General features: G+C 48.6%; 119 protein-coding genes, 3 tRNA genes, 1 rRNA gene, 1 pseudogene and 1 riboswitch. Of the genes and pseudogenes, 88 read left to right on the top strand and 36 right to left on the bottom strand.

Translation table 11 applies throughout. The annotated features are described in order from the left end of the window. The first annotated feature begins 28 nt into the window (after positions 1-28). The 11 genes from FO441_RS09750 to FO441_RS09710 all read left to right on the top strand — a co-directional run bounded on the left by FO441_RS09750 (position 29) and on the right by FO441_RS09710 (position 11,170). A complete protein-coding gene (locus FO441_RS09750) occupies positions 29-1,192 on the top strand; it encodes a M20 metallopeptidase family protein (protein ID WP_145289357.1) in 1,164 nt (387 codons plus the stop codon). A 115-nt stretch (positions 1,193-1,307) separates the two neighbouring features. Continuing rightward, positions 1,308-2,138, top strand: a complete 831-nt coding sequence (gene glcT, locus FO441_RS09745; RefSeq protein ID WP_237605273.1) for a glucose PTS transporter transcription antiterminator GlcT — start codon at positions 1,308-1,310, stop codon at positions 2,136-2,138. Positions 2,139-2,258: 120 nt separating this feature from the next. Beyond that, entirely contained in the window at positions 2,259-4,298 is a 2,040-nt protein-coding gene (gene ptsG, locus FO441_RS09740; RefSeq protein ID WP_145289352.1) for a glucose-specific PTS transporter subunit IIBC, read from the top strand. 206 nt (positions 4,299-4,504) lie between these two features. Continuing rightward, a complete protein-coding gene (locus FO441_RS09735; protein ID WP_145289349.1) occupies positions 4,505-6,289 on the top strand; it encodes a S9 family peptidase in 1,785 nt (594 codons plus the stop codon). 56 nt (positions 6,290-6,345) lie between these two features. Further along, positions 6,346-6,480, top strand: a complete 135-nt coding sequence (locus tag FO441_RS12735) for a hypothetical protein (RefSeq protein ID WP_281287301.1) — start codon at positions 6,346-6,348, stop codon at positions 6,478-6,480. A gap of 35 nt (positions 6,481-6,515) precedes the next feature. Continuing rightward, entirely contained in the window at positions 6,516-6,671 is a 156-nt protein-coding gene (locus tag FO441_RS12635; RefSeq protein WP_186365538.1) for a hypothetical protein, read from the top strand. 94 nt (positions 6,672-6,765) lie between these two features. Next, positions 6,766-8,016 carry a cytochrome P450 gene (locus tag FO441_RS09730; protein WP_370637546.1) on the top strand — a complete coding sequence of 417 codons (1,251 nt, stop codon included), beginning with the start codon at positions 6,766-6,768 and terminating at the stop codon, positions 8,014-8,016. Between the two features lie 107 nt (positions 8,017-8,123). Continuing rightward, positions 8,124-8,426 (top strand): metal-sensing transcriptional repressor, encoded by a 303-nt coding sequence (locus tag FO441_RS09725; RefSeq protein ID WP_145289344.1) that lies wholly within the window; start codon positions 8,124-8,126, stop codon positions 8,424-8,426. A gap of 81 nt (positions 8,427-8,507) precedes the next feature. Further along, a complete protein-coding gene (gene copZ / locus FO441_RS09720; protein WP_145289341.1) occupies positions 8,508-8,717 on the top strand; it encodes a copper chaperone CopZ in 210 nt (69 codons plus the stop codon). Between the two features lie 152 nt (positions 8,718-8,869). After that, on the top strand, positions 8,870-10,105 hold the full coding sequence (locus FO441_RS09715) for a hemolysin family protein (protein ID WP_145289338.1): 1,236 nt from the start codon (positions 8,870-8,872) through the stop codon (positions 10,103-10,105). Between the two features lie 78 nt (positions 10,106-10,183). Beyond that, positions 10,184-11,170: a Gfo/Idh/MocA family protein gene (locus tag FO441_RS09710; RefSeq protein ID WP_145289335.1), complete on the top strand. Its 987-nt coding sequence runs from the start codon at positions 10,184-10,186 to the stop codon at positions 11,168-11,170. A gap of 75 nt (positions 11,171-11,245) precedes the next feature. On the opposite strand, the gene FO441_RS09705 is transcribed toward FO441_RS09710, so the two are convergent. Beyond that, complete coding sequence (locus FO441_RS09705) at positions 11,246-12,178, bottom strand: aldo/keto reductase (protein ID WP_145289333.1); 933 nt, start codon at positions 12,176-12,178, stop codon at positions 11,246-11,248. A gap of 191 nt (positions 12,179-12,369) precedes the next feature. Here FO441_RS09705 and FO441_RS09700 point away from each other — a divergent pair, with 191 nt between their 5' ends. The 3 genes from FO441_RS09700 to FO441_RS09690 all read left to right on the top strand — a co-directional run bounded on the left by FO441_RS09700 (position 12,370) and on the right by FO441_RS09690 (position 14,754). Next, positions 12,370-13,212 carry an MBL fold metallo-hydrolase gene (locus tag FO441_RS09700; RefSeq protein ID WP_145289675.1) on the top strand — a complete coding sequence of 281 codons (843 nt, stop codon included), beginning with the start codon at positions 12,370-12,372 and terminating at the stop codon, positions 13,210-13,212. Positions 13,213-13,273: 61 nt separating this feature from the next. Next, the gene (locus FO441_RS09695; protein WP_145289330.1) at positions 13,274-14,125 is read left to right on the top strand and encodes a metallophosphoesterase; all 852 of its coding nucleotides are present in this window, start codon (positions 13,274-13,276) and stop codon (positions 14,123-14,125) included. Continuing rightward, complete coding sequence (locus tag FO441_RS09690) at positions 14,125-14,754, top strand: LysE family translocator (RefSeq protein WP_145289328.1); 630 nt, start codon at positions 14,125-14,127, stop codon at positions 14,752-14,754. Before FO441_RS09695 ends, FO441_RS09690 begins: the two co-directional genes overlap by 1 nt. Before the next feature lie 70 nt (positions 14,755-14,824). Here FO441_RS09690 and menC read toward each other — a convergent pair whose 3' ends face one another. Both menC and FO441_RS09680 read right to left on the bottom strand, forming a co-directional pair. Then, a complete protein-coding gene (menC, locus tag FO441_RS09685; RefSeq protein ID WP_145289325.1) occupies positions 14,825-15,964 on the bottom strand; it encodes an o-succinylbenzoate synthase in 1,140 nt (379 codons plus the stop codon). A gap of 11 nt (positions 15,965-15,975) precedes the next feature. Next, positions 15,976-17,415 carry a YfcC family protein gene (locus tag FO441_RS09680; protein WP_145289323.1) on the bottom strand — a complete coding sequence of 480 codons (1,440 nt, stop codon included), beginning with the start codon at positions 17,413-17,415 and terminating at the stop codon, positions 15,976-15,978. A gap of 92 nt (positions 17,416-17,507) precedes the next feature. Between FO441_RS09680 and FO441_RS09675 the strand changes: the two genes are divergently transcribed. Beyond that, positions 17,508-18,614, top strand: coding sequence for an amidohydrolase (locus FO441_RS09675; RefSeq protein WP_145289320.1), 1,107 nt, complete (start codon positions 17,508-17,510; stop codon positions 18,612-18,614). 126 nt (positions 18,615-18,740) lie between these two features. Here the strand turns inward: FO441_RS09675 and FO441_RS09670 are convergent, their stop codons facing one another. The 9 genes from FO441_RS09670 to FO441_RS09630 form a co-directional block, all read right to left on the bottom strand. Beyond that, the gene (locus tag FO441_RS09670; protein WP_145289317.1) at positions 18,741-19,265 is read right to left on the bottom strand and encodes a hypothetical protein; all 525 of its coding nucleotides are present in this window, start codon (positions 19,263-19,265) and stop codon (positions 18,741-18,743) included. 78 nt (positions 19,266-19,343) lie between these two features. Then, a complete protein-coding gene (locus FO441_RS09665) occupies positions 19,344-19,592 on the bottom strand; it encodes a hypothetical protein (protein WP_145289315.1) in 249 nt (82 codons plus the stop codon). 42 nt (positions 19,593-19,634) lie between these two features. Beyond that, a complete protein-coding gene (locus FO441_RS09660; RefSeq protein WP_145289312.1) occupies positions 19,635-22,280 on the bottom strand; it encodes an MMPL family transporter in 2,646 nt (881 codons plus the stop codon). Beyond that, entirely contained in the window at positions 22,264-22,728 is a 465-nt protein-coding gene (locus FO441_RS09655; protein WP_145289310.1) for a MarR family winged helix-turn-helix transcriptional regulator, read from the bottom strand. Before FO441_RS09655 ends, FO441_RS09660 begins: the two co-directional genes overlap by 17 nt. A 162-nt stretch (positions 22,729-22,890) precedes the next feature. Beyond that, positions 22,891-24,885 (bottom strand): catalase, encoded by a 1,995-nt coding sequence (locus tag FO441_RS09650; RefSeq protein WP_145289307.1) that lies wholly within the window; start codon positions 24,883-24,885, stop codon positions 22,891-22,893. Positions 24,886-25,032: 147 nt separating this feature from the next. Further along, positions 25,033-26,139 (bottom strand): mannitol-1-phosphate 5-dehydrogenase, encoded by a 1,107-nt coding sequence (locus FO441_RS09645; RefSeq protein WP_145289305.1) that lies wholly within the window; start codon positions 26,137-26,139, stop codon positions 25,033-25,035. Position 26,140: 1 nt separating this feature from the next. Beyond that, positions 26,141-26,566 carry a PTS mannitol transporter subunit IIA gene (locus FO441_RS09640; protein WP_145289302.1) on the bottom strand — a complete coding sequence of 142 codons (426 nt, stop codon included), beginning with the start codon at positions 26,564-26,566 and terminating at the stop codon, positions 26,141-26,143. A gap of 17 nt (positions 26,567-26,583) precedes the next feature. Next, on the bottom strand, positions 26,584-28,584 hold the full coding sequence (locus FO441_RS09635) for a BglG family transcription antiterminator (RefSeq protein ID WP_145289298.1): 2,001 nt from the start codon (positions 28,582-28,584) through the stop codon (positions 26,584-26,586). Positions 28,585-28,611: 27 nt separating this feature from the next. Further along, a complete protein-coding gene (locus FO441_RS09630) occupies positions 28,612-30,054 on the bottom strand; it encodes a PTS mannitol transporter subunit IIBC (protein ID WP_145289295.1) in 1,443 nt (480 codons plus the stop codon). A 179-nt stretch (positions 30,055-30,233) separates the two neighbouring features. On the opposite strand from FO441_RS09630, the gene FO441_RS09625 reads away from it, so the two are divergent. The 3 genes from FO441_RS09625 (at position 30,234) to FO441_RS09615 (ending at position 33,026) form a co-directional block, all read left to right on the top strand. Continuing rightward, positions 30,234-31,151, top strand: a complete 918-nt coding sequence (locus tag FO441_RS09625; protein ID WP_145289291.1) for a hypothetical protein — start codon at positions 30,234-30,236, stop codon at positions 31,149-31,151. A gap of 103 nt (positions 31,152-31,254) precedes the next feature. Next, complete coding sequence (gene rarD / locus FO441_RS09620) at positions 31,255-32,172, top strand: EamA family transporter RarD (protein ID WP_145289288.1); 918 nt, start codon at positions 31,255-31,257, stop codon at positions 32,170-32,172. A 71-nt stretch (positions 32,173-32,243) separates the two neighbouring features. Further along, positions 32,244-33,026, top strand: a complete 783-nt coding sequence (locus tag FO441_RS09615; RefSeq protein WP_145289285.1) for a hypothetical protein — start codon at positions 32,244-32,246, stop codon at positions 33,024-33,026. Positions 33,027-33,067: 41 nt separating this feature from the next. Here FO441_RS09615 and FO441_RS09610 read toward each other — a convergent pair whose 3' ends face one another. The 3 genes from FO441_RS09610 to FO441_RS09600 are packed head-to-tail and all read right to left on the bottom strand — an operon-like array spanning position 33,068 to position 36,172. After that, entirely contained in the window at positions 33,068-34,198 is a 1,131-nt protein-coding gene (locus tag FO441_RS09610; protein ID WP_145289282.1) for an ABC transporter permease, read from the bottom strand. After that, a complete protein-coding gene (locus FO441_RS09605; RefSeq protein WP_145289279.1) occupies positions 34,185-35,243 on the bottom strand; it encodes an ABC transporter permease in 1,059 nt (352 codons plus the stop codon). The genes FO441_RS09610 and FO441_RS09605 overlap by 14 nt, the downstream gene beginning before the upstream one ends. Next, positions 35,243-36,172 (bottom strand): ABC transporter ATP-binding protein, encoded by a 930-nt coding sequence (locus FO441_RS09600; RefSeq protein WP_145289276.1) that lies wholly within the window; start codon positions 36,170-36,172, stop codon positions 35,243-35,245. The genes FO441_RS09605 and FO441_RS09600 overlap by 1 nt, the downstream gene beginning before the upstream one ends. A gap of 105 nt (positions 36,173-36,277) precedes the next feature. On the opposite strand from FO441_RS09600, the gene FO441_RS09595 reads away from it, so the two are divergent. The 4 genes and pseudogenes from FO441_RS09595 to FO441_RS09580 form a co-directional block, all read left to right on the top strand. Then, positions 36,278-37,348: a sensor histidine kinase gene (locus FO441_RS09595; protein WP_246095105.1), complete on the top strand. Its 1,071-nt coding sequence runs from the start codon at positions 36,278-36,280 to the stop codon at positions 37,346-37,348. Then, positions 37,326-37,925, top strand: a complete 600-nt coding sequence (locus FO441_RS09590) for a response regulator transcription factor (RefSeq protein ID WP_145289273.1) — start codon at positions 37,326-37,328, stop codon at positions 37,923-37,925. The genes FO441_RS09595 and FO441_RS09590 overlap by 23 nt, the downstream gene beginning before the upstream one ends. Before the next feature lie 66 nt (positions 37,926-37,991). Next, a riboswitch (SAM riboswitch) is annotated at positions 37,992-38,094 on the top strand. 136 nt (positions 38,095-38,230) lie between these two features. Continuing rightward, the gene (locus FO441_RS09585; RefSeq protein WP_145289271.1) at positions 38,231-39,193 is read left to right on the top strand and encodes an ATP-grasp domain-containing protein; all 963 of its coding nucleotides are present in this window, start codon (positions 38,231-38,233) and stop codon (positions 39,191-39,193) included. A 30-nt stretch (positions 39,194-39,223) separates the two neighbouring features. After that, positions 39,224-39,334 (top strand): annotated as a pseudogene (locus FO441_RS09580) (DUF2187 family protein); the annotation flags it as partial. Positions 39,335-39,595: 261 nt separating this feature from the next. Here the strand turns inward: FO441_RS09580 and FO441_RS09575 are convergent. Continuing rightward, complete coding sequence (locus tag FO441_RS09575) at positions 39,596-40,177, bottom strand: protein-L-isoaspartate(D-aspartate) O-methyltransferase (RefSeq protein ID WP_145289268.1); 582 nt, start codon at positions 40,175-40,177, stop codon at positions 39,596-39,598. A 72-nt stretch (positions 40,178-40,249) separates the two neighbouring features. Next, entirely contained in the window at positions 40,250-41,176 is a 927-nt protein-coding gene (locus tag FO441_RS09570) for a VOC family protein (RefSeq protein ID WP_145289265.1), read from the bottom strand. A gap of 78 nt (positions 41,177-41,254) precedes the next feature. Between FO441_RS09570 and FO441_RS09565 the strand changes: the two genes are divergently transcribed. Continuing rightward, a complete protein-coding gene (locus tag FO441_RS09565) occupies positions 41,255-41,857 on the top strand; it encodes an alpha/beta hydrolase (protein ID WP_145289262.1) in 603 nt (200 codons plus the stop codon). A 5-nt stretch (positions 41,858-41,862) separates the two neighbouring features. Here FO441_RS09565 and FO441_RS09560 read toward each other — a convergent pair whose 3' ends face one another. Then, a complete protein-coding gene (locus FO441_RS09560) occupies positions 41,863-42,705 on the bottom strand; it encodes an HAD-IIB family hydrolase (protein WP_145289259.1) in 843 nt (280 codons plus the stop codon). Positions 42,706-42,800: 95 nt separating this feature from the next. Between FO441_RS09560 and FO441_RS12695 the strand changes: the two genes are divergently transcribed. From FO441_RS12695 to FO441_RS09525, 7 genes are all read left to right on the top strand, one after another. Beyond that, complete coding sequence (locus tag FO441_RS12695) at positions 42,801-43,487, top strand: AzlC family ABC transporter permease (RefSeq protein WP_145289256.1); 687 nt, start codon at positions 42,801-42,803, stop codon at positions 43,485-43,487. Continuing rightward, on the top strand, positions 43,484-43,771 hold the full coding sequence (locus FO441_RS12690; protein ID WP_246095103.1) for an AzlD domain-containing protein: 288 nt from the start codon (positions 43,484-43,486) through the stop codon (positions 43,769-43,771). Before FO441_RS12695 ends, FO441_RS12690 begins: the two co-directional genes overlap by 4 nt. Positions 43,772-43,785: 14 nt before the next feature. Further along, complete coding sequence (locus FO441_RS09545; RefSeq protein ID WP_145289250.1) at positions 43,786-44,709, top strand: AEC family transporter; 924 nt, start codon at positions 43,786-43,788, stop codon at positions 44,707-44,709. Positions 44,710-44,777: 68 nt separating this feature from the next. Next, positions 44,778-45,806, top strand: a complete 1,029-nt coding sequence (locus tag FO441_RS09540; RefSeq protein WP_145289247.1) for a Rho termination factor N-terminal domain-containing protein — start codon at positions 44,778-44,780, stop codon at positions 45,804-45,806. Positions 45,807-45,882: 76 nt separating this feature from the next. Beyond that, positions 45,883-47,472: a gamma-glutamyltransferase family protein gene (locus FO441_RS09535; RefSeq protein ID WP_145289245.1), complete on the top strand. Its 1,590-nt coding sequence runs from the start codon at positions 45,883-45,885 to the stop codon at positions 47,470-47,472. A 9-nt stretch (positions 47,473-47,481) separates the two neighbouring features. Then, positions 47,482-48,018, top strand: a complete 537-nt coding sequence (locus FO441_RS09530) for a chromate transporter (protein WP_145289242.1) — start codon at positions 47,482-47,484, stop codon at positions 48,016-48,018. Further along, positions 48,015-48,542, top strand: coding sequence for a chromate transporter (locus FO441_RS09525; protein ID WP_145289240.1), 528 nt, complete (start codon positions 48,015-48,017; stop codon positions 48,540-48,542). The genes FO441_RS09530 and FO441_RS09525 overlap by 4 nt, the downstream gene beginning before the upstream one ends. Positions 48,543-48,762: 220 nt before the next feature. Here the strand turns inward: FO441_RS09525 and FO441_RS09520 are convergent, their stop codons facing one another. The 3 genes from FO441_RS09520 to FO441_RS09510 all read right to left on the bottom strand — a co-directional run bounded on the left by FO441_RS09520 (position 48,763) and on the right by FO441_RS09510 (position 51,715). Continuing rightward, complete coding sequence (locus FO441_RS09520) at positions 48,763-49,047, bottom strand: hypothetical protein (protein ID WP_145289238.1); 285 nt, start codon at positions 49,045-49,047, stop codon at positions 48,763-48,765. A 110-nt stretch (positions 49,048-49,157) separates the two neighbouring features. Further along, entirely contained in the window at positions 49,158-50,678 is a 1,521-nt protein-coding gene (gene murJ / locus FO441_RS09515) for a murein biosynthesis integral membrane protein MurJ (RefSeq protein ID WP_145289235.1), read from the bottom strand. Between the two features lie 14 nt (positions 50,679-50,692). Then, on the bottom strand, positions 50,693-51,715 hold the full coding sequence (locus FO441_RS09510; RefSeq protein WP_145289231.1) for an ATP-grasp domain-containing protein: 1,023 nt from the start codon (positions 51,713-51,715) through the stop codon (positions 50,693-50,695). A 154-nt stretch (positions 51,716-51,869) separates the two neighbouring features. On the opposite strand from FO441_RS09510, the gene FO441_RS09505 reads away from it, so the two are divergent. Beyond that, entirely contained in the window at positions 51,870-52,736 is an 867-nt protein-coding gene (locus FO441_RS09505; RefSeq protein WP_281287300.1) for an aldo/keto reductase, read from the top strand. 255 nt (positions 52,737-52,991) lie between these two features. Here FO441_RS09505 and FO441_RS09500 read toward each other — a convergent pair whose 3' ends face one another. The 6 genes from FO441_RS09500 to FO441_RS09475 all read right to left on the bottom strand — a co-directional run bounded on the left by FO441_RS09500 (position 52,992) and on the right by FO441_RS09475 (position 58,298). Continuing rightward, positions 52,992-54,071: a glycerate kinase gene (locus FO441_RS09500; protein WP_145289229.1), complete on the bottom strand. Its 1,080-nt coding sequence runs from the start codon at positions 54,069-54,071 to the stop codon at positions 52,992-52,994. A 12-nt stretch (positions 54,072-54,083) separates the two neighbouring features. Then, positions 54,084-54,989, bottom strand: coding sequence for an acetamidase/formamidase family protein (locus FO441_RS09495; protein ID WP_145289227.1), 906 nt, complete (start codon positions 54,987-54,989; stop codon positions 54,084-54,086). Positions 54,990-55,012: 23 nt separating this feature from the next. Next, positions 55,013-56,035: an NADH:flavin oxidoreductase/NADH oxidase gene (locus tag FO441_RS09490; protein ID WP_145289224.1), complete on the bottom strand. Its 1,023-nt coding sequence runs from the start codon at positions 56,033-56,035 to the stop codon at positions 55,013-55,015. Positions 56,036-56,213: 178 nt separating this feature from the next. Beyond that, positions 56,214-56,633 carry an arsenate reductase (thioredoxin) gene (gene arsC, locus FO441_RS09485; RefSeq protein WP_186365537.1) on the bottom strand — a complete coding sequence of 140 codons (420 nt, stop codon included), beginning with the start codon at positions 56,631-56,633 and terminating at the stop codon, positions 56,214-56,216. 16 nt (positions 56,634-56,649) lie between these two features. Then, positions 56,650-57,954, bottom strand: a complete 1,305-nt coding sequence (locus tag FO441_RS09480; protein ID WP_145289663.1) for an arsenic transporter — start codon at positions 57,952-57,954, stop codon at positions 56,650-56,652. Beyond that, positions 57,954-58,298, bottom strand: coding sequence for an ArsR/SmtB family transcription factor (locus tag FO441_RS09475; RefSeq protein WP_145289217.1), 345 nt, complete (start codon positions 58,296-58,298; stop codon positions 57,954-57,956). Before FO441_RS09475 ends, FO441_RS09480 begins: the two co-directional genes overlap by 1 nt. Before the next feature lie 178 nt (positions 58,299-58,476). On the opposite strand from FO441_RS09475, the gene FO441_RS09470 reads away from it, so the two are divergent. From FO441_RS09470 to FO441_RS09460, 3 genes are all read left to right on the top strand, one after another. Then, positions 58,477-59,418 carry an agmatinase family protein gene (locus tag FO441_RS09470; RefSeq protein ID WP_145289214.1) on the top strand — a complete coding sequence of 314 codons (942 nt, stop codon included), beginning with the start codon at positions 58,477-58,479 and terminating at the stop codon, positions 59,416-59,418. Positions 59,419-59,465: 47 nt separating this feature from the next. Continuing rightward, entirely contained in the window at positions 59,466-60,686 is a 1,221-nt protein-coding gene (locus FO441_RS09465; protein ID WP_145289209.1) for an Nramp family divalent metal transporter, read from the top strand. A 71-nt stretch (positions 60,687-60,757) separates the two neighbouring features. Further along, entirely contained in the window at positions 60,758-61,174 is a 417-nt protein-coding gene (locus FO441_RS09460) for an OsmC family protein (RefSeq protein ID WP_145289206.1), read from the top strand. A gap of 40 nt (positions 61,175-61,214) precedes the next feature. Here FO441_RS09460 and FO441_RS09455 read toward each other — a convergent pair whose 3' ends face one another. Further along, positions 61,215-61,835, bottom strand: coding sequence for a hypothetical protein (locus FO441_RS09455; protein WP_186365536.1), 621 nt, complete (start codon positions 61,833-61,835; stop codon positions 61,215-61,217). Between the two features lie 11 nt (positions 61,836-61,846). Then, positions 61,847-63,349, bottom strand: coding sequence for a potassium/proton antiporter (locus tag FO441_RS09450; RefSeq protein WP_145289204.1), 1,503 nt, complete (start codon positions 63,347-63,349; stop codon positions 61,847-61,849). A gap of 79 nt (positions 63,350-63,428) precedes the next feature. Between FO441_RS09450 and FO441_RS09445 the strand changes: the two genes are divergently transcribed. Continuing rightward, the gene (locus tag FO441_RS09445; protein WP_145289202.1) at positions 63,429-64,139 is read left to right on the top strand and encodes an ATP-binding cassette domain-containing protein; all 711 of its coding nucleotides are present in this window, start codon (positions 63,429-63,431) and stop codon (positions 64,137-64,139) included. Here the strand turns inward: FO441_RS09445 and coaW are convergent. Both coaW and FO441_RS09435 read right to left on the bottom strand, forming a co-directional pair. Beyond that, the gene (coaW, locus tag FO441_RS09440; protein ID WP_145289200.1) at positions 64,134-64,931 is read right to left on the bottom strand and encodes a type II pantothenate kinase; all 798 of its coding nucleotides are present in this window, start codon (positions 64,929-64,931) and stop codon (positions 64,134-64,136) included. The two genes, FO441_RS09445 and coaW, sit on opposite strands and share 6 nt — an antisense overlap. A gap of 74 nt (positions 64,932-65,005) precedes the next feature. Continuing rightward, positions 65,006-66,583: a BCCT family transporter gene (locus tag FO441_RS09435; RefSeq protein ID WP_145289198.1), complete on the bottom strand. Its 1,578-nt coding sequence runs from the start codon at positions 66,581-66,583 to the stop codon at positions 65,006-65,008. Between the two features lie 153 nt (positions 66,584-66,736). Between FO441_RS09435 and FO441_RS09430 the strand changes: the two genes are divergently transcribed. From FO441_RS09430 to FO441_RS09420, 3 genes are all read left to right on the top strand, one after another. After that, positions 66,737-67,567: a GNAT family N-acetyltransferase gene (locus FO441_RS09430; RefSeq protein ID WP_145289196.1), complete on the top strand. Its 831-nt coding sequence runs from the start codon at positions 66,737-66,739 to the stop codon at positions 67,565-67,567. 73 nt (positions 67,568-67,640) lie between these two features. Then, complete coding sequence (gene rpoE, locus FO441_RS09425) at positions 67,641-68,177, top strand: DNA-directed RNA polymerase subunit delta (protein ID WP_145289193.1); 537 nt, start codon at positions 67,641-67,643, stop codon at positions 68,175-68,177. A gap of 138 nt (positions 68,178-68,315) precedes the next feature. Next, positions 68,316-69,911 (top strand): CTP synthase, encoded by a 1,596-nt coding sequence (locus FO441_RS09420; protein WP_145289190.1) that lies wholly within the window; start codon positions 68,316-68,318, stop codon positions 69,909-69,911. A 48-nt stretch (positions 69,912-69,959) separates the two neighbouring features. On the opposite strand, the gene FO441_RS09415 is transcribed toward FO441_RS09420, so the two are convergent. Next, complete coding sequence (locus FO441_RS09415) at positions 69,960-70,472, bottom strand: DUF2529 family protein (protein WP_145289187.1); 513 nt, start codon at positions 70,470-70,472, stop codon at positions 69,960-69,962. 113 nt (positions 70,473-70,585) lie between these two features. On the opposite strand from FO441_RS09415, the gene FO441_RS09410 reads away from it, so the two are divergent. The 27 genes from FO441_RS09410 to fabZ all read left to right on the top strand — a co-directional run bounded on the left by FO441_RS09410 (position 70,586) and on the right by fabZ (position 92,234). Next, positions 70,586-71,443, top strand: coding sequence for a class II fructose-bisphosphate aldolase (locus tag FO441_RS09410; protein ID WP_145289184.1), 858 nt, complete (start codon positions 70,586-70,588; stop codon positions 71,441-71,443). A 149-nt stretch (positions 71,444-71,592) separates the two neighbouring features. Next, entirely contained in the window at positions 71,593-72,243 is a 651-nt protein-coding gene (gene fsa / locus FO441_RS09405) for a fructose-6-phosphate aldolase (protein ID WP_145289180.1), read from the top strand. 27 nt (positions 72,244-72,270) lie between these two features. Further along, positions 72,271-73,539, top strand: a complete 1,269-nt coding sequence (locus FO441_RS09400; protein WP_145289177.1) for a UDP-N-acetylglucosamine 1-carboxyvinyltransferase — start codon at positions 72,271-72,273, stop codon at positions 73,537-73,539. Positions 73,540-73,728: 189 nt separating this feature from the next. Next, positions 73,729-75,045, top strand: coding sequence for a transcription termination factor Rho (rho, locus tag FO441_RS09395; RefSeq protein WP_145289174.1), 1,317 nt, complete (start codon positions 73,729-73,731; stop codon positions 75,043-75,045). Positions 75,046-75,162: 117 nt separating this feature from the next. Continuing rightward, positions 75,163-75,378: a 50S ribosomal protein L31 gene (gene rpmE, locus FO441_RS09390; RefSeq protein WP_145289169.1), complete on the top strand. Its 216-nt coding sequence runs from the start codon at positions 75,163-75,165 to the stop codon at positions 75,376-75,378. A 98-nt stretch (positions 75,379-75,476) separates the two neighbouring features. After that, complete coding sequence (gene prfA / locus FO441_RS09385; RefSeq protein WP_145289167.1) at positions 75,477-76,556, top strand: peptide chain release factor 1; 1,080 nt, start codon at positions 75,477-75,479, stop codon at positions 76,554-76,556. Then, positions 76,543-77,436 carry a peptide chain release factor N(5)-glutamine methyltransferase gene (prmC, locus tag FO441_RS09380; RefSeq protein ID WP_145289164.1) on the top strand — a complete coding sequence of 298 codons (894 nt, stop codon included), beginning with the start codon at positions 76,543-76,545 and terminating at the stop codon, positions 77,434-77,436. The genes prfA and prmC overlap by 14 nt, the downstream gene beginning before the upstream one ends. Beyond that, entirely contained in the window at positions 77,396-78,442 is a 1,047-nt protein-coding gene (locus FO441_RS09375; protein ID WP_145289161.1) for an L-threonylcarbamoyladenylate synthase, read from the top strand. Before prmC ends, FO441_RS09375 begins: the two co-directional genes overlap by 41 nt. Continuing rightward, the gene (locus FO441_RS09370; RefSeq protein WP_145289158.1) at positions 78,439-78,852 is read left to right on the top strand and encodes an arsenate reductase/protein-tyrosine-phosphatase family protein; all 414 of its coding nucleotides are present in this window, start codon (positions 78,439-78,441) and stop codon (positions 78,850-78,852) included. Before FO441_RS09375 ends, FO441_RS09370 begins: the two co-directional genes overlap by 4 nt. A 61-nt stretch (positions 78,853-78,913) precedes the next feature. Next, the gene (rpiB, locus tag FO441_RS09365; RefSeq protein WP_145289155.1) at positions 78,914-79,342 is read left to right on the top strand and encodes a ribose 5-phosphate isomerase B; all 429 of its coding nucleotides are present in this window, start codon (positions 78,914-78,916) and stop codon (positions 79,340-79,342) included. Continuing rightward, entirely contained in the window at positions 79,311-79,856 is a 546-nt protein-coding gene (locus FO441_RS09360) for a TIGR01440 family protein (RefSeq protein WP_145289152.1), read from the top strand. Before rpiB ends, FO441_RS09360 begins: the two co-directional genes overlap by 32 nt. Before the next feature lie 23 nt (positions 79,857-79,879). Beyond that, positions 79,880-81,115 (top strand): serine hydroxymethyltransferase, encoded by a 1,236-nt coding sequence (locus FO441_RS09355; protein ID WP_145289149.1) that lies wholly within the window; start codon positions 79,880-79,882, stop codon positions 81,113-81,115. 63 nt (positions 81,116-81,178) lie between these two features. Continuing rightward, positions 81,179-81,808 carry a uracil phosphoribosyltransferase gene (gene upp, locus FO441_RS09350; protein ID WP_145289147.1) on the top strand — a complete coding sequence of 210 codons (630 nt, stop codon included), beginning with the start codon at positions 81,179-81,181 and terminating at the stop codon, positions 81,806-81,808. A gap of 21 nt (positions 81,809-81,829) precedes the next feature. Then, positions 81,830-82,963, top strand: a complete 1,134-nt coding sequence (gene wecB, locus FO441_RS09345; protein WP_145289144.1) for a non-hydrolyzing UDP-N-acetylglucosamine 2-epimerase — start codon at positions 81,830-81,832, stop codon at positions 82,961-82,963. A gap of 151 nt (positions 82,964-83,114) precedes the next feature. After that, the gene (locus FO441_RS09340) at positions 83,115-83,468 is read left to right on the top strand and encodes a hypothetical protein (RefSeq protein ID WP_145289141.1); all 354 of its coding nucleotides are present in this window, start codon (positions 83,115-83,117) and stop codon (positions 83,466-83,468) included. 13 nt (positions 83,469-83,481) lie between these two features. Further along, a complete protein-coding gene (gene atpB, locus FO441_RS09335) occupies positions 83,482-84,216 on the top strand; it encodes a F0F1 ATP synthase subunit A (RefSeq protein WP_145289138.1) in 735 nt (244 codons plus the stop codon). 53 nt (positions 84,217-84,269) lie between these two features. Next, complete coding sequence (gene atpE / locus FO441_RS09330) at positions 84,270-84,485, top strand: F0F1 ATP synthase subunit C (RefSeq protein WP_031545243.1); 216 nt, start codon at positions 84,270-84,272, stop codon at positions 84,483-84,485. A gap of 99 nt (positions 84,486-84,584) precedes the next feature. Then, on the top strand, positions 84,585-85,100 hold the full coding sequence (locus FO441_RS09325; RefSeq protein WP_145289135.1) for a F0F1 ATP synthase subunit B: 516 nt from the start codon (positions 84,585-84,587) through the stop codon (positions 85,098-85,100). Continuing rightward, the gene (gene atpH / locus FO441_RS09320) at positions 85,100-85,642 is read left to right on the top strand and encodes an ATP synthase F1 subunit delta (RefSeq protein WP_145289132.1); all 543 of its coding nucleotides are present in this window, start codon (positions 85,100-85,102) and stop codon (positions 85,640-85,642) included. Before FO441_RS09325 ends, atpH begins: the two co-directional genes overlap by 1 nt. Positions 85,643-85,659: 17 nt before the next feature. Next, complete coding sequence (gene atpA / locus FO441_RS09315; RefSeq protein WP_145289129.1) at positions 85,660-87,168, top strand: F0F1 ATP synthase subunit alpha; 1,509 nt, start codon at positions 85,660-85,662, stop codon at positions 87,166-87,168. 32 nt (positions 87,169-87,200) lie between these two features. Next, complete coding sequence (gene atpG / locus FO441_RS09310; RefSeq protein ID WP_145289127.1) at positions 87,201-88,076, top strand: ATP synthase F1 subunit gamma; 876 nt, start codon at positions 87,201-87,203, stop codon at positions 88,074-88,076. A gap of 22 nt (positions 88,077-88,098) precedes the next feature. Further along, complete coding sequence (gene atpD / locus FO441_RS09305) at positions 88,099-89,511, top strand: F0F1 ATP synthase subunit beta (RefSeq protein WP_145289123.1); 1,413 nt, start codon at positions 88,099-88,101, stop codon at positions 89,509-89,511. Between the two features lie 18 nt (positions 89,512-89,529). Further along, the gene (locus tag FO441_RS09300; protein ID WP_145289120.1) at positions 89,530-89,937 is read left to right on the top strand and encodes a F0F1 ATP synthase subunit epsilon; all 408 of its coding nucleotides are present in this window, start codon (positions 89,530-89,532) and stop codon (positions 89,935-89,937) included. Positions 89,938-89,986: 49 nt separating this feature from the next. Further along, positions 89,987-90,214, top strand: coding sequence for a DUF1146 family protein (locus FO441_RS09295; RefSeq protein WP_145289118.1), 228 nt, complete (start codon positions 89,987-89,989; stop codon positions 90,212-90,214). A gap of 78 nt (positions 90,215-90,292) precedes the next feature. Beyond that, positions 90,293-91,585: a UDP-N-acetylglucosamine 1-carboxyvinyltransferase gene (murA, locus tag FO441_RS09290; protein WP_145289115.1), complete on the top strand. Its 1,293-nt coding sequence runs from the start codon at positions 90,293-90,295 to the stop codon at positions 91,583-91,585. 12 nt (positions 91,586-91,597) lie between these two features. Next, entirely contained in the window at positions 91,598-91,786 is a 189-nt protein-coding gene (locus FO441_RS09285) for a DNA-directed RNA polymerase subunit beta (RefSeq protein ID WP_145289112.1), read from the top strand. Between the two features lie 4 nt (positions 91,787-91,790). Next, positions 91,791-92,234 (top strand): 3-hydroxyacyl-ACP dehydratase FabZ, encoded by a 444-nt coding sequence (gene fabZ, locus FO441_RS09280; protein WP_145289110.1) that lies wholly within the window; start codon positions 91,791-91,793, stop codon positions 92,232-92,234. Here fabZ and FO441_RS09275 read toward each other — a convergent pair whose 3' ends face one another. Continuing rightward, positions 92,235-92,660 carry a YwpF family protein gene (locus FO441_RS09275; protein ID WP_145289107.1) on the bottom strand — a complete coding sequence of 142 codons (426 nt, stop codon included), beginning with the start codon at positions 92,658-92,660 and terminating at the stop codon, positions 92,235-92,237. A gap of 191 nt (positions 92,661-92,851) precedes the next feature. Between FO441_RS09275 and FO441_RS09270 the strand changes: the two genes are divergently transcribed. The 3 genes from FO441_RS09270 to yidC all read left to right on the top strand — a co-directional run bounded on the left by FO441_RS09270 (position 92,852) and on the right by yidC (position 95,895). Further along, the gene (locus FO441_RS09270) at positions 92,852-93,436 is read left to right on the top strand and encodes a single-stranded DNA-binding protein (protein WP_145289103.1); all 585 of its coding nucleotides are present in this window, start codon (positions 92,852-92,854) and stop codon (positions 93,434-93,436) included. A gap of 470 nt (positions 93,437-93,906) precedes the next feature. Beyond that, positions 93,907-94,830, top strand: a complete 924-nt coding sequence (locus FO441_RS09265) for a transglycosylase family protein (protein ID WP_145289100.1) — start codon at positions 93,907-93,909, stop codon at positions 94,828-94,830. A gap of 195 nt (positions 94,831-95,025) precedes the next feature. Then, positions 95,026-95,895 (top strand): membrane protein insertase YidC, encoded by an 870-nt coding sequence (yidC, locus tag FO441_RS09260; RefSeq protein WP_145289097.1) that lies wholly within the window; start codon positions 95,026-95,028, stop codon positions 95,893-95,895. A 59-nt stretch (positions 95,896-95,954) separates the two neighbouring features. On the opposite strand, the gene cls is transcribed toward yidC, so the two are convergent. Further along, the gene (gene cls / locus FO441_RS09255) at positions 95,955-97,436 is read right to left on the bottom strand and encodes a cardiolipin synthase (RefSeq protein WP_145289094.1); all 1,482 of its coding nucleotides are present in this window, start codon (positions 97,434-97,436) and stop codon (positions 95,955-95,957) included. 135 nt (positions 97,437-97,571) lie between these two features. Here cls and FO441_RS12630 point away from each other — a divergent pair, with 135 nt between their 5' ends. Further along, a complete protein-coding gene (locus FO441_RS12630) occupies positions 97,572-97,721 on the top strand; it encodes an Lmo0850 family protein (RefSeq protein ID WP_186365535.1) in 150 nt (49 codons plus the stop codon). 38 nt (positions 97,722-97,759) lie between these two features. Here the strand turns inward: FO441_RS12630 and FO441_RS09250 are convergent, their stop codons facing one another. After that, a complete protein-coding gene (locus tag FO441_RS09250; RefSeq protein WP_145289091.1) occupies positions 97,760-98,941 on the bottom strand; it encodes an FtsW/RodA/SpoVE family cell cycle protein in 1,182 nt (393 codons plus the stop codon). A gap of 139 nt (positions 98,942-99,080) precedes the next feature. Here FO441_RS09250 and FO441_RS09245 point away from each other — a divergent pair, with 139 nt between their 5' ends. From FO441_RS09245 to FO441_RS09180, 15 genes are all read left to right on the top strand, one after another. Then, positions 99,081-100,445 (top strand): UDP-N-acetylmuramoyl-tripeptide--D-alanyl-D-alanine ligase, encoded by a 1,365-nt coding sequence (locus FO441_RS09245; RefSeq protein WP_145289087.1) that lies wholly within the window; start codon positions 99,081-99,083, stop codon positions 100,443-100,445. Beyond that, the gene (locus FO441_RS09240) at positions 100,438-101,130 is read left to right on the top strand and encodes an alpha/beta hydrolase (protein ID WP_342782189.1); all 693 of its coding nucleotides are present in this window, start codon (positions 100,438-100,440) and stop codon (positions 101,128-101,130) included. Before FO441_RS09245 ends, FO441_RS09240 begins: the two co-directional genes overlap by 8 nt. 85 nt (positions 101,131-101,215) lie before the next feature. Further along, complete coding sequence (locus tag FO441_RS09235) at positions 101,216-102,718, top strand: DEAD/DEAH box helicase (protein WP_145289082.1); 1,503 nt, start codon at positions 101,216-101,218, stop codon at positions 102,716-102,718. Between the two features lie 136 nt (positions 102,719-102,854). Then, on the top strand, positions 102,855-103,319 hold the full coding sequence (locus FO441_RS09230; RefSeq protein WP_145289079.1) for a PH domain-containing protein: 465 nt from the start codon (positions 102,855-102,857) through the stop codon (positions 103,317-103,319). Continuing rightward, on the top strand, positions 103,312-104,832 hold the full coding sequence (locus tag FO441_RS09225; protein ID WP_145289076.1) for a PH domain-containing protein: 1,521 nt from the start codon (positions 103,312-103,314) through the stop codon (positions 104,830-104,832). Before FO441_RS09230 ends, FO441_RS09225 begins: the two co-directional genes overlap by 8 nt. After that, positions 104,804-105,277 carry a PH domain-containing protein gene (locus FO441_RS09220; protein ID WP_145289073.1) on the top strand — a complete coding sequence of 158 codons (474 nt, stop codon included), beginning with the start codon at positions 104,804-104,806 and terminating at the stop codon, positions 105,275-105,277. The genes FO441_RS09225 and FO441_RS09220 overlap by 29 nt, the downstream gene beginning before the upstream one ends. Beyond that, positions 105,274-105,621: a holo-ACP synthase gene (acpS, locus tag FO441_RS09215; RefSeq protein WP_145289069.1), complete on the top strand. Its 348-nt coding sequence runs from the start codon at positions 105,274-105,276 to the stop codon at positions 105,619-105,621. Before FO441_RS09220 ends, acpS begins: the two co-directional genes overlap by 4 nt. Before the next feature lie 11 nt (positions 105,622-105,632). Then, positions 105,633-106,784, top strand: a complete 1,152-nt coding sequence (alr, locus tag FO441_RS09210) for an alanine racemase (protein WP_145289067.1) — start codon at positions 105,633-105,635, stop codon at positions 106,782-106,784. A gap of 71 nt (positions 106,785-106,855) precedes the next feature. Further along, positions 106,856-107,020: a hypothetical protein gene (locus FO441_RS12625; protein ID WP_186365534.1), complete on the top strand. Its 165-nt coding sequence runs from the start codon at positions 106,856-106,858 to the stop codon at positions 107,018-107,020. After that, positions 107,021-107,392: a type II toxin-antitoxin system PemK/MazF family toxin gene (locus FO441_RS09205; protein ID WP_145289064.1), complete on the top strand. Its 372-nt coding sequence runs from the start codon at positions 107,021-107,023 to the stop codon at positions 107,390-107,392. A gap of 54 nt (positions 107,393-107,446) precedes the next feature. Next, positions 107,447-108,460: a PP2C family protein-serine/threonine phosphatase gene (locus FO441_RS09200; protein ID WP_370637550.1), complete on the top strand. Its 1,014-nt coding sequence runs from the start codon at positions 107,447-107,449 to the stop codon at positions 108,458-108,460. A gap of 74 nt (positions 108,461-108,534) precedes the next feature. After that, positions 108,535-108,861, top strand: coding sequence for an anti-sigma factor antagonist (locus tag FO441_RS09195; RefSeq protein WP_145289058.1), 327 nt, complete (start codon positions 108,535-108,537; stop codon positions 108,859-108,861). 1 nt (position 108,862) lies between these two features. Continuing rightward, entirely contained in the window at positions 108,863-109,339 is a 477-nt protein-coding gene (gene rsbW, locus FO441_RS09190; protein WP_145289056.1) for an anti-sigma B factor RsbW, read from the top strand. Beyond that, positions 109,314-110,087 carry an RNA polymerase sigma factor SigB gene (gene sigB, locus FO441_RS09185; protein WP_145289053.1) on the top strand — a complete coding sequence of 258 codons (774 nt, stop codon included), beginning with the start codon at positions 109,314-109,316 and terminating at the stop codon, positions 110,085-110,087. The genes rsbW and sigB overlap by 26 nt, the downstream gene beginning before the upstream one ends. A 94-nt stretch (positions 110,088-110,181) precedes the next feature. Then, positions 110,182-112,317, top strand: a complete 2,136-nt coding sequence (locus FO441_RS09180; protein WP_145289050.1) for a Tex family protein — start codon at positions 110,182-110,184, stop codon at positions 112,315-112,317. Between the two features lie 42 nt (positions 112,318-112,359). On the opposite strand, the gene FO441_RS09175 is transcribed toward FO441_RS09180, so the two are convergent. Continuing rightward, on the bottom strand, positions 112,360-113,916 hold the full coding sequence (locus FO441_RS09175) for a catalase (protein ID WP_145289049.1): 1,557 nt from the start codon (positions 113,914-113,916) through the stop codon (positions 112,360-112,362). 307 nt (positions 113,917-114,223) lie between these two features. Here FO441_RS09175 and FO441_RS09170 point away from each other — a divergent pair. From FO441_RS09170 to FO441_RS09155, 4 genes are all read left to right on the top strand, one after another. Then, positions 114,224-114,295: transfer RNA gene (locus tag FO441_RS09170), tRNA-Glu, on the top strand. 94 nt (positions 114,296-114,389) lie between these two features. Beyond that, a tRNA-Leu gene (locus FO441_RS09165) sits at positions 114,390-114,475 on the top strand. A 24-nt stretch (positions 114,476-114,499) separates the two neighbouring features. Beyond that, a tRNA-Gly gene (locus FO441_RS09160) sits at positions 114,500-114,573 on the top strand. A gap of 203 nt (positions 114,574-114,776) precedes the next feature. Further along, positions 114,777-114,851, top strand: a 16S ribosomal RNA gene (locus tag FO441_RS09155); the annotation flags it as partial.

Below are 114,851 nucleotides of genomic sequence, written 5' to 3'. Positions count from 1 at the left end.
AATAATCAAGAGGAAAGTGGGTTTATTAATGACTGTAAAAGATCGCGCAATAGATAATCATCTGGAGCATGTCATCAATTTCAGAAGAAGACTTCATAAGGCACCGGAACTGAGCTTCAAGGAATATGAGACGACGAAACTTGTGGCACATGGGCTTGAGGACACGGATATAGAATTCTACGAACTGTCCGAGGATACCGGGCTGATTGGTGTGCTGGAGAAGGACCCGAGCTACGAGTATATCGGGGTGCGGGCGGATATGGATGCTCTGCCCATTACAGAGGAGAATGATCTCGATTTCAAATCTGAAAATGAAGGTGTCATGCATGCGTGTGGACATGACATCCACACGAGCATCATCTACGGCTTTGCGAAAGTCATCAATGAGCTGTATGAAGACCTCAAGTATAATCTTGTCTTCATTTTCCAGCCGGCGGAAGAGACGCTTGAAGGGGCGAAGTATATAAATGATGAACTGAAGCGCCTTGAGATTCCGGTCGACAAGATGATCATGTTCCACACGTGGCCGACGCTTGAAGAAGGTCTGATCGGCTACAGGGAAGAGGATATGATGGCCGGATCAATCACTTTTGATGTGAAGCTGACTGCCAAGGGTGGCCATGCGGCGCATCCCGATACGACAGCCGATCCGATCTACCTGGCATCAAACATCATCCAGTTCATCCAGGGCATCGCGTCACGGTTCAATGACCCGGCGACACCGGTTGTCATCACAGTCGGACAAATTCATGCAGGGGAGAAGAACAACGTCATCCCGGATGCGCTTCATTTCGGTGGCAGCATACGAAGCTTTTCTGAAAAGTCCATCGACATGGCGAAGCGCATGCTGGGTGAGTATACAGACGACCTGATGAAGATGTCGGATGCCGACTGCAACATTGAATACAGTCGCTATTGCCCGCCTGTCATCAATAATAAGGAACTTGTCAATGATTTCATCAATAGTGGTGAAGATGTAAAGTTTCATGAGCTGAAGGAGCCTTCCATGGGTTCTGAAGATTTCGCTTTCTATATGCAGGATTATATCGGCGCTGCCTTCCGGGTAGGCACAAAGATCAAAGGTGAAGAGAAGAGTACCTATTCCCTTCACAGTCCGGAAGTCATATTTTCCGAGAAGAGTATCGAAACGGCCATACGCTCACTCGTCAATTTTACGACAAAGGCACATTAGAATGGATTTCAAGCCGGGGAGCCCCGGCTTTTTTATTGGCTATATACACCTTGCACTTATCGTCTGCATTATATATATTTGAATGAGCAGATGAGGAAAGTGGGATACGCTCTTGGTGACGATAGAGAAAGCTCTGAATAACAATGTAGTAATTGGCAGGGATGAGTTCGAGGAAGTTGTACTGATCGGCCGTGGCATCGGGTTCGGCAAGAAGAACGGGGATGTGCTGGATATCGAAGAGGCGGATAAGGTCTACAAGCTCGAGGGCCAGCAGGATACGAGCAGATACCAGACGCTTCTGACCATGGCGGACGAGCGTCTATTCCAGTCTACACTTGAAGCCATCGAACTGATCGATGAGATGACGACGGAAAACATCAACAACAGGATTCTGCTGTCACTGACGGACCATCTGCTTTTCGCGATGAAGCGGCAGGAGGAGGGCATAGAGATTACCAATCCTTTCGTCAATGAAACGAAGGCACTCTACCCGAAGGAATTCCGGATTGCGGAAGCAGTCGTTGAAATGTTCAACAAGAAATATGGCATCCATCTGCCGGAAGCGGAAGTGGGTTTCATTGCGCTTCATGTCCATTCGTCCATATACAACCGTTCACTCCATGATATGAATGTACTGTCGGAAGTGGTGCACCAGGCCATCGTCATCATCGAATACGGACTCGAGACGACAATCGACCAGTCTTCCATCCAGTATGACCGCTTCGTGCGGCATATCAGCTTCTGCGTCCAGCGGGTAATGAACGGTGAAAGTGTCCCTTCACAGGAACAATTCGATTTGCTGTTGAAAGCGCAATATCCGATGTGCTATAATATAGCTGTAAAAATTATGAAGATGATACAGAATAAATTGCAGCGCAAGGTGTACGACTCGGAAGTCGTCTATCTTACGATGCACATACAGCATTTCAGACATTATTCTAAATAGACGTGTTACCGGTAAGGGCATGAGTCTACAGGAATGGTTTATTTAACTATCCCTGTATTCTCATGTCTTTTTCTGTGTCATTTTCATAAAACAAAATCTTTTCATTAGGAGGAAATTACTATGTTCAGAAAGCTTTTTGGACAGCTTCAGCGTATCGGTAAAGCATTGATGCTTCCGGTTGCGATCCTGCCGGCTGCCGGTCTGATGCTCGGTATCGGTGCTGCACTGCAGACTGAAGCGATGGTTGAATGGCTGCCGTTCCTGGAAGCCGGTTGGATTGTTGCCTTATCCGACATGCTGCAGGCAGCAGGTGCAGTTGTATTTGATAATCTGGCCTTACTATTCGCACTAGGTGTCGCCGTCGGTCTCGCGAAAGGTGACGGTGTCGCAGCAATCGCAGCATTTGTCGGCTACATGATCATGAACGTTACGATGGGTCAGATTGCAGGCGTGACACCGGAATTGGCAGCAGATGACCCGGCCTATGCCAATGTTCTTGGCATTCCAACGATCCAGACCGGTGTATTCGGTGGTATCATCATCGGTATACTTGCTGCCTGGGCCTACAACAAGTTCTATAATATCAATCTGCCGGACTTCCTCGGCTTCTTTGCCGGAAAGCGCTTCGTGCCGATTGTGACAGCAGCAGCAGCATTCATCATCGGTCTGGCGATGTTCATCATCTGGCCGCCGATCCAGGGTGCCATGAATGAAATATCACTCTGGCTGATGGAAGAAAATACGGCAATCGGCGTATTTGCTTTTGGTATGATCAAACGACTACTTATTCCTTTCGGACTGCACCACATTTTCCATGCCCCATTCTGGTTCGAGTTCGGAACCTACACGAACGCAGCAGGGGAAATTGTCCGTGGGGACCTGAACATCTTCTTCGCACAGCTGCGTGACGGTGTTGAGCTGACTGCAGGTAACTTCATGCAGGGTGAATTCCCGGTCATGATGTTCGGTCTGCCGGCAGCAGCCCTTGCCATGTATCACACAGCACGCCCGGAACGTAAGAAATACGTTGCAGGCATCATGATTTCAGCAGCGCTGACAAGTTTCCTGACAGGTATCACAGAACCCCTTGAGTTCTCATTCCTGTTCGTTGCGCCACTGCTTTATTTCATCCACGCAGTACTCGATGGACTCAGCTTCCTGATCCTGTACCTGCTTGACTTGAATCTGGGCTACACATTCTCAGGCGGTTTCATCGACTTCTTCCTATTCGGTATTCTTCAGAACCGTACCGAATGGTGGTGGGTACTCATCGTCGGTGCAGCTTATGCGGTCATCTACTATGTGGTCTTCCGCGTACTCATCCAGGCGTTGAACCTTAAAACACCAGGTAGAGAAGACGAAACTTCAGAAACAACAATCTCCACAGCACAGGAACTGCCATTCAACGTACTCGCTGCTATGGGTGGAGAAGAGAACATCAAGCATCTCGATGCATGCATCACACGTCTCCGAGTGGAAGTAGCCGATACTGCTGCGGTTGATGAGCAAGAACTGAAAGCACTCGGTGCTTCAGGTGTCATGAAAGTCGGCAATAATATGCAGGCGATCTTCGGACCGAAATCCGACCAGATCAGAAATGACATGCAGCGCATCATCGATGGAGAAATTTCATCACCATCCGAAACAACAGTGACGGAATCCACAGACGATGATATGGAAGCGGCCAAGGACTCACAGATGATGTCCGATGAAAATAAAGACGTCTATTCACCAATCGAAGGTGAAGCAGTCGACCTTTCCGAAGTGCCGGATCAGGTCTTCAGTGAGAAGATGATGGGCGATGGCGTTGCGATCAAGCCATCAAGCGGCATCGTCAGAGCACCATTCGATGGAGAAATCGTCACTGACTTCCCGACCAAGCACGCACTCGGCCTCGTCAACGAAGGTGGACTCGAACTCCTCATCCACTTCGGACTCGATACAGTCAACCTGAAAGGCGAAGGCTTCGATCTGAAAGTTGCGACTGGTGACAAGATCAAAAAAGGTGATGTACTGATGGAGGTCGACCTCGACCACATCAGACAGAACGCGAAGAGCGACATCACACCAATCATCATCACCGGACCAGCCGGTACAGAAATTGCAGCAAGAGAACTGGGCAAAGTAAACAACGATGATGTCGTCATCAACATCAAGTAAAGCTATGCGAAGGACAGCATGCACATCGAGTGCATGCTGTTTTTTGTGGAGAGATAGGGGTTTAATTCGCCTTGGTAGGGTGTCATGAGCAAGAGGTGACAAAACCGACAAGGCAACCCATCCCGGATATGTCTGAATTGTCACAAAAATGATTTTCGACTACAATGGGGGAAAGTATACATTTAAATAAAAAAGGGGTCTGTATAATGATTGGATTTCCAAAACCGACGGTGGAGCAGTTCTTTACATCCTATAACATCAACAATTTTACAGTGAGTCCGGATGAGAAGAAGATTCTTTTCAGTACCAACCTGAATGGCAAAGTGAACATCTGGGCGATGGATACTACGGAAACATATCCGTTTCTTTTCGCACAGAAGGATGAGAATACGAGCTTCATAAAATATGATCCGAAGGCGCGCTATGTTCTTGCCGGATATGACCATGACGGGGATGAAAACTACCAGATCTATGCTGTAGGACCGGAAGGTGGCGTGCCGAAGCCGCTGATTACTGGTGAAGCGGACGAGAAGTACTTCTTCGGCAAGCTGTCCCAGGATGGCAATAAGATCTATTATATGACTTCAAAAGGGAACGAGAGTTTCCTCGACACCAAGGTTTACGATATCGGGACAGGTGAAATGCGGACACTGCATGAAGGGGAGCGGGGGCCGACCTACCTGGTTGATGTATCACTCGATGAACAGAACACGGCGCATGTCCAGGTGCTGGCCAATACTTATATTCTTGGTTTCATCAAAATTGGTTCGGACATCGACTATATTACGCCGAATCCGGACGTGGTGCATACGGTCGGCGGGATGACATTCGTAAAGGATGACGAAGTCTGGTTCAGTACCGACTACGAGAGCGAGTACAGCTATCTGGCAAAATACAATCTGACACGCAAGGAATTTGCGAAAGTCATGGACTTCGGCTATGAATCGGTGACGGATATCCAGTTCAACCGTGACAGGAATATGCTGTACATCGTAACGGAGAAAGGGGTTGTGGATAAGCTCTACTACTATGATCTCAATCATGATCAGTCTGATGAAATCACTCTGCCGTTCGACTCCATCAGGCAGCTTGCTGCAGTGAAGAGCGGGAACCTCTACGTACTTGGCGGCAGCGCAACACAGCCGTTCAACATCTGGGAATACAGTCAGGAAAAATGGACACCTCTGACGAAAAACCGTGTGCTCGGTGTAACGCCGGACGATATGGTGGAACCTGAAACCATCCGGTACAGTTCCTATGATGAACTGCCGATCGAAGCGTTGCTGTTCCGTGCGAAGCCCGAAAACAGCAACGGCTATACGATATTCTGGCCGCACGGCGGACCACAGGCCGCAGAGCGCAAGTTCTACCGTGCCATGTTCCAGATGTTTCTGAACCGCGGATACAATATCTTCTGTCCCAACTTCAGAGGCAGCACAGGCTACGGGTCTTCATTTGTAAAGCTTGTCGAGCAGGACTGGGGCCACGGACCACGGCTTGATAATGTGTCGGCTGTCGAATGGCTGTTTGATAACGGCATTTCATCTCCAGAGAAGCTTTTCCTTGTCGGTGGCAGCTACGGCGGATACATGGCACTTCTGCTGCATGGCAGACATCCTGAGTACTTCAAGGCGGTCGTCGACATATTCGGGGTGTCCAACCTCTTCACTTTCTACAACTCGGTGCCGGACCACTGGAAACCGATCATGGAACGCTGGGTCGGCGATCCGCAGAAGGATAAGGAAAGGTTCGAGAAAGATTCGCCGATCACCTATCTTGATACGATGTCAAAGCCGATGCTCGTCATCCAGGGGGCAAAAGACCCGAGGGTCGTCAAAGAGGAGTCGGATCAGATTGTCGAAGAGCTGAGAGGTGCGGGCAGAGAGATCGACTACCTTGTGCTGGATGATGAAGGCCACGGATTTTCCAAGAAGCAGAATGAAATCAAAGTGTATAAGGCCATGCTCGAGTTTCTGGAAAAGCACCAGTAGTTCCTTGTGATTAAGTGTATGGACCATTAAAATGATGCAGGTGGGTGAGAATATCCATGTCAAAAGGAAATAAAAAGAATGAGACGCCACTCCATAAGAATGAAGCCTGGTACACCTTTCTATTCGAAATGTTCCTAAACTCATTCGGACTCATCGCAAGAATGATAAAAGGCATAATCAGTGCACTGTAACTGTAGGGCGTCTCAGATCTGGAAGGTGAAGATATATGCGCATTGCCATTGTTCTGGCGTCAGGAATATTTTTTCTGCTGCTGGTGGGGATCGGATTTGATAACTGGCTGTTCGGCGTACTTGCCGGCGTGTTTTTTGGAGTGACGAACTACTTTGTATTCAGACCAGGGGACGATAAGAAGCAGACCTGAACCAGAGTCTGTTTTCTTGTACTGCTTCATATGCTTAAAGCTCAGGAGAAGGGGAAGAGAAGGTTACCAGCAACGCATTCATAGGAGGGATATGGTGGCACAGAACATGCCGAAAGATGAAGGGTTCGATCGGACGCTGAGCGTGCTTAAAGAAGGATACGGATTCATAATGAACAGGCGCGAAGCATTGAATACGGATGTATTTGAAACACGGATCATGGGAGAGAAGGCCATCTGTCTGACAGGCAGCGAAGCGGCGGAGCTGTTCTATGATGATACCCGCTTCAGACGGCGGGATGCGGCGCCTGCCAGAGTGAAGAAGACACTGTTTGGTGAAGGTGGCATACAGACGCTGGATCAGGAGGCGCATCGCAACAGAAAAGCCATGTTCATGTCTCTGATGGATGATGAAGCAATGGACGAAATCGGTATGCTCGTGCACCAGTATTGGCATCTTTATTTTAAAGAAGCTGAAAGTCTTGAGACCGTGTCGCTGTATGAAGCTGCGAAAGTGGTCTTTCTTCAGGTCGCTTGCAAGTGGACAGGTGTACCGCTCGATGAATCCGAGACAGAATCGCTTGCGACGCAGATTTCCGACCTTTACGAATCACCGGCTGCGCTCGGGATACAGCACTGGAAAGGCCGGCGTTCCCGTTCGAAACTTGACAGCTGGATTGAAGGTCTCGTAGAGGATGTCAGGGAAGGCCGGATCGAAGTGGATCAGGGCAAAGCCCTCTATACCTTTTCCTGGCACAGGGATGAAAAGGGCAGCCTGCTGGATAAGGAGACTGCAGCGGTTGAAATCTTGAATCTCATACGGCCGATGAACGCTGTCAGCGTATGGGTGGCAATGATCGGTCTTGCCCTGCATGAATTTCCTGAGGAAAAGGGCAAACTGAAAGGTGCCGATGATATCGAGCTTGAATGGTTCATCCAGGAAGTGCGGCGCTACTATCCATTCTTCCCTTTCGCTGCTGCAAGGACGGATACCGACTTCGAGTGGCAGGGCTACTTCTTTGAAGCCGGAACACTCACACTGCTCGATCTCTATGGTACCAACCGCCACCCTTCGGACTGGGTGGAGCCTGATACGTTCATGCCGGAACGCTTCCGGGGGTGGCACCAGACGCCGTTCAACTTCATTCCGCAGGGCGGGGGGAGCTACGACTTCGGCCACCGGTGTGCCGGAGAATTCGTAACAATTGTCATGATGCGGACGACACTCGATTTCCTTGTCAATGATCTGGAATATGACGTGCCGGAACAGGATTTCAGCTTCGAGTTCAACGATATTCCGGCAGTGCCGAATGATAAGGTGAAAATAAACAACTTCCGGTTCCTCTAGCCCGCACCGGGGCAGTGCTTCAGACTATTTATCTTGAAAAACATACCCGGCGCGGGTACGATAAATATAGTGAAAGATTTCAGAGAATCGAAGGAAGTGAAATGATCATGAATGAACATCTGCATGAACATGCTGTCATCCCGCGGACGGATGAGGAAAAGGACAAGGTGATGAATCGATTGAAAAGGATCGAGGGCCAGATACGGGGCATCCAGAAAATGGTGGAGGAAGACCGCTATTGTGTGGATATTCTTGTCCAGATCAGTGCCGTACAGTCGGCACTCAAGAATGTTGGATACTCTGTGACTGAGCGTCACATGAAGCATTGCGTCACAGACGCAATCAATAAAGGTGAAGGTGAGACATCCATCGAAGAACTGATGGCAGTGCTCAAGCAGTTTTCCAAATAGGTATCCAGATGCATCCACAGTGGGTGGAAAGGGTACATCTATGGAAGGCGAAGCAAAATTATCAGGCAAAGAGGAGTTTACATGGCTCAGAAAACAATCATGGTGGAAGGTATGACCTGTGAACATTGCAGAAGTGCCGTCGAAGGCGCGCTATCAGGACTGGAAGGCGTAGACTCTGCCAGCGTCGATCTCGATGCGAACAAAGTGGACGTACAATATGATGAATCGCAGGTGACGGAATCTGCCATGAACGAAGCGATAGAAGATCAAGGCTATAATGTGTCGGCATAGACGAAATTCTGCCTGCTCTTTAGAGAGCAGGTATTTTTCTATAGGCGATAAGATAATTCAGTACACATTCACATCAAAAAATGGTAAAATGAAAAGAATCTGTGTAAAAAACATATTAAGATAATCAGAGATATATTCGAGGAGGATAAAAATTGATCATTGCGATCATCATACTGCTGTTCGTCTCACTGTTCTTTTCAGGCAGCGAAACAGCCCTGACAGCAGTCAATAAAATGAGATTACAGTCCAGGGCGAATAAAGGGGATGCTTCTGCAAAACGCCTTCTGAGACTGGTTTCAAGACCGAGTGTATTTATTACTACAATACTTATCGGCAACAATATAGCGAACATTCTGCTGCCGACACTTGTCACGACGATGGCGCTCGAGTACGGAGTCAATGTTGCGATTGCTTCTGCTGTACTTACCATTACAATCATCGTCTTCGCCGAGGTCATCCCGAAGTCGGTAGCGGCAACATTCCCGGAACCGATTGCCATGGCCGTGGCACCTGTCATCACCTTTTTTGTGGTCATTTTCAAGCCGATCACCGTTGTGCTCAACTGGCTGACGGATGCACTTGCCAGAATACTTTCAAAAGGTGAACTGGAAGGCGCTGCATCTGTTTCCAAGGATGAACTGCGAACGATCGTCGATATCGCAGATTCCGAAGGGATGCTCGCGAAGGATGAGTCATACCGTATCAAAGGTGTACTGGAGTTCCGTAATCTGAACGTGAAAGACGTTCTGACGACACCAAGGACCGAAATGGAGGTCATATCCTCCACGGCAACATATGAGGAAACGCGTGATCATGTCATCCGTCATATGTATACACGCTATCCTGTATATGCTGAAGACATGGATGACATCATCGGTGTATTCCATTCCAAATACCTGCTCCAGTGGTCGGTCGATCCGTCCAAAAAACTCATGGACTTCTGTGACCTGGATCCACTGATCATCCATGAGTTCCAGCCGGTCGAGTACGTCCTGCGTAAAATGACGAAGGAACGGCGTCATCTCGCAGTCGTTATTGATGAATTCGGGGGGACGGAAGGTATTTTGACCCATGAAGATATTATAGAAGCAATGCTCGGCTTTGAGATTGAGGATGAAACAGATCTCAGGAACGATGCGCTTGTGGAATCCATAAGTGAGACAAGAATTGTCTGTGACGGAAAGATTACACTGCATCGGCTCAATGCCATATTCGACACGGATATTCCACAGGAGGAAGATACGCTGTCAGGATTTCTGCTGAAAGAATTCAAAGATTTCCCTGTAGAAGGGGACACGCTCCGCTACGATGGCCTGAAGTTCGAAGTGATGGTCATGGAAGACCAGATGATCCGTAAAGTGGATATAGTGAAAGAGGAAAGTGAATAGAGGACGTACATCCGCTTGGATGTGCGTCTTTTTTATATGGTAGACTATAGGAAAGTATCAGGAAAAGGAAGGGTTCAATTGAAAATTTCAACGATAGGCACGGGATTCATCGTAGACCGCTTCATAGAAGCCGCGGAGCAGGTTGAAGGGGTAAAAGTATACGGCGTGCATTCCCGCACGAAAACACGCGCCAGATTGTTCGCAGAAGGACATGGAATCGACAACTACTTCACGGACGTGGCAGAAATGCTTACCGATGACCAGTACGATACGGTCTACATCGCTTCACCGAACAATCTGCACTACAAATATGCCAGACAGGCACTCGAACATGGCAAGCATGTAATCTGTGAAAAGCCGTTCACTTCAAATCTGCGGGAGCTGCAGGACCTGATTGCCTTGAGTCGGGAGAAGGGGCTGTTCCTGTTCGAAGCGGTCACCGGCATTCATCTGCCGCACTACAAGGTGGTAAAGGAAAATCTGCACAGAGTGGGGGACCTCAAAGTGGTCCAGGCGAACTACTCGCAGTACTCGAGCCGCTATGATGCACTGAAATCCGGGGAAGTGCCGAATGTCTTCAACCTGGAATTTTCGGGTGGTGCCTTGGCGGATCTGAACATCTATAACCTCCATTTCGTCATCGGACTGCTCGGGAAGCCTGAAGATGTCTTCTACTTGCCGAACAAGTTTGAAAATGGCATCGATACTTCCGGCGTATGTGTGATGAAATATGTAGGAAGCATCGCGACGTGCATCGGATCCAAGGATACGAAAAGCGAAAACAGCATTCTGCTGCAGGGGGACAAGGGATACATCAAAGTCAATGGCTCAGCGAACATCATCGATTCCGTTGAAATCCAGACTGATGATTACGATGAAACGATCGACCTGGGACAGCATGAAAACAACATGGTGTCTGAACTTGAGGATTTCAAGGAGATCTACGATAATGGTGATCATCAGTCGGCGTCCGGGTGGCTGAACCACTCCATAAATGTCATGGAAACATTCGAGGAGGCCAGAAAAAGCGCCAGTATCATGTACCCGGCAGATAATGGCCGGTAGGAGCTGAATATACGTTTAAAGACCACCCCTCGGCCAAACCGATGGGTGGTCTTCGTTCCGGCAATCGAACTATCGTCAGGGCACCATATTACCGGCTGTCGCATAGATCTGATACCATTCTTCACGACTGAGTCTGACATTTCCGGCTTTGGCGATATCTTCAAGCCTCGATGTGTCGGTTGTGCCGACAATCGTCTGCATGGTGGCAGGATGTCTCAGTATCCAGGCTATCGCAGCCGCGTTCTTTGTAATGCCATGGGACTGGCCGATATCCTCAAGCACTTTGTTGAGTTTTTCAAACTTTGGGTCGTCCATGATGATGCCTTCAAAATAGCCGTAATGGAAAGGCGACCATGCCTGCAGCGTTACATCATTCAGACGGGACTGCTCGAGCAGCCCGCCATCCCTGTCTGCGGCCCCTTCAAAAGGTGTGTTGGCCTGCATGCCGCTGTTGACCAAATGAGCAGCGGCAGGTCCGAACTGTACCTGGTTGGTGATGAGCTTGTGTGATGTATGTTGTTGGACAAAGTCGAACTGGTTGGCATTGAAGTTGCTGAGTCCGAAGTGTCTGACCTTTCCGGTATCATGAAGCCTGTCAAATGCCTCGGAAATCTCTTCCGGCTCCATCAGTGCATCCGGGCGGTGCAGCATGAGTAGATCCAGGTAGTCGGTACCAAGCCTTTCCAATATGCCATCAACGGCGTCAATAATATACGCCTTCGATAGATCATAATACTGGACGTCTTTTTTTCTTTCATGACGAATACCACATTTGCTCTGAATCAGGATATCCTTCCTGTCCAGTTCGGTTGCCAGCAGCTTGCCGAATTTCCGTTCACATTCCCCCCGGCCATATATATCTGCATGGTCGAAAAGGTTGATGCCGTGTTCGATTGCTGTGCTGATGTGTCTGGCCAGTGCATCCGTCTTCATTTCCGAAATGCGCATGCAGCCAAGAACGATTCTTGAAGCTTCGAGTTCCGAACCTCCGAGATTGATTCTATCCATATTGATCACCTCACATTCATTTTAACATATAAGAGATAACAGGCTGGACGACAAGATGCATGTCGCTTTCATCAGGTGCTGAAATGATGGACTTGTCTCCGGGGACCCGATATTTTTGGAATGAAGTTGTGTATGCGAGGGTAAATGAATGCTGTAGACATTAAATTTCAAGGGGGATTACGATGAGCAGAATGCAGTATGGCAGTGACTATAAGAATATCCCGACGTACTCGACAGAGAGCGGCAACGTGACGGAGGTGCTCTCGGACCTTTGCACCTACACGAACAAGATCGTCAATCTGCACATGGTCGGCCACCCGGATGCGCAGGACTTCGTACTGGTGGATGCCGGGCTGACCAATTCGGCGGAAGCAATCATCAAAGTGGTGGAGGACCGCTTCGGAGAAGGGGCGAGGCCCGGAGCCATCGTTCTGACCCATGGCCATTTCGACCATGTCGGCTCCATCATCGAGCTGATCGAACACTGGGACGTCCCGGTCTACGCACATAAGCTTGAGCTTCCCTATCTGACAGGAAGGACACCTTATCCGGACCCGGATCCGACAGTGGAGGGGGGCATGATGGCCAAAATGTCCTCGATCTATCCGAAAGAGCCGGTTGATCTGGCGGAGAACGTGCATCCGCTGCCGGCGGACGGCACAGTACCGTATCTGCCGGAATTCGAATGGATCCATACACCAGGACATTCCGACGGACATGTATCATTCTACCGTGCATCGGATGGTACATTGATTGTCGGAGATGCATTCGTCACTGTGCAGCAGGATTCACTCTACAAGACGATGGTGCAGAAAAAGGAGATCCATGGACCGCCGGTCTATTTTACAAACGACTGGGAAGCGGCAAAGGCATCGGTGGAGAAACTGGCATCCATTGAACCGGAAACAGCCGTATTCGGCCATGGCAAGGCACTGAAGGGTGAAGAATTGCGTGAAGGCTTGAACACGCTTGTTGAAAACTTCGATGAAGTGGCGAAACCGTCGCACGGTAGATATATAGATGACGAAAAATAGAATATGAGTTTCAAGGCGTGCCGATTTGCTCTATAATGGAAAGAAAAATCGAGGTAGTCATATGAAGATTTCCCAGATTGTACTAGGCTTTTCCATTGCGTTGGCGCGCTTTCTCTATAAGCAGGATAAGGACATCATCACAACGTACCATACACATGCATCCGTCCGGGTACCCCCGGCATTCGACGGCTTCAAGATCATCCAGGTGTCGGACTTCCATAATGCCTGGTTCGGCTTCCGTTCTGCCAAACTGATCCGTGAAATAAAGAAGATCGATGGCGATGTCATCTTTGTCACCGGCGATGTGATCGACCGGCGTACACCGAACTTCAGGCGGTCTATGCAGCTGATCACCCAGTTAGTCGGTATTCTGCCGACCTACTATGTGACGGGCAACCATGAAGCCCACTATAGAAAATTCGATAAGCTCGAGCAGGCAATCGATGCCTCCGGCATGAAGAATATCAGCAAAAGCAATGAGTGGATCAATATCGGTCATGAATATATCAGGGTGATCGGTATGGAGGATCTCTGGTTCTATGGCACGGACGGTGATCACCAGGTGACAGCCGATTTCAGACGGGATCTCGAACACAGACTCGAGAACAGGCCCGATCGCTTCACCATTGTACTGTCGCACCGTCCGGAACTGTTTGATATGTATACACGCTTCCCGATCGACCTCGTGTTCACCGGTCATGCCCATGGCGGGCAGATCCGCCTGCCGATCGTCAAAGGGCTCTACGCGCCGCACCAGGGTGTACTTCCCAAGTATACTGAAGGCGTATATGAAAAAGATGGTACCAGCATGGTCGTCAGCCGGGGGCTCGGCAACAGCCGCTTCCCGTTCCGTGTATTCAACCGTCCGGAGATCGTCGTCATGGAACTGAAGCGAACGGAGGGGGCGGAGTAATGGACAACTTGATGGCATATATAGCGGTCGTCATCGTGCTCGCAATGATGCCAGGTGCCGATTCGATGATCATCATGAAGAATACACTCAACATCAACAGCAATGCAGGCAGGGTGACGATCCTCGGCATCGTCCTCGGTCATCTGTTCTGGACGTTCATCGCCGTCATCGGCCTCGCTGTCGTCATTGCGAATTCGATCATACTGTTCAGTACCATAAAATATATCGGGGCCGCCTATCTGATCTATATCGGCATCAGAAGCTTCACTGCAGGCCAGCTTGTCTCTGTGGATGATCTGAAAGAGAAGCAGCAGCAGGCGAAAGGGCAGTTGGGCGAAGCGTTCCGGCAGGGGCTGATCAGCAACATCCTGAACCCGAAAGTGCTGCTGCTCTATATCACCATCATGCCGCAGTTCATGACCGTCGGGGGCAGTATTGGAGAGAACCAGCAGCTGGTCATACTGGCCGGCCTGCTGATCGGCATCTCATCACTATGGTTCCTGCTTGTCGTCGAACTCGTCAACATCATGAAAAAATGGCTCAAAAGCAGGATGTTCCAGAACTGGCTCGCCAAAGGTGCCGGCGTCGTACTCATCCTGTTCGGAATCCGTACTGCACTCGACGCCTGATGGACAACATTCATAAGCATAAATAAACCCGTAACCGGGTTTCCCGGTTACGGGTTTCATGCATTTGAAATCAGTTATAGAAGTTCATGTCCGGGACATCCGCCTCTGTGATCACGTCGGTCTGCTTCAAGTATTGCTGCATCTTGTCAAAATCGACTTCTGCTCCGATGCCGGGCGCGCTGCTGACTTGTACAACACCGTCTTTGGCAACGACCTCAGGCGTGATGATGTCTTCATACCAGTATCTGCTTGATGATGCTGTATCACCAGGCAGTGTGAAGTTGCCAAGTGTCGTGATGGCGATATTGTGCAGACGGCCGACACCCGCTTCAAGCATGCCGCCGCACCATAATGGAATATCATGCTTCTGTGCAAGGTCGTGGATTTTTATGGACTGTGTAATGCCGCCGACACGTCCAACTTTCACATTGATGATCCTGCAGCTGCCAAGCTCGATGGCACCGAGGGCGGCCTGATAGGAATCGATGCTTTCATCGAGACATACCGGAGTGGAGATCTGTTTCTGCAGTTTGGCGTGGTCGATCAGATCTCCGGCAGCAAGCGGCTGCTCGATCATCATCAGATCGAATGCATCGAGTGCCTTCAAAGTTTCGATGTCATCCAGCGTATAGGCGGAATTGGCATCGGCCATGAGCGGGATATCACCGAAGCGGTCTCTGATCCTGCGGATCATATCGACATCTCGTCCGGGCTTGATCTTCACTTTGATGCGCTTGTAGCCCTCATCCACCTTCTCCTTGACTTTCTCGAGCAGCAGCTCATCAGTCTCCTCGAGACCGAGTGAAATTCCGACCTCAACCTGAGTCTTCTGTCCACCGATGGCTTCAGCCAGTGTCATATCGTTCTGCTTGGCGTACAGATCCCATACGGCGCCTTCGATGGCTGCTTTTGCCATATTGTTTCTTTTGAAGGGCTTGAACAGTTCCCAGACTTCGTCCGGATGATCTATTTCATTGTGGATGATCATCGGTGCAAAATACTTCTTCATCGCAATGATGGATGCATCCATGAACTCTTCCGAGTAGAGTGGATCCTCCCCGGACACGCACTCCCCGAAACCGGAGCGGCCTGTTTCATCAATGGCTTCCACAATCGTAATGAAGCGGTCCTGCTGTGTACCAAAGCTTGTGGTGAATGGTGTTTTCATCTTCATCGACAGCTGATGCAGTCTGATTTCTGTAATCTTCATTCATTTTCCTCCTATACTGGTCCCCAGTTGATTGCGACAAGCACAATCAAATAGATGATACCAAGAACATACCATATAAGGACGAGCGGCAGGGCAAATTTGACCCATTTTGTATATGGTACACCGGCAATGGCGAGATTTGCCATCAGTACACCGGAGAGCGGGGTGATGATATTGGTGAAGCCGTCCCCCATCGTATAGGCCTGTACAGCGACCTGTCGCGGGAAGTCCATGATGTCGGCGAGCGGCGCCATGATCGGCATGACGATTGCTGCCTGGCCACTGCCTGATGTGACAATAAGATTGAACAGTCCATTGGCCAGGAACATGATGATGGCACCGGTCGTGCTGGAGAATGGTTCCATGATGATCGCCATGAAGTTGACGACACTATCCAGTACCATACCCTGCTCGAGGATGACGACGATCGAACGGGCCATCCCGATGATCAGAGCACCGTAGAGCACCGTATTGGCCCCTTCGATGAAGGTGGAGATCATGTCGTTGACGTGGATTCTGCCGATGATGGCTGCAGCCACCATGATGATGAGGAAAACCGCAGACATTTCACCGAGACTCCACTCGGCAACAAACACACCAGTGACATAGGCACCGATTCCGCCTGCCAATGCCAGCAGTACGAGGATGTGCTTCAATTTCATGTCCTGCTGGCCGAGCTCTTGTCCCTCTGAAGGTGTTTTAGGAAATGGATTCTCTTTCAGAATACCGCGGCTCGGATCCTTCTTGATACGGTTTGCGTACCAGATGACGTATGCCATGGTCGCAATCAGTGCAATGACATACATGATGACACGTTCCCGTGCACCGGAGAAGAGCGGGATTTCAGCAATCTGCTGGGCGAAGCCGATCGTCAGCGGGTCCAGTACGGCGACACCGAAACCGACATAGGCACCCAGATAGATGATGGATATGCCGATGATGGCATCCATCTTCATGGAGCGCGCAAGAATGATGCCGAGCGGAATGAAGGCGATGACGGCATTTACGATGATGCCGAGCGTACCGAAAATGGAAAAGACGATCATAACGAGCGCAATGAGCAGCCATTCCTTATTTTTAGTGATGCGGATGATTTTCGTTACCAGCGCATCGATGGCGCCCGTTCTTTCGATGACGGCAAACGCACCGCCGATGATCAGAACGAGAAATATGAGATTCGAGGTACTGACAAGCCCTTCGACGATGGCGCCGAAGACATCGAGGAATCCGGCCGGGTTGGAATCGATGATACTGAACGTGCCGGGTATGATGACATCGATGCCTTCCGATGACTCCTCCGTTTCAAACGTACCTGCTGGGATTATGTATGTAGCGACAGCTGCAAGGACAAGGAAGAAGAATAGTATGGCGTAGGCATCCGGCATGCGGAATCCTCTCTTTTTCCTTTGTTTCACTTCACTTTCTTCAGTGGATCTGTTTTCATCCGTCATAAAATACCTCCTATTTGAATTTTCAAGCAATTAAATATATTATAGTAGACAGTGAATGATTATTCAATAAGTTGCATGGAAGGAGTTTTATTTTGCTGAAAGACAACATTCAGGAAGTATTTGAACATATACACGAGCACCCGGAACTGAGCTATGAGGAGACGGAGACAACCGAGTACATATACAACTATTTGAAAGAGGCAGGTTTTGAACCCGTCAAGTTCAGCAATACGACGGGACTCTACTGTGATGTCGGCAGCTTTGAAGACGGAAACCTGATCGTCGGCATCAGAGCGGATATCGATGCACTGTATCAGGAAGTGAACGGCATCAAGCAGGCGAACCACTCGTGTGGGCATGATGCACATACCGCAATGGTCATCGGCACGATGCTGAAGATAAAAGACGATCCGGCGCTTGAAGCAAAAGGTGTCCGTTTCATTTTCCAGCCTGCCGAAGAAGTCGGGACGGGAGCACTCTCTGTTGTCGATGAAGGGGTGATAGACGATCTGGACTACTTTTTCGGCATCCACCTGAGACCGATCGAGGAGGCGACGAACGGTTTTGCCACTCCGAGCATCGAGCATGGTGCTGCCGGTTCGCTGAAGTTCAGGATTGTCGGTCAAGATGCGCATGGCGCAAGACCGCATCTGAACCATAATGCGATTGAGGTCGGGGCGGATATCGTCAATATGCTGTCCAAGATACACATCAATCCGGTCATTCCCTCTTCAGTCAAAATGACGAAGTTTCTCGCCGGCGGGAAGTCGTTGAACATTATACCGGGTGTGGCGGAATGCGGCATTGATATGCGTGCCCAGACAAATGAACAGATGGACAAGCTGAAGGAGCGGGTCTTCAATATCCTCAAATACATCGAGGAATTCTACGACGTCAAAATAGAAGATAAGGAGTTTTCTGGAATCGTCGCAAGCGAGAGTCATCCTGATGCGATTGAAGTCCTGCGCAGATCCATTGTGGATGTACTCGGGGAAGAGAAATGCCTGGAGCCGGTTGTGACAAGCGGTGGGGATGATTTCCATTACTACACTGTCAAACTGCCAAATCTGAAAGGGGCGATGATCGGCATCGGTTGCGATCTCAAGCCGGGTCTGCACCATCCGTACATGTCATTTGAACATTCGGCAATGCAGAATGGTACTGAAATACTGTACCGTGCCATTGTGAATGCACAATAACTCCATGAAAGAAGGGATGGGGAAGAGATGCGCGGTCTTCATCCTGGTGATCATGCTCGCAGCATGCGACTGCTTGAAATACCGCTGGAATAGAAAAATCCTGGACACAGTCCAGGATTTTTCTGATTATATACTCTTATACTGCTCTTCGTTTATGCTGCTTTCATCAACGATGCCCATCGCATCTTCTTCCAGTTTACGATTGTAGAGGAAGAGGATGATGATGGCTGCGATACCGACAGTGAGCATGTTCAAGAGAGCAAGCAGGGCAGCTGTACCAAAGTTCTTCGTATAGGCTTTGAAAATACCGAGGAACGCAATGGATTCCATAAGAACGTAAGTGATGGCGATGTCGCCGATCGAAAGTCCCATCAGATATACGACGATACCGATGATGGCAAATGCGACTCCGATGGTTTTAGGATTGAACCTGCCCCGGTCGATGACATGTCCATCATACATCTGACCGCCAAGATAGAATGTACCGAAAGGAACAAATCCAAGCAGCGGCATATCAAGATTCTTTTTCTCAGCAACGCGGAAAAGGAAATATCCCTGCAGCAGCCATTTGACGAGGCCGATCAGTGAAAAGAAGATGAACAGCAGTATACCGACGATGGCAAGACCAGCTAGAAGACCAATTATTTCCATGTTTATTCACATCCTTCAGTGAAATTATACCATATCTCGAGAATACCATAAAATAAAAAGCAGGCCCGAAGGCCTACTTTATCTGCCGTATCTACGGTAGTTTCTGGCATTTATTTTCTCGGCACTGCGGTATGCATCAATAACAGCGTAAATCCAGACAATCGGCAGGAATATATAGCCGACAAGTACAAAAGTCAGAGCACCATTTACCATCTGGATAAGAATGATGATGATCCCTTTCAGGATCTGGCCATTATATATCTGCCCGAGTCCGTTAATCAGGGCACTCAGGACAGCTGCGACACCGGAACTTTTCTGTGAAGGCATGTTTTCACTCCTCAAGTTTTCTTAACAGATTATACATACCCTTTATTCCTTGTCTTTAAACTTGTCCTCTCGCGCTCTGCCACCAGGCATTCTGAATGGCCACCAGTTGCCGCGTCCGAATGTGATGACGAATGCGGGAACGAGCAGTGGCAGTACGATGAATGCGTAGAATAGCAGGGCGAAGATGATGATGCTTGCGACCTGGATCAGTATGATCATGCCGGACGGAAGCAGTGCGGCGAATGTACCGGACAGGATGATGACTGCCGTAATGACGACGCCACCCATCCGTCTGATGGACTGCTCGATTGCATCGCGGATGCTGCGCCCGGTCAATTCTTCACGGAAGCGGTCGATGATGAATATCGAGTAGTCGATGCCGAGTGCTGCGAATATGATCAGACTGAAGAATGGTACCGCCCAGTTCAGTTCACCATATCCGAAGAATCCGAGCAGCCACTGTGTAATGGTTACGGACGCGAAATAGGTGATGAAGATCGAGCTGATCATTGAGATCGGCAGGATCAGGGATCTGAAAATGATGGCCAGTACAACGAATAACGTCAGTATGAATATCGTTACAACACGGTTGTAGTCATCATTTGAAATCTGGTTCAGATCACGGTTCATGCTTGTGACGCCCGAGAAGTATGCGTCAGTATCCTCGCGACCAAGACGCTGGAGCTCATCCTCCACCGTTGTTTCGATATCATTCAAGGTCGACATGGCTTCATGACTGTATGGATCGACGGCAAGAACGACGTTCATGATGAGCGCTTCATTGCTGTCGCCGAATGCATACTGGTCGACCGCGTCCTGAATTTCTTCATTATCTATAAAGGATTGGGGCACGTGGATGCCGGTCTGGTCGACGGCCTCATTGGTGCTGATGCCCTCAAGCAGGGTGGATACTTCTTCAAGACCGTTCTGGATCTCATCGATGCCTGCGGCCGAATCTGCAAGGCCATTGCTGAGTTCGGTCAGCTGCTCGCTTGCTGCAGCCTGCTGTTCAGTCAGCTGGGTATTGGCAGCAGCCACTTCCTCGGATAGCGTCGTCAGACCATCCTGTACTTGGGAAAGCTGCTGTGCGGCTCCTTCGGCATCCCCTGTCTGGTTCATATACTGGGTGATCTGGCTGATATTGCTGTTGATGTCATTGATTCCCGTCTCAAGCTGCGACAGGTCACCGCCTGATGTGCCTGTATTGGCAAGGCTGTCACTTGCTTCAGTCAGACCAGTGGATATTTCCGCCAGGCCATCCTGCATGTCAGCGATACCTTCATTTGTCTGCTCGAGCTGATTGCGCACATTGAGATCTTCAATTGCTTCACCGGCAGGGCGTGTAAGCGTCTGCACTTCTTTTACACCGTCAAGACTTGCTACTGTGGAAGCTACGGCATCCAGCCTCGACAGGCTTTCCTGATTCAGCAGGTCATCGCCATTGGATATGATGACTTCTACCGGGAACAGCTGTCCCTCGTCGAAATTTTCACTGACGACATTGGTCGCATGCACGGTGGAGTAGCCATCATCCAGCTCTTCGATGGAGTCGAAATTCACTTCATCATCATAGAATAGAGCAATCGCAATCAGTATTGCGAAAATGGAGAAGATGATCCGTGTCGGATACTTCAACGACAATATGCCGAGTGGTGTCCATAGTCTGCTTTCCTTGAATTCCGTCTTCTTGATGTTCGGCCAGAAGATGTATCTGCCAAGCAGGTACATCAGTACCGGCAGCAGTGTGAAGATCGCCAGCAGCAGGAAGACGACACCGAGTGCCACACCGACTGCGGAACGGTATATTTCAAAGTTTGCAAAATAAAGCACACCGAACACGATGGCGCCGGATAGACCACTGATGAATACCGTCTTGCCGGCAGTGGAGAAGGTGCGGATGACGGCATCGTACTTTTCACGATGCTCGAGCTCCTCCTTGAAGCGGTTGAGCAGCAGAATACAGTAGTCGGTACCGATACCGAACAGGATGACGATCAGAAAACTCTGTGTCTGTGGCGAAATCGGAAAACCGAACCACTGTACAAACCATCCGACAAAGGACTGGCCGAGCAGATAGGCAACACCGACAACTGCTACAGGTACAAGTGGTGTTACGATGGACCGGAACATGAGCAGCAGTACACCGACAACGATGATGACTGTAAATAATTCGGTGGACTGGATGCCTTCCATGGCATCCTGTTCGACTGTAGCCTGAATCAGTTCATTTGAAGTCAGGGAAGTTCTGGCTTCGGTTGTATTCATTTCTTCTATCGAGTCCGCAACACTGCTGATGTCGTTCAGTGGACCAACATAATCCATCGGAATCATGATGACACCATTCTCATTGTTGATGAAGTTGCTCTGGACAGATTCTTCATAAGTAAAAGGATTGATGACATTGTCCACTTCATCAAGGGACCTGATTTCTTCAATGTACGAGACAATGTCGGATTCGTGTGTATCGACTTCATCGTCAAACTCGAGAACCAGGGACATTGTTTCCTTATCTTGTCCGTACTCTTCAAGGAACTGTCGTGCCTGTTCACTTGGAGAATCATCGGATAGCTGGATATCCCCTTTTTCTGTTGCCAACTGGGTCAGGTTGGGCGAGAGGATGTAGGTCGCAACAGTAAAGATGAGCATCAATACTGTAATCGGCCATTTGAACTTAAGAATGTGTTTCATCGTGGGTACCTCCAGGTATATACTTCAAAATTGTGAGTGTTGCTTCGTAAAGCTTTCTTTCTTCTTCCTGCGTAAGATTGGAAACATTCGCTCTGATCTTGCCGAGAATATTATCCATGAACTCCTCAAGCAGCTCTTCCGCTTCCTCGGTCATGCAGATCAGCTTGGAGCGCTTATCCTGCGTCAGCTCGTTCTGCCTGATGGTGACAAGCTTCTTGCGCTCAAGCTTCTTGACCGTATGCGTAATGGCACTTCTCTGGACATTCAGTTCCAGTGCCAGCGCGGAAGGCGTCGCATGACCATTCAGATAGATGTACTGGATGATGTCCATCTGGGTTTTGGAAATATGGAGTCTTGCAACAGAGTCGGTAACATCGTTGAATACTTGCGTGTATCCATAACCGTATATGTCCCTCAAGTTGTGGACGATATCATTTTTTCTTATCATGTATTACAGCCCCGCTTAATTGTTGAGCATGCTCAACTAAATGAAATATACCACAGTTTAGCATGAGAGAGGCTCGGGGTCAAAAGATAAGATGTGACACTTTTGTAAATATGCAAGGAACAAAAAAAGAGACACCTCGAGGGTGTCTCCTTATTATGATGACTATCTGTCCCAGATGCGGTGTGCTTTGACGTCTTCCAGGAACTGGTCGACGTCCTTTTCGATGTCTGTGACGCCTTTTGCTTCCAGTGAAAACTGCAGCGCATCCGAAATATCTCCTTCATCGATGCCATAGCCGATCGCTTTCTTATGTTTGAAGGCGATGGCGAGGTTTTCGATTGCTTCCGGCTGCAGCTGTGCTTTACCTTTCAGTACAACCACGGCATCGAACAGTACGGAGTGTACAGTATCGAACGTCTCTTCAACTCTTACGTCTCCGATGCTGTGGATCTTATCCCCGATGAAGCTGACTTCAATACCATGCTTTTCAAATTTTTCTTTTGTTTCCTTCAGGGTCTGCTCCGCAACATCCGGTGTGATCATGACGCCGATGGTGCGTGTCTCAAGCGAAGCAGGGGTGTTGGACATACTGAGTGCCGGGGAGCTTTTATCGTACGTGGATTCCTCCACCGCTTCAGGCAGATCCGCACCGACTTTATCCGCAACATATTGAGCCATCTCACGGTCGATCTTATTGATGACTTCCTTCAGGACATTGTTTCTGACATCCATGCTCTTGCATTTGCCGAGCTCGAAGCTCAGGGCATCGAATATATGCTGCTTTTCATGCGGCTGCATGGAGTTCAGGAAGAGTTTTGCCTGACTGAAATGATCTTTGAAGCTCTCGCTTCTGGCCCGGATCTTTCTGCCTTCGACTTTTTCGTTATAGTGTTCAAAGCCGCCTTCTTCCGGACTGGCCGGTTCGGGCTGATTATCATTCAGAGCATTCTTATGATAGGATGTCTGTCCTTTTGTAATATTCATCTGATTGTAGCCTTCCCGCTGGTTGTTTGCAAACGGGCAGACGGGACGGTTGATCGGAATCTGATGGAAGTTCGGTCCACCGAGTCGGATCAGCTGTGTATCGGTATATGAGAACAGCCGGCCCTGCAACAGCGGGTCATTGGAGAAGTCGATGCCCGGCACGACATGTCCAGGGTGGAAGGCAACCTGCTCCGTTTCTGCAAAGTAGTCGTCTACATTCTGATTAAGCGTCATCTTGCCGACCAGCTGGACCGGAACATCCTCCTCCGGCCAGATTTTAGTCGGATCAAGCACGTCGAAGTCCATGTTGAACTCGTCCTCTTCAGGAATGACCTGCAGTCCGAGTTCGAATTCGACGGCATTTCCCTTATCGATGTTTTCCCATAGATCCCTGCGGTGAAAGTCGATGTCCTTGCCGTTTATCAGCTGGGCTTCATCCCAGACAACCTGATGGGCACCGAGTTTCGGTTTCCAGTGGAACTTGACGAAGTGGCTCTTGCCTTCCTTGTTGACAAGTCTGAATGTATGGACACCGAAGCCTTCCATCATTCTCAAGCTCCGTGGAATGGCCCGGTCACTCATCAGCCACATGATCATATGAGCACTTTCCGTGTTCTGTGAAACGAAATCCCAGAAAGTATCGTGGGCCGAAGCGGCCTGTGGAATTTCATTATGCGGCTCAGGCTTTACAGCATGGACGAGGTCCGGAAACTTGATTGCATCCTGAATGAAGAATACAGGCATATTGTTGCCGACAAGGTCATAATTGCCTTCATCCGTATAGAATTTCGTTGAAAAACCGCGCACGTCACGTGGGATATCCATGGATCCACGGTTGCCGGCAACTGTGGAGAATCTGACAAATACAGGCGTTTTCTTACTCGGGTCTGTAAGAAAGTCGGCTTTTGTATACTTCTCCAGAGATTCATAGACCTGGAATTCACCATGTACCCCGAACCCTCTCGCGTGAACAACACGTTCCGGAATACGCTCATGGTCGAAATGGGTCATCTTTTCACGGAAGTGGAAATCCTCCATGAGGGTCGGACCACGTTCACCCGCTTTCAGTGAGAACTCGTCCTCACTGATCGGTACACCCTGATTTGTCGTCATTTTCGCTTTTTTTGTATTATCAATCGTATTTTTCTGCAGTTCTTCTTTTTTCTTATTCATGATAAGCCCTCCTGGAAAATGATATCTTCCATGCCATGTTAGCAGTTGCAAGAGGAGATTACACATATTTATGCTGCCTGGTTTCATCGACTATAAAGTGGGGTAAAATAATAAATTTCCGTGCATCTGAATGCACGGGAATTTATATTATATGCTGGATTTAATCTCTTCTATAAGCTGGCTGCCAAGTTTACTGTGCTGGGCCAGGAACCCGTCTGTTCCAGCTGATTCGATTCTGGCATTCATCTCGACCTGTTCCGGATCTTCGCTGTTATCGAACTGCAATGTGTACATGACGAGTTTCGATAATGCCTCGTGATCCATATTGTTTTCGTGCAGATAGACAAGTGGTTTGATGATCCGGTCATTCGGGCCGAGCTTCCTCAGAACACCGCGTCCAACACGGTCGAGATCATCCGACAGATATGGGTTTTTGAATCTGGCGATGATCTTTTCGATATATTCTTTCTGCTGAGCTTCTGTAAACTCATAATTCTCGGTCAGGTAGTGCGTCGTCTCTCCGAGTACTTCTCTCAGGTAGGCGACGACTTTTTCGTCGTCCATGGCTTCGGATACGGTCGTATAGCCGAGCGTCTTGCCATAGTAGGCGATGGCTGCATGTCCCGTATTTACCGTGAACAGCTTCCGTTCAATATACGGCATGAGGTCTTCTACATAATTTACACCTTCAAGCTTGTTTTCGCCTGCCCACTTGCCTCTCTCAATCACCCATTCATAGAACGGCTCGACCTTTACATCCAGTATATTGTCGTTCTTCTGTATCGGTACGATACGGTCGACAGCAGAGTTCGGGAAGCCGACGTTTGAAAGTGCTGCTTCATCGACTTCCGCTAGAACGGCTGCCTTCAGTGAATCTGTTGCCAGTACTGCATTTTCGCACGCAATGATATTCAAAGGTCTGTCCGTCGTACGATTCGCCAGATGAGGTGCCAGTGTTCTCGCAATGATCGGCAGTATGTTGACGCCGACCGCGGTCGTAATGATGTCTGCTTCAGCTACCGTTTCAGCCAGCTTTGCTGTGTCATTGGCAGTGTGGATGCCGGAAACGCCGCTAATCTTATAGGATGCACCATTTTCTTCCGAAATATGGACCGTGTATTCATGATCCGTGTTCAATGCATCGATGATTTCCGCATTGACGTCTGCAAATGTCACTTCATAGCCGTTATCGTGCAGTACTTTGCCGATGAAACCGCGACCGATGTTGCCTGCTCCAAAATGAACAGCCTTCATATTAAAGGTCCTCGTTTTCGAACAGGTCGATGATTTCTTCGGCAGATGACGCATTGATTACTTTCTCTGCATTTTCCTCATCTGAAAACAGCACAGCAATCTTCTGCAGCATTTCGAGGTGTTCGTTGTTCTTGCCGGCGATACCGAGCACTACTTTAGCCTCGTTGCCGTCGAAATCGACGCCGCCCGGTACTTGTACGAGTGAGAGTCCGCTCTTGATGACGGACGTCTTGCCTTCATCTGTACCATGCGGGATGGCAAGCCCATTACCCATGAATGTGGAAACCACTTTCTCACGCTCGAGCATGGAGTCGATATACGCTTCCTCAACAGCCCCCTGGTCGACAAGGATCTGTCCAGCTTTCCTGATTGCTTCCTCTTTTGAGCCTGCTGTCTGGTTCAGTACAATATTTTCCTTCTGTATCATCTAAAATCATTTCCCTTCTATTTGTAGATTGTCCTAATATAGTTTTTTATTATATTTTCCACTTCATCCGGAGATTCAAACACCCGGCTGATATCGAGGTGGTGCTCTCCAAAGAGTATGCTTACGTCGCTGATCATGTCAGCAATCAGTGTATCTTCTGGAACAAGCAGCAGAATCTGGTGACTGACGGTCACTGCATCTCCTTTGTAGTTCCGGTCTTCTATACCCGCCTGGTTGTGAATAAACACCATCCGATGGGTTCTGATGACCGGAGATCGGATATGCGGATAGGAAAAACCAGTTTCTCCAACGGTGAATCCGGTTGTTTCGAACCGTTCTTCAAGCATTGTGATGATTTCCGAGATGTCGTCCTGTGACATGTGTGTTTCAGAGACAAGTGCATTCCGGATCGAGGCGATGGCATCGGTATGCTCCTCACCTGTAATATAATGCCGGTTGAGATACAGTTCCGATGCCTGGATGACCTGGTCCGGATCGATCTCTACCGCCACTTTTTCCCTCTCCGGCACACTCGGCAGCGGGGCGGCATCGAGACGTGAGATGGCCGCCATGATCTTCTTTTCATCACTGTCATCAAGCAGTGGACTGACAAGGATATAATTTTCAAGGTCGAGCGGAACGGTGCTCAGGACCAGCTCGTTATCATGGATTTCGGTATCCGCCACTTCGGATATGGAAAGCTCCTGTCGGATATACATATTGTTGAACTTGGTCCTCAACTGGTTCGCCAGAATCCGGCTCGTGCCGATACCGCTTGAACATACCGTCGTCACTTCGATCTTCGGGTTGGCATGCAGGATGCCGCCGAAATGGATGATCAGAAATCCGATCTCCGATTCGTTCAGCTTGCGTGTCTTAAAGTGCTGCTTGAAGCTCTCACCGACGACTTCGAATAGTGCCGGATATTTCTCCTTTATTGTATCGAGCAGCGGGTTGACGGTGATGATGCCGGACTCCATCCGATGCAGTGTCGGTTCGATGTGAAGAATCAGTCCTTCCTTGAGTTCAGGGTAGGCGTAGAAAGGATAGTCCATCCTCCGGCTGACAGCATTGATGAACTGTTCGGTCGATGACTCGATGGAATCCGTGTCCCGTTCCGACTGGTACTTCCTGCGGCTGCCCCGGAGGTGCATGCATATGAAGTAGACCTCCTCTTCTGGAAAAGTGATCGAGAACTCTGCTTCCAGTTTGCTGGTCAGTGCCATGGACACTTCGAACTCCTGGGTTTCCCTCAATTCGTCTTTCAGCGACTGCTTTACCGATACGTTGTTGGCATGCTCGATCCGGTCTATTGCCAGTACGATATGGAGCGTCAGATTCAGATAAGCGTTTTCGGTCAGCTGGTAGGGCAGCACATCCAGTTCATCCATGAGCAGCCGTTCCACCTTGAAGATGTTGTCGGCTTCAAGCAGTCCCATAATCTTATTATTGACGAGGGAACTGAACACGAAGTTGTTCTCGATGACGGAGTAGATGCTGTTGGAGTTGAGTTCATTGACCATCATGTCGGCCAGGAAATTCTGCTTGTTCAGCGCATCACCGACAAGCCGGATGCCGACCGACCGGATCTTGGTGATTTCGAGTTCGAATGTGCGAAGCCTCTCCGTCATCTGTCCGATCAGTTCATCGACTGTATGCTCGCTGACCCCGAGTTCCACAGCAAGTGCACTCTTTTTGATGCCCTCCGAGTTCAGCATGAGGTTGTAGATGAGCGCCACTTTTTTCTCCTCGTTGCTCAGGTCCTTGTCCGCATGGGCATTGATGAAGGCTGTAAGTGCATCGATTTCTGATGTATCAAGCATCACCTTGACACCTTTCCTATACTCCCTGATCATCTGTATACCAAGCTGTTCGAGTGTTTCTGTCACATTCTTCAGCTCACGGTGGACGGTTCTTGACGACACACCCAGTTTATCCGAGAGCTCTTTAATAAGTAGAAAGGTACCATTATGATATATGAGCTCGTTGATGATTTTCTTCTCTCTTGAGCTGATCATAATGGTACCTCCTTTGGTTCATTCAGACTATTGCTGTTTCTTCAGTTCTTCTGTCAATTCATCGTATTTCGGGCTGTTCAGGAAGTTGTCGACTGAAATGTGTTTGGCAGTCGGCACTTTGCTTTCAGCGCGTTCAGTCAGTACTTTCTGGGTGATGATGATGTCTTCGTCACCTTTGAGCTGGTTGATTGCAGAGTTCGTCACTTCGATGTCGAGTCCTGCTTTCTTGAACTTATTCTTAAGCATACCCGCTCCCATGGCACTTGAACCCATTCCAGCGTCACAAGCGAATACAATTTTATCAACCTTGCTGTAGTCGAACGTTGTTGCGACCGCTTCATCAGCTGTCGCTTCCGACTGGCTCAGTGTACCTGCAACAGTGGACTTCTTGCCTTTTGCCGCTTCCATCTTCTGCGTTGCGCCTGCAATATCGTCATCAGGCTGTTTTGTAAACTTGAGCAGCAGTGAAGCGACGATGAATGATACAAGTGTTGCTGCGAATACACCGAGAAGCATGATGAGCAGATCCCCTCTTGGCGTCATGGCGGCGTAGGCGATGATACTGCCTGGTGCCGGTGGGCCGGAAAGACCGAAATCGAACAGCGTGTATGTCAGGATGCCGGACGCGCCACCAAGGATGGCTGCAACAACGAGTATCGGCTGCATCAGGATGTACGGGAAGTAGATCTCGTGGATACCACCGACGAACTGGATGATGGCTGCACCAGGTGCTGTTGCGCGGGCTGTACCTTTACCGAATACCATGTAGGCCAGCAGGATACCAAAACCAGGTCCCGGGTTCGATTCCAGCGTGAACAGGATGGAGCGTCCCGCTTCCTGCACTTCCTCGGTCGCAAGCGGTGTGAGTACACCGTGGTTGATAGCGTTGTTCAGGAACAGTACTTTGGCAGGCTCGATGAATATGCTTGCCAGTGGCAGCAGTCCTGCTTCGACGACGATGTCAACGAGGTTTCCGAGCATGTTGGTCAGCCATGATACGACTGGACCAAGCCCGTAGAAACCGAATAGTGCGAGCAGGAATGCAAGGATACCTGCAGAGAAGTTGTTGACGAGCATTTCAAGTCCCTGACGGATTCTAGGAACGAGGACACGGTCGAGCTGCTTGATCAGATAGCCACCCAGTGGACCCATGATCATAGCGCCGAGCAGCATCGGTGAATCCGGAAATGCAGTGATGATACCCATTGTCGCAGTGGCGCCGACAACCCCACCACGTACATCATGGACAAGCTTACCACCAGTATATGCAATAAGCAGTGGCAGCAGGTAGGTGATCATTGGACCGACCATGCCGGCGAGGTCCTCATTCGGCCACCAGCCAGCTTCAATGAATAATGCAGTAATAAGACCCCAGGCGATGAAGGCGGCGATGTTCGGCATGATCATGCTGCTCAAAAATGAACCGAACGCCTGAACTTTGCGTGAAAAGCCTTTCTTTTCTTCGGACATGTGTTTTCCCCCTTGTGAATAATTGGTTTGTAACTAAATGATAGCGTGTAACGTGTACGCTTACAATATAAACAAAAAGCGAGTTTGGCACACAAATCGTGACAAAACATATGTTATGTTTTAAAAGGCAAATACTGTCATGCTATACTGGAAAAAATGATACATAAAGGAGAAATACCATGTTCCAATACCAAGGCGCCTACAAGGACAACGGCAGAGATCTTCACATGAAAACGTTCTGGTCATCCGTACTGGTTTTTATCCTGATCTATGCGGCTTGCATCCTGCTGGGGCTGCTCATGATCGTGCCATTCTTCGTACTCGACACCGGCCTCGCAGTACTGCCTGCCATCGCACTCTTCCTGCTATTGATACTTACAGCAATTTTTGTCTTCTATCCATTAGCCGTCGGCATCATGCGTTATTTTGCCGCCGCATACCGCGGTCGAAACTTCAGATTCAAAGATGTCTTCAAGGTATTCAGCAAAGGGAACTACAGCAAAGTCATCAAGATGGGCCTGCTGACACTCATCGGCTACTTCATTTTCTCTTTCGCAGTCGGTATGATCGTCCAGGTGCTTACCATGGCAGTCAATGCACCACTGCTGGCGGTTTTTGATCCCTCCAATATGGAAAGCACGTCTACAGGCGGCCAGACAGGCTCGGTCGTTGCAGTGATCGTGCTCAATCTGCTGGTTGTCCTGCTTTCATACATTCCATATGTGCTGGTGACCATCTACATGTTCCTGGTCTATATGGCCTACATCGATGAACCGCTGACACCGACGACTGAAAAATTCCAGATGGCCTGGGACGTCATGTTCCGCAGTGGAGAGAGTGTCATGAAGCTGATATTCAGCAATCTGATCCTATGGGTGGTGCCGATCATCGTCTATGCACTTTTCATCATTGCTGCAGTTCTGCTCGGCGGCTTCTTCGCAGAGACGGCCTTCATCGTACTGCTTTCGGCCGGGGTCCTGTTCATGCTGATCGCCTACCTCATCGTAATGTACTTCATGGTCGGCAGCATCACAGCCTACTACTTCAAGGGCCGTGACCGGCTGGATCAGCAGCACCAGGCCCAGCCTCAGGTATGATCCTGTTCAGAAGATTGAAACTTCGGTTTCAATCTTCTTTTATATTTTAAATGGCATGTGCATGGAGTAGAATTGCAGTAGTGTCTAAAACGGAGGTGCGCAATTGAGCGAAAATAAAAAAGGCATTCTGTTTGCGCTTGGAGCCTATCTGATATGGGGATTCCTGCCCATCTACTGGAAGCAGGTTGAAGATATTTCTTCATATGAAATCATCGCCCACAGGGTGTTCTGGTCATTCATATTCATGATCGTCTTCATCATCGTGACAAACAGGATGCATCTATTCTACAAAGATCTGAAATTCATCTTCAAAGAAAAAAAGAAGATCATTGCGCTGTTTGCGGCTTCGGTCATCATCACCTCGAACTGGCTGATGTACATCATCGCTGTAAATAATGGACATATTCTGGATGCGAGCCTCGGCTACTACATCAATCCACTGATCAGCATTCTGATCGGTTTCGTCGTTCTCGGTGAACGCTTTTCAAAGCTGCAATGGGTTGCAATCATCATCGTCTTTGCAGGGGTGGCATATCTTGCAATCGGTCTTGGTTCAGCGCCATGGATTTCGCTGTATCTGGCACTGTCATTCAGCGTCTACGGCCTGATCAAGAAGGTCATCAATATGGACGCCGTATTTGCACTTGCTGTCGAAACATTTGTACTGGCGCCATTTGCGCTGATCTATATCCTGTTCCTCGAAGGCAGTGGCGTCGGCAGCTTCGGCATCAATATGGACAGTCTCATCATGATCGGTACAGGTGTCATCACAGCAATCCCGCTGCTGCTGTTCTCACTCGGTGCACAGCGCATCCGTCTGTCACTGATCGGCATTCTGCAGTACTTTGCACCGACAATCATGCTTCTGATTGGTGTCTTCATGTATGGAGAGGCCTTTACGGATATCCATACCGTTGCCTATATCTTCATATGGGGCGGGCTTGCGCTCTACACATTCAGCCGATTCAGGGAAATGCGCAGCCAGGCTCGAAAAACACCGAGAAGGCGCGCGGGCTACTAGCATATTATTAGTGAATTGAAAAAAATCGTGATATGATTTATGGAAATCAGCGTTCTAAGGAGTAAGGAAATATGAATGTACCAAAGTATCTGCTTGCCACCGTGGCGGCAACGGCCATTCTTGCCGGCTGCCAGGAGGATGCACAGCAGGGTGATATAGAGGAGACATCAGGTGAAGCGGCACAGGAAACAACCGAAACAGCGACAGCGGAAACGGAAGACAGGCAGCTCTCGGAAATAGAGACGGACGATGCGTCGCTGTCGGCGATTCTCGAGCAGGCCGAGACGATCGAAAGCTATCAGGCGACACTTGACCTTACTGCTGTTGTCGATGGCGGACAGCCTGAAATGCTCGAAGCGGAGGTAAGGTTCAAGGATGAAGAACCACCATCCCTTCATCTGATGTCTGAAGGTGAGGACCGTACAATCTCAAAGGATGGGACGACATTCTACAATAATGGTACGGATTGGATCGACATATCCGATTCGGTCAATGTGGATCAGCTCTATCACGTCACCTACAGGAACGCAATCCTGTCATTTGCCGATATCAAGAGTGAACTTGAATCGGAGGAAAATGGAGACCAGGTGATCTATACGCTTGAAGGACAGAGCAACGAAGTGTTTGAAACGTTCGAAGAACTGTTTGCAGTGGAATTCGGAAATATCGATACTTCAAAAGTGGAGAACGATGTAGAAATTGTTGTCGGCAAAGACGATTCACTCATCCAGTCGATCACTTATGAAGCGCAAGGTGAAGACGCGGAAGGTACATATGAACTCTCCGGAGATGTCGAGTTCACATCCTTCAATGATGTAGGTGAGATAGAACTGCCTGAAGCAGTACAACAGTAGAATGAACGCCCCTGGAGCAAAGCTCCAGGGGCGTTCATTGTCTATGAAGCGATTTTCTTCTTGTTCTCGAGAATCATCCCGATAATCAGGAATGCCGCTGTATAAAGGACGACAATCAATATCGGAAAGCTGCTGTCAGTCCATGAAATATCCGGTTCTGCGTAAATCTGGGTGAAATGGTAGAGCGGCAGGTAGTGTGCAATATTCTGAGCCGTCTCTCCCATGATTTCAAGCGGGACCATGATGCCGGACATGAAGGCCATGCCGATGGCAAGGAAGTTGGCGAGACCGTTTATGATGAACTTGTTCGTCGTCAGAGCTCCGATGACATAGTGGATGGACAAGGTGAATGATGTAATCAGCACAAGTGCAACGAACATCTTTACAAGCGGTATCCCTTCAAGATGTCCTGCTCTCAGCATGATGCCACCATAAAGCATGAAACATACAACGAACAGTCCGATGACTGTCTGTGCCGAAATCATCTGGACCATCAGAGTCCGGGTCGGCATAGGGGAGACGTCGATACGCTGTCTCAGTTCTGTCGTATTGAACTCGGACATGACGTTGCCGACGATGATGAGCAGGAAAAGCATGATCCAGTAGCCTGCGAAGCTGATGAAGGTGCTCATATAGCTGAAGTTGTTCTGGGAGGCGACATCCACAGACTCGTGAAGCTCTACGGGAACTCCATCCGCAAGGAGTGCGTTCATCTGTTCGATGTCCACTTCACTGGAAGTCGATTGTTCAGCGTCCAGGAAGATGAAATAGCGGTTCACAACGTTTTCAATCTGCAGATGAGCCATGCCCCTCTGATCGCTGATGACTTCGACAGCCGGTGCGGCATCGGCAAGCCGTTCTTCGAGATTGGAAGGTATTCGAATGATGCCGTCACTGATACCAAGAAATATCTCTTCTTCGAGTGCGCCAAAATCCGTACTGTCATCCACCACCTCCACAGTATTGTCCGAAGAGAGGTAGTCTATGAATCCTCTGCTGATTTCACTGCGGCTCTGGTCGATGACTTTCAGGTCGAGCGCTTCACTTTCATAAGCCTGACCGCCGCTGTTCTGTGAAAATCCGAATGCAAAGATGAAAAAAGCGGTCAGAAAAATCAGCATCAGGTACTTATACTTCCAGAAGTGGAGGAGTATGGATTTAAATACTGTCATATTGTTTCCTCCTCAATACAAGTAGTGTCACGCCAAAGAGCAGCAGTGCATATGCCAGGAGCAGACCGATTGTTGGCAGGTAGTCACTGTAGTTGCCGAGGAAGTTGATCCTGTACATCGTATCCGTCATTCTGGCAAGCGGGTTCAAGGTGTTCAGCCACGGCATATTTTCACCGATGATTGTTCTGATTTCGGGACCCATCAGCCCGGCCAGGAACGACAGAGTAATCATGAAGATGACTGCAAAGGTCGTTTTGATATTGGCATTGATGCCTGGAATCAGACCGATGAACAGTCCAAGGCCGATTCCGGTCATGTTGGCAATGAAAATCAACAGAAGGGTCGACCACAGCTCGGTGAAGAGCGACATCTGATAGAATATGGCGATGGCCGAGAGGACAACTGTATTGGATAGTACATTCAGCAGCAGAGAGCTGGCGACACTTGAAAAGAGGAATTTGTATTTGCTGTATGGGCTGGCTGAGAATCGTGCGCCCATCAGGCTCAAGTTCGGCTGCACTGTTGAAACGAATTCGATGGCCGAAAACATGCCGTAGATGGAGATCATGCTGATCAATGCATAGAACAGTACGGTTTCCGGTTCAGCATTCTGGCTGTTCGGAATGATGTACTCCTGATCATAGTCGAAATTTTGGAAAGGGATGCCGGACGCGCTGACATTCCTGATCTGATCCAGCACCGACTGGAGAATCGTCTGGTTGATGCCCGTCTCTGTCACGAGCAGTTCAAGTTCAGTGCTGCCATGCACGTAGCCGGCCATCTCGCCTGCTTTCATCCTGTCCACAGCCTCGCTTTCACCAAGCTCCGTGAGAACGATGAAATCGATGGTGCCGAGCACTTCCGTCACGGGATGCCCGGGTTCGATACCGACTTCTATGTCTTCGATTTCCGTACCCCCCATACTCGATGTGGTCATTGTGAACAATCCGCACATCAGGAGCGGATAGCATAAGGTCCAGAACCAGTAGCCGAAGTCCTTGAAATTGATACTGATCAAGTATCTGATCATGCGTAGAATCACCATCAGTCCCTCAGCTCCTTTCCTGTGAGTTCGAGAAAGATGTCACTCAGTGTCGACCGCTCACTTGAAAGCTCCGTATAGCTCATACCTCTTGATTCCATGAACTTGATGAGATCCGGCAGATTGTTCTCCTGCTTTTCAAAATGGATCAGGTAGTTTCCATTTCTTTTTGTCACCTTTACGACGTGGGGCAGCTCTTCAAGCTGTGCCTCGATTGTCTGATCTTCTGTAATGAAGCCGACTTCAATCCGTTCTTGCGTGGAGATTGTGTTCTGCAGCTCATGGACAGTACCGGAAGCAATATTACGACCGGAATCCATGATTACCATGCGGTCGCACAGTTGCTCGGCCTCTTCCAGGTAGTGGGTTGTATAGATGATGGTCGTTCCCTGGGCTTTCATTTTACGTATGCCTTCCAGTATGAAGTTCCTGCTCTGTGCGTCGACTGCGACCGTCGGCTCATCCATGAACAGAAGCGCCGGCTTATGCGCGATTCCGCAAGCAATGTTGAGGCGTCGTTTCAGGCCGCCGCTCAGCTTCTTTGGAACGAACTTGCGGTACTTGCCGAGATCCACAAACTCGATCGCCTCCTCAACAAGCGCCTTGCGTTTCTTGCGGTCCGTCACATAGAGTCCACAGTAGAAGTCGATGTTCTCGTAGACATTCAGCTTGTCGAAGATGGCCAGCTCCTGGGGTACGATGCCGATTCGGCTTTTGACCGCATTGTTGTTCGGATGCACCTGCTGGCCGAATATCTCGATTTCTCCTTTGTCGAAAGTAAGTAGTGACAGCATGCAGTTGATTGCGGTGGTCTTGCCGCATCCATTCGGACCGAGCAGTCCGATGATTTCTCCTTCTTTTGCTGCAAAAGAAAAATGGTCCAGTGCGATCAGCTCATTATATCTTTTGACGACGTTCTCCATTCTGATCATGGCAATATCCCCCTGTATTGATTGATGCTTTCAGTTTATACTGTTATTAAGTTCTGCGTTAGTGTATAGAATAATGACTGCACATGACATCTGTCATGAATGGGGGTGGCTGACCTGATAAATGTAATGGAAAAGATGGTTCTTTATTTTATTCTCACGGCGTACTACTTCATCACCATTGACGAGCCGAGCCTCGTGATCGCGCTACTTGCCTTCATCCTGTTCTTCATTGTGGATGTGTTTGAATACCGCTACAGTGTGCTTGCCGTATCAGCAGTCTATCTGGTCTTCATCTTCGCAAGCACAGAGTGGATATTCTATATGCCGCTGTTCACACTGGTGGTCGCAGTAAGATACGGGAGCATTGCCTTCGCCACGCTGGTCCTCCTTTTCATCGAAGCGGAGGTCATCCTACTGATGATTGCACTCTTCGTCCTCTACATGAGCTATCTGAGGGCAAGGCTTGATTCATATGAAAGGGAGAACCGGAAAATAAGGGATCAGCTGACGAGCGACAACCTGCTGCTTAGACGGCAGCATAATGAACTGCTTAAAAATCACGAGAAGGATGTTCATATGGCGGGGCTTAATGAGCGCAATCGCATCGCACGGGAAATGCATGACGCGCTCGGCCACTCACTCAGTACAAGCATCCTGCTGATAGAATCCCTCCAATACATAAAGGATGAAGAAAAGATAAAAGAGTCTCTTCAACTGCTGCAGGAGCGTCTGAAGGACGGCATGGACGATATACGGACAAGCATCCATCAGCTGTATGAAACCTCGATTGATCTTGAGGCAAGGATCAGTGACTACATCAAGGAGATGGACCGGTATCACATACGACTGAGATATGACGTCACTTCCGCTCTCGACCATGAAATGAAGATGGATATATTGAGCATCGTCAAGGAATCGCTGACCAACATCAGAAAGCATTCGGATGCCGAGAACGTCAGAATCGCAATCAGGGAACAGAAGGATGTCATCATAATCTCCATTAAAGATGACGGGTCGGAACGTCCAGCAGTCAAAAAGGGGATGGGACTGCTTGCCATGCAGGAAGTGGTCGGGAAGTACAACGGCATCTTCAATACATTCCATGAGGGCGGGTTTACAATCCACATCACATTATATAAGGAGGGGGAGAGAGATGAACATAATCATAGTGGATGATGATGCACTGGTGGTCAGCGCTCTCAGTACCATTCTCGAAGGTTCCGGCTATACCGTTGCCGCAACGGGCCGTAGCGGGGAGGAGGCGATTGAGCTGTATAGACAGTATCAGCCCGATCTGCTTATGACGGATATCAGAATGGATGGTGTAACAGGTCTGGAAGCGAGCCGAAAAATACTTGAGCAGTGGGCGGATGCCAATATTCTTCTGATCACCACTTTCAAAGATGATGCATACATCCATGAAGCACTGAAGATCGGCTGCAAGGGGTATCTTTTGAAGGATAATTTCAAGGGCATTCTTCCTGCTATCCAGGCAGTCGCTTCCGGCAACATGGTATTTGACAGCGATATTGTAAAAAGCATGGCGACGAAATCCCATTTCAAGGCGATGGAGGCACTATCAAAGCGGGAGTGTGAAATACTGGAGCTTGTTGCAGAAGGACTCAGCAACAAGGAGATTTCAGAAAAACTGTACCTGAGCGAGGGGACGGTCAGGAACTACATTTCCCAGATGCTCAACAAACTCGAACTGCGCGACCGGACACAGCTCGTAGTGTATTATTATAGAAGCTGAACTATTGACAGACAATTCTTTCTGCTTTATCATATCCATTAACCTACTAATTTAATATGAATTTAATTCTTATCCAGAGAAGCTGAGGGAGATGGCCCTATGATGCTTCGGCAGCGGGTTCTTTGAACACTGTGCCAATTCCATCAGGTGCACGCCTGGAAGATGAGAAGAGATGAAGTGCAGGAAGCTCTTTTCTTATCCGAAAAGGGCTTCTATTTTTATGGATGGTTAAGCGGTTGCGGAACAGGTGATGGAAAGGATAGAGTTGCGAGCAGTAGGAGATAGACAAAGCAGGAGGAATGACTATGGCTAAAATATATGTACTGCATGAAAATCCGGAATGGACAGAACATCTTTTCAGACGTCTCGATGAACTGGGGCTGCCCTATGAGGACTGGCAGCTGTCTCAAGGTACGGTGGATCTGACAGCCACACCGCCTGAAGGCATCTTCTACAACAGGATGAGTGCCTCGTCACATACACGCGGCAACCGCTATGCACCTGAACTTTCCAATGCTGTATTGGCATGGCTTGAGCATCATGGTCGTACGGTCATCAATGGCAGCCGGGCACTTCAGCTTGAGGTGAGCAAGGTGCTGCAGTACCTGGAACTCGAGGAGCATGGTGTAAAGACACCGAAAACCGTCGCTGCAGTCGGAAAGGACCAGATACTTGAAGCTGCAAGGCAGTTCGAAGGTCAGTCCTTCATCACAAAGCACAACCGTGCTGGAAAGGGTCTTGGTGTCCAGCTGTTCGATTCCATCGAGGTACTCGAAAGATATGTAGAGAGTGATGCGTTCGAGGCGCCGGTCGATGGCGTGACGCTGCTCCAGGACTACATCAAGTCTCCGGAATCCTTCATTACGCGCTGTGAGTTTGTCGGCGGTGAATTTGTCTATGCCGTCCGTGTCGATACGTCGGAAGGGTTTGAACTATGCCCTGCAGATACATGCTCGATCGAGGATCTGTTCTGCCCGGCAGACAGTGCACCTGCCGAGACGCCGAAGTTCAGAATCGTCCAGGACTTCGACCACCCTGTACTCGAGAAATACAAGCAGGTCCTGAAATCCAATGACATCCAGGTCGCAGGCATCGAATTCATCCAGGATGAGGCAGGAAACATCTACACTTACGATATCAATACGAATACAAACTATAACAGCGATGCAGAAGCGGAAGCGGGCCAGTTCGGCATGCTTGAACTTGCAAAGTTCCTGAAAAGCGAGCTTGAAGCGGTGACAAAGACATCGGTTTCTGCATCGAAATAATCGATGGCAGTGAAAAGCCTCATCCACAGAATGAGGTTTGAGGAAGTAGAAATAGAAGCAGCGAAAGTCGGAAATATCGTGGAATTTGATGATATGAGAGGCGAAGTCGAGAAAGTGAATGAAAACTCGGTCATCGTCAATGGCGTTTCAGGTTTGTTGGGGGTGGGCGAGTGGGAATGAGGTTGGCCCTCCAACTTGCCATGGCACCGCCCGCGATGGTGAATTAATCTCCTAACTTGCCATGGCACCGCCTACGATGGTGAGTTGATGCCATCACCCCACCACACCCCACTCAATCCCAAAAAAAAGACTGAAGACATGTCATTTTATAATGACTTTGTCTACAGTCTGTAACCTCATCCACAGGATGAGGTTTGCTTTTATCCACTTGCTACAAAGCCGTCAGGCCTTGTCGTCCTTCATTCCGACAAATCTTACCTGCTCGATGGATGAAGTCCGAATTTTGCCATGTGGATCCTTTTCGACCAGCTGGAGGTCCTGGGCGAAAGTATCACCGATGGGAATGATCATCTTTCCACCGGGTGAGAGCTGACGGACGAGGACAGCGGGGAGTTCCTTGGCGGCCGCAGTCACCATGATCCGGTCATAGGGCGCATGTTCCTCCCAGCCGAGATTGCCATCACCATAGTGGAAGTGGATATTGGAAAATCCCTCTGTCGCCAGTTTTTCTTTGGCACTTTCATGAAGTGCTCTGATTCTTTCAACGGTATACACTTCATTTGAAAACTTGGCGAGAAGTGCTGTCTGGAAGCCGGAGCCGGTTCCGATCTCAAGCACCCTTTGGTCTGTTCCAGGCTTGAGGCGGATGGTCATTGCAAGTACGAGGGAAGGCTGGGATATCGTCTGACCATGACCGATGGAGAAAGGCATATCCATTTCCGCCTGTTCCTTATGCCGGTCCATAAACCTGCTGCGGTCGAGTGTCTGAAAAAATGCTGTAATTTCTTTGGCATCATATTTCATGAGTCTCACCTTCCTTTTTAAGTGGCTACCCTGAAAAACGACAAACAATACAGTCGGGCATTTCAATCTCCATCATCTGATCGGAATCAGATATGTTTCAATGAAGTCGCGCTGCTCTTCGAATTTTGGTGGCAGGGACAGATTCTCTCCCAGTGATTCCACAGGTTCATCAACATCGAAGCCTGGACCGTCCGTGGAGATTTCGACTGTAATATTGCCCACCGTAGTAATATAGAGTGCTTTGAAGTAGTGACGGTCGACGATGCCGGAATTCCGCCAGTTTTCCTGATCGACCTTCTGCTTCATTTCAAGCAGGGCATCCTCATCATCCACACGCAGGGAGAAATGATGGACACTGCCATAGCCCTCCTTTTCGATCTGGCTGTTGCGCTGTTCGATGACATACACGCTGCCGTTGCCGACGTTGACTACAGCTTCAGTAGCATCATCATCGAATTCACCTTCAACCCGACCTCCGAGCAGTTCCAGAAACTGGACCATCGGCTTGATGTACTGCACGGTCACTTCGACGGCACCGATGGAAGTGATGGCATACTCATTGGGTATTTCGGGATGGTCATTCGGCGTAGTGTGTTCATCACTCTGTTCGACAATCAGCGCAAGCCGCTGCCTTTCGTTATCTTCGAATTTCATGATGGTCCTGCCGAACTGCTCGATGATGCCTTCATGATAGACGCCTTCATCCGCAAAGCGTTCCTTGAAGAATTCGAGTGCCTCTCTCGTCGGTACCCGGAAATAGGTTCTCGAGATGCTGTTGGTGCCGGACTGGTACTGCGGTGCATTCACGATTTCAAAGAATGTGATATCTGCGCCCGGGGTGCCCATGTAGTCGGCATAAAAGAGGTGATACATGCTTGTATCGTCCTGGTTCACTGTCTTCTTCACCAGTCTTAGTCCAAGAATGTCCGTATAGAATTCGTGGTTGTCGAGTATCTCCCTGGTGATGGAAGAGACGTGATGGATACCTTTTACTGTCATAAATATCGCTCCTTCTGTGTCTATTGCTTCAAGTATATTATAGTAATAGGGTAAACTCTAATAAAGGAGGACGTGACAATGGAACATCTATTCATAAAAGCAAAAAACGGCAAGCAGAATACGCTGATCCTTTTCCATGGCAGCGGGGGCAGGGAGACGGATCTGCTTGAAGTTGCCACAATGGTGGACGGATCAGCAAATATACTGGCTTTGCGCGGTGATGCCGATGATGATGGGCAGGTCCGGTTTTTCAAGCGTCAGGGCAGAGGGCATGATATGGAGAGCCTGAACGCCGAAGGAGAAAAGATCGCCGGGCTGCTCGAACATCTCGCGCACGAGTATGGACTGGATCTTGAAAAGGCGATCTACATCGGCTATTCGAACGGTGCCAACATGGCTGCACATCTGCTGTTCAATCATCGAATCCCGGTCACCGGAGCGATGCTGATGCATCCTTCATATAAAGGCGAGGTGCCCGAGAAGGCGGAACTGCTCGGCAAGAAGATACTGCTGACAGCCGGCGCCCGCGATATGGTGGCGACAGCGGGGGAAGCCTATCAGCTGAAGCAGAAGCTTGAACTGAAAGGGGCATCGGTGGACGTCAAACTGACCGATGGGGGTCATGAAATCGTTTCTGAAGAGCTGATGGAAGGTCACGTCTGGTACCTTAAAGTAAAATAGGATCCCTAATCGAGATATCTTTCCATAAGGTAGCGTTCAAGACCGCCTTCATCACATGTATGTGAAGTGATATCATCCGCTTTTTCCTTGATGGGCTCGGGCGCATTCTTCATTGCTGTGGATCGTCCGGCCCTCTCGAACAGAGGCAGGTCGTTCATCGAGTCGCCGATTGCGTGCACGTCCTCGAAGCTGATGTCATAGTGATCGAGCAGAATCTCGAGGCCATTCGCCTTATCGCGGCCATTCAGCATGAGTTCTGCATTGTGGCGGCTTGTCGTATAGAGTGCATAGATGGACTTATCCTGGTGGTTGTCGAGGTAGTCGTACCAGTCTCTTATCTTCTTCATATCGGTGCTGAAGAAGAACATCTTCACAACGTGTTCGAACGTAAGCTTTTCCACCCATTGCGTAGTGCTTTGTAGTGTCTCTTCTGCATAGCGGTACTCAGCATTCATCATGGTTTCAGGCTGGTCCTGGCCGAGATCTTCAAATACATATGCCTGATCCTGCAGCAGTGTCCGGCTGGAGTGCTCGAGTGTATGGATTTCATAGTATATCTCCTTGCTTCTGGCCTCTTCGACCATCCGTGCCACAAATTCCGGTTCGAAAGAGGCGGATTCAACGAGTCTGTCATCGATGTAGATGCCCATGCCGCTGGCTGCAACATAACCATCGATGGGACACCCTTCTGGTGTGATGCTGGTGATTTCATGCGGCGTCCGTCCTGTTGCAAAAAAAATGAGAAAGCCCCGTTTTTTCAATTCAACCAGTGTTTCGACCAGACTTTGGGAAAAGTTCCCGCTATGATCGAGAATGGTGCCATCCATATCGAGCGCTAATGCTTTCATTCTATCTCTCACTCCAATTTATCTTTTTTAAGGCACTGCCGTGTCCAGTGCAGATATGTTAAAATGTTTCTATTATTCTATCACGGGGGGATATCATGGCACAGACAGCTTTGAAAAGATCCATCATGGACGGGGTGACCATCGGCATGGGATATCTTCCTGTTGCGATTGCGTTCGGAATCAGTGCAAAACCGCTCATGTCTCTTCTGGATACAGTACTGATGAGCTTCATGATCTACGGAGGTGCGAGCCAGTTCCTTGTTCTGCAGATGCTCACATCAAGCAGTGCACTGGCCATCACCATTGCTGTATTCGTGCTCAATTCGAGACATTTTGTCATGGCGTTCAAGGTCAACTACGACCTTAAGCATGAAACATTTCTGAAACGGCTGATCCTCTCGTCCTATGTGACGGATGAATCATTTGCGGTGACTGCAAACAGCACCCGGGAACAGCGCACATTTCTGAACTATTTTGCGACCTTCATCATCGCCTACCTGTTCTGGGTCATATTCTCCGGCGTGGGGTATCTCGCCGGAGAATGGATGAGTGACGAATGGATCGTCGCCAGCGGCATCGCCCTCTATGCACTATTCATCGCATTGCTGATTCCGGCTGTCAGAGTCCATTACAAATATGGCATTGTTGCGGTATTCGGCATGGTGCTGCACTATATCATGAGCATCATTCCCGCGTTTCCATCAGGCATTGCCATCATTGCCGCCATACTGCTTGCCGCTCTGCTTGGCCTGATTCTCGAACGATCGGAGGTATACAATTGATCCTGCTTATCGCTGCGCTTTGTGCTGTCACCATCATACCACGGATCATCCCGGCATTTATTGTCGATCGTCTGGTGCTGCCCGCATGGTGTGTTACATACTTGAATTATATCCCTTATGCAGCGCTCGGTGTACTGATCTTCCCCGGCATTCTCACCGCCGTCGAGCACCCTGTGCATGGCGTGCTCGGTGGGGGTTTTGCGGTCATACTGGCACTGCTGCGTGTCCCGCTGTTCTTCATCGTACTTGGATCGATCATATTCATATACATTATCATGCTATAGAAGGATGACACGAAATGAATGAATTCATCTTTATCTTCACCAGCATTATTCTGCCCATCGGGCTCATTGTGGGCACAGGCCATGTCATCCAGTTGAAGTTCAAACTCGACCGTTCGACACTTGCAAAGCTTTCCATCCACTACGTCATGCCGGCCTTCATTTTCATGAGCCTCTACGAATCTTCCATCGACTTCTCCCTGTTGTTTGGCGTCATGCTGTTTCTGATCCTGTATGCCTTGCTGTCCTTCATCCTGTCCCGTCTGATCGCAAAGGTTATGAAACTCGACAAGGACCGGACCGTGCTGTTCACCAACGCCAACCTGTTCTACAACGCTGGAAACTACGGGGTGCCGGTGAATGATCTTGTGTTCAGAAGCGACCCGTATGCCATGAGCATCCAGGTGATGCTGGTCGTATTCCAGAACATGTTCGCCTTCTCCTACGGCATCTTTTCACTCAGCGCAAAGAATGTGGGCCAGGCAAAGGCGCTTTTGTCATACTTCAAGATGCCCATCTTCTACGGGCTCCTGCTCGGTCTCATATTCAACTATTTCCATCTGCCGATGCCCGCTCCGTTTGAAACCGCACTCGACTACATGAGGAATGCCATGATCGGACTTGTCCTGTTCATCCTCGGCGCGCAGATTGCCGGAATAAGATTCAGCCGTCTCAGGTGGAGTGCATTCGTCGGCGCCCTGGCACGGCTCATCATCGGCCCGGCACTGGCTTTCGCCATGCTCATACTGTTCAATATGGAAGGTGTTGTGGCACAGGTGATACTGATCACATCTGCCATGCCGGCTGCGGTCAACAGCTCCATCATCGCCCAGGAGTATAGTGATGATCCGGAGTATGCAGCTGAAATCGTCATGATGAGTACGCTGCTCAGTTCGGTGACGGTTTCAGCCATCATCTACATTGCCCTGGCCGTCTTCTGATTATTTATCAATGACCGCAGCAATGTGGTAAAATGAAGGGTAGAATCAGGAGCGAGGAGTTTTCTAATATGGGAAATGCAAAAACCTATCTGAAAGACTACAATATGACCGATCTCAAGCGTCTGGCACGTACGATTTCAATCAAGAACTTTTCCAAATACAAGAAAAGTGAACTGATCGATGCAATCGTCGAACAGCAGTATACAAGCGAGACGGCAGAGTATGCCTATAAATATATCGATGACCGTTCTTTTGCCACATGGGAGCAGTCCAAATCAGAACCGGCAGCCACGTACAATCTTGAGGACCTGTTCGGACTCTATATCATGGGATATGCCTTTGAGGATCCGGCGCAGGAAGATGACTTTTTCATAGCGGAAGGTGTACCGGAACTGTTCGACAAGGTGGATAGCGAGGAGGGACGTGAAGCGCGTCTGGCCATCCAGCGCAAGCTCAATCTTGTCCGGGCAGCCCTTCATCTCTATGGCATCGTCAGCTTCGAGCAGCTGATCCATCTATTCAAAAAGTACTACGGCATGGAGATGGACGCGAAAGCGCTTGTTGAATTTCTCGAGCGTTCACCTTATGATATTTCAATCGATCAGGATAACCAGCAGATTGTCATTGATGATATGAACTACAACCAGTATGAAATGGTGCACAGGCTTCAGGGCGACCGCCCATACTATGAGCCGGAATTTGCGAAGTTCATCAAATTCAGCGACCCGAACTATATTGATGAGTCGAAGCACCACAGGCAGCTGAAGGAATGGGTCGAATCGAATGTGGATGTTCCATCAAACAAGCATCATAGCGTATATATTTCACTCCTGCAGCTCATCATGCAGGGAGCAAAACGGGATGAAGTCGTCAAATACTTGATGACTCTGAATGTGGAATTCAGCAGTGCCGAGGCGCAGCGCGCGTTCTTCGATAATATTGCCGGTATCGTGGAAAATACACGGCACTTCAAATATCGCGGCCATAAGGAGTCTGAACTGAAGACCCAGACGGTCGTAAACGAAGTCAAAGTGGGCAGAAATGATCCATGTCCGTGCGGCAGCGGTAAAAAATATAAAAAATGCTGTGGGAAATAATTTTATCAAGTCCTGCTGAAATGGCAGGACTTATTCATATCAATATATGATTGAATTTTCAAAAAGGGGAGTACATATGAATCATTACAGTTATCCATATCTCAATCGACGTTTCAGTGTCTACGCAAAAAACGGCATGGTGGCCACAACCCATCCGCTCGCAACCGATGCCGGCATCGAAGTGATGAAGCAGGGCGGCAACGCCATGGACGCAGCCATTGCAACAGCTGCCACCCTGACTGTCGTCGAACCGACAAGCAATGGCATCGGAGGGGACGCCTTCATGATCGCATGGATGAACGGCAGGCTGCATGGCATGAATGCCAGCGGACGTTCTCCTGGAATGCTGAACATGGAAGCAATCAAACAAAAAGGGTTTGATGAAATGCCGAAGTTCGGCTGGCTGCCGGTCAATGTACCCGGTGTTCCGAAGGCATGGGCCAGCCTGGTCAATGATTTCGGCAATCTGACGCTCAAGGAAGTACTGGCACCGGCAATCCGGGCTGCACGTGAAGGGTTTGCCATCACCCCGGTCGTCGCCAAATACTGGCAGGCTGCCTATCAGAACTACAGCCGGCAGGTCGAACAGTTTGAAGAGATCAAGCCGTGGCTCGAAGTATTCGGTACAGCGACTGCCGGTGAAATAAAGACATTGCCGCATCATGCAGATACTCTCGAAGAAATTGCCGAGACAGACGCCAAAAGTGTATATGAAGGCGGTTTGGCTGAACGCATCATCAAATACAGTGATGAAACGGGCGGACTGCTGACACACGAAGACCTGAGGAATTTCGAAGCCGAGTATGTGGATCCGATCAGTATGAGCTACAAGGGGCATGAAATTCATGAAATTCCGCCCAATGGCCAGGGCATAACCGCCCTGATGGCGCTCGGCATGCTGAAGAATGATACGTTTGGTGCATTGGACGAACGAACGTACCATCATCAGATCGAGGCGATCAAGCAGGCGTTTGCAGATACGACGACATATGTCGCAGACCCTGCCCATATGAAGACGAAAGTGTCAGATCTGCTGGATGAAAAATATCTGGAACAGCGGCGCAGCGAGATTACAGAGCAGGCTGAACTGAGAGAGCACGGGAATCTGCCCGAGGGCGGTACAGTCTACCTTGCAACGGCGGATAAGGAAGGCAACATGGTGTCCTATATCCAGAGCAACTATATGGGATTCGGTTCCGGTGTCGTCATCCCGGAAACCGGTCTCGCGCTGCATAACAGGGGGCACAACTTCTCGATGGATGAGACCCATGCCAACTATGTCGGCGGCGGCAAGAAGCCATTCCATACCATCATTCCGGGATTCATCACGAAGGCAGGAAGACCCGTGGGACCATTCGGCGTCATGGGTGCCTTCATGCAGCCTCAAGGCCACCTACAGGTCGCCATGAATCTGATCGACTACGGCATGAATCCGCAAAGTGCACTGGATGCACCGAGGTGGCAGTTCAAGTCCGGCATGGACATAGACATCGAGGATCGCTTTGATGCCGATCATGCGCGGGCACTGGCACGTCGGGGACATAAGATCAGTGTCAATCTCGAGCCGAACAGTTTTGGACGTGGACAGGTCATCATCCGTGGCGAGGACGGTGCACTGATCGGCGGTACCGAATCACGGACGGACGGTTCAATATCTATCTATTAGGAGAACACGATGCATTTTAAAATTTTCTGGGCATTTTTCAAAGTAGGCATGCTGGGGTATGGTGGCGGTCCCGCCTCCATACCTCTCGTACATAAAGAAGTGGTGGGAACATACAAATGGATGACGGACGAGGAGTTCCAGGACGCACTCGCCATCGGCAACGTGCTGCCGGGACCAATTGCGACCAAGCTTGGTGGCTATATCGGCTATCTTCAAAAAGGATGGCTCGGACTGGTGAATGCCGTTTTCGCAACAATTCTTCCGACGATCGTCCTGATGATCATACTGCTCAAGCTCTTCACCGAGTTCAAGGATCTCGGCTGGGTACAGGGGATGAGCCATGGTGTCATGCCGGTTGTCGGTGTGATGCTGTTCATACTGACATATGAATTTCTGGCCAAGGCGAAAGCAAAGACGACGTGGCAATTTCTCATTCTGTTCACACTCGTCTCGTTCGTTCTGCTGGCAGTGCTTGAAATACATCCCGCCATCATCATTCTGCTGATTGTTGCCTTCAGCCTCCTCAGGAAGGAGGGACGCATATGATCTATCTGAAGATATTTCTCGCCTTCTTCATCCCCGGTGTGCTGGGATACGGCGGCGGCCCCGCCTCGATTCCGCTTGTGGAGCAGGAAGTGGTACAGAACTACGGGTGGATGACTTCCCAGGAGTTCGCAGAAGTACTGGCCCTCGGTAATGCACTGCCGGGTCCGATCGCCACCAAGATGGCCGGGTTCATCGGCTTTGAAGTCGGTGGCGTACTCGGTGCCACGGTCGCCGTTACAGCTACAGTCATGCCGTCGCTGCTGCTCATGGTCTTTTTGGCCGGTCTTTTGTACAGACTCAAAGGCACGAAGAAATTCGACACATTGACCACACTGATCCGACCGGTCATTGCGATACTGCTCGGCATCATTGCGTTCGATTTCTTCAGCAGTTCCTTCATCGATTCAGGCATGGTCCATACACTCATACTGATTGCAGCAAGCTTTCTGATGCTGACGAAGTTCAAGATCCATCCCGCACTCGTCATCATTTTCGGGCTGGTGTATGGTGCGCTGTTACTGTAGAGCATGGTGTATTGCAAATAGCTGAAATAAGTAATAAAAATCATTGACGGGGTGGGTTGATGATGAAGAAAGTACTGGTCGCCGGAGCTGCAGATATCTCGGACGTTTTGCTGTAAAATCATTCAAGCAGTCGGGACAGTGCTGGTCAAATCACAGAAGAAATAGCCTCGAGCATACCATGGTATGCTCGAGGCTATTGGTTTTTCAACCGGTCGGGTGATTATGATGTTTTCTTTTTCCGCTCCAGAACTATAGGCGTCATGTTAAGCAGGATGGAGACAATGGTCAAAAACCATAATGCCCTGCTGAAGTTGGGTACTTCCGATACAGCCGACCAGTCTTCCTTTTTTGCCCACTCTGACACAAGGCTGTATTCGGCACAAAGTGCTAATGCTGTAAATGATAACCCCATCGCCATAGCGAGCTTATAATCCTTCCCTGCTTTATACAGATAAAGATTTATAAAAGTTGCGACTATAGCAATGACCCCTAATATGATCCACATGACAAGACCTCCGTTTTAGAATACTGTTCGACTTGGACAGGTATCTGCACTCAATGCTAACAGAGCCTATTGAATGGATGAAACGCTTTATACCTCATTACGCAAGTGGACTACTTTCTTCTGAACCGGCTGAACGCTGTATTGATGAATGCTTGCACACCCTCTACCTTCAACAGGATGATTCCGGTGAAATAGATTGCCACCGTTATGGAGATGGCGGCAATCATACTGATGTAGAGTCCGGCAGCAGCTTCCAATGCATCAAATAGCAGGAAGGCGGCCCCTGCTGCGATGACTGCTGCACCGGTCATCTTGATGACGGAAGGAATGAGTGTCCGGAGGTTCAGGCGGCCGAGTTTTTTGCGCAGCTGGTATGTCAGCAGCACGACGGTGATCAGTGATGAGATGCTGGTTGCGAGTGCCAGTCCACCTATCCCGAGTATCGGTGCAAGCAGGAAGTTCAGGACAAGGTTGATGCCCATGGCGATTGCGCTGTTGATCATCGGCGTTTTCGTATCCTGCAACGCGTAGAATACGCGTGTCAGCACCAGGTTGACGCCGGTACCTGCCAGTCCGATGGCATAGAAGAAGAATGCTGATGTCGTGAGGGCGACTGCTGTTTCATCGAATGCACCCCGGTCGAACAGGAGGCGGACGATCGGTTCTGCAAGCACCATGGCACTGACGGTTGCCGGAATGATAAGAATGAGGACACCGAGCACTGTCTGGTTCATTGTATGCTTCAGCCCCTCCATATCCCCTTTGGCACCTTTTCTTGAAATATCCGGGTAGAATACCGTAACAAAGGAAGCGACAAATATGCCGATGAAGGCGGTATTCATCGTATTGGCATAGTTGATGGACGAAATGCCGCCGACAGTGATCCAGGAGGCAAGTGAGCGGTCGACAAGACGGTTGAGCTGGGAGACACTGGTGCCGAGTATGACCGGAAAGGCGAGTGCTGCCATCTCCTTGATATGTCTGTCCTTTGGCTTGAATATCGGTTTGAACCTGAAAGCATGCCGATGGGAGAAGAATATAATGATGAGAAACTGTACAAACAGGGCCGTGACATTGGCTATGGCGAGTACGAGGATCCAATCTGTGCGGCTGCTTATGATGATGGCAGCAATCAGGACGAAGTTCATCGGGATGCCGATCAATGAAGGCACTGCGAATATTTTATTGTAGTTCAGATAGGCACTGAGAATGCGGATGATGATCGTGAAGTAGATGCCGAAAATGCTGAAGCGGGTGAACAGTACGGCAAGGGCCAGTGTTTCCCCCTCAAATCCGATGGCGAATACTTTCACCAGGTACTCGGTGAAAATCAATGCGAGTATGACGATGGCAGTGGTCCCCACCAGCAGTACGTTGATCAGATTGTTCGTATAGTTTATTCCAGCTTGTAATCCAAGCTCATTTTCAACACGGGAGTAGAGTGGGATATATCCTGTTGAAATGCCGGCCGCAATCACACCGAAGACGATGGTCGGAATGCTGTTTGCAAGCAGGAAGACGTCACTGATTTCGGATGCGCCATAGAAGTAGGCCAGTGTCAGATCTCTGAAGAATCCCGAAATCTTGGAGACGATGGTCAGAATCATAAGTAGTATGACTGCTTTTTTCATATGCTCACACAGGTCTAATCTTCAGATATGAATATCTGATCTCTGAATCTGAGCATTCTTGTATTCCAGACAGGTTCTACAGGAACCGTATTGCCGAGATGGAAATACTCGATGAACAGTGACGGGAAGTTGACATTTGCACCGAGACTCATGACCTGGCTGCCGCAGAAGCGCGGATTGATGTCAGTGAGTTTATAGCCGGTCTCGCTCTCCATGAACTGGATGTTGATGAATCCGTCCGTAACAAGGCTTTCGGTGATCTCCTTTGAAGCCTGGATCAGACCTTCATGATGGACGACTTTGCCATCCAGTACAATGTTGTTGGAAACACCGGTCCGTTCTCTTGGTACAGCAACAATGACCTGGCCGCGGTAGAGATGGACATCGACACTGTATTCCTTGCCTTCGATACGCTCCATTGCGAACTTCCGTGCATCGGCATCAATGATTTCGCAGTAGTCGTCGAAGTCGATGACGTGCTTTCTCGCCTGTTTCAGTGCAGACAGGTAATTTGCCCTGTCGGTCAGGATGGCGAATCCAAGGGAAGCGTAGCTGTCCACAGTCTTGACGACAAAATGCGAATCTTCCTTGAACAGTGATTCTTTGATTTCCAGCAGTTCCTCCCTTGAATTGAATCCTCTATATACTGGAATGTACTTGCCGAGTCCCATTGCCTCAAGCTTCTGATATGCCTGCTCCTTATGCATAAGTGTTTCGAAATCATCGCTGTTCGGCAGGGCAATGATGGGTTTGAATGCGTCGCGATGCTTATGAAAGATGCGCACCTCTTCGTGAAGAGAGGGGAAGATGACATCTATCTTTTCTGCTTCAGTAATTTCCTGTAGCGCAGATAAGTACTTTTCTGTGTCGGTATAGCGGGGCACCTGATACGTAAGGTCACATAGATGGTGTCCAGCCGTCACCCCCCGTCTGTCCACACCGATGATTCTGATATCCTGCCTTTTTTTAAGACCTTGAATGATTCCCTGGGCGATGGGCCCGCCGATACCGGTCAGCAAAACGTTTATTCTATTCATTTTCAAAAACTCCTTAAGTGGACAATCGCTGTAAATTCATACTGTGATGAATTTTCTTATTATATATTTTAACAGAAACGTCAAAGGCTATGAGGATGAATCAGTTATTTGTAATATGTTTGATATATATGAGAGAAGTGGAATATGATAAGGGATGAAAACAACTTTGAAGGGATTGAGGGACATGGGTATATCGATTGAAGATACATACACATTGAATAACGGTGTGGAGATGCCGATCATCGGCCTTGGTGTCTACAAGGTCGAGGAAGGCGACCAGATGAAAGAAGCAGTACTGGCTGCACTTGAAGCGGGCTACAGGCACATTGATACTGCTTCTTTCTATGGCAATGAAAAAGGTGTAGGGGAAGCAATCAGAGCATCCGGGCTGCCAAGGGAATCGCTGTTCATTACGACGAAAGTGTGGAACGATGACCTCGGTTATGAGGAGACTCTGAAGGCTTTTGACATCAGTCTCCAGAATCTCGGGCTCGATTATCTGGATCTCTACCTGATCCACTGGCCGATCGAGGGGAAATACACGGAGGCATGGCGGGCGTTTGAAAAATTGTACGACGAGGGCAAGGTGAAGGCGATCGGCGTCAGCAATTTCCACGAGCAGCATCTTGAGGATATATTTGCGATGTGCCGCGTGAAACCGATGGTGAACCAGCTGGAATATCATCCATATCTTGCCCAGAAGAAGATGCGTTCCTATTGTGAATCCCATGACATCCGGCTGGAGGCATGGGCACCGCTCAATCGTGGGGGTGTGTTTGAAGAGGCGGTCATCCAGGAGCTGGCGGAGAAGTACGAAAAGACGCCGGCACAGATCATTCTGAGATGGGACGTACAGAACGGTGTATCCACGATTCCGAAATCCGTATCACCGTCACGCATCAAAGAAAATATCGATATCTTCGATTTTACGCTTGATGAGGAGGATATGAAACGGATTGATGGTCTCGACAGGAATCAGCGCATCGGCAAGAACCCTGATAATTTCAGCTTCGATGAATAAGAAAACTGTCCGGAGTCATTCCGGACAGTCAGACTGTAGACAAAGTCATTGCAGAATGACATGTCTGCAGTTTTTTTGGGGATGAGGAGGTGATGGCGCTAATTCACCATCGTGGGCGTCGCCATGGCAAGTTAGAGCGTTAATTCACCATCGCGGGCGGCACCATGGCGAGTTAGAGCGCTAACTCACCATCGCAGGCGTCGCCATGGCAAGTTAGCGGACCAATTCACTGTCCGGGGTCATTCCGGACAGTTTTTATGTAGAAAATATTTCGTTTATCTTCTTCTCCAGATGGAATGGCGTATCTTCCATCACCTTCTGGATATCGTCTGCTGTTTCTGCGAGTGCATGGGTGCCGGTAAAGTAGTCACCGAGATCTGCAGTCAGCTGCCCTGATATCAGATAGCATGGTTTCCTGTGCTTTCTGGCTAGCTTGGCAACGACAGCGGGTACTTTGCCATGCAGTGTCTGACTATCGCTTCTGCCTTCACCGGTGATTACAGCATCTGTTTCCATGATTGCTGTTTCGAGCTGGATCTTTTCAGCAACCAGATCACCCCCTGGCTTCATCTCTGCTCCGAGAGTCATAAGCATCCACCCGAGGCCGCCGGCAGCACCTGAGCCCGGAGCATCGGGGTCGCTTTCAGGGAATGGCTCTTTCATTTTTTGTGATAAGTGCTGAAGCATCGTTTCAAACATTTCAACCTCTTCGGGAGCAATCCCTTTCTGGGGACCGAATACCGATACGGCGCCGCTTTGGCCGAGCAGTGGATTATTCACATCGGAAGCGATGGTCAGAGTGATGCGATCAAGGGTGCGCAGGGATTCCGTATCGAATGACGAGATTTTTGGAATATCCCTGTTGAAGATGCCCGAAGGCAGACCGTCCGCTCCGGTAGCCCGGCCACCGAGTGCCATGAACATCCCATAGCCCCCATCATTTGTAGCTGAACCGCCGAGACCGAGAATGATATGCGCTGCGCCCTGATCCATCGCGTGCATGATCATCTCGCCGACACCGAATGTGGTCCGGTCCCCGGGATGGGAGTCTGTAATGAGATGAAGACCGCACGCTTCTGCCGTTTCAATGACTGCTGTGCCATCCTTGAAATAATAGACAGCTTCAACCGTGTCTCCTTCAGGCCCGGTAATGTTGACTGTAATCTGCGCATAGCCTTCATTGCTGAAGCTTTTGAGCAGCCCATCGCCGCCATCGCTCATCGGCTTTACGATGCCGGTGTGTCCCGATTTTTCGAGTGCATCCTGCATGACACGCGCCACTTCATACTGATCCAGTGTCCCTTTATAGGAGTCCGGTGCAATGACGATTTTCATTCTATCACCATCCTAATTGAAAGAAATATTAAAGTGTTCCAGTACATGACGCGGCACAAAGAAGCGTGCCGTCTTAAGCGGATCGACAACCTGGTTGATCTGCGTTTCGCCGACAAGGCTCATCAGCATCGTCATTTCGGAGAGTGTCAGACCGGTATATGGATGGAGCAGGGCAATCATCTGCTTGACCGACGCTTCAACTGCTGTATCCAGGCTTTTGTCCGAAACCATCATATGGATGCCGTCCTGGTCGATGACCACGGGGTGCTGTGTGGACAGATTTGCTGCCTTATCCAGTGTCACAGTGATTTTTGCACCGATCTCAAGACCGCTGACGCTGATTTCGCCGTCCCCCATTTTTGCGTGCACATCACCGAGACCGAACAGGGCGCCATCATGAAATACAGGCAGGTAGAGTTCGGCACCTGTCGTGATCTTCTTGCTGTCCATATTGCCGCCATGCCGTTCAGGCGTACCGTTATTGACAGGTATATTCTCCGGAGCAACACCGATGACGCCGATCATCGGGTTCAGCGGCAGTTCCAGACCGTTGAAGGAGACACGGCCACCGGCAGTATCCACGTCGAACATCTTTGCCTCCATGTGCTCGAGTGATTCCCCCATGATGCCAAGTCCCGGTCCGGTCAGCATGACACCGCTTGAATCGAGTGCGATGTCATCAATTGTGACTTTGAGTACGTCCCCGGCTTTTATACCTTCTACATGTATCGGCCCGGTGGCCGGATTGATCTGGTCCCAGTCAAGAGCGTCGAGTACTGTCTCGGCAGAAGTGATCTGGCCCTGGAAACAGTCATATGTCTCTATTTCAACCGTATCTCCCATGGCGACTGTCAGTGCGGCTTCATTATCTTTTGACATTGCGTAGTAGTAGTGTGATTTGTCCAAGGAATGTTTCATGATATCAATATGCCTCCAGAATTCTAATATGCGCGCTCATACTGTTCAGGAATGAATGACCTGCTCTTTTCTTTTTTCTGCCGTGAAGCGTTCAGCACCCAATAGGGATCACGGAGCAGGCCGCGGCCGATGGCGACAAGGTCCGCTTCTTCCGAAGCGACGACATGCTCAGCAAGATTGACATCATCCAGCAGACCAACGGCCATGACCGGGATGCCTGTCTCTTCATGGATGGTTTTTGCGTATGGTACCATATAGCCCGGATAAGCGCCTGGGAACCGGTCTTCTGCCGGTTTGCCTTCACCGCCTGCAGAAACATCAATCATGTCGACACCGGCTTCAATGTACTGCTTCGATAGCCAGACGGCATGATCCAGATCATATCCATCTTCCGCAAATTCAACTGCGGATATTCGCAGGATGAGCGGCATCTCCTCCGGCATGACCGATTTTACCGCCTCTATGACCTTGCGCCCAAAAAGGCTCAGATCCTGTCCATACTCATCCGTCCGCGTGTTTGTGCGGTGGGACTGGAACTGGTGGATGAGATAGCCGTGGGCAGCATGCAGCTCGATCGTATCGAAGCCGGCTTCCACGGAACGTTTCGCGCCCCAGCGGAATGCATCGATCACTTCCTCCACTTCCTCAGTGGACAGTTCGTGAGGCGTTTTGAAATCATCACTGTAGGCGATGGAGGAGCTGGATACAGGCAGCTCGGTGTCTCGTGCCTTCCTGCCCGCATGCGCCAGCTGGATGCCCACCTTCGCACCGTGACGATGACACGCGTCGACGATACGCTTGTAGTGGGGCACGTGCCCGTCGGACCAGATGCCGAGGCAGTGGTCTGTAATTCTCCCTCTGGCCTCAACGTTGGTCATCTCAATCAGGATCAGACCGGTGCCACCGACCGCCCGTGAAGTATAGTGGGTGAAGTGCCATTCATCCGGTATGCCATCTGTCGCACTATATTGGCACATCGGTGCCATGACTAGTCTATTGCGCAATTCCAAACCCTTGATTTCATATGGATCAAATAAAGAAATCATCAAACCCCTCCTTTTCCTAATACATCCATTGTTATGCAAATGGCAGTAAAGTTCAAAGATAAAACCTTCAATTGACGAAATAAACGCACTTTTGAAACAATTGTCGCCTTGCAGTGGCATTAACGGCACGTGGATGGAATCTGCAATAAAAAAGGAGGCCCTTCCGGGCCTCCTTTTTCTATCTGCCTTCATTTTTGAATCGGATGATCCGCTCTTCGATGGCGTCGCGCACATCGGCGAATATGGCGTGTACTTCCTCTTCAGAGCCGGTCGCTCTGGCAGGATCCTCGAACCCCCAGTGCATACGGGTGACGTTTGGTGGGGTCATCGGGCAGTTGTCATTAGCATCGCCGCATAGGGTGATGACGAAGTCTGCACGCTTGAGCAGCTCGTCATCGATTCTGCTTGACTCCTGCTTTGTAATGTCGACGCCTGCCTCTGCCATGATGTCTACGGCTTTCTTATTCAGGCCATGTGCTTCGATGCCGGCGGAATGGACTTCATACTGGTCGTCGAGATGCTTATGGCCGAAGCCTTCAGCCATCTGGCTTCTGCATGAGTTGCCTGTACATAGAAAATAGATGATGGGTTTGGACATGATGATTCTCCTTTATTTATGAAATGATGAGCAGCCATACGTACAGTCCGCACAGCGTGATGAACAGTACGGGTATGGTCAGCATGATGCCGATTTTGAAATAGTAGCCCCAGGAAATATGGATGCCTTTCTTCTTCAGGACGTGCAGCCACAGCAGTGTCGCCAGCGAACCGATCGGGGTGATTTTCGGGCCGAGGTCGGAGCCGATGACATTGGCATAGACGAGACCTTCCTTGACCAGGCCTTCTGTGCCGGACTCGGCAATCGCCAGTGCGTCGATCATGACTGTCGGCATGTTGTTCATGATCGACGACAGTATGGCGGCAGTGAAGCCCATTACCATTGTACCCGCAAACAGCCCCTGTTCGGCAGCTGCACCGATGAACTGTCCAAGAATGCCTGTAAGACCTGCATTCTGCAGCCCGTATACAACGACGTACATGCCGAGTGAGAAGAAGACGATGTCCCACGGGGCGCCCTTGATGACCGATCTGACTGGTACAGCCTGGCTGTTTCTTGCCATCAGTACGAAGAATAGGGCGATGATGCCTGCAATGATGGAGACGGGTATGTCGAGTGGCTCGCTTAAAAAGTATCCGATGAGCAGCAGGGCAAGAACGACCCATGACCATGAAAACATGCGGTGATCCCGGATCGCCTCTGCAGGACGCCTGAGTTCAGTCAGATCATAATCAGCAGGTAGGCTTTTCCTGAAGAATATGTATAGGACGAGTATGCTCGCAATGATTGAAAACAGATTCGGCACAATCATGCGGGAAGCATATTCGATGAAGCCGATGCCGAAGAAGTCGGCGGAGACGATATTCACCAGGTTGCTGACGATGAATGGCAGGGAAGCGGTATCTGCAATGAAGCCGCTGGCCATGATGAACGGCATGACCATCTTTTCGGTGAAATTCAGATTTCTGACCATCGCGAGTACGATCGGAGTCAATATCAGTGCAGCACCGTCATTTGCGAACAATGCGGCAACAACCGCGCCGAGCAGGATGATATAGACGAAAAGCTTCAGGCCGCTGCCTCTGGCGAAACGCGCCATATGCAGTGCAGACCATTCGAAGAAGCCGATTTCATCCAGCACAAGCGAGATGAGGATGACGGCAACGAATGTCAGTGTGGCATTCCATACGATGCCCCAGACGGTGGCGACATCATCAAAGCTCACAACGCCGAAAATGAGGGCGACGACTGCGCCGAGACATGCAGACCAGCCGATGCCGAGACCTCTCGGCTGACGTATGACGAGAAACAGAGTGACGAGGAACAGGATGACGGCAATGATGGGCTGGAAATTCTCCATCAGCAGCAGTCCTCCCTGCTGCATGACGCAATCAGGAAAGCAACGTGCGCATCAGCATCCGGCACGACAGCAATCAGTTCCGGAATCATATCATAGAAAGGACTTTCCTTATTCAATGAAAGATGCGTCCAGTAGCCTTCTTTTCTTTCTGTGATGAGACCGAGCGTTCGCAGTTTCTTCAGATGCTGGCTGACAGCCGGCTGGCTCATCTGGAAGCAATCTGTAAAATCACAGACGCAGCACTCACGTTCGTTCATCATGGCGATCATCGATAATCTCGTCCGGTCGCCCATGATTTTGAATAGATCGGCAGCCTGGCCGATATCCATTTTTATTTTTTCCATATCGCACCTCAACCATATAAGCATTTTATTATGTGACGATGAAAATTATATAAGAGTTTCATTATGTCGTCAATAGGGGTTTATGGGTGGCTCTTATAGGCTAATAGGTAATATGGATAAAACTGTATGATACTATGTCCTAGCGATATGGTATGATATAATTGATGGAGGTATGAGAATGAAAACGAATATATATGGAAACACACCCCCGATGCTGGGTGCAAAAAATCTGACAGATATAAAAGACTATGACACCGATGTACTGATCTATGGTGTGCCCTGGGAAGGTGCCTGTACATGGGGCGACTACACCGGTTGTGAGCTGGGGCCGAAGCAGATCCGCCTCTCTTCAGCCAGATACAGTACATATCTGCCGGAGCTTGACCATATCAATGTGGAAGATCATATGAGTCTCGGGGATGTCGGCGACGTCAGTGTCATTCCGCATGATGTGCCGGGAACGATGGGCAGGATCGAGTCGTTCGCAGAAAATCTATGGAAGACCGGCAAGTTTCTGGTCGGATTCGGAGGCGACCATGGCATTACCTATCCGATCGTCAAAGGTCTGACGAACACAGGGAAGAAGGTCGGCATCATCCATCTGGATTCACATTACGACAACATGCCGCATTATGAAGGGGATGAGTTTGCCAGAAGCACCCCGTTCATGCGGCTTTATGAGACGGAAGGTGTAAGGAATGAAAGTCTGATACACGCCGGAATCAAAGGTCCAAGGAACAAGCCCGAGACAGGAAAGTATGCCAGAGAAGCCGGTGCCGTCACCCTGACCATCAATGACATCAAAGAGGCGGCGGATCTGAGAAGCTTTGCCAATGAAATATATGATATGGCGGCCAAAGATGTCGATGTGGTCTACTTGACCATCTGCAGTGATGTGCTGGACTTTGCGTTCAATCCTGGTGGTCCAGTGGATGGAAATGGCATCACTTCGCATGAACTGGTCACAATGATCTATGAATTCGGCAAGCGGGGCCTGTGCGGCATGGACTTTGTCGAAGTCTATCCCCAGCAGGATGCAAATCAGAATTCATCACATTTCGTTTCAACGGCAGTACTCTATGTACTGGCGGGCCATATCCACGGCGGACATGCAAAATAAAATCAGGGGGGAGGAGACTCCCTTCCTATAAAACAGGGGTGGGAATATTGAGTAGAAACAAACTGGTTGAGAAATTGAAAGTCATCGGACCTGGAGCCATCATCACTGCATCATTCATCGGACCGGGAACCGTCACTACAGCAACAAGAGCCGGTGCCGGCTTCGGTTTTGCTCTGCTGTGGACGATCGTGTTCGCCATCATCGCAACAATCGTACTGCAGGAGATGGTAGCAAGGATCGGCATCATTACCGGAGAGGGACTCGGGGAGAATATACGGGATCTGTTCGACAATGTAATACTGAAGTTTGCAGCAGTGTGGCTCGTCATGATTGCGGTATGTGTCGGATGTGCAGCATACATAAGCGGAGATCTCCTCGGGACATCACTTGGTGTATCCTATCTGTTCAATATCCCTGAAAACTATGTTGCACCGGTCATCGGTGTCATCATCCTGCTGCTCGGACTCAGCGGGAGCTATAAGATCATCGAGAAAGTCATGATTGTGCTCATTGTCATCATGAGTGTCACTTTCATCACGACAATGTTCGTATCCGCATCCGACCTGGGCGCGATTCTGAGAGGCGCATTCATCCCCGGAATACCTAATGGATCCATTCTTACAGTGATTGCGCTGATCGGTACGACAGTCGTACCCTACAATTTCTTCATCCATGCCTCCACAGTCAGTGAAAAGTGGGACAGTGCGGATGGACTCAGGGAATCGCGCATGGACACCATCATTACAATCACCGTCGGTGGACTCATTACAGCAGCAATACTGATCACTGCAGGCGCCCTGATACAAGGGACGGAAGTGACGAGCATTGTGGAGCTGGCCGCGCCACTTGAGCCACTCATGGGAGATCTGGCACCACTCTTCATCAGTATCGGTCTCTTCTCGGCCGGCCTATCTTCAGCAATTGCCTCACCGATGGGGGCAGCGGTGACTGTCAGCAGCTTCATGCGCTGGAAAGGCGGCTTCGATAACAATAAGTATAAGCTCGTCTTTTCCGCCATCATCATTCTCGGCATCATCACTTCGGCAATCGGGTTCGAACCGCTTGAAGTGCTGCTGTTTGCGCAAGCTCTGAACGGGCTGATCCTGCCGATCATTGCCATACTCATCATGATTCTGATCAATAAGAAAAGTACAATGCATGAACATGTCAATCCATTATGGCTCAATATTGTCGGCTGGGTCATCACTGCTGTCGTTTCATTCCTTGGCATCTACAGTCTGGTGGATGCGATATCTTCATTCCTATAGGCGCATCACTATTCATGCAGGCTGGGGATGGATTATAATGGGTAAAACTCGAATGGAAGGATGAAACAACGATGAAAATCAATGCACAATGGACCGGTGGCATGGCCTATGATTCCAAAGGGGATGCTTCCGGCTACCAGGTTACAATGGATGCAAGCAGTAGTGTTGGAGGAAACGACGGCGGACCGAGACCGATGGAGATGCTGCTTCATGGTGTCGCCGGCTGCATGGGCATCGACCTCAACGTCATCATGCGCCATAGTATGGACAAGGTGGAGTCCATAGAAATAGAAATCGATGGTGAACGTGCGGAAACAGAACCTAAGAGATTTACGCATGTAGATGTCATTGTAAAAATCAAAGGGGATGTCAGTGAAAAGGTGGCACAGCGTGCAGTCGAACTGTCAGCTGAGAAATACTGCTCTGCCATCAATTCACTGAATGCAGCAGTGGAAGCAAAACTGGAGCTGAATGGCGAATTGAAGTAGCATAATAATAAAGACAGCAGGCCCCCGGGGCCTGCTGTCTTTATTCGTCATGGAAGTCGGTATCCGACAAGTCCTTGTACTGGAGAATGATTTCAGTAATCTGATCCTGCTGGTTATAGTTCATCATTACATACTGGCCATTCGATGTGTCGCTGTCGTAGAACATTCTGAAGTCGGAAACTTCGTCACTGCTCGGCCAGCCGAACTGCTCGACAGCATCCTGCTTGGTGAAATCTTCAGGAAAGATGATGATGCCATCCACTTTAAGTTCACCCTTGTCTCCGGATTCACCGACCGACTGTGGAAAATTGAAGCCGATATGGTCGTAATGGTAGTAGGTACCATCGACGACGCTGCCGGATCCTGTCGGCTCCCCGAGTATGCCGACCATATAGTCGTAGCTGGAGTGGACGGATATGGTCCTGTACTCATAGCTGCCTGAGAAGAAATTGGAGATGAAGGCATCACTTGTAATATCAATCGGTTTGACTTCAGGCGGTTCCTGTTCCGCCGTTTCCTCTTCTGCAACCGTCTCTTCTGTCGACCCTTCGGTTTCTGTTCCAGTAGATTCATCTTCTGCGGGACCTGGACCGTCGTCAGCGTTCAGACAGGCAGTAATGAAAAACGACGTCATCAATAGAGCAGTAAGAAATTTCATCATAGTGGCACCTCCTAGGTTTTCTCCTCGTCAGCGGGTGGTTCGGTACGCTTCGGTTTGCTTTTGTTCTCCTTTACCTTGCTGAAATAAGCTTCAGTACGTTCCCTCAGTTTTCGCGGCATCATGACATAGATGAAGTCCTCGGAATGCATCACTGTGTCACCGTTTGGTGTAATCAGTTCTTCATCCCTGATGATGGCGATGACCAGAATATCAGGTGGCAGATCGAGGTCCTTTATTTTTGCATTTTCATGGGCTGACAGCGCCGGCAATTCGATGCCGTATATATCATTCTGTGTCTGACCAAGTGCGAGCAGCTCAACGGAATATGATGGTGTATCCGCTTCACCTTCATCAAATCCGAGCCAGCGGGCGACCGGCGTAATGGTGCTGCCCTGAAGCAGCGCAGAGAAGATGACGATGAAGAACACGACATTGAATATGAGATATCCGTTCTCAATGCCGCTGACAAGCGGATAGGTGGCAAGGACGATGGGAACGGAGCCACGGAGTCCGGCCCACGAGATGAATACTTTCTCCTTGAAATCATACTTGCTCGCAATGAGCGTAAGGAATACGCCGATCGGTCGCGCAATGAATATGAGGATGAGTGCCATCAGAATACCCTGGATGGTGTAGTTGAAAAGTTCATCAGGGAAGGCGAGCAGTCCGAGCATGATGAACATGATGATCTGCATCATCCACGCAAGTCCTTCATTGAAACGCAGTATGGAATGCTTGTAGGTGAGGGGACGGTTCCCCATGAGAAGTGCCATGATATAAACGGCAAGCAGGCCGCTTGCCCCGATTACTTCCGACACCCCGAAAGACAGCATCGCAAAGCCGAGTGAAAGTACAGGGTACAGGCCGGAAGCTTCCAGGTCGATGCGGTTGATCACGTAGACGGCAAGGCGTCCGATGATAAGGCCAACGAGTACGGCAACACCCATCTGCCAGAAGAAGGAAAGAATGAGAAGGAAAACATTATTTTCTCCAGGCATTTCGATGATGGAGATGATGGTGACGGTCAGAAATACCGCCATCGGGTCGTTGGTTCCGGATTCCGCCTCGATGGTTGAGGAGAGCTTCTCTTTGATGTTCTTGCTGCCGAATACGGCGAATACGGCGGCTGCATCTGTCGAGCCGACAATGGCACCGAGCAGCATGGAAGTCATCAGGTTCAGATCAAGTATGAAGTAGGCGAATATGCCAAGAACAATGCTGGTGAGCAGGACGCCGATGGTGGCAAGGAGTACGGCCGGACCGGCAACCTTCTTTATGGCAGTGATGTTTGTCTGGAGTCCACCTTCGAACAGTATGATGACAAGTGCAATCATACCGATGAGCTGGGTCGTCTCCACGTCATCATAGTAGATGACCTGGTTGAGCAGTATACCGATAATTATGAACAGCACCAGTGAAGGGAACCCGAGTCTTGAGGAGAATCTGGTGATCACCACCCCGAGAACGAGAACGATGGCCACGAGCAGAATGGGCTGGTTTATGTAGACATCCATTAAAAACCTCCTTCTTATTTTGCATTTGTGTATATAATTATAAGTGACCCATATAAAAAATACTAGTAGAGGTACTTTTATGTTAAAAATTGAACAGCTTCAGATCATATATGAAAATTTTGGATTGGATGTTGAAAATGCTGGTTTTTCCAAAGGTTTGAATATCGTCCTTGGACCGAACGGGGGTGGCAAGAGTTCATTCATGCAGGGAGTGGTCGGCTATGGCCAGCCGGATATTGAACAGAGGAGAATATACTGGAACAGCCAGCCGCTGGAGGGGGTAGAGGCGGTCATCAGCTATCTGCCCCAGGAGAATCCGAGGTTCAAAATAATAGTCGCCGACTACCTCACCATGACAGCGGGAAACGTGTCGCATGCTGCCTGTTCGGCTGCTGTTGAGAATTTCGATATTGCACAGCTGACTGGGCGTTCCATCGAAGATCTATCAGGTGGTGAGTTCAAGAGAGTCCAGTGTGCACAGGTCTCCCTTGAAAACAAGCCTGTCATCATGATCGATGAAATAGAACAGGGGCTCGACCTCAAATACCAGCATGAAATGATGAAATGGCTACGGGATGAAGGGAATTGCAGAACAGTCATTACAAGCATGCATGACGCTGCGCTTGCCCTGACATATGCAGATACCATTACCCTGATGAAAGAGGGCCGGATCACAGGACCCATGCCGCCTTGGGCAGTCACTTCCGAGATGATCTCTGCATGCTATGGTCTGCCTTTGAAGATCGAGTCGAAGGCAGGCATCGCGCTGGTCTATCATAGCGGGCTATAGAATGGCACCGAGTGCGCCCGAATATTCTCCATTCTTGATCATGTGGGCTTTGGCCCCTTTCAGTCCAGCGTAGCGGTTGATGATTTCCTGCATCACCTTGTTGTCGAGAAGTGTGGAGCCGATGAATACGATATCTGTCGAGTCGTATCCCTCAGCCAGGCTGATGCCGACAGCTGTCACCGTTTCAGCCACAAGTCCGATGACGGCCTGCACTTTGTCCGCCGGCTCCAGTACCGCCACATCTCCAGACAGTACATTACCGAAGTTGCTTGCAGTCAGATCACCGGGAATCGGTGTCGGCCGCCCGGCATATATATGGTGGACTTTCAGATCGATTGCGTCCCTGTTGCCTGATTCTGCGAGTGCGATGATTTCGTTGTAGTCATCGATGTCCACCAGCAGCTTGGAGAGGCCGAGCAGCGTACCGCCACCGACGCCTGAACCGCCGACGCGTTCCTGGCCTTCCGGAGAGGCATGATGGAAACTCGTGCCTGTTCCTACATTCAGGTAGACAAACCGCTCGAGATCAATGCCCTGCTCACGCATCAACGTTTTAAGACCTCTGTAGGTGGCGTCGAACTCTATCGAAACCCCGTGGTGCTGGTTCAGTTTTTCCGCCATATATTCCGCTTTTCCTCCGGTGAGGAAAAGCGCGTCCTCTGCATATTGTGAATCGAGTACTTCGATCAGTGCATCCACTTCAATGGATGGCCATTTTTCGAACGTCCGATGGTCACCATCCACATATACCACCTTTATCAAAGTACCGCCTGCGTCAATTCCAATTTTCATAAGTTGCCTCCGCATAAAAAGAATGTCATCGGCTTTATTATACCAATGACATTCTCCATTCGTAATCTTTAATTTTAAGACTCTTTCTGTGCCTTGCGCACCCGCCGTTTCATCGCTTCATTCGGTTCGCGTCTCAAGGACTTCGATACCGAGGCGATCATGGCTATGAGCACAACACCGAAAGGCAATCCGGCGAGCAGTGATGCCGCCTGCAGGCTTGTCAGTCCGCCGGCAATGATCAGCGTTACTGTCAGTGTGCCGATCAGGACACCCCAGATGATCTTCAGTCTTGTGGCTGGTGCCTCCGTATTGCCGGAAGTCATCCCAGCTACAATGAATGTTGCAGAATCGGCGGAAGTGACCAGGAATGTAAAGATCAGCAGAATTGACAGTGCAGAGAGTATCTGTGTCATCGGCAGCTGGTCATAAAGAGCGAAAAGTGCCGCCGTATCATCCTCAAGCACAAGCACACCGATATTCGTACCGTTGAACAGATCGGAGTAGATGGCGGTCCCTCCAAGTGCACCAATCCATATGAAGGACAGCATCGGTGGAATGATCAGGATGCCGAGGACATATTCCCGGATTGTCCGCCCCCTCGATACGCGGGCGACAAATGAACCGATGAACGGGCTCCATGCGATGACCCACGCCCAGTAGAAGACGGTCCATTCCTGCACCCAGACTTCTCCGGAGTAGGGCTGCATTCTGAGTGAGTATCCCACGTAGTTCGACAGGTAGTCCCCTAGACCAACAATGATGCTTTCCATGATGAAGGTGAAAGGTCCGACTGCCATGACGAAAATGGTAATGACGGCAGCCAGCAGCATATTCAGATTGCTGAGCCATTTGATGCCGCGCTTCAGTCCTGTTGTAGTGGACAATATGAAGAGGCCGGTCATCAATGCCGTAAGTATGATCTGTGTCAATGGACCGGATGGGATGCCATACGCAATATTCAGCCCACCATCCATCTGCAGGATACCAAGGCCAACTGACGTCGCCATCCCTGTTACAGTCGCAATGACGGCCAGTATATCAATGGTCTTGCGGGCTTTCTTATTATAATCGGAGCCGAGCAGGGGCTCGAGCGATGTTGAAACCAGTCCATCCTTCTGTTTTCTGTACTGGTTGTAGCCGATGGCCAGACCTGCTACGCCGAATATGGACCATTGGGAGATGCCCCAGTGGAAAAATGAATATCCCATCGCCATTCGCGCGGCTTCGACGGATTCCGTCTCCCCGCCAAGGAAAGGTGAAACCATGTAGTGGCTCATCGGTTCTGCTACACCGAAAAATACAAGTCCGACACCGAGTCCGGCGGAGAACAGCATGCCGATCCACGAGCGGAATGAAAATTCAGGCTTCGACTGGTCGCCTCCCAGCTTGATCCTGCCATATGGTGATAGGGCGAGGAAGAGCAGGAATACCGCAAAACCGAAGACGGCAATCATGAAGAACCAGCTGAAGTAATTGGCAATCCATGCATATAAAGCTTCCGAGCCCGTCTGGAAGCTCTCAGGTATGGCAGCTGCAAAGATTGCAGCCACCAGTATGATGATGGTGGATGCCCAGAATACGAGTCCGAGCTTGGATTTCCGGTTGGAATCCCATTTGTCTTTGGATGTTTTATCCGAATTGTCGTTAACCAATTGTTTTCCCCCTAGAAATGTAGTCTAATCTCAAATACCCCTATAAATTTCAACTAAACAACTGAAAAGATGTTGTATATCCTGAGGACTATTCTATACTTGAAAAGGGTAGAGGATATATCAAATGAAAATGTTTAATAAGGAGGAATGATGATGGGAGATATACATATTCGTCCTTTTAAAAAAGAAGACAGGGAGAGTCTTTTGGCTTTCAAGCTGAGCGAACAGCAGCAGATCTATTCAAGTCTGCCAATAGATGTTCTGGACGATGCAATTGAGGATCCCGACCGTACACCGTGTGTCGTGCTGAATGATTCGGATGAAATTGTCGGCTTTTTCGTACTGCACAAGCACTATCAGCATGAAGGGTACGCAACCCCGCACGAAGTGGTGTACATCCGCTCACTCTCCATCAATGAAGAACTGCAGGGGAGGGGCTACGGCACCAAAGTCGCCATGTCGCTGCCACTCTTCGTGCAGGAGCACTTTGCGAATTTCGATCATCTATATCTGGTTGTCGATGCAGAAAACCAGGGCGCCTGGAACTTGTATGAGCGCGCAGGATTCATGCATTCGGCAACAAAGGAAGATGGCCCGATCGGCAAGGAACGCCTCTATTACCTGGATCTTGATCAGAAGTATGTCCATAATATCAAGCTGGAGCAGGACGACTCGATTGAACTCCCGGATATGAAGGTGGACATCGTGCTCAACAAGGAAAAGTCTGCAGGATATATTGAAGGGAGAGTGGAAGGGGACACGCTCCATATCATCCATCTCTTCATCAATGAGGCGGAACGCAACCGCGGTGTGGCATCCAGTGCACTCAGACAGTTTGGGACATTTCTGAGACGCAAAAGCCCTGAAGTGAAGCACCTTGTTGTATCGACCGATGATGCTGACAGGGCACGGCTTTTTGAAAGGGTCGGCTTCGTCATGATAGATGAGGCACAGAGAAAGTATATGAAGTATATAAACTATTGAATTAGTTCTTGATTCATACAGCAATTACCTGTATTATATCTTTTGATATTCCAGACTGGAAAGGATGAACGAGATGAGACTCGACAAATACACCAAAGAGATGATGGACGAGAATTCTTTTATCGATATGTCATATATATATCTGCAGGACAAGGGCAAAGAGGCGAACCTGTACGATATCATCGATAAATTCAAAGAGGCTGGTGGATACTCTGATGCTGAAATAGAAAATCGCATCCTCCAATTCTATACAGACCTGAACACGGATGGCAGATTCCTGAGTACAGGTGATGGTGTATGGGGACTTCGCGACTGGTACTCTGTCGACGATATCTCTGATAAGATCGCGCCGACGATTCATAAGTTTGAGCTGGCCGTAGACGATGAAGATCCGGTAGTTACGGATGACGAAGGGTATGATGAAGCTTTCGACCAGGACAAGGATCTTGTGGAATCCGATATAGAGAATCTCGATTCTCCTCTGAACGGTGATGATGTTGAAAGTGAAGACGATATCGAAGACTCCGTGGATGAAACGATCGACGACGATGTCGAGTACGATGATACCGACGACCTTGAGGACAGCTACGAGGATGAAAAGGACCTTTAGGGTCTGAAGTTCCAGTTGACATTCATTAGAAAAGTGATATTATTTTTATTGGGCTCCCTGAAACAGGGATTGTAAAGAACGGCTCCTTTTCACCAAGTGTGGAAGGGAGCTATTTTTATTTTCACAGGAGGAAGTGCGATGACTAAATATATTTTTGTGACTGGCGGGGTTGTTTCCTCTCTAGGCAAGGGCATTACAGCCGCGTCACTGGGAAGGCTGCTGAAAGACCGCGGCTTCTCGATTACGATTCAGAAATTCGATCCATATTTGAATGTGGATCCTGGGACGATGAGTCCATACCAGCACGGTGAGGTTTTCGTGACGGAGGATGGTGCGGAAACGGATCTCGACCTCGGACACTATGAGCGTTTCATCGACATTAACCTTCATAAATATTCGAACGTCACAGCCGGCCGCGTCTATTCCGAGGTGATCAGAAAAGAACGCCGGGGAGACTACCTGGGCGGCACAGTCCAGGTGATTCCGCACATCACCAATGAAATAAAATCCCGTCTGATGCAGGCAGGCGAAGAATCCAACGCGGACATCGTCATTACTGAAATCGGTGGAACGACCGGTGATATAGAATCACTGCCTTTCCTCGAGACGATCAGACAGCTGAGAAGTGATCTGGGCCGGGAAAATGTCATGTATATCCATTGCACACTTCTACCTTACATCAAGGCAGCAGGGGAAATGAAAACGAAACCGACACAGCATAGTGTAAAAGAGCTGAGAGGACTCGGCATACAGCCGGATATGATCGTGGTACGCTCCGAATATCCGATGGGCGAGGATCTGAAGGACAAGATTGCACTGTTCTGTGATATCAATAAGAAGAGCGTCATAGAGGCAAGAGATGAAGAGACGATCTATAATATCGTCATCCGTCTTCAGGAGCAGAACATGGACAGCCTTGTGCTGGACCGTCTTGAACTGCCTGCCGGTGAGGAAGCGGAACTCAAGGACTGGAAGCATCTGCTGCAGAACCTGAACAGTATCGAAAGGAAGATAACGATCGGTCTTGTCGGGAAGTACGTTACACTGCAGGATGCCTATCTGTCTGTGGCAGAGTCGTTGAGGCATGCAGGCTACGAACGCCAGGCGGATATCGAGATCAAGTGGATCAATTCCGAGCATCTCACCCGTGAGAACTACGAAGCGGAACTTTCCGAAGTGGATGGCATCCTCGTTCCCGGCGGATTCGGTGAACGCGGCGTCGAAGGCAAGATCTACGCACTGCAGTATGCGCGTGAGAACAGGGTGCCGCTGCTCGGCATCTGTCTCGGCATGCAGCTTGCCACTGTGGAATTTGCACGCAATGTTGCTGGTCTTGAAGGTGCCCATTCCAGTGAGCTGGATGAAAATACACCACACCCTGTCATCGACCTGATGCCGGACCAGAAGGATGTTGTCGATCTCGGCGGTACGCTCAGACTCGGAAGCTTCCCGTGTGAAATCCAGCAGGGTACGATTGCACGCGACCTGTATGGCCAGGCACACGTCGACGAACGCCACCGTCACCGCTATGAATTCAACAACCAGTACAAGAAGCAGCTTGAGGAAAAAGGCATGGTATTCTCCGGTACATCACCAGATGGCCGCCTTGTGGAAATGATCGAACTCAGTGATCATCCATACTTTGTGGCTGTGCAGTTCCACCCGGAATTCCAGAGCAGACCGACACGTCCACACCCGTTGTTCCAAGGTCTGATCAATGCCTGCATAGAATAGAAAAAGAACCATGCCCGCGGGGCATGGTTCTGTCATATGGAAAAGCTTCTAGTATGCATCGTTTGTCATCTCATCGACGAGCACATAGAGGTGATCGTAGAGATAGAGGAACGCGGACATATAGGGGTTAACAATTTTGTCGAAATTCGGCGTCGGTATAAGCGGACGCGGAGACGATAAATCGATATAATGGTGGAGCTGGTCGATTATTTCGGCCTGATGCTTATTGTAGTTGGAAATCAGTACGAATTCCACGTCTTCATTCTGAAGTGTCCTGATGAATGTCTGCACATCATCATCGAACTGGTCGGCGATGACGAGTACACGGTCCGGTGCATCGACGGATTCCGGAGAATCAAAAGGTTTTGCCTCTGGAAGGGCGAGGGAACTGTCGAGCAGAAATGCTTCTATCCCCTTGAAATCATGGAAGGTCTTCACATGGATCTCGCCCTCGCTGCCTACTGCCTGCGCCAATAGGCGTGCAGCCATCTCAATCTCCTCTTCCTGGGCATTGATATGGTTGTATATGTTTGTCAGTTGCGTCTGCAGGATCTTGTCCATGTAATCTCTCCATTCGACTTGATGGTACTGCAATGGTATCAAAACATTGCCCAGAATTAAATGTTTTTGCTATAATTGCGTTAAAGGAACGAACTTTTAGGAGGAAATCAACAATGCCTTTAGTATCAATGACAGAAATGCTCAACAAAGCAAGAAAAGAAGGATATGCAGTCGGGCAGTACAACGTGAACAACCTGGAATTCGCCCAAGGTATCCTGATGGCATCACAGGAAGAGAATGCACCCGTCATCCTTGGTGTTTCGGAAGGCGCTGCAAGATATATGAGCGGCATGAAGACGGTGGTCAAAATGATCGAAGGTCTGATGTCCGATATGAATATCACAATCCCGGTCGCAATCCACCTGGATCACGGTTCAAGCTATGAGAAATGCATCGAAGCAATCGGGGCCGGATTCACATCCGTCATGATCGACGCTTCCCACGGACCTTTCGAAGATAATATTGCCACTACTAGAAGAGTTGTGGAGTATGCACACGAAAGAGGCGTTTCTGTCGAAGCGGAACTTGGTGTGGTCGGTGGACAGGAAGACGATGTCATTGCTGACGGCGTCATCTATGCAGACCCTGAAGAGTGCCGTGAGCTCGTTGAAAAAACAGGCATCGACTGCCTCGCGCCAGCCCTCGGTTCCGTTCACGGCCCTTACAAAGGTGAGCCGAATCTTGGGTTCAAAGAAATGGAAGAGATTGGCAACCAATCCGATATCCCACTCGTTCTGCATGGTGGTACAGGCATCCCGACAAAGGATATCCAGAAAGCGATCTCCCTTGGTTCAGCCAAGATCAATGTAAACACTGAAAGCCAGATTGCTTCAGCAAAACGTGTAAGAGAAGTGCTTGCAAATGACTCTGAAGTCTATGATCCACGCAAGTATCTCGGACCGATGAGAGAAGCAGTCAAAGAAACAGTACAAGGTAAAATCAAGGAATTTGGCACATCCGATAAAGCCTAGGATGAGGAAAGCCGTCCCATTCGGGATGGCTTTTATTTGATTAATGCAGCAAAAATGTATAAAGTTTGATAAAGTGCAATATTCATTGCCGAGTCGGCAAGGAGTATCCTATAATGAAATAACAATCTAATCGGAGGTGCATTGTTTCCATGAAATATTTTATTGATACAGCGAATATGGATGAAATAAGAGAAATCAATGAGTGGGGTGTACTTGCTGGTGTCACAACCAACCCTTCGCTCGTTGCGAAAGAGAAAGGCATTTCCTTCCACGATCGTCTCGTTGAAATATGTGAACTGGTCGGCGGTCCTGTAAGTGGTGAGGTCATTTCCCTGGATGCAGAAGGCATGATCGAGGAAGGCCGCGAACTGGCTAAGCTTCATGAGCATATCGTCGTCAAGATTCCGATGACGGAAGAGGGAATGAAAGCTGTCAGAGTACTGTCTTCTGAAGGCATCAAGACGAATGTGACACTCATATTCAATACAGTACAGGCGCTTACAGCAGCGCGTTCAGGTGCGACGTACGTCTCTCCATTCATCGGCAGACTCGATGATATCGGACTTGTCGGCATGGATCTGATCGATGATATTTACCACATTTTCACTGTTCATGATATCGATACGGAAATCATTGCTGCTTCCATCAGAAATGAAGCGCATGTGCATGGTGCAGCCACTGCAGGTGCGCATATCGCTACGATTCCATACAAAGTCCTGAAGAAGCTCACACAGCATCCTCTGACTGAGAAGGGGATCGAAAAGTTCCTGGAAGACTGGAACAGTATAAAGGACCAGTAGGCGGTCTGCCATATAAGGAGAAGAATTATGAGTAAAGAAGTAATCAAAGTCAGAGGCGGCAGGGCACTGACCGGCGAAGTTGAGATCAGCGGGGCCAAAAACAGTGCAGTTGCCCTGATTCCTGCGTCCCTGATGGCCTCTGAAGGCGAAGTCATACTGGAAGGGCTCCCGGAAATTTCAGACGTCAAAACATTGATGAGTCTTCTGAATGACCTTAATATAGGAACCGAACTGGACGGCACGACATTGAAGATCAATGCTGAAGGTGCTGAGAACATGCCGTTGCCGAATACTAAAGTGCAGTCATTGCGTGCCTCCTACTATATGATGGGTGCAATGCTGGCACGCTTCAAGAAATGTGTCATCGGTCTGCCTGGTGGATGTCCACTCGGCCCACGGCCGATCGATCAGCACATCAAAGGCTTTGAAGCACTGGGTGCAAAGGTGACGAACGAACATGGTGCAATGTATCTGATTGCAGATGAACTGAAAGGCGCCAAAATCTTCTTTGATGTCGTATCGGTAGGCGCGACAATCAATCTGATGATTGCGGCGAGCTGTGCGGAAGGCAGGACCATTCTTGAAAATGTGGCGAAGGAGCCTGAAGTGGTGGATGTCGCTTCACTGCTCAACAACATGGGCGCTGATATACGAGGTGCCGGTACGGATACGATCAAAGTCAATGGCGTGAAAAACCTTCACGGTACAAGGCACAATATCATTCCGGACCGCATTGAAGCGGGTACCTATATGATCACCGGCGCCGCGGTCGGTGAGAATTTCACGGTGCGCAACATCATCCCGACCCATATGGAATCACTCACTGCGAAACTTGAGGAACTGGGTGTGGAGATCGAGGTCGGCGATGACTGGGCGACCATTACAAAACCTGAAATCTACCGTCCGATCTCTGTGAAGACGCAAGTCTATCCAGGTTTCGCGACGGATCTGCAGCAGCCGTTGACCCCGCTCCTTTTCAAGGCGGACGGTGTCAGCAAAATCACCGAAACAATCTATCCTGCGCGCTTCAGGCATGTGGATGAACTCGTGAGGATGGATGCCAAGATCGAGCAGAATAGCGGATCGGCGCTCATCTTCCCTTCGCAGCTCAAAGGCACACATGTCTATGCGAGTGATCTCAGGGCAGGTGCCTGTCTATTGATATCCGGTCTGACGGCAGAAGGGGTAACGACCATCCATAACGTCAATCATATCGACCGGGGCTATACGGATATCGTCAAAAAACTGGCGCATCTCGGCGCTGACATATGGCGTGAGGAGACAGAAGAGGACTGAATCCAGTAGAACTCGGACTGCATATGCAGTCCGAGTTTGCTTTTTGCTTGCAGTCATTTCCTTTTCTGGATCAACTTTATTTTTATGAAGCAATGGTGTAGAATATGGAATGGTCAAAGCCCCACCCCACTGCCTTCCCCTGTACCTCCCTTGTATCAAGACTTCAATACATGAAAGCGAAGTGAAAGTATGGCTGAAAGAGATTCCAAGGAACTGAAGTATGAATCCTTTGATGCACTCTATAAGAAGAACAACACCAAGGAACTGACTGTACGGGCAAAAGAGCTCGGTCTTTCCAACTATAGCCGTCTGAATAAAAAAGAACTTGTCCTGGCCATAATGGAGGCGCAGATGGAAAAGGACGGCAACTACTATATGGAAGGTGTCCTGGATGACATCCAAGCCGATGGGTATGGATTTCTGCGTACGGTCAACTTTTCCAAAGGGGAAAAGGACATCTACATATCCGCTTCCCAGATCAGAAGATTCGAACTGAAAAAAGGGGATAAGGTTACCGGAAAAGTACGCCGTCCCAAAGAAAATGAAAAATACTACGGCCTGCTCCAGGTGGATTTCATCAATGATCAGAATGCCGAACAGGTCAAAAAGCGTCCGCACTTCCAGGCACTGACACCCCTGTATCCTGAAGAACGTATCAAGCTTGAGAACAGGCCGACGGATCTGTCCACACGGATCATGGATCTTGTGACGCCGATCGGTTTCGGGCAGCGGGGCATGATTGTCGCGCCGCCGAAAGCCGGAAAGACTTCTCTCCTGAAGGAAATCGCAAATGCGATGACCGAGAACCACCCTGATACGAAACTGTTCATTCTGCTTATCGGTGAACGCCCGGAAGAGGTGACAGACCTTGAACGTTCCGTCGAGGATGCAGAAGTGGTCCACTCGACTTTCGATGAACCGCCCGAACATCACGTCAAAGTTGCCGAACTGCTTCTCGAACGATCGAAGCGTCTCGTTGAGATGGGCGAGGACGTCATCATACTGATGGATTCCATTACGCGACTGGCACGTGCATACAACCTGGTCATCCCGCCAAGCGGCCGTACATTATCAGGTGGTCTCGATCCGGCAAGTCTGCATAGACCGAAGCATTTCTTCGGTGCTGCCAGAAACATAGAGGCGGGCGGAAGTCTGACAATCCTTTCGACTGCGCTGGTGGATACCGGTAGTCGCATGGATGATGTCATCTATGAGGAATTCAAGGGAACAGGCAACATGGAATTGCATCTCGACCGCCACTTGAGCGAGCGTAGAATCTATCCGGCAATCGATATCAGGCGTTCAAGTACAAGAAAAGAGGAGCTGCTGCTCGATAAGCGGGAACTCGATGTCCTATGGCAGCTGAGAAATCTTTTCACGGATGCCCCTGACTTTACGGAACGGTTCCTTAAAATATTGAAGCAGACAAAGACGAATGAAGAATTTTTCGACGTGCTGAGGCAGCGGATGCTGTCCTCACAGTCGACAGGCCGTCCGGTAATCTGATCGAGCATCACCCCTTGATTTTTTAAGGGAGATCATGTATAATATATAAGTATCGAAGTGGAAACCCCACTAATAAACTCTGTGCCAGATGGTTCAGGGCAAAGGAGATGTAAATAAATGAAACAAGCAATTCACCCGGAATACAACAAGGTAAACGTAGTGTGCTCTTGCGGCAACGAATTCCAAACAGGTTCAGTAAACAATGAAGACATCAGAGTAGAGGTCTGCTCTGAGTGCCACCCATTCTACACTGGACGTCAGAAATTCGCTTCTGCAGATGGCCGTATTGAAAAGTTCAACAAAAAATTCGGTTTCAAAAGCGCAAACGAATAATAGAGATCAACTGTACTGGAGTCTTACTCCAGTACAGTTTTTTTATGTCCAGATATGGTATAATTGATGAGATTAAAGAGATGAAAAGGTGAAATTATATGTTTGATCAACTTGAAATAATTGAAAATCGCTATGAACAGCTGAACGAACTGCTGAGCGACCCGGATGTTGTCAGCGATTCCGACAAGCTGCGGACATATTCCAAGGAGCAGAGCGATCTCCAGAAGACAGTGGAAGTCTTCAGGGAATACAAGCAGCACAAGGAGACGATCGAAGAGTCCCGGGCAATGATGAAGGAAACGGATGATAAGGAAATGCTTGAGATGATCAAAGAAGAGATCTCCGAGTCCGAGAAGGCGATTCCGGCGCTTGAGGACCAGTTGAAATTCCTCCTGATTCCAAAAGATCCGAATGACGACAAGAACGTCATCGTGGAGATCAGAGGAGCAGCGGGTGGCGATGAAGCACAGATCTTTGCCGGCAACCTGTTCAGAATGTACTCGCGCTATGCAGAAGAGAGTGGCTGGAAGATAGAAGTTGTGGAAGCCAATGCCAACGACCATGGCGGCTATAAGGAAATCAGTTTCCTGGTCCAGGGTGAAGGGGCATTCTCGAAATTGAAGTTCGAAAACGGCGCCCACCGTGTCCAGCGTGTTCCAGAAACGGAATCCGGTGGCCGGATACACACATCCACTGCAACAGTGGCGGTACTGCCTGAAGTGGAGGATGTGGAGGTTGATATCCGCAATGAAGATATCAAAATAGATACCTACCGTTCAAGTGGGGCAGGGGGACAGCACGTCAATACTACCGACTCTGCAGTCCGTATCACCCACCTGCCGTCAGGTGTTGTTGTAACTTCACAGGACGAAAAGTCACAGATCAAGAACCGTGAGCGTGCAATGAAGGTTCTGAAGGCACGTGTCTATGACATGATGCTGCAGGAAGCCACAGCGGAATATGCCGAGAAGCGTAAAAGCGCAGTCGGCACCGGTGACCGCTCCGAAAGGATCAGAACCTACAACTATCCTCAGAATCGTGTGACCGATCACCGTATCGGCCTGACCATCCAGAAGCTTGACCAGATCATTGAAGGAAAACTCGATGAAGTCATCGAGGCACTGACAATCGAGGAGCAGACGAGCAAACTGGAAGAACTGAACAATGCATCCCTATAGCTATAGAGAGATGGTTAAAGAGGCGAAAGCCTCTTTAAGCGTATCAGGGGGAGAAATCCAGCCGGCAACCCTGCTGCTGGAAGACCTTTTTGAAATGAATATGACCCGCTTCCTATTGGACGGCGACAAAGAAGTGCCTGCTCTGGATAGAGCACGGTATGAGGCGGCAATCAGGCGTATATCAGAAGGTGAACCCTATCAGTACGTTGTCGGGCATGCCTGGTTTTACGGCGAGAAATTCACTGTTACTGAGGACACGCTGATTCCGCGCAATGAAACGGAGGAGCTTGTGGAAATTGTTCTGGCCAGGGAACAGGACACGGGGAAAACAGTGGTGGATATCGGCTGTGGTACAGGCGCCATCGGCTTGACTTTGTCTGCCGCCTGGCAGAACAATACAGTAATATTGACCGATGTTTCCGAACCGGCGCTTCGAGTGGCGGGAACGAATGCAGAGAAGCTGGGGATGAATCCTGATTTTCTTTCAGGGCATCTTTTTGAACCACTGGTTGAAAGAAATATCAAAGTGGACTGCGTCGTCTCCAATCCTCCCTATATTGGAAAGGATGAACTCGGGGACATGGGTGGGTCGGTCATTGCGCACGAGCCGGCACTGGCCCTGTTTGCTGAGGATGACGGTCTGGCCCTCTATAAACAGATGGTGGACCAGCTGGATAGCGTGCTGAACGAGCGGGGTACGGTCTATTTTGAAATCGGCTGGAAGCAGGCTGATGTGCTTCGTGCATATATCAGGCAGCGCTGGCCGGGAGTTGAACCGAAAGTGGAGAAGGATATGAATGGAAACGATAGAATACTGCATTTCAGATGGGAGGTCCAGTATGAAGACCAAAATTTGGGACATCAGAACGGATCAGCTTAAAGATGAGGTGACCGCTTCGAAACTTGATGAAATAAAGACGGCTCTGGAATATGGTGAAGTCATCGGCATTCCGACGGAAACGGTATATGGTCTTGCGGGTGACGCAAGAAATCCCGAAGCGATACAGAAGATATTTTCCGCCAAGAACCGCCCAGGGGATAATCCCCTCATTGTACATGTTCACAGCATGGATCAGCTGGCCGATTTTACGGAACCGCTGGATCCCAAGGTAGAGACATTGATGAAGCATTTCTGGCCGGGACCGATTTCATTCATTCTGCCGCTGAAAGGCAGTGTACTGGCCGGTAATACTGTGGCGGAACTGGATTCGGTGGCAGTCAGGATGCCGAGTCATCCGGTGGGCCACGCAATACTCGAGAAGGTCGGTTTTCCACTTGCTGCACCGAGTGCCAATCTGAGCGGCAAGCCTTCCCCCACCGATTTCAGCCATGTCATCGACGACTTGAACGGCAAAGTATATGGCGTGGTGGCAAGCGATCCCGCGACGTACGGGCTGGAAAGTACAGTGCTCGACTGTACACAGTTTCCTTACCGTATCGCCAGACCAGGAAGCATTACCAAAGGGGGTCTGGAAAGTGTGCTGAAGGAAGTGGTCAGCAAGCATCATGGAGATGATGAACGGCCGATTGCACCAGGAATGAAGTATAAGCATTATGCGCCGCATCAGCCGCTTGTTGTGGTGGAGGGCGGCTTCAAGAACAACACCCACCTGCGACTCGAGGAAGACCAGAAAGTGGGGGTGATTGCGCCTGAATCCGTACGCAACCTGATTCCGGACGGCATCTATTTCATCAGCCTGTGCTCGGGGGAGAACGACTACCGCGAGGCTGGACGCAACCTTTATGCTGCACTGAGGAAGATGGACAAGTCGGATGTGGATAAGATCTATATCCATGGTTTTCCTAAAAAAGAAGAGACCGAAGCGCTGATGAACCGGATTCATAAGGCGACAGGCAATGAAATCATCAAGGAAGAATCGGAATGAAGATCATATTCGTCTGTACAGGAAATACATGCAGGAGCCCTCTGGCCGAAAGCTATGCCAGAACGAAGTTCAGCACGGAAAATGTTGTTTTCGAATCCCGCGGACTGATGGTCCAGCCGGGCGGAATCAACCATATTTCACAGAATATCGTGGAGCGCGAAAATCTTGTTATGCCTTCAGATCCCGCACCGCTGACAGAAGACGATGCAAAGGAAGCGCTGCTGCTCGTGATGACCGATGCCCACAGACGGGCTGTCATGGGAAGGTTTCCAACTGCGGATGTCCGGATGATCAGTGAATTTGCAGAAGGATATGAAGCGGATATTCTCGACCCATACGGCGGTGGCATGGAGGACTACGAACGCACTTTCATCGAATTGAAAGGTTTTATCGACAAATTCAAGTTCTGATTTGCTTATGACCGCTTTTCTCTGTAAGCTTTTGATATATAATATAGATGAGGTGAAGATTATGAAAGTGATTATTGCTTCTGATCATGGTGGATTCAATCTTAAAGGTACAGTTGTTGCGGCGCTCAAGGATAGAGGTGTGGAAATCACCGATTTCGGTCCCGATTCCGCTGATTCAGTGGACTATCCCGACTATGCACGTCCTGTAGCAGAGAAGGTCGCTTCTGGTGAATTCGACCGCGGTATTCTTGTCTGTGGGACAGGTATCGGAATGAGCATCAGCGCAAACAAGGTCAAGGGCATCCGCTGCGCGCTTGTCCATGACACTTTTTCAGCAAGAGCAACAAGAGCCCATAACAACTCGAACATGCTGGCAATGGGCGAGCGGGTGATCGGCCCCGGTCTGGCCCAGGATATTGTAGATATCTGGCTTGAGACCGATTATGAGGGGGGCAGGCATGAACAAAGAGTTTGCAAGATTGAAGAGTGATCTCGACACGTTGATTGAGCAGCTGGAAGCTGCAGATTTCTTCAGGAATGGAGAGAAGCTGCTCATCGGCTGTTCCACATCCGAAGTGATGGGACATCACATCGGTCGGCAGAGCTCGATGGAAGTGGCGGAACTGATATACGATGCCTTCCATCAGGCCGCAGAGCGCCATCAGATGCATGTCATGTTCCAAGGTTGCGAACATATCAACCGTGCGGTTACCATGGAACGTAAGACAGCACATGCAGGTGGCCTGCCGCCGGTCAGCGTCGTGCCCCATCGTACAGCCGGAGGCAGCCTGAGCGAGTATGCCTATAATCACCTTGATGATCCGGTAGTGGTGGAGCATGCTGCAGCCGACCGCGGCATCGACATCGGACAGACGCTGATCGGCATGCATATCCGGCACGTTGCAGTCCCTTTCAGAGTGGAGCAGAGAACAGTCAATGCAGCCAATGTCACTATCGCATATTCCAGACCTAAACTTATCGGCGGCCCTCGCGCACAATACTAAACTTGCAATCAAGGAGAGAAGACATGTCATTTATTGAATCACAGGACCCTAAACTTTTTGAAACTATCGAAGCAGAACTGGATCGCCAGAACAACAACATCGAACTGATCGCATCAGAGAACTTTGTATCACAAGCAGTACTTGAGGCTCAAGGTTCAATACTTACCAACAAATACGCTGAAGGCTATCCGCATAAGCGCTATTATGGTGGGTGTGAGAATGTGGACGTTGCCGAAGATCTGGCACGTGAAAGAGTGAAACAGCTTTTTGGTGCGGATCATGCGAACGTCCAGCCCCATTCCGGGTCACAGGCCAATATGGCTGTCTATTTCTCTGTTCTGGAGCCGGGAGATACAGTTCTCGGCATGAATCTCAATCATGGCGGACACCTGACACACGGCAGTTCAGTCAACTTCAGTGGTAAACTTTTCAACTTTGTCGAGTATGGAGTAAGCAAAGAAGATGAAGTGATCGATTATGACGATCTCCTTGATATTGCCAAAGAGCATAAACCGAAGATGATCGTTGCAGGCGGAAGCGCGTACTCGAAGGCCATAGATTTCAGCAAGTTCCGTGAAATCGCTGATGCGGTTGATGCGTATCTGATGGTGGATATGGCACACATCGCCGGACTCGTTGCTGCAGGGCTGCATCCAGATCCGGTACCTTATGCCGATTTCGTAACTTCCACAACGCACAAGACGCTGAGAGGCCCACGTGGCGGTCTGATCCTGACCAAGGAGGAGCATGCCAAGAAAGTGGATAAGAACATCTTCCCAGGCATTCAGGGCGGCCCTCTTATGCATGTTATCGCAGCAAAAGCTGTTGCTTTCGGCGAAGCGCTGAACCCGGATTTCAAAGTGTACCAGGAACAGGTCGTGAAAAATGCACAGGTACTTGCAGATCGTCTTGCTGAAGGTGGACTCCGCATCGTCAGTGGTGGCACGGAAAACCACATCGTTCTTGTCGACGTGAAAAGTTTCGGTCTGACAGGCAAGCAGGCAGAGGAAGCATTGGATGAAATCGGCATCACCTGCAATAAGAACACCATTCCATTCGACGAGGAATCTCCGTTTGTAACAAGCGGTATCCGCCTCGGCACGCCGGCGATGACAACACGTGGGTTCAAGGAAGAGGAGATGCAGGAAGTTGCAGATCTGATTGTTGAAACACTGAGTGATATTAAAGAAGGCACGAAGTATGAAACGCTGAAGGATAGAGTGACGGCACTGACGTCCAAATTCCCACTATATAAATAAAATGACCATGCCGGAATAGGGTTTGCCTTATTTCGGCATGATTGAGAGAACTGGAGGATAAATATGTCCAAAGTACACGTAATGGATCACCCGCTGATCCAGCATAAGATGAGCTACATCAGAGATGAGAAGACGGGCACCAAGGAATTCAGAGAGCTTGTTGATGAAGTAGGCATGCTCATGGCCTATGAAGTCACACGGGATCTGTCGCTGGAAGATGTAGAGGTGGATACACCGGTCACACGCACAACAGCCAAGAGGCTGAGTGGCAAAAAGCTTGGAATCGTTCCTATTCTGAGAGCAGGTCTTGGCATGCAGGAAGGCATACTTAAACTGATTCCTTCAGCACGGGTCGGACACATCGGCCTGTATCGCGATCCTGAGACACTTGAAGCAATCGAATACTATGCCAAGTTCCCGGGAGATATCGAGGAGAGGGACATGTTCGTCATCGACCCGATGCTCGCCACTGGTGCATCAGCGGTAGAGGCCATCACTGCAGTGAAGAAACGTGGCGCGACCAAAGTACGGTTCATCTGTCTGATTGCTGCCCCTGAAGGCGTTGAAGTCCTGAAAGAAGCACACCCGGATGTGGACATCTATATCGCCGCACTGGATGAGAAACTCAATGAAAAAAGCTATATTGTACCAGGTCTCGGCGATGCCGGAGACAGACTTTTCGGTACAAAATAGAACTGACAAGGAGAAGAATCTATGAAGAAAATCATGACGATATTCGGCACACGACCTGAGGCGATCAAAATGGCACCGCTTGTTCTCGCACTGAAAAATGATCCGGAACTTGAGCCGGTAGTCGTGGTCACTGCACAGCACCGTGAGATGCTCGACCAGGTACTCGAAATTTTCGGCATCACGCCGGACTATGATCTGGATATCATGCAGAAGGGGCAGACACTGTCTGAAGTGACGGGCAGAGTAATCGCCGGCCTCGAGTCTGTTATCAAAGAAGCAGAACCGGACATGATTCTTGTCCATGGAGATACAACGACAACGTTTGCCGGCAGCCTGGCAGCATTCTATAACGAAGTTGACATCGGCCATGTCGAAGCGGGACTGAGAACGAATAATAAATACTCTCCATTCCCTGAAGAGATGAACCGTCAGATGACAGGTGTACTTGCCGACCTTCATTTTGCTCCGACTGAGACGTCCAGAGAGAATCTGCTGCAGGAGAACAAGAAGGCGGACAGCATTTCTGTCACCGGCAACACGGCAATCGATGCGCTCAAGACCACAGTGAACGATGCATATGAAAGTGAGATCATAGACAGGCACAAAGACAACAAGGTGATTCTGCTTACTGCCCATAGAAGGGAAAATATCGGCATGCCGATGGAGAACATCTTCAGTGCGGTACGTGAAATTGTGGAGGAGTTCGAGGATGTTACTGTAGTATATCCGATCCATAAGAACCCTAAAGTGAGGGAGATTGCCAATAAGTATCTGTCCGATCATGATCGGATCGAGATCATCGAGCCGCTCGACGTGTTCGACTTCCATAACTTCGCAGCAAAAAGTCATATCATCATGACCGATTCCGGTGGCGTCCAGGAGGAAGCACCTTCTCTCAGAAAGCCTGTGCTGGTGCTCAGAGATACAACGGAAAGACCGGAAGGCGTAGAAGCAGGGACACTCAAGCTTGCCGGTATAAAGAAGGAAAACATCTACAACCTGACGAAAGAACTGCTGACGGATGACAGTGTCTATCAGAAGATGGCGGAAGCGAGCAACCCTTATGGTGATGGCAAAGCATCACTCAGAATATGTGAAAACATAAAATACTACTATGGAATCAGAGAAGATAAGCCTGAAAGCTTCGATATCTAGGAAATATGTCGATAATATGTCATAAAAAATGTACGCTGAAATTAATTTATCCATAATATTGACATAAAAAATACAAAGATATATCATTACAAGAGTAATGTAACGGTTTACAACAAAAAGCCGCAGAATACACTAGGAGACAGTGTTTAAAGTGCCATTTTTCAGACGATTTTCCCATCATTTCCTTAGATTTTTGCTTTTCCCTCTGATCATCAGCCTACTCATCTATCTGTTTACATTTTCATCTTTTGCAGCCGGACTCGCCTTGGGTACCCTTGCGTCCATTATGCTGCTGTTGAACTGGTACTACAATCTTGAGAAGGCCTACAAGACAGAGGATGGAAGAATCCGGACCGGCACGATTGCGCGCCTTGTGATTGTGATTGTTACATGTCTTTTCTGGGTGAGATTCCCGGATGTTTTCAGCATATTCGGTATAGCGCTCGGGCTTCTGCTCAGCTATATCATGATTCTGTTTCGTGCGATTAAAGAATTGACGAAGTGAAAGAGGTGAGAAAATGGAGCACGGAAATCCGATATTGACAGTAGATGTTTTTGGTCTTCCAGTAACATTCAACCTGTCCACGGTTATGATGATTATTATTTCATCGCTTGTTGTATTTCTGGTTGCTTTCTTCATGACAAGAAATCTATCAGTAAGACCAACAGGAAAAAGTCAAGTACTCATGGAAGTACTGATGAACTTCGTTAAAGGTATCATTTCAGGCAACATGGCCTGGAAACAAGGCGGAAGATTCCACTTCCTGGCCCTCACATTGATTCTATACATATTTGTTGCAAATATGCTTGGGCTGCCTTTTGCTTTCATAGCACCAGACGAAGATCACACACTCTGGTGGAAATCACCAACTGCCGATCCGTCAGTCACTCTGACACTGGCCAGCTTGATGATCGTGCTGACCCACTATTATGGTATCAAAATGCGTGGGACGAAAGCATATCTTAAATCGTACGTACAGCCGGTGTGGTTCATGGCACCGTTCAAGTTCATCGAAGAATTCACATACAATCTTACGCTTGGTCTGCGTCTTTACGGTAACATCTACGCAGGTGAGATTCTACTCTCGCTGCTGATTATGGTAATGGCATCCGGCGCACTCGGTTTCGTTGGTGGATTCATCCCACTGATGATCTGGCAAGGATTCTCAATTTATATTGGTGTCATTCAGGCATTCATATTCGTTATGTTATCAATGGTCTATCTATCCCATAAGGTGAGCGATGACCATTAATATAAAATTATAACCAACCATTTAAAATATTTTAGGAGGAACTATATCTTATGATGAATCTACTCGCAGTAGGTATCGCTGCTGGACTTGCAGCACTCGGCGCAAGTATCGGTATCGGTCTTATCGTTTCCAAAACAGTTGAGGGTGTATCCCGTCAGCCTGAGGCTCGTGGCCCACTCATGACAATCATGTTCATCGGTATCGGTGTTGTTGAGGCCGTTCCGATCATCGCGATTGTTATTTCATTCATGCTTATGTTCATGTTCTAAGAAACGTTACATCTGGCGAAGTCTTCTATCAAGATTTCGCCCTCTTATTATGTCGACTATGAAAATAGAATGAAACTCTCGCGAAAGGAGTGTACATAGGTGGAATTTCTTATATTAGGAGCTACGGACACGGTGCCGGCAGCAATTGGTAACAGTCTGATCCAGCTGGCTGCTTTCATCGTCCTTCTCTTGGTTCTTTCATATTTCGTATGGAAGCCATTGAAAAAAGTGATGGATGAGCGCGAACAGCTGATCCATTCAGAAATAGATGATGCAGAACAGCGCAGGATGGAAGCTGTCAGTCTCAAGGAAGAAAATGAAGCTGTGCTGAGAAATACGCAGGCTGAAATTTCCGAGATGATGGACAATGCAAAAGAGCAGGCGAAGAAAGAGCAAGAAGCAATCATCCATGATGCAAACACACGTGCAAACCAGATGATGGAAGACGCCAAAGCTGATATCGAAAGAGAAAAGCAGAAAGCGATCCGCGATATCAATGATCAGGTGGCTGACATTTCTGTTCTGATTGCTGAGAAGATGATTTCAAAAGAAATCAACAAGCAGGATCAGAAAGATCTCGTTGCAAGATACCTACAGGAAGCAGGGGGTAAATAATGGCTAACTCGGCTCAGAAATATTCCCAGGCTCTGTTCAGTATCGTCAGCGAAAATGGACAGCTCGAAAAAGTCAGAGCGGATTTCGATGAAGTGGTCAAATCAGTGCGTAAAACGCCTGGTTTCATTACTTTCATGAACAATCCCAGAATTTCACGGGAAGATCGCCGGCAGGCAGTAGCGAAAGCTTTCGGCAATGCCAGCGAACCGCTCCGGAATATGCTGCTCATCCTATCAGACCGCAACAGGTTCAATGAGATTGAAGCAGTTCATTCTCATTTCATACAAAATTACAATGCGCATTATAACCAGGAAAATGTAGTGATCGAATCGGTATATCCACTCTCTGATGAGGAAATAGAAAGTATCGGTAAAGTCTTTATCAAAAAGACGGGACTTTCAAAACTGCTCATAGAGAACAGGGTGAATGAATCGCTTATCGGTGGTATCCGTGTATTCATCGGAACCAAAGTATATGACGGCTCGGTGAATGCCCAGCTGTCCGATTTGAAAAACCGGTTCAGAGAAAGAACTAATAGCTAATTAAGGAGTGACATTTGATGGCAATTAAAGCTGATGAAATAAGCGCTCTCCTGAAAAGCCAGATCGAGAACTATGAAGCTGATATGAAAGTATCCGATGTGGGAACAGTCATACAGGTTGGTGACGGTATCGCACTTGCTCATGGTTTGAATGATGCTATGGCTGGAGAACTGCTCGAATTTCCAAGCGGCGTTCTGGGACTTGCCCAGAACCTCGAAGAAAACAATGTTGGTATCGTAATTCTCGGTCCATTCGACGACATTAAAGAAGGCGACGAAGTCAAACGTACAGGACGCATCATGGAAGTACCTGTAGGCGAAGAACTGGTCGGCCGTGTCGTCAATCCTCTGGGACAGCCGATCGACGGCAAAGGACCGATGGGTGCAACAAAAACTAGACCAATCGAAAGCCCGGCAACAGGCGTTATGGCCCGTAAGTCGGTAGATGAACCACTACAGACTGGTATCAAGGCGATCGATGCACTTGTTCCAATCGGTCGTGGACAGCGTGAGCTGATCATCGGTGACCGTCAGACAGGTAAGACGACTGTTGCAATCGATACAATCCTCAACCAGAAGGATCAGGACATGATCTGTGTATACGTGGCAATCGGCCAGAAGGAATCCACAGTTCGTGCAACAGTTGAAACACTCCGTAAAAACGGTGCACTCGACTACACAATCGTCGTTTCTGCAGGTGCTTCAATGCCGGCACCACTGCTCTACATCGCACCATATGCCGGTGTAACAATGGCAGAAGAATTCATGTTCAATGGCAAGCACGTCCTCATCGTATACGATGACCTGACAAAACAGGCTGCTGCATACCGTGAACTTTCACTCCTGCTCAAACGCCCACCAGGCCGTGAAGCCTACCCGGGTGACGTATTCTACCTTCACAGCCGTCTGCTTGAACGTGCAGCGAAGCTCAATGATGAGCTGGGTGGCGGATCCATTACTGCACTGCCTTTCATCGAAACACAGGCTGGTGATATCTCCGCTTTCGTACCAACGAACGTCATCTCCATCACTGACGGTCAGATCTTCCTGCAGTCCGACCTGTTCTTCTCAGGTGTAAGACCTGCGATCAACGCCGGACTCTCCGTTTCCCGTGTTGGTGGTTCTGCACAGATCAAGGCGATGAAGAAGGTTGCCGGTACTCTGAGACTGGACCTTGCAGCATACCGTGAGCTGGAAGCATTTGCCCAGTTCGGTTCCGACCTTGATGAAGCGACAGCTGCCAAGCTTGAGCGCGGTAAACGTACTGTTGAAGTGCTCAAACAGGGTGAAAACAAGCCGCTTGCAGTAGAACGGCAGGTTGCGATCCTCTATGCGCTTGTAAATGGCCACCTTGATGATGTTGCCGTTGAAGATATTACACGTTTCGAAGCAGAATTCCTCAACTGGCTTGATTCAAATCAGCCTGAGCTGCTTAGCGGTATTCGTGAAACAAAACAGCTTCCGGACGACGAAGCTTATGTAAGTGCAATAAACAGCTTCAAGAAACTATTCAACCCATCCAAATAAGGGTGATGAATATAGAATAAGGTGGTGAATTCATGGCTGCACTAAGAGAAATCAAAGGTCGTATCGGATCAACCAAAAAAATGAGCCAGATCACTAGCGCCATGCATATGGTTTCGAACTCCAAGCTCAAGAGGGCAGAGGAGAACGCAAAAAGATTCCAGCCTTACATGGATAAGATCCAGGAGGCTGTCCAGGCCATTGCAACTGGAGATAACACAAGTTCACACCCGATGCTCAGGGAACGTCCTGTAAAGCGTACCGGATACGTGATCATTACATCGGACAGTGGACTGGCCGGTCCGTATAATGCCAACATCCTTAAAGAGATTACCAGTGTAATCAGGGAGCGTCATAATGACAATCCCGATTCCTATGATCTGTTCATCATCGGAAGAATGGGATACGAATTCATGGAGAACCGTGGATACAGTATCACAAACCATCGCATTGGACTGGCTGACCAGCCGGACTTCAGCAGTGTTAAAGAAATTGCTCAGCAGTCGGTCGCACAGTTCTCGAATGAAGATATAGATGAGCTGTACATCGTTTATAACCAGTTCATATCGGTTCTGGAACAGAAAGTGGCGACGAAAAAGCTTCTTCCTCTTAGTGAAGAGGACACCGTCAGCCAGGAACAGGCATCAAATCTTTCCACATACGAGTTTGAACCCGACAAGGAATCGATCCTTGAAACGATTCTTCCTCAATATGCAGAAAGCCTGGTCTACGGGGCGTTGCTGGATGCCAAAGCAAGTGAACATGCGGCGCGTATGACTGCGATGAAAGCTGCGACTGATAATGCAAAAGAACTGGTAGACGATTTGACATTACAATACAACCGTGCAAGACAAGCGGCGATTACCCAGGAGATTACGGAAATCGTTGGTGGTGCATCTGCACTTGAATAAAGAATGACTAGGAGGAAAACGAATGGCTTTAGGTCAAGTAGTTCAAGTCATGGGACCTGTAGTTGACGTGCGTTTCGAAGAGGGCCAGCTGCCTGAACTGAACAACGCACTCTACGTCAACACTGATAAAGATAATGAAGAAGATACTTTGGCTTTGGAAGTCGCGCTTCATCTTGGAGACAACGTCGTAAGAACAATTGCGATGAGTTCTACAGATGGTTTGCAGCGTGGTACTGAAGTTACTAATACAGAAAGCCCGATTTCGGTCCCTGTTGGCCAGATTACACTTGGCCGGGTATTCAACGTACTTGGAGAGCATATCGATCTTGGAGAGGCAATTCCTGCTTCCGAAAGAAGAGACCCGATTCACCGTCAGGCTCCTAAATTCGAAGATCTGTCCACAAACGTTGAAATTCTTGAAACAGGTATCAAAGTAGTAGATCTGCTCGCGCCTTACATCAAAGGTGGTAAGATCGGTCTCTTCGGCGGTGCCGGAGTAGGCAAGACGGTTCTGATCCAGGAACTGATCAACAACATCGCTCAGGAACACGGTGGTATTTCGGTATTTGCCGGTGTTGGAGAGCGTACACGTGAAGGGAACGACCTCTACCACGAAATGAGTGATTCCGGCGTTATCGCGAAAACTGCCATGGTATTCGGTCAGATGAACGAGCCGCCAGGTGCACGTATGCGTGTTGCATTGTCCGGTCTGACAATGGCGGAATACTTCCGTGATGAAGAAGGACAGGATGTCCTGCTCTTCATCGACAACATCTTCCGCTTCACTCAGGCAGGTTCTGAAGTATCCGCCCTGCTCGGACGTATGCCATCAGCGGTAGGCTACCAGCCTACGTTGGCTACGGAAATGGGTCAGCTCCAGGAGCGTATCACATCAACAAACGTCGGTTCAGTAACATCCATCCAGGCAGTATTCGTACCAGCCGATGACTATACTGACCCGGCGCCGGCGCAGACATTCGCCCACTTGGATGCAACGACGAACCTTGAGCGTAAACTCTCCGAAATGGGTATCTATCCTGCGGTGGATCCGCTTGCTTCCACTTCCCGTGCGCTGACACCAGCAGTAGTTGGAGAAGAGCATTACGAAGTCGCACGTGGCGTTCAGGCGACACTTCAGAAGTACCGTGAGCTCCAGGATATCATCGCGATTCTTGGTATGGACGAACTGTCTGAAGAGGACAAGAGAACAGTTTCCCGTGCACGTAGAATCCAGTTCTTCCTGTCCCAGAATTTCCACGTTGCTGAACAGTTCACTGGTCAGAAAGGTTCTTATGTACCTGTCGAGCAGACTGTCAACGACTTCAAGGAAATACTTGATGGCAAGTACGATCATATCCCTGAAGATGCATTCCGTCTTGTAGGCGGCATTTCTGCTGTGCTTGATAAAGCACGTGAGATGGGCGTAGAAGTCTAAAATCGGGAGGGTTAGCAAATGAGTACAATTGCACTGGATGTAGTTACACCAAACGGTTCTGTTTTTTCTGAAGAGGACTGTGAAATCATAATACTCCAGACCAAACAGGGTGAGCTCGGCGTCATGGCCGGCCACGTCCCGACGGTTGCTGCGCTTAAAATCGGCAGTCTGCGTACAAAGATCGATGGACAGTTCGAGTACTTTGCAGTAACAGATGGTTTTGTCGAAATACGTCCTGAAAAGGTGACGGTACTTGTACAGGCTGGCGAGTTTGCTGAAGATATCGACACCGATCGTGCCACAGCGGCAAGAGAACGTGCTGAAGCACTGCTCCAGCAGGCGCGTGACGAAAAAGTTGATAGATATCGTGCTGATCTTGCATTGCAACGTGCGGTCAACCGATTGGATGTAGCAAAACATAAATAATAAATCGACCCGGGCTACTGCCCGGGTTTTTTAAAAGGTGAATAGTAATATGTTGTATTCCCAACTTGCTTTCATGCATATCTTCCTGCATATGCTATGTGTCATTTTTTCATTCTGGGTGCTTGGTGCCCTGAATGTAGATGCGTGGTTCAGAAAAGGCGAAACAGGCCGTATCAGGATGTTCATCATACTGGCTGCTGTACTTCTGGGAAGTGCACTCAGCAACTTCATCATGGACTTTTTCAGGCTTGTTCAGGAAGCAGCCCTGCTATTTTGATAATTGCTTTGCAAACATGTTTATACATCTTTAAAATAGTGAATAGTGTAACGAAAGTAAAAGTATGGAGTGAGAAAAATGGATTCTATAATTGTTAAAGGTGGAAATAAACTATCAGGTTCTGTTGAAATAGAAGGTTCAAAAAATGCTGTATTGCCAATTCTGACGGCTTCTTTGCTTGCAGAAAGCGGAGTATCGAAGCTACATAACGTACCGGATCTATCCGATGTTAAAACGCTGAGTGCACTGCTCGGTCACCTCGGTGCTTCTGTTGTGCCGGAAGGTAAAACGATCACAGTCGATGCAACTGATGAATTGAACTGCAACGCGCCTTTCAATCTGGTTAACAAGATGCGCGCAAGCATGCTGGTCATGGGTCCACTGCTAGGCAGATATGGCTATTGCAACGTTGCAATGCCAGGTGGCTGCGCAATCGGATCAAGACCGGTGGAGCAGCACATCAAAGGACTGGAGAAGATGGGGGCTACTTTCCGTACGGTTGACGGCAGCTTCGAAGGTACGGTCGACGGCAGTCTGAAAGGTGCGAAGATATACCTCGATTTCCCGAGTGTCGGTGCAACGCAGAATCTCATCATGGCTGCCAGCCTGGCTGATGGTGTTACAGAGCTGGAAAACGCTGCAAGAGAGCCTGAGATTGAAGATCTGGCCAACTATATCAATGCGATGGGCGGTAAAGTCCAAGGTGCTGGAACAGGCCATATCACTATTGAAGGTGTTGAAGTACTGCATGGAGCAGAGCATACTGTCATCCCGGACCGGATCGAAGCGGGTACATTCATGATTGCTGGTGCGATAACGCGCAGTGAGATTGTACTGGATAATGTAATGCCGAATCACCTCACTGCACTGATATCGAAGCTGGAAGAAGCAGGTGTGCGCATTGAAGAAGAAGGAAACAGCATCCGTGTCATCCCGGACGAGCAATTGAAGCCGATCAAGGTCAAGACGATGCCGCATCCCGGTTTCCCGACGGACATGCAGAGCCAGATGATGGCCCTGCTGTCTACAGTCAATGGTACAAGCATCATTACGGAAACCATATTCGAAAACAGATTCATGCATGTCAATGAGTTCAGAAATATGGATGCAGACATCGATGTGGAAGATAATCATGCCTTCATAAAAGGTGGCGAAAAACTTGCAGCGGGTCGTGTAAAAGCAACCGATCTGAGAGCGGCAGCTGCGCTGATCCTTGCAGGTTTGGCAGCAGACGGGTATACTGTAGTTACTGAATTAAGACACCTTGACCGCGGGTATGTCAACTTCCATAAGAAGCTGCAGCAGCTTGGAGCCGACATAGAACGGACGGGTGAAAGTTCCACACAGGAAAGTGTGACATTTTCGAAATAAAGAGGTAGTTCTATGGCTGAGCAATCAAAAAAGCTAGTTCACCGCAGATTCCCATTGATTATCAGGATACTGCTGTTCATCTATATTGCCATCATCGTATTCTTTGCAGGATTGATGATCGGCTTCGGCATACTGGATAATCCAATGGAAGTGTTTCGTATAGAGACATGGGAACACATCATCAATTTGACCAAGGAATGATATTATGCTGACTTACGACCAGATCAAAGCGGTTATACCGCATCGTCCCCCTTTTCTTCTTATCGATAAAGTGACCGAGATAGAGCCGGGGGTCAAGTGCTCAGGCATCAAGCAGGTGTCAGGAAACGAGCCTTTTTTCCAAGGGCATTTTCCTGAGTATGCAGTAATGCCCGGCGTGCTGATTGTTGAAGCACTCGCCCAGACAGGTGCAGTTGCTCTGCTTCAGGAAGAGCGTTTCAAAGGCAAGCTGGCCTTCTTTGCGGGCATTGATAAATGCAAATTCAAAAGACAGGTAAAACCTGGGGATACATTGGAACTCACAGTAGAGATCACCAAGCTGAGAGGCCCGATCGGCAAAGGTGACGCTGTTGCTACGGTAGATGGTGAAGTGGCATGCAAATGCGAAATCACTTTTGCAATCCAGGATAACAAAACATCCGATGACTGATCAGTCATCGGATGTTTTTATTTCGGCTTTCGATTCCATCATTGCTTTGAATTCGTTAAGCAGCTGCTCCTGCTCATAGCCTTCATCAAGAAGGTGCGTAAGAAGATCCTGTGCATAGTGCGGACTCTGGACGATGATGCGGCCATTGAAAATCAAGGACAGTGCATTGTCTATTTCATTCATTTCATTGAATATGCCTTTGAATCTTGCTGGTTCATTCGAATGGCGTGTAATCGTCACGAGCAGATCAAGTTCAGCGCCCACCAGCTCCTTGAGTATATCTTTGAAATCCGGTGATGTTGAGATTTCTATCAGCCATGGATCATCCGGTTTTTCATTATTGATGATGATACCATCAATCAGATCCAGTATGATGAAGTTATTTTCGTGTTCAAGCTTCAGTTCCACCACTTTAAATGACTTCATATGCATCCCCCTTTTAAAATAAATACATACCAGCAAATACCGTATATATGAATATGCTTCATTACCATTATAACGTGGGTGATCCCGGAATATATACTAATTGCAGGAAAATGGACCATAAAATCAAATTTACGCGTTTTGCAGAAAATTAAACCACCCTTTATCTTTAGATTCAGGAAGGGGGTGAAAACATGATGAACAAAGTACTGCTCGTCGGGGAGCTCGTAAGGAATGTCACTGTACAGAAGACGGCAAACGGCAGTGTCAATTCATTCATTATTGCTACTGTCAGAGTGCCGAAGGATGAACGGAAAGCGAAGGAAGTTCATTTCATCTACTGCAAGGCATTCGGCAAAGCGCTTCCTAAAGTTCTTTCGGAATCAAAAGAAGGAGAAATTCTTTGCGTCAGCGGTCAGGTGGCCACCACCGTATATACCACGTCCGAAGAGGAGAAGGAATACAGAATGGAAATCTGGGCAGAAAACGTCAAGCGTCTCCCGGATAAGATGAACGACCAGAAAGATATGGGCAATCCTTCCAAACTGATCAGCGATGCTGTCAGGCATTACGACCAATGGGACTATATCGGAGAGCGGTCTGTTCACACTCTGGAGAAGAAAAGTGAAAGCGGCAGTATGACCGAAGAGAAGGAAAAGCATCTGGAGCCACTTGAAAAAATACTTAAAGAGCATAATGGAAAAGATGGAACTGACAGCAGAGCACACACTGCACCGAACAGTGACATCGAGGAGATTAAAACGAAAGCCCTTGCTTGAACATACTCACACCACTCAATTCATACATTCTACACTCACACTACTCACCTAGCTCTGCATGAGGCGAACGCTGCGGTCAGCCCATTTGCAGAGCTTTTTCATGTTTCAAAGGCCTGATGATAACTTTTTTATTACAATGTTGTAGTATTCTATTACGCTTATCTAAAAAAAAGAAATATTCGCTCTTTTTCATGCTTATGTAGAATGGTTGCCGAATCCCGGCACGACAGCTTTCTCCCATAGTCATCTTTAAAGTTATAATTGAAAAATTACTTATATATATAAAATTACACTTAAATTGCAATAATACCTGATATATAGAAACATCACTGTAACATAACTGTAAAGGAAGGCTTTACATTTTATATTTCTGTAACCTATGAAATATTTATATCTGATATAGTACTACATAGTTAATAAAGAAAACACGATATCCAATCGTAAGGGATCAACGGGAGGAAATATTAATTATGAAAAAAGTACTATCGGTCGGGGCAGCAATCGCAGTATCTGGAACACTTGCATATAGCGCAGAAGCAGCGAGCCACACAGTATCCAATGGTGACACGCTTTCAGAAATCGCTTTTGAGAATAATACGACAGTACAATCCATCAAAGCTGAAAACAATCTTTCATCCGATCTTATCCTGCCTGGTCAGGTTCTTGAAGTGAACAACGACGAAAAAGCTGAAAAGAATACTGAAGCAGTAGCAGAAGACGGAACATACACAATCGTTTCCGGTGATACACTTTTTGAAATTGGTCAGAAATTCAACGTAACAGTTTCCAACCTTAAAGCATGGAACAATCTTTCTTCAGATCTTATCTTTGCAGGTAAAACACTTGTAGTTTCTGGTAGCAATGCAGTACAGGAACCAGTTGTAGAAGCACCACAGGTTGAAGAAGTACAAGAAGTACAAGAAGTACAAGAAGTACAACAGGCACCAGCACAGCCTTCTGAGCAGCAAGTTGCTGCAGAGCAGGCTGCTCAAGAACAGGCAGCAGCAGAGCAACGTGCAGCTGAACAAGCAGCAGCAGAGCAACGTGCGGCGGAACAGGCAGCAGCAGAGCAACGTGCGGCGGAACAGGCAGCACAGGAACGCCAGCAGCGTAACCAGGCTCAAGCACAAAACCAATCCACCTCTGCATCAAGCAATGCAAGCGGTCAAAATTGGGGCGCACTTGCACAATGTGAATCAAGCGGCAATGCAAGCGTTGTAAGTTCCAATGGCCTCTACCATGGTCTCTACCAGTTTGATGTTCAGACTTGGAGATCTGTAGGCGGAAGCGGCGTACCTTCCCAGGCTTCTGCAGCAGAGCAGACTAAAAGAGCTCAGATCCTTTATGATCAAAGAGGATCCCAGCCTTGGCCTGTATGTGGTTCAAGACTGTAATATAGATTTTGATTTTTCGGGACTCGGCTTCTGCCGGGTCCTTTTCTATTGATAGCAGTTTGAAATAGTGAATATTTTGTGAGTGTTTCACGATATGGACATAATATTTGCTGTACAGTTCCATAAAATTATTTTTTTACACCACCATATATGTTACAATTTCTTTTATGCGAGAGAATTTATTGAGGTGAAGAAATGAGTAAAAAATGGCTCTTTCCGATAATGATCGGCCTGGTCCTTGTACTGTCCGGGTGTGATTATTCACAGGAAGAAAACAGAAACGGCTTCTTCTATAATACATTCGTCCAGCCGATGGATTCACTGCTTCATTGGCTCGGGGACAACATGAACAATAATTACGGACTGGCAATCATCGTCATCACACTGATCGTCCGTCTGGCAATCTTCCCATTCATGATGCGTACATACAAGAATCAGATGATGATGCGCGAAAAGATGAAAATTGTCAAACCTGAAATGGAAGAGATCCAGAAGAAAGTGAAAGTGGCGACGACACAGGAAGAAAAGATGGAAGCACAGCAGGAGATGATGGGGCTCTACAAGAAGCACGGCATCAATCCACTCAACATGGGTTGTCTGCCGATTGTCATCCAGATGCCTGTCGTCATGGCGCTCTATTTTGCACTCAGGTACCCATCCGAGCAGGGTATTACTGAATACCCTAACTTCCTATGGATGAACCTGACTGAAACGGACTTCTTCATGGTGGCCATTGCAGGCATTGTCTATGCTGCACAGGCATACGTATCCATGCAGTTCGTTCCTGCAGAGCAGCGCAAGCAGATGCAGCTGTTCATGTACATCTCACCAATCATGATCATCTGGATTTCATTGATTTCTCCATCCGCACTGCCGCTCTACTGGGCTGTCGGTGGTATCTTCCTGATCTTCCAGACATGGGCAGGTAATACTTTCTACAAGAAGAAAGTTGCTGAAGAAATGGCTCCGATCATCGAAGCACATGAACGTGAGAAGGCTGAGAAGGAAAAACGCATCAAAAATGCGAAAGTCATGCCGAAGAAGAAACGCAAGAAGAGGACTTGATCAAGTTTCGACTTTTAAAAAAAGGACCCGATATCGGGTCCTTTTTTTGTTTCATTGGATTATAGAATTGGCGAGATGAGATTGGCGAGACTTTCCTTCATTCTGATCCATTTGCTGCGGTCAGCATATTTCTCCACGGTCAGCAGTGAACAGTCTCTTATATCGTCTTCGAATACCTGGCGATACTTGCTTGCTTCTTTTTCGTCATATATGAATGCATTGACTTCAAAGTTCAGCAGGAAGCTTCTTACATCGATATTGGTCGTCCCGACACTCAGTACTTCGTCATCAATCATCATGATTTTCTGGTGCAGGAAGCCTTTTTCATAGATGTGCACGTGTGCACCCATCTGCACCAGTGTGCCTGCATTGGAATAGGTCCCCCAGTAGACGAAAGGATGATCGGGCTTGTTCGGGATCATCAGGTGGACTTCAATGCCGCTGAGCATCGCAATGCGCAGCGCTTCCAGAAATGACTGGTCGGGTATGAAGTAGGGTGTCTGGATATAGATGCACTTCTGTGCGCTGTATATCATTTTCAGATAGCCATACTTGATCTGCTGCCACTTCTCATCAGGGCCGCTTGAAGCGATCTGCATGGGTGTATTACCACGATGGTCCAGCTCGGGGAAGTATCTGTCTTCGCGCGTCATGTTGTATCTTTTGGCATGTGAGTTCCAGTCCAGCATGAAGCGGATCTGCAATGATTTTACCGCATTGCCCTCGACCCGCAGGTGGGTATCCCGCCAATGGCCGAACTTCTTGCTCAGTCCGACATATTCATCTCCTACATTGAAGCCGCCGACATAGCCTATGGCGCCATCGATGACAACAATTTTACGGTGGTTCCTGTTGTTTATTCTTGGGTTGATCAGAGGCAGCTTGCTCGGGAAGAAGGCTTCGACCGTACCACCGGCTTCACGCAGTTTCCTGAAGCTGCGCAATGTCAGTGCCCTTGACCCCATATCATCGTAGAGTATTTTTACAGAAACACCTTCACGCTGCTTCTCGAGCAGCGCTTCGTATAGTTTCTTTCCGATGCCATCCAGCCTTAGAATGTAGTACTGGAAATGGATGTGATCCTTTGCGTTCCGGATATCCGAAAGCAGTCGATCGAATTTTTCGTTACCATCGGTAAATGTTTCAACGGAATTATTCATGGTCAGAAACGATTGATTATTATAGAGGAGCATGCGAATGATTTTCCTGTGCTTATCGGCGACTTCGTGTGAAAACTTCTGATCTTCGTTCCGCAGTGCATTGAGCTGATCTTCTACAAGATGTTCGAGGCCAACTTTGTCTTCTTCGTTTATTTTGAATATATTCTGATTATAGATTGTCCGTCCGAAAAGGATATAGATGATGAAGCCGAAGATAGGCAGAAAGAACAGTACAAACAACCATGCCCAGATGCTCTGCGCGCTCCTTCTTTCCAGAAAGATGAGACCAATTGCGAAAAGAAAGTTGATTCCGATGACGATAAGTGTCAGAATGCCGAGTATTGTAGTGTTGGAGAAAAAATCAAAAATGAACCATTCCATGGATGTCACCTCGCTTACATTCTATTATAGACTATGAATATTTAAAATTCTGTAATATTTATTTTTCAAATTGTATGGATAATTATCCGATATCAGGGTAGAATTAAGTCAAGCTGTAATTTAAGGAGTGTCATTATGCATAGAAACGACAATTCCAAAGTCAAGCAGGTCGTCACGATGCTAAATGAACTTGGCGTCAAAGTCAAGATTTCGAGGTCAAGATTCGAAATAATGAACCGTATTGCCCATAAAGAGAAACTCAGGCTGAAAGAACAGAATATCTAAAAAACAACCGCAACCCAGGTCAAGAGTTGCGGTTATTTTTATGCTTTCTGATGATATTGATGGAAGTAGATGCTCATGATGATGCCGACAGCCAGCATATTGGCCCATAGGCCACTGCCGCCGTAGCTGATGAATGGCAGCGGGATGCCGGTGATCGGCACAAGCTGTATCGTCATTCCGATGTTTTGGAATATATGGAAAGTGAGCATTGATAGATATCCGATGATGAAATAGGACGAGAAGCTGTCCGGTACGACCATTGCGATTCTGAACAGGTGCAGCAGAAGCATGAACAGCAGTACGATGACTGCGGTCGTACCGACGAATCCGAACTCTTCGCCGATGATGGTGAAGATGAAGTCCGTATGGTTTTCCGGGATGTAGACGATGCCATCTGCAAATCCCTTGCCATCCATTCCACCGGAGCCGATGGCTTTCAGCGAGTTGCTGAGCTGGAACCCGCCATCCGTCACATATTCCTCTGGACGCAGCCACGAATAGATGCGTTCGAACTGGTAGGGGTGGATGCCGAGATAGCGTTCCAGCAGATCCGGGCGGTAGATGATGCCGAGCACAAGCGCGCTACCCACAGTCAGCCCAATGGCCAGGGTCGGGATGATCAGCCACCAGCTGATGCCGGATACCACAATGGTTCCAAGCAGTATGGCGATCATGACAAGTGTCGTACCGAGGTCATTCTGAAGCAGGATGAACAGCATCGGCAGGATGGATACGGCAAAAATTTTGAACAGCAGTCTGATATCTACACTGAGGTCACTCGCAAGCTTGTATTTATTGTGCTGGCTGATCAGGTAGGCCAGCGTCATTATGTAGATGATCTTGACAATTTCGGAAGGCTGGATACTGAAGAACCCGAACTGGTACCAGCTTTTTGCTCCGTTTATGATCGGCGTTATTGGAGAGACGGGGGCGATGAAAAGGATGACCAGCGATAGCACGCCGAGAGAATAGATGACCCATACATACTGTTTCATCCACTTGATGGGAATGAAGTTGAGTACAGCCACCATGATGAAGCCGAGGCTATAGAATATCAATTGACGTATGCTGAAATCCGTGGTGTACTGCCCGCTTGTCATCGCAGAACGTATCATGAAGATGCTGATTGTACCGAGAAGAACAACCAGCAGAATGAGAATCCAGTCGATTCTGAAGAAAATGCTGGTGTTCTGTCTTTTATAACTTTGATTGTTCTCCAAAAAATTCACCTAACCCATATTGAAATCATGACATTTAGTATACACTATTTTATAATAAAGTCAGTGTGTTTATCCAATAGTAATGCAACCAGATTTTAAAATATCTGCGAATAAATTTTTATGGAGATGGACGAGGCCTATGATTGAAACAACGATAGAAAAGATTGCCGAACTGTGCGGCGGCAGCATGAACCAAGCCGCACAAGCGAGAAAGGATGAAATGATCAGAGGGGTGTCGATCGATACGCGGACCCTCGAAAAGAATAATCTGTTTGTACCATTCAAAGGAGAGAATGCAGATGGCCACCGCTTCATCCAGCAGGCTTTTGACCTTGGCGCTGCACTCAGTCTGACAGAACAGGCAGTAGAGGATGGCAATCAGGATCTGCCGCTCATCCATGTCGAGGACGGCCTTCGGGCTCTGCAGGACATCGCGCAGGGATATCTGGAGGCAGTTTCACCGAAAGTGGTCGCAATTACAGGATCCAATGGCAAGACGACAACCAAAGACATGGTCGAATGCCTTCTATCTCCCCACTTCAAAGTAAAAAAGACGATAGGCAACTATAATAATGAAATCGGCCTCCCACTTACCATTCTGCAGTTGGATAGGGACACTGAGATCTCGATACTGGAAATGGGTATGGATGCAAAAGGGGATATCCGGTTCCTCAGCAGGATGACCACTCCGGACATCGCCATACTCACCAATGTTGGTGAATCCCATATCGAAAAACTGGGATCGAGGGAAAACATCGCCCATGCCAAATACGAAATCGTGGATGGACTCGGAAAGAACGGCACTTTCATCTATTCAAGGGACTATCCACTGCTTGAAGGTATTGTAGATCGCAGCGCGAACTACAATATACGGACAGCCGGCCAGAACGCAGAGAATGATCTGCAGGTCGCAAATGTACGGCAGACGCCGGACGGTACACGTTTTGAACTGCTTCCCATGAAGGTGGATGTCGGGATACCGCAGCTCGGCACGCATAACGCTGCCAATGCGTCGCTGGCACTGCTTGCAGCGGAAGCACTCGGCCTTGATATCAGGGAAGCGAAAAAGCACTTTGAGAAGCTGGTTGTCACAGACATGCGGATGGAGCGTGTCCATCATAAGTCCGGTGCAACCATCATCAATGATGCCTACAATGCCAGTCCCACGAGCATGAAAAGTGCACTCGATACCGTGGGACGCATGGAGGCAGGCAGAAGAATACTCGTTCTTGGAGATATACTGGAACTTGGATCCTATTCGGAGCCGCTTCACCAGTCGATTGCACAGCACATCAATGACTCGGGTCATGGGTATGATTACCTGTTCACATTTGGAGATGCATCAAAAATCATCCACGATTACGCAGATATCGAGGTAAAGCAGCATCACGATGATATCGAATCCCTGGCGGATGCACTGCAGCATGTGATGACCGAGGACAGCGTAATTCTTTTGAAAGGATCCAGAGGCATGGCATTGGAAAGGGTGATCGGTCATATCTAGATCAGTCGGAATACTTTTTCTCCACGGCTATACAGGAGGAAGGCATGAACTCCATCCATTGTTCGACTACTTGAAATCACGGTACGATTTCGAGTACGAATTTCCGGTATATCCCGGCCATGGCACCATTCTGAACCTGAAGTCTGCAGGTGGCGAGGACTGGTACGAGGAAGCACTGGAGGCCTATCTGAATCTGAAGCAGCGGGTGGACCACATCCATATCATCGGTTTTTCGATGGGCGGCGTATTCGCCAGCCATATTGCACAGAATGAACCTGTGGAGAAGCTGATCCTCATCGCCCCTGCATTCGACCCTATCAGCATCACAAAGCCAGTCAGGCTCCACCTGATGCCCCGCCATTTCAGCGAGCACATGAAAATGAAAAGCTACCACAGGGTCAAAAAACGTCTGAGGCATGTGCCTCTTAAAGCCTATCAGGAATTCAAGAACATCATGGCAGTGAAAAAGGAAGGCATTGAAAGCATCGGTGCAGAGACGATGATCATCCATGGCATGCAGGATCTGCTCGTACCTTATGAATCCAGTGTCGAAATTGCGAAGCGGATCCCCGGCGCCAGACTTGAGCTCATCGAGGATGCACCGCATCTGTTCGCCTTTTCAGACCATAATCAACTGCAGTTGAATATACTGACAGAGCGCTTCCTTTTCAACGAAGATAACTAAGCTTGTATTATTAGTCTAGAAGTGTTAATATAGAGAAGTTATGCGTAACGTAAAATGAGAAAGAAAAGTCAAAGGAGACTCTAATTTGAAGTTCTTTAAACAATTAGGTGTCAGTGATGAAACCTTAAAATCACTGGAAGATATAGGATTTGAAACACCAACCCCGATCCAGGAAGAGAGCATTCCACTTGCTCTTGAGAGAAAAGATATTCTAGGGCAGGCACAGACAGGTACTGGTAAAACGGGTGCGTTTGGTATTCCTATTATAGAAACTACAGAGAAGCAGGCAGGCACACAAGTGCTTATTCTAACACCAACACGTGAATTGGCAGTCCAGGTCAGCGAACAGCTGAAGACATTCGCCAAATACAAGAAACTTGGTGTATCCGTAATATTCGGCGGTATGAGCATCGACCGTCAGATCAAAGATCTCAAGAGAAAGCCTGAGATCATCGTAGGTACGCCTGGGCGTATCATCGACCACATCAAAAGAAGAACGCTGAAGCTTGAAAGCATCCGTACGCTCGTATTGGACGAAGCGGATGAGATGATGAACATGGGATTCATCGATGATGTCAAATTCATCATGTCTGAAATGCCATCAGAAAACAGGCAGACATTGCTGTTCTCAGCAACAATGCCACCGGCAATCCAGGAGCTTGTTACACGCTTCATGAAAGACCCGACCATCGTCAAGACGATGAAGCAGGGTGGAAGCGACCCTCAGATCGAAGAACACTATACAATTGTAAAAGAGCTTGAAAAGCTCGAAGTGTTCACCGACTTCCTTGATGTCCACCAGCCGGAACTCGCGATCGTATTCGGTCGTACGAAACGCCGTGTCGATGAGCTGACAAGTGCACTGATTGCCAAAGGCTACCGTGCTGAAGGCCTTCATGGTGATATTACACAATCGAAGCGTCTTGAAGTTCTGAAGAAATTCAGAAACAATGCACTCGACATCCTTGTCGCTACAGACGTTGCAGCAAGAGGTCTCGATATCTCAGGTGTCACACACGTATACAACTTCGACATCCCACAGGATGCTGAAAGCTATACGCACAGAATCGGCCGTACAGGTCGTGCAGGTAAAGAAGGCGTGGCACTCACATTCGTCAATCCGGTAGAAATGGATTACTTGAGAATGATCGAGAATGAGAAGAAGAAGACAATTTCTGCTCTCAGACCGCCACACAAGAAAGAAGTACAGAAATCCCGTGAAAAAGAGACTTTCGACAAGATTGAACAGTGGAAGTCCGAAAACACGAATACCCACACATTCGAAGTCGCTGAACGCCTGCTTGAACAGGGCGAAGCGAAGGAAGTTGTTGCAGCGCTGCTCAACGAATTCCTATTCAGCAGAACAGATGACAGCATCCAGCTTTCATTTGAAAAACCTCTGACACGCAAAGGCGGACAGCGCAGAGGCAAAGGCCAAGGCGGTGGCAAGAAGCCATTCCGTAAAGGACGCAGCCAGGGCCAGCAAGGCGGCGGACGCAACAACAAGCGCCAAGGTGGCGGCGGACGCCCGCAGCAGGGCAGCCAGAAACGCCAGGGCGGCCGTACTTTCAAAGATCATATCAAGTAATATTCATTCATCCTCTGTCCTATCGGACAGAGGATGTTTTTATTTCTATATTTACACAGACAATAGTATGATTGAAGAATACCCGCATTTAATTTAAAGTATAATTAATACATAAGCTCTACCACTGGAGGCAAATATGAATAAAGTACATGGTGATGTCGTCCATTACATGAGAGTCAGGTCCTTCTGGAACTTTCTGGTCTGGGTAGTCGCTGCACTGCTTCTGTGTGCTGCTGCCTATTACTTCGAATGGTCGCACTGGGTCTACTGGGGGGGCTCGATCTGGCTTGCCATCATTTTCATCATCAGCATCCTGATCCGTCCAAGGCTCTACTACCGGGTGACCCGGTATATGCTGAAAGAAGATTTTATCGTGGTCAGAAAGGGTTTCTTCAGAGTATCCACCAAAATGGTCCCGATCAGAAGGGTGCAGGGTGTAAAAGTTTCAACTGGTCCCATTTCCAGAAAATATGATTTTGCCATGCTGGAAGTGAGTACGGCAAGTGCCGGGATCGGACTGCCACCTTTGAAGACGGAGGAGGCATCCGTTTTGAAAGAAGAAATTATCGAGCTGGTAAAGGAGGAGCATTCCGATGTATAGTCCTCAGAAGCTGCATCCCATCGCGTATCTTGGCAGTGTAGTAAACGGAATCAAGAACCTATGGATTCCCCTGCTTATCATCCTGTTCCAATCAAGGGAATCCATCTTCTCGGGCAATGTCTCAATGAAGTACATACTTATTGGAGGGGGCATCCTGGTTCTCGCAATCATCCTGTTCGGCGGCATGGACTTCCTGAATAAGTATCGGACAAGATTCTGGATCGAAGACGGCAAGTTCATCTATAAGGATGGCGTCATCACCAACCGCGAAAAGGAACTCGATATCAGAAGAATCCAGTCGATCGACTTCAGCGAGCCGATATTCCATCGTCTTTTCGGAGCTGTAAAACTTGATATCATTACACCCGGGGATGGCATCAAGATCGATACGATGAAAAAGTCCCAGGCGATATCCCTGCAGGACATCCTCTATGATGAGAAGTCCTACATCCGTGATGAGGTGGCAGTGGGTGACTCGAGTGATTGGCCGAGAAAGACGGGGGAAAAGGACCAGGCTACAGAAGCGCCATCTGAAGTGCTCTATCATATGAACGGCAGATCCCTTCTTCTGATGAGCATGACCAGCGGTGCACTGGGAGCGTTTCTTGCCCTGGTCTTCGGTTTTCTCAACCTGATCGGCGCAGACTTCCTGATCGAGCGCTATTTCGACTACTTTGAAGGTGTCATACGCAATATTGTGCTGGCCATCGGACTGGCTGTCGGTCTGTTCATTGTCGTCGGGTACGCTATCGGCATACTGATCATGTCGATGAAATACTACAAGTACACGCTTAGAATGAAGCATGACGACCTGATTGTCGAGTATGGTCTTCTGGAAAAGAAGCATCAGAGTGTAAATATCAACAGGGTGCAGAACATCATCATCAAGGATTCGATTCTGAGAAGGATGATCGGGTACTATTCGCTGTCGGTCACAATCACAAGCGATTCCCTCGATAGTGAGGATATTGACGGTACGGTCGATCTTCTGCCTTTCATCAAGCGGGACCGGCTGTATGAGATTGTAGGCCAGATCTTCCCGAACTATCATTTGGAGGCGCCGCCAGGCACAGTGCCGGGGCGGGGCTACCGACGGTATTTCCAGATCATGACCGTAATTCTTCTGATGGTTACAGCTGCTGTGCAATACTTCTGGTTCGACTACGCATGGATCATCGGTCTCGTACTCATACTGGCCTTTGTCGTCTCAGGCGTCTACAGTGCGCGCAACAGCGGCTATGCAATCCATGGGGATGAAATCAATCTGATGACGGTCGGCTTTTTCAAGCGTTCGCACTATGTCATCAAGCAGGAGAAGCTGATTGAAGCGGAGTGGGTCTACAATCCGTTTCTCCGTCGGGATGATCTCGGCATCATCACACTCGTGACTGCAGCCGGCATGCTCGGATCCCGGGCAACACTCAAGTTCATCGATCAGAAGGATATCGATAAAATATGGAACTGGGCGGAAAGGAGCACCTCACATGCAGAAGATTTCTCCAAAGGCGATTAAAGTGTGGCGCATCCGCGAGGCAATCGGTGCGGCCATCGTCCTGCTGCTTGCAGTGGCTGCGCTGGTCGTCACTCTTTTTGTCTGGGATGCATTTCCGTGGTGGATATCCTTGATACTCTTCATCATCTTTGCTTATATTGCAGTAGTCCACGTATGGCTTCTGCCCGGCCTGAAGTACAAATATTTCCGCTTCCAAGTATCGGCGGATGAAATCCGGATCCATCAGGGCATCTTTTTCAAGGAGAAGCATGCCGTACCGCTGTTCCGCGTGCAGAATATCGATACGACGGTCGGTCCGCTGATGAAGCGGTATGGGCTTAAAGGGGTGACATTGAAAACCTCTGCAGAACGCATCCATATACCGGAACTCGAATCGGATGAGGCGGATATGATACGCAATGACATCAGAAAACTGATCAATGAAAATACGAGGCGGACACAATGATTAAAGGACTTGGAACAGATATAATAGAAATAGAACGTATAAGAAGTGTGGAAGGGGAGAATCGCAGGCTGTCAAAGCGGATTCTCGCACCGGATGAGATGGATGTGTACAATCGGCTTTCCGATGGCGGTAGAAGAATGGAATATCTGGCGGGCCGTTTTGCAGTCAAGGAGGCCTACAGCAAGGCGCTCGGGACAGGCATCGGAGGCAATGCCGCCTTCAGGGATATCATCTGCCTCAATGATGAGAGCGGCAAACCCTATATCCAGAACAATCCCCACGCCCATGTATCCATTTCACATTCCAAAGCGTATGTTGTGGCAACAGTCATAATTGAAGATTAAGGAGCATGACCATGTCGGAAAAATATTATAGAAACTCTGTTGTAGAAGTGGACCTTAACGCGGTGCACCGCAACTACAAAGCCATTCACGCACTGCATGAAGACAAGACCTTCATTGCTGTAGTAAAGGCCAATGCATATGGTCTCGGCAGTACGACGGTAGCAGAATACCTCGGAGCAAGAGGGGTTGAGTTCTTTGCGGTGGCGACATTGGACGAAGCAATCGAACTCAGGATGCACGGTATCAAGAAGAAGATTCTTGTACTCGGTCCCATCATTCCGGAAGATATCAACAAGGCCATCCAGCACCGCGTGGCAATCACTGCACCGAATCTCGACTGGCTTCAGAAAGCCCAGTCGCATGTTGAGGATATGGATGACAAGGAAGTCTGGATCCACATCAAGGTGAACAGCGGCATGAACCGCCTCGGTACTGCGGATAGTGGGGAGATCGAGAAGATGATCGATATCATAGAGCGCTCTGCACATCTGGTATATGAGGGCATCTACAGTCATTTCAGTTCAGCAGATATCGATTCGGATCAGAATGATAAGGAATATGAGAAGTTCAAGCGCATCACATCTTCAGTCAGAAAACCGAAGTATGTCCATGTGCAGAATTCGGCCGGTGCCCTGCGTCTCGATGACGACTACTGCAATGCAATCCGGGTCGGCATATCCCTGTACGGCTACTATCCTTCCGAATACATCCGGGAGATCTCCAAAGTGGATCTTGCACCTTCTGTTGCTCTGAAGACGGAGGTGGTGGACGTCCATGTACTCGAAAAGGGGGAAGGGAACAGCTATGGTCTCGACTATAGTGCCACCGCCGGTCAGAAGATAGCCACATTGCCTCTTGGCTATGCCGACGGATTCCTCCGGGCGCGGACAGGATACCATGTGTCGCTTGAAGATGGGACGTCCTGTCCTGTTGTCGGCAAGGTGTGCATGGACTATATCATGGTCCAGGTGCCGGATGCTGTGGAGCCAGGCGACATCGTCGACGTCATCATTCCGGACAGGGCGTCCGAGCAGTCCATGGAAGCGTACAGTGATTTTGTCGGTACCATTCCATACGAGTCGCTGTGCATGCTGTCGAGGCGTCTGCCACGACTCTACCATGGTGATGCGCCTGTCATTGTCAATAATGAAGTTTTAAAATAATCTAGAAATGATTTTTTATACATGTTATCATTATTATAAGTTTAATGATGTTATTGAGGAGTGGTCTGGCAATGACGAATATGACTTTGGTAAGCAGCATCGAACATTCTCTTGAGCACGGATATATTGAAATGAGTGAGATTAACCTTTCGATTGCATCAGAAAACCACGAAGTAGAGTGTGAAGCCTGGCAATGTAATGAAGATTTCCTCGTTTATAGTAAAGATGGTGAATAGATGAAAAGAGGAGAAGTGTATCTTGCGGATCTATCGCCCGTCCAGGGGTCCGAACAGGGTGGCAAGCGGCCGGTCGTCATCATCCAGAATAATGTCGGCAACTATCATAGTCCTACAGTGATTGTTGCCGCAATCACCGGGAGGATCAACAAGGCGAAGATACCCACGCACGTCGAAATTTCGAAGGATGCTTATAATCTGGACAAGGACTCGGTTATTCTTCTGGAACAGATACGGACAGTAGACAAGAAACGACTTAGGGAAAAGCTTACATATTTAAATGAAGATAAGATGAAGGAAGTGGATAAGGCCCTGATGATCAGTCTGGACCTTGCATCATCCAGATCCAAGAAATCCCAATCTAAATCCTGATGGACTTTTGTATTCAAAAGTCTTTTTTCAGTACGAGGTGATAGTATGACATATATTGATAATATCGTAAGCAACTACAAGGATATCATCCAACTGTATTTGTATGGAGAAGAGCAGGGAGAAGCTATCGAGAGATGCCAGACCTTCAGTGAGGAAGTCATTGAAATGGACGCTTCCCCGGAAGAAATCGTATCGCTGCATATAGAACTGCTCGATGATATGGGCATTCAGGATGGTGAACTGGTCAAGAAATCATTGGATATCCTTCAGGAAGTCATCATTTCTTTCGGTTTTACATACAGGGACTACAAGTCCATGATGAATAAGCTCGAGATTCATGACAAGGAGATGGATGTTGCATCGAGTCTCCAGGAAACGATGCTGAAAACCGCAATTCCAACATTCGACACGATGGAAATCGGAGCGATCAGTGTGCCCGCGAGAAAAGTGAGCGGCGACTACTTCAATATCATCGACCATAAGGACGGAATGCTCAGCTTCGCTGTTGCGGATGTCATCGGCAAAGGCATACCGGCAGCAATCGCCATGAGCATGATCAAGTTCGGCATGGATTCCTACGGCTATTCACAGCTGCCGAGCGACAGCCTCAGAAAATTGAATCGTGTCGTGGAGAAGAACGTCAATCAGAATATGTTCGTCACCATGTTCTATGGCCTCTACGATCACAGTACCGACCTTCTGTACTATTCTTCAGCAGGACATGAGCCGGCGCTCATCTACCGCTACGAGGATGATGAATTCGAGGAGATCGATGCAAAAGGCGTTGTGCTTGGAGTCAAAGCCCACGCAAGGTATGAGCAGAGAGAAACTAAAATTGGACCAAAGGATATGATCATCGTCTTCACAGATGGAGTTACGGAACTTAGAAAGCATGATGATACTTTCATAGATTTCGAAAACGTCAAGGACATGATCCGTCAGGCGAGGGACCATCATCCGCAGGACATCGTACAGTACATCTATGAATCGCTTATGCGCATACAGAATCCGAACAAAAAGGATGACCTGACGCTATTCATTTTAAAAAATAATAAAAACTTGGATTAAGCATGTTTTATTATTTTTTGAACGGGTAAATTGCTAAGGAGTTATGTATTCAACTGAATGGGAGTGTAGTTAGTATGAACATTAATATCGACGCAACGGAGAAGGAACAGGAATATTCAATAGTACTTGAAGGCGAACTTGATGTCTATACTGCACCAGAACTGCAAAAAGTACTGGAGCCGATCAGACAGACAGGAAGCCACGACATAAGAATAGATCTGACTGATGTCAGCTATATGGACTCTACAGGCCTTGGGATTTTTGTAGGAACACTGAAGGACCTCAACCAGCATGACAGGGAGCTATACGTAACAGGCGTGTCAAAAAGAATTCTCAGACTGTTTGAAATAACCGGACTCAGAGACCTGATGCATATTAATGAAGCCTCGGAGGTTGAATAGAATGCCACAGCAGTACGATTATATAGAAATGAAATTTCCGTCCAGTGCAGAATACGTAGGACTTATCAGGCTGACACTTTCCGGCGTACTGTCGAGAGCCGGCGCAAGCTATGACCAGATTGAAGACTCCAAAATTGCTGTCTCGGAAGCTGTTACGAATGCAGTCAAGCATGCATACGGGGAAGATGAAACAGGGGAAGTGCTTATCGGTTTTGCGGTATACAGCGATAAAGTTGAAATTATTGTTGCCGATCATGGCCAGAGCTTCAACTACGAAGCAGTCAAGGAAGAGCTTGGGCCATATTCCGAAGATGATAATGTGAACTATTTGAGAGAAGGAGGTCTGGGCCTCTTCTTGATTGAAACATTAATGGATGAAGTCTATCTTAAAAAGGATCCTGGTGTCACAATCAGTATGACGAAGTTTATTAATGAAAGTCAGGTGCATTTGAATGGAGAAACAATCGTCAATCGATAGAGGACTTGCAGCTGAAGATATCAATGCACTGATTCGCAGTCATCAGGAAGAGGGAAACCCGAACGCCCAGGCGAGACTTGTCGAACACTACCAGAAACTGATCGAGTCGCTGGCCTACAGATATTCAAAAGGCCAGAGCCACCACGAAGACCTTGTGCAGGTCGGCATGGTGGGTCTACTTGGTGCAATCAAACGGTTTGATGCATCCTACGATAGAAGATTCGAAGCATTCCTCGTGCCGACGGTGGTCGGTGAAATCAAGAGGTACTTGAGGGATAAGACATGGAGCGTCCATGTACCCCGCAGAATCAAGGAGATCGGACCGAAGATCAAGAATGCCAATGATGAACTGACCAATCGCCTGGAACGTTCTCCTCAGATCAGTGAAATCGCAGAATATCTTGAAGTGTCGGAAGAAGATGTTCTGGAAGCGATGGAGATGGGACAGAGCTATAATGCGCTCAGCGTCGATCATTCCATTGAAGCGGATAAAGACGGTTCCACTGTAACACTGCTTGATGTCATGGGACAGTCGGATGATAACTATGACCTTTCCGAAAAACGCCTTATTCTTGAGAAGGTGCTGCCTATCCTTTCAGAACGGGAACGTGAAATCATCCAGTTCACTTTCATGGAAGGATTGAGTCAGAAGGAGACGGGTGAACGTGTCGGATTGAGTCAGATGCATGTATCGAGACTTCAGCGGACAGCCATCAACAAATTACGGCAGGCAGTAAGCGAAAAATAGACGATTACCAGACCTCATCCTTAAGGGTGAGGTTTTTAATGTTATACTGGGTATACTAAATTTATTAGACATCAAAGCAACTGGGAGAGATTAGATGAATGAAGCGCTGATTAGAGAGCTTAAAAGTACTGTCGGCAAACAGGAAAAATATATCCGGGGAGTGCTCGATCTTCTCGAAGAGGGGAATACGATTCCTTTCATCGCACGCTATAGGAAAGAGATGACGGGCGGCATGGATGAGCAGGAGATCAAAGCCATCCATGACAGGTTCTCCTACTTGCAGAGTCTGGAGAAACGGAAAAGTGAAGTCATCAGACGTATCGATGAACAAGGTCTTCTGACAGAACAGCTTGAGCAGGACATCATGAAACAGACCGTCCTGAAAAGGGTGGAGGATCTGTACAGACCCTTCAAACAGAAAAAGAAGACCCGGGCGACAGAGGCGAAGAGAAAAGGGCTTGATGGACTGGCCCGGGTCATCCTTGAACAGCAGGCGGGAGATGTGGAAGCACAGGCTGGGGACTTCCTGAATGACGAAGTGGAGACTGTGGAAGAAGCGATAAAAGGGGCGCAGGATATTATTGCTGAAGAGATATCCGATAACCCGAAATACCGCAATTATATATTGAAGGTGTTCAGAGAGAGTGCCGACCTGACAACACGTAAAAAGAAGAATGCCGAAGATCAGACAGGTGTCTTTGAAATGTACTATTCCTATGCGGAGCCGATAGACAAAATTGTTCCACATAGAGTACTTGCCATCAACCGGGGTGAGAATACCGGTGTTCTGGCAGTCAAGTTCGACTATGATAATGACCGGTTCAAACGCTATATCGGCAATCAGGTACTGAAGGAGAAGTCGACCACTGCGATGTATATGAGAGCAGCAATCGAAGACAGCCTGAAGCGGCTGATTGTTCCATCGATCGAAAGGGAAGTACGCCAGAATCTGACTGAATCGAGTGAAAAGCATGCCGTGCACATTTTTGAGGAAAATCTCAAGCGTCTGCTGCTTCAGCCGCCTTTGAAAGGCCATGTCATTCTTGGAGTGGACCCGGCATTCAGAACAGGGTGCAAGCTTGCGGTCATCAATGAATCGGGCCAATTCCTGTATAAAGGTGTCATCTACCCGCATCCGCCTCAGGGGAAAGTTGATCAGGCACGCAAAGTGATCATGGACATCATCGCCGACTATGATGTTACACTGCTTGCCATCGGAAACGGAACAGCTTCACGCGAAACCGAACTGTTCATCAGTGAAATCGTCAACACGGAGAATCTCGATGTGCAGTTCATCATCGTCAATGAAGCGGGGGCCAGTGTGTATTCCGCCTCTGATGTTGCCCGTGAGGAGTTTCCGGACTTCAATGTGGAGGAACGCAGCGCGGTCTCCATTGCAAGAAGGGTACAGGATCCACTGAGCGAGCTGGTCAAGATTGATTCGAAGGCAATCGGAATCGGACAGTATCAGCATGACGTCAACCAGAAATTCCTCGACGAATCATTGAACTTCGTTGTTGAAACATCAGTGAACCAGGTGGGTGTCAATGTAAATACGGCATCGCATATTCTGCTGCAGCACGTTGCCGGGCTGTCTCCAGCCATAAGCAGAAACATCGTAAAGTACCGTGAGGAGCAGTCCGCTTTCAGATCCCGTGAGGAGATAAAGAAGGTGCCGCGTCTCGGGAACAAGACCTACGAGCAGTGCATCGGTTTCCTTCGGGTTTTCGATGGGGATGAGCCGCTTGACCGGACGCCGATCCACCCTGAGAGATACAAGGAGACTTACTGCCTGCTTGAATTTCTGGAAATGGGGCGTTCGGATATCGGTACAGATGCACTGATCAGTGCAGTGGATAAGCTGGATCTTGATCAGACGGCACAAAATCTGGCAATCGGAGTACCAACATTGAAAGATATCATCGACAGCCTGAAGGCGCCGACCCGTGACATTCGGGATGACTATGAAGTGCCGATGCTGAAATCTGATGTTCTGAAGATGGAAGATCTGAAAGAGGGCATGAAGCTGTCCGGCACAGTGCGTAATGTGACGGATTTCGGTGCATTTGTGGATATCGGCGTAAAACAGGATGGGCTGGTCCACATATCCAAGATGACCAGCAAATTCATCAAGCATCCGATGGAAGTCGTCAGCGTGGGAGATATTGTGGATGTGACGGTTACCGGTGTAGATACAGACAAGGGCAGAATATCATTGAGCATGAAATAGAAAATATCCCTATCGGACGAGCCGATAGGGATATTTTAATGATTACTGGTTGCCTTCAAGGTCGACATCGTCGATGTTGATGCCCATCGCTTTGGCAACACCACGGCCATAGGCCTGGTCTGCCTTGTAGCAATTTCTGATATGGCGATGTTTCACTTTGTCGGAAACACCGGACATCTCGTTCGCAGTATTTTCAAAGATGGTCTGTTTCATTTCATCAGACTGCAAATTGAAGAGCTTGCCCGGCTGCTCGTAATAGTTGTCATCGTCATCACGGAAGTTGTGTTCGTAGATGAGACCTTCCATTTCGAGTGCCGGCTGTTTCGCGTTTGCATCATCATTATACTGATCATAGCTGTTTGGATAGTAGTTCGTATGCGCACCCATGTTGCCATCTACTCTCATAGCTCCATCACGGCTGAATGGGCAGACGTTTGCTGCACCTTTAGGTGAGTTGACCGGAATCTGGTGGTGGTTGGCACCGAGACGGTAGCGCTGTGTATCTCCATAGGAGAAGAGACGGCCCTGCAGCATCTTATCTGGTGAGAAACCGATGCCAGGTACGATGTTTGTCGGTGCAAATGCTGCCTGCTCGACTTCTGCGAAGTAGTTTTCAGGATTGCGGTTCAGTTCGAACTCGCCCACTGGAATAAGCGGGAATTCATCCTTGTACCATACTTTCGTCAGATCGAACGGGTTGTGGTAATGATTTTTCGCCTGTTCTTCCGTCATGACCTGGATGAACATCTTCCATTTAGGGAAGTCGCCTTCCTCGATGGCATTGAAGAGGTCTCTTTGTGATGATTCGCGGTCCTTGGCAATGACCTGTTCAGCTTCTTCTGCAGATAGGTTTTCAATACCCTGCTGCGTTCTGAAGTGGAACTTGACCCATACACGTTCGTTATCGGCATTAACCATGCTGTATGTGTGTGAACCGAAGCCGTGCATGTTTCTGTAGCCCTTAGGAATACCACGCTCTGTCATAAGTATTGTGACCTGGTGCAGAGCTTCAGGAAGCAGTGTCCAGAAGTCCCAGTTGCTTTCGCCGTTGTGCATGTTGGTTTTAGGGTCACGCTTGACCACGTGGTTAAGACTTGCGAAAAGCTTAGGGTCGCGGAAGAAGAATACCGGTGTATTGTTGCCGACAAGATCCCAGTTGCCTTCTTCAGTATAGAACTTGAGTGCGAATCCGCGGATATCTCTCTCTGCATCTGCAGCACCACGTTCACCAGCAACAGTTGAGAAACGAGCGAACATTTCCGTCTGTTTACCGACTTCGCTGAAAATACTGGCTTTTGTATATTGAGTAATATCATTTGTTACTGTAAATGTACCGAAAGCACCGGAACCTTTCGCGTGCATACGTCTTTCCGGAATGACTTCACGGTCAAAGTGTCCCATCTGTTCAAGGAAATAAGGATCCTGCATGACCATAGGGCCACGTGGACCAGCAGTCATGGAATTTTCACGATCTCCAACTGGCGCTCCAAAGAGTGTAGTCAAACGATCGCTGGGTTGGTTTTTGCCCTGTGCTCTTGGCTCGGTTCCGCCACCTGCGCGTGCATCACCGGGTTGATCTTTTGGTTTTTCGAAATCCATTTATAAATCCCTCCAAGATGTTATTCATAATCCTTGTTTAGAATTATTATAAATAAATAGTAACACATTGATGATAAAAAACAATACTAAACGCTGCATAAGATCATGAAGAATTGTCCATGGTTCCAGAAAAATACGAAGCAGAGGAGGGCGGACATATGAAAATCTTAAAGGCATTATATAGGAAGAAATACGTTGATAATATAAGAGTAGTACAAAACATTAAGCTTTTGTAAAAAAAGTATTAAAAACGTATTGACTTTATAAGCATATGGCTTTATTATAAATATCGTTGCATTATTCATACGGCCCGTTGGTCAAGCGGTTAAGACACCGCCCTTTCACGGCGGTAACACGGGTTCGAGTCCCGTACGGGTCACTTTTAAAAATTATAAAAAGTTTTTAAAAAGCATTGACAGTGAAACCCTTAAAGTGTACAATAGGATTTGTCGCTTAAAACATATACATTACATGCGGTTGTGGCGGAATCGGCAGACGCGCTAGGTTGAGGGCCTAGTGGGAGTTAAATCCCGTGGAGGTTCAAGTCCTCTCAGCCGCATCATCCTTAAATTTTATAAACTACGCGGGTGTAGTTAAATGGTATAACCTCAGCCTTCCAAGCTGATGTCGTCGGTTCGATTCCGATCACCCGCTCCATTAAAACTTCAAATGAAACTTTCGAAAGTGTAAAATTGACACTTGAATAGTTTTGAAAGAAGCTGTAATATAGTAAGAGTGCTTCAAAACAGAACATTGAAAACTGAATGACAATATGTCAACGTTTAATTCCGATAAACGGATGGCCACAGCCATCCACTTGGGCGCCAAGTAAAAACGCAAACGGAGTCAGAGAACTTCCAATTATGGAGAGTTTGATCCTGGCTCAGGATGAACGCTGGCGGCGTGCCTAATACATGCAAGTCGAACGCGCGGAT

The sequence above is a fragment of the Salinicoccus cyprini genome (assembly GCF_007713705.1).
In the GTDB taxonomy this organism is placed as follows: domain Bacteria; phylum Bacillota; class Bacilli; order Staphylococcales; family Salinicoccaceae; genus Salinicoccus; species Salinicoccus cyprini.
This window is presented reverse-complemented; position numbering and strand designations above follow the sequence as displayed.

Bases quoted from the DNA above. Each gene is read 5' to 3' on its own strand.
- FO441_RS09670 (WP_145289317.1), bottom strand. From the start codon at position 19,265: ATGGAAATAATTGGTCTTCTAGCTGGTCTTGCCATCGTCGGTATACTG.
- rpiB (WP_145289155.1), top strand. From the start codon at position 78,914: ATGAAAGTGATTATTGCTTCTGATCATGGTGGATTCAATCTTAAAGGT.
- FO441_RS09500 (WP_145289229.1), bottom strand. From the start codon at position 54,071: ATGAAAATCGTCATTGCACCGGACTCCTATAAAGGGACACTGGATCAG.
- FO441_RS09610 (WP_145289282.1), bottom strand. From the start codon at position 34,198: ATGACAGTATTTAAATCCATACTCCTCCACTTCTGGAAGTATAAGTAC.
- atpD (WP_145289123.1), top strand. From the start codon at position 88,099: ATGGCTTTAGGTCAAGTAGTTCAAGTCATGGGACCTGTAGTTGACGTG.
- FO441_RS09640 (WP_145289302.1), bottom strand. From the start codon at position 26,566: ATGATACAGAAGGAAAATATTGTACTGAACCAGACAGCAGGCTCAAAA.
- sigB (WP_145289053.1), top strand. From the start codon at position 109,314: ATGGAGAAACAATCGTCAATCGATAGAGGACTTGCAGCTGAAGATATC.
- FO441_RS09370 (WP_145289158.1), top strand. From the start codon at position 78,439: ATGAAGATCATATTCGTCTGTACAGGAAATACATGCAGGAGCCCTCTG.
- FO441_RS09700 (WP_145289675.1), top strand. From the start codon at position 12,370: ATGCAGTATGGCAGTGACTATAAGAATATCCCGACGTACTCGACAGAG.
- FO441_RS09375 (WP_145289161.1), top strand. From the start codon at position 77,396: ATGAAGACCAAAATTTGGGACATCAGAACGGATCAGCTTAAAGATGAG.
- FO441_RS09355 (WP_145289149.1), top strand. From the start codon at position 79,880: ATGTCATTTATTGAATCACAGGACCCTAAACTTTTTGAAACTATCGAA.
- FO441_RS12695 (WP_145289256.1), top strand. From the start codon at position 42,801: ATGGCACAGACAGCTTTGAAAAGATCCATCATGGACGGGGTGACCATC.
- menC (WP_145289325.1), bottom strand. From the start codon at position 15,964: ATGAAGATTACAGAAATCAGACTGCATCAGCTGTCGATGAAGATGAAA.
- FO441_RS09750 (WP_145289357.1), top strand. From the start codon at position 29: ATGACTGTAAAAGATCGCGCAATAGATAATCATCTGGAGCATGTCATC.
- FO441_RS09655 (WP_145289310.1), bottom strand. From the start codon at position 22,728: ATGATAAGAAAAAATGATATCGTCCACAACTTGAGGGACATATACGGT.
- FO441_RS09470 (WP_145289214.1), top strand. From the start codon at position 58,477: ATGAAAACGAATATATATGGAAACACACCCCCGATGCTGGGTGCAAAA.
- murA (WP_145289115.1), top strand. From the start codon at position 90,293: ATGGATTCTATAATTGTTAAAGGTGGAAATAAACTATCAGGTTCTGTT.
- atpE (WP_031545243.1), top strand. From the start codon at position 84,270: ATGAATCTACTCGCAGTAGGTATCGCTGCTGGACTTGCAGCACTCGGC.
- FO441_RS09410 (WP_145289184.1), top strand. From the start codon at position 70,586: ATGCCTTTAGTATCAATGACAGAAATGCTCAACAAAGCAAGAAAAGAA.
- FO441_RS12630 (WP_186365535.1), top strand. From the start codon at position 97,572: ATGCATAGAAACGACAATTCCAAAGTCAAGCAGGTCGTCACGATGCTA.
- FO441_RS09360 (WP_145289152.1), top strand. From the start codon at position 79,311: ATGAACAAAGAGTTTGCAAGATTGAAGAGTGATCTCGACACGTTGATT.
- FO441_RS09530 (WP_145289242.1), top strand. From the start codon at position 47,482: ATGCATTTTAAAATTTTCTGGGCATTTTTCAAAGTAGGCATGCTGGGG.
- FO441_RS09665 (WP_145289315.1), bottom strand. From the start codon at position 19,592: ATGCCTTCACAGAAAAGTTCCGGTGTCGCAGCTGTCCTGAGTGCCCTG.
- FO441_RS09400 (WP_145289177.1), top strand. From the start codon at position 72,271: ATGAGTAAAGAAGTAATCAAAGTCAGAGGCGGCAGGGCACTGACCGGC.
- FO441_RS09415 (WP_145289187.1), bottom strand. From the start codon at position 70,472: ATGGACAAGATCCTGCAGACGCAACTGACAAACATATACAACCATATC.
- arsC (WP_186365537.1), bottom strand. From the start codon at position 56,633: ATGTCCAAACCCATCATCTATTTTCTATGTACAGGCAACTCATGCAGA.
- acpS (WP_145289069.1), top strand. From the start codon at position 105,274: ATGATTAAAGGACTTGGAACAGATATAATAGAAATAGAACGTATAAGA.
- FO441_RS09660 (WP_145289312.1), bottom strand. From the start codon at position 22,280: ATGAAACACATTCTTAAGTTCAAATGGCCGATTACAGTATTGATGCTC.
- FO441_RS09455 (WP_186365536.1), bottom strand. From the start codon at position 61,835: ATGATGAAATTTCTTACTGCTCTATTGATGACGTCGTTTTTCATTACT.
- FO441_RS09520 (WP_145289238.1), bottom strand. From the start codon at position 49,047: ATGTGGATCATATTAGGGGTCATTGCTATAGTCGCAACTTTTATAAAT.
- FO441_RS09420 (WP_145289190.1), top strand. From the start codon at position 68,316: ATGACTAAATATATTTTTGTGACTGGCGGGGTTGTTTCCTCTCTAGGC.
- upp (WP_145289147.1), top strand. From the start codon at position 81,179: ATGTCCAAAGTACACGTAATGGATCACCCGCTGATCCAGCATAAGATG.
- FO441_RS12735 (WP_281287301.1), top strand. From the start codon at position 6,346: ATGTCAAAAGGAAATAAAAAGAATGAGACGCCACTCCATAAGAATGAA.
- FO441_RS09600 (WP_145289276.1), bottom strand. From the start codon at position 36,172: ATGATCAGAATGGAGAACGTCGTCAAAAGATATAATGAGCTGATCGCA.
- FO441_RS09625 (WP_145289291.1), top strand. From the start codon at position 30,234: ATGTTCCAATACCAAGGCGCCTACAAGGACAACGGCAGAGATCTTCAC.
- rpoE (WP_145289193.1), top strand. From the start codon at position 67,641: ATGAGACTCGACAAATACACCAAAGAGATGATGGACGAGAATTCTTTT.
- ptsG (WP_145289352.1), top strand. From the start codon at position 2,259: ATGTTCAGAAAGCTTTTTGGACAGCTTCAGCGTATCGGTAAAGCATTG.
- cls (WP_145289094.1), bottom strand. From the start codon at position 97,436: ATGGAATGGTTCATTTTTGATTTTTTCTCCAACACTACAATACTCGGC.
- FO441_RS09505 (WP_281287300.1), top strand. From the start codon at position 51,870: ATGAAAACAACTTTGAAGGGATTGAGGGACATGGGTATATCGATTGAA.
- FO441_RS09285 (WP_145289112.1), top strand. From the start codon at position 91,598: ATGGCTGAGCAATCAAAAAAGCTAGTTCACCGCAGATTCCCATTGATT.
- FO441_RS09605 (WP_145289279.1), bottom strand. From the start codon at position 35,243: ATGGTGATTCTACGCATGATCAGATACTTGATCAGTATCAATTTCAAG.
- yidC (WP_145289097.1), top strand. From the start codon at position 95,026: ATGAGTAAAAAATGGCTCTTTCCGATAATGATCGGCCTGGTCCTTGTA.
- FO441_RS09575 (WP_145289268.1), bottom strand. From the start codon at position 40,177: ATGAAATATGATGCCAAAGAAATTACAGCATTTTTTCAGACACTCGAC.
- fabZ (WP_145289110.1), top strand. From the start codon at position 91,791: ATGCTGACTTACGACCAGATCAAAGCGGTTATACCGCATCGTCCCCCT.
- atpB (WP_145289138.1), top strand. From the start codon at position 83,482: ATGGAGCACGGAAATCCGATATTGACAGTAGATGTTTTTGGTCTTCCA.
- FO441_RS09460 (WP_145289206.1), top strand. From the start codon at position 60,758: ATGAAAATCAATGCACAATGGACCGGTGGCATGGCCTATGATTCCAAA.
- wecB (WP_145289144.1), top strand. From the start codon at position 81,830: ATGAAGAAAATCATGACGATATTCGGCACACGACCTGAGGCGATCAAA.
- FO441_RS09560 (WP_145289259.1), bottom strand. From the start codon at position 42,705: ATGAAAGCATTAGCGCTCGATATGGATGGCACCATTCTCGATCATAGC.
- FO441_RS09725 (WP_145289344.1), top strand. From the start codon at position 8,124: ATGAATGAACATCTGCATGAACATGCTGTCATCCCGCGGACGGATGAG.
- FO441_RS09475 (WP_145289217.1), bottom strand. From the start codon at position 58,298: ATGGAAAAAATAAAAATGGATATCGGCCAGGCTGCCGATCTATTCAAA.
- FO441_RS09180 (WP_145289050.1), top strand. From the start codon at position 110,182: ATGAATGAAGCGCTGATTAGAGAGCTTAAAAGTACTGTCGGCAAACAG.
- FO441_RS09705 (WP_145289333.1), bottom strand. From the start codon at position 12,178: ATGGATAGAATCAATCTCGGAGGTTCGGAACTCGAAGCTTCAAGAATC.
- atpH (WP_145289132.1), top strand. From the start codon at position 85,100: ATGGCTAACTCGGCTCAGAAATATTCCCAGGCTCTGTTCAGTATCGTC.
- FO441_RS09175 (WP_145289049.1), bottom strand. From the start codon at position 113,916: ATGGATTTCGAAAAACCAAAAGATCAACCCGGTGATGCACGCGCAGGT.
- FO441_RS09230 (WP_145289079.1), top strand. From the start codon at position 102,855: ATGAATAAAGTACATGGTGATGTCGTCCATTACATGAGAGTCAGGTCC.
- FO441_RS09695 (WP_145289330.1), top strand. From the start codon at position 13,274: ATGAAGATTTCCCAGATTGTACTAGGCTTTTCCATTGCGTTGGCGCGC.
- FO441_RS09690 (WP_145289328.1), top strand. From the start codon at position 14,125: ATGGACAACTTGATGGCATATATAGCGGTCGTCATCGTGCTCGCAATG.
- FO441_RS09225 (WP_145289076.1), top strand. From the start codon at position 103,312: ATGTATAGTCCTCAGAAGCTGCATCCCATCGCGTATCTTGGCAGTGTA.
- alr (WP_145289067.1), top strand. From the start codon at position 105,633: ATGTCGGAAAAATATTATAGAAACTCTGTTGTAGAAGTGGACCTTAAC.
- FO441_RS09245 (WP_145289087.1), top strand. From the start codon at position 99,081: ATGATTGAAACAACGATAGAAAAGATTGCCGAACTGTGCGGCGGCAGC.
- FO441_RS09545 (WP_145289250.1), top strand. From the start codon at position 43,786: ATGAATGAATTCATCTTTATCTTCACCAGCATTATTCTGCCCATCGGG.
- FO441_RS09300 (WP_145289120.1), top strand. From the start codon at position 89,530: ATGAGTACAATTGCACTGGATGTAGTTACACCAAACGGTTCTGTTTTT.
- atpA (WP_145289129.1), top strand. From the start codon at position 85,660: ATGGCAATTAAAGCTGATGAAATAAGCGCTCTCCTGAAAAGCCAGATC.
- FO441_RS09450 (WP_145289204.1), bottom strand. From the start codon at position 63,349: ATGGATGTCTACATAAACCAGCCCATTCTGCTCGTGGCCATCGTTCTC.
- FO441_RS09490 (WP_145289224.1), bottom strand. From the start codon at position 56,035: ATGATTTCTTTATTTGATCCATATGAAATCAAGGGTTTGGAATTGCGC.
- FO441_RS09680 (WP_145289323.1), bottom strand. From the start codon at position 17,415: ATGACGGATGAAAACAGATCCACTGAAGAAAGTGAAGTGAAACAAAGG.
- FO441_RS09275 (WP_145289107.1), bottom strand. From the start codon at position 92,660: ATGAAGTCATTTAAAGTGGTGGAACTGAAGCTTGAACACGAAAATAAC.
- FO441_RS09270 (WP_145289103.1), top strand. From the start codon at position 92,852: ATGATGAACAAAGTACTGCTCGTCGGGGAGCTCGTAAGGAATGTCACT.
- FO441_RS09205 (WP_145289064.1), top strand. From the start codon at position 107,021: ATGAAAAGAGGAGAAGTGTATCTTGCGGATCTATCGCCCGTCCAGGGG.
- FO441_RS09570 (WP_145289265.1), bottom strand. From the start codon at position 41,176: ATGACAGTAAAAGGTATCCATCACGTCTCTTCCATCACCAGGGAGATA.
- FO441_RS09635 (WP_145289298.1), bottom strand. From the start codon at position 28,584: ATGATCAGCTCAAGAGAGAAGAAAATCATCAACGAGCTCATATATCAT.
- rho (WP_145289174.1), top strand. From the start codon at position 73,729: ATGGCTGAAAGAGATTCCAAGGAACTGAAGTATGAATCCTTTGATGCA.
- rsbW (WP_145289056.1), top strand. From the start codon at position 108,863: ATGCCACAGCAGTACGATTATATAGAAATGAAATTTCCGTCCAGTGCA.
- FO441_RS09445 (WP_145289202.1), top strand. From the start codon at position 63,429: ATGTTAAAAATTGAACAGCTTCAGATCATATATGAAAATTTTGGATTG.
- FO441_RS09565 (WP_145289262.1), top strand. From the start codon at position 41,255: ATGGAACATCTATTCATAAAAGCAAAAAACGGCAAGCAGAATACGCTG.
- FO441_RS09735 (WP_145289349.1), top strand. From the start codon at position 4,505: ATGATTGGATTTCCAAAACCGACGGTGGAGCAGTTCTTTACATCCTAT.
- FO441_RS09645 (WP_145289305.1), bottom strand. From the start codon at position 26,139: ATGAAGGCTGTTCATTTTGGAGCAGGCAACATCGGTCGCGGTTTCATC.
- FO441_RS09525 (WP_145289240.1), top strand. From the start codon at position 48,015: ATGATCTATCTGAAGATATTTCTCGCCTTCTTCATCCCCGGTGTGCTG.
- prfA (WP_145289167.1), top strand. From the start codon at position 75,477: ATGTTTGATCAACTTGAAATAATTGAAAATCGCTATGAACAGCTGAAC.
- FO441_RS09495 (WP_145289227.1), bottom strand. From the start codon at position 54,989: ATGAAACATTCCTTGGACAAATCACACTACTACTACGCAATGTCAAAA.
- prmC (WP_145289164.1), top strand. From the start codon at position 76,543: ATGCATCCCTATAGCTATAGAGAGATGGTTAAAGAGGCGAAAGCCTCT.
- FO441_RS09220 (WP_145289073.1), top strand. From the start codon at position 104,804: ATGCAGAAGATTTCTCCAAAGGCGATTAAAGTGTGGCGCATCCGCGAG.
- FO441_RS09540 (WP_145289247.1), top strand. From the start codon at position 44,778: ATGGGAAATGCAAAAACCTATCTGAAAGACTACAATATGACCGATCTC.
- FO441_RS09265 (WP_145289100.1), top strand. From the start codon at position 93,907: ATGAAAAAAGTACTATCGGTCGGGGCAGCAATCGCAGTATCTGGAACA.
- FO441_RS09590 (WP_145289273.1), top strand. From the start codon at position 37,326: ATGAACATAATCATAGTGGATGATGATGCACTGGTGGTCAGCGCTCTC.
- rpmE (WP_145289169.1), top strand. From the start codon at position 75,163: ATGAAACAAGCAATTCACCCGGAATACAACAAGGTAAACGTAGTGTGC.
- murJ (WP_145289235.1), bottom strand. From the start codon at position 50,678: ATGAAAAAAGCAGTCATACTACTTATGATTCTGACCATCGTCTCCAAG.
- FO441_RS09535 (WP_145289245.1), top strand. From the start codon at position 45,883: ATGAATCATTACAGTTATCCATATCTCAATCGACGTTTCAGTGTCTAC.
- FO441_RS09510 (WP_145289231.1), bottom strand. From the start codon at position 51,715: ATGAATAGAATAAACGTTTTGCTGACCGGTATCGGCGGGCCCATCGCC.
- FO441_RS09630 (WP_145289295.1), bottom strand. From the start codon at position 30,054: ATGTCCGAAGAAAAGAAAGGCTTTTCACGCAAAGTTCAGGCGTTCGGT.
- FO441_RS12635 (WP_186365538.1), top strand. From the start codon at position 6,516: ATGCGCATTGCCATTGTTCTGGCGTCAGGAATATTTTTTCTGCTGCTG.
- FO441_RS09195 (WP_145289058.1), top strand. From the start codon at position 108,535: ATGAACATTAATATCGACGCAACGGAGAAGGAACAGGAATATTCAATA.
- FO441_RS09430 (WP_145289196.1), top strand. From the start codon at position 66,737: ATGGGAGATATACATATTCGTCCTTTTAAAAAAGAAGACAGGGAGAGT.
- FO441_RS12625 (WP_186365534.1), top strand. From the start codon at position 106,856: ATGACGAATATGACTTTGGTAAGCAGCATCGAACATTCTCTTGAGCAC.
- FO441_RS09295 (WP_145289118.1), top strand. From the start codon at position 89,987: ATGTTGTATTCCCAACTTGCTTTCATGCATATCTTCCTGCATATGCTA.
- fsa (WP_145289180.1), top strand. From the start codon at position 71,593: ATGAAATATTTTATTGATACAGCGAATATGGATGAAATAAGAGAAATC.
- FO441_RS09615 (WP_145289285.1), top strand. From the start codon at position 32,244: ATGAATGTACCAAAGTATCTGCTTGCCACCGTGGCGGCAACGGCCATT.
- FO441_RS09480 (WP_145289663.1), bottom strand. From the start codon at position 57,954: ATGGAGAATTTCCAGCCCATCATTGCCGTCATCCTGTTCCTCGTCACT.
- coaW (WP_145289200.1), bottom strand. From the start codon at position 64,931: ATGAAAATTGGAATTGACGCAGGCGGTACTTTGATAAAGGTGGTATAT.
- FO441_RS09585 (WP_145289271.1), top strand. From the start codon at position 38,231: ATGGCTAAAATATATGTACTGCATGAAAATCCGGAATGGACAGAACAT.
- FO441_RS09650 (WP_145289307.1), bottom strand. From the start codon at position 24,885: ATGAATAAGAAAAAAGAAGAACTGCAGAAAAATACGATTGATAATACA.
- copZ (WP_145289341.1), top strand. From the start codon at position 8,508: ATGGCTCAGAAAACAATCATGGTGGAAGGTATGACCTGTGAACATTGC.
- atpG (WP_145289127.1), top strand. From the start codon at position 87,201: ATGGCTGCACTAAGAGAAATCAAAGGTCGTATCGGATCAACCAAAAAA.